General features: G+C 71.1%; 110 protein-coding genes and 2 pseudogenes (2 of these 112 cut by a window edge). 65 read left to right on the forward strand and 47 right to left on the reverse strand.

The window, feature by feature from the left end; genetic code table 11:
- From DMA15_RS00445 to DMA15_RS00495, 12 genes and pseudogenes are all read left to right on the forward strand, one after another.
- A protein-coding gene (locus tag DMA15_RS00445) for a non-ribosomal peptide synthetase (protein WP_164551654.1) crosses the window boundary here: on the forward strand, positions 1-1,355 show its 3' end. 16,366 nt of this gene lie to the left of the window's left edge; only the last 1,355 of its 17,721 coding nucleotides appear in the window; its start codon lies beyond the left edge, outside the window; it ends in the stop codon at positions 1,353-1,355.
- A complete protein-coding gene (locus DMA15_RS00450) occupies positions 1,352-8,515 on the forward strand; it encodes a non-ribosomal peptide synthetase (protein WP_125510672.1) in 7,164 nt (2,387 codons plus the stop codon). The genes DMA15_RS00445 and DMA15_RS00450 overlap by 4 nt, the downstream gene beginning before the upstream one ends.
- A complete protein-coding gene (locus DMA15_RS00455; protein ID WP_125510673.1) occupies positions 8,516-9,520 on the forward strand; it encodes a 3-oxoacyl-[acyl-carrier-protein] synthase III C-terminal domain-containing protein in 1,005 nt (334 codons plus the stop codon).
- 14 nt (positions 9,521-9,534) lie between these two features.
- Positions 9,535-9,819, forward strand: a complete 285-nt coding sequence (locus tag DMA15_RS00460) for a phosphopantetheine-binding protein (RefSeq protein WP_125510674.1) — start codon at positions 9,535-9,537, stop codon at positions 9,817-9,819.
- On the forward strand, positions 9,816-10,973 hold the full coding sequence (locus tag DMA15_RS00465; RefSeq protein WP_125510675.1) for an acyl-CoA dehydrogenase family protein: 1,158 nt from the start codon (positions 9,816-9,818) through the stop codon (positions 10,971-10,973). Before DMA15_RS00460 ends, DMA15_RS00465 begins: the two co-directional genes overlap by 4 nt.
- 17 nt (positions 10,974-10,990) lie before the next feature.
- On the forward strand, positions 10,991-12,049 hold the full coding sequence (locus tag DMA15_RS00470; RefSeq protein WP_125510676.1) for an HAD-IIIC family phosphatase: 1,059 nt from the start codon (positions 10,991-10,993) through the stop codon (positions 12,047-12,049).
- Between the two features lie 20 nt (positions 12,050-12,069).
- The gene (locus DMA15_RS00475; protein ID WP_240659630.1) at positions 12,070-12,963 is read left to right on the forward strand and encodes a 3-hydroxyacyl-CoA dehydrogenase family protein; all 894 of its coding nucleotides are present in this window, start codon (positions 12,070-12,072) and stop codon (positions 12,961-12,963) included.
- Positions 12,964-13,176: 213 nt separating this feature from the next.
- A complete protein-coding gene (locus tag DMA15_RS00480; RefSeq protein ID WP_125510677.1) occupies positions 13,177-13,731 on the forward strand; it encodes a hypothetical protein in 555 nt (184 codons plus the stop codon).
- Positions 13,732-13,870: 139 nt separating this feature from the next.
- Positions 13,871-14,056, forward strand: a pseudogene (locus tag DMA15_RS00485) (GNAT family N-acetyltransferase); the annotation flags it as partial.
- Positions 14,057-14,424: 368 nt separating this feature from the next.
- A complete protein-coding gene (locus DMA15_RS36465; protein WP_164551655.1) occupies positions 14,425-14,589 on the forward strand; it encodes a hypothetical protein in 165 nt (54 codons plus the stop codon).
- A 165-nt stretch (positions 14,590-14,754) separates the two neighbouring features.
- On the forward strand, positions 14,755-16,212 hold the full coding sequence (locus tag DMA15_RS00490) for an NF041680 family putative transposase (RefSeq protein ID WP_125510678.1): 1,458 nt from the start codon (positions 14,755-14,757) through the stop codon (positions 16,210-16,212).
- A gap of 254 nt (positions 16,213-16,466) precedes the next feature.
- Positions 16,467-18,446, forward strand: coding sequence for an SMI1/KNR4 family protein (locus DMA15_RS00495; protein ID WP_125510679.1), 1,980 nt, complete (start codon positions 16,467-16,469; stop codon positions 18,444-18,446).
- Between the two features lie 44 nt (positions 18,447-18,490).
- Here the strand turns inward: DMA15_RS00495 and DMA15_RS00500 are convergent, their stop codons facing one another.
- Entirely contained in the window at positions 18,491-18,886 is a 396-nt protein-coding gene (locus DMA15_RS00500; RefSeq protein ID WP_125510680.1) for a hypothetical protein, read from the reverse strand.
- A gap of 589 nt (positions 18,887-19,475) precedes the next feature.
- A complete protein-coding gene (locus DMA15_RS00510) occupies positions 19,476-20,417 on the reverse strand; it encodes a helix-turn-helix domain-containing protein (RefSeq protein WP_125510681.1) in 942 nt (313 codons plus the stop codon).
- 197 nt (positions 20,418-20,614) lie between these two features.
- Here DMA15_RS00510 and DMA15_RS00515 point away from each other — a divergent pair, with 197 nt between their 5' ends.
- From DMA15_RS00515 to DMA15_RS00530, 4 genes are all read left to right on the forward strand, one after another.
- Complete coding sequence (locus tag DMA15_RS00515; protein ID WP_125510682.1) at positions 20,615-21,304, forward strand: DJ-1/PfpI family protein; 690 nt, start codon at positions 20,615-20,617, stop codon at positions 21,302-21,304.
- Positions 21,305-21,338: 34 nt separating this feature from the next.
- Positions 21,339-21,464, forward strand: coding sequence for a hypothetical protein (locus tag DMA15_RS37880; protein WP_276314311.1), 126 nt, complete (start codon positions 21,339-21,341; stop codon positions 21,462-21,464).
- Positions 21,465-21,819: 355 nt separating this feature from the next.
- Positions 21,820-22,254, forward strand: coding sequence for a DUF6010 family protein (locus DMA15_RS00525; RefSeq protein ID WP_125510683.1), 435 nt, complete (start codon positions 21,820-21,822; stop codon positions 22,252-22,254).
- Positions 22,255-22,551: 297 nt separating this feature from the next.
- Complete coding sequence (locus DMA15_RS00530; protein WP_125510684.1) at positions 22,552-23,640, forward strand: hypothetical protein; 1,089 nt, start codon at positions 22,552-22,554, stop codon at positions 23,638-23,640.
- Between the two features lie 171 nt (positions 23,641-23,811).
- On the opposite strand, the gene DMA15_RS00535 is transcribed toward DMA15_RS00530, so the two are convergent.
- From DMA15_RS00535 to DMA15_RS00545, 3 genes are all read right to left on the reverse strand, one after another.
- Entirely contained in the window at positions 23,812-24,372 is a 561-nt protein-coding gene (locus DMA15_RS00535) for an XRE family transcriptional regulator (protein WP_125510685.1), read from the reverse strand.
- Between the two features lie 12 nt (positions 24,373-24,384).
- Positions 24,385-26,598, reverse strand: a complete 2,214-nt coding sequence (locus tag DMA15_RS00540; protein ID WP_125510686.1) for a helix-turn-helix transcriptional regulator — start codon at positions 26,596-26,598, stop codon at positions 24,385-24,387.
- Between the two features lie 131 nt (positions 26,599-26,729).
- On the reverse strand, positions 26,730-27,095 hold the full coding sequence (locus tag DMA15_RS00545; RefSeq protein WP_125510687.1) for a DoxX family protein: 366 nt from the start codon (positions 27,093-27,095) through the stop codon (positions 26,730-26,732).
- Between the two features lie 60 nt (positions 27,096-27,155).
- Between DMA15_RS00545 and DMA15_RS00550 the strand changes: the two genes are divergently transcribed.
- Positions 27,156-28,037 carry a LysR family transcriptional regulator gene (locus DMA15_RS00550; RefSeq protein WP_125510688.1) on the forward strand — a complete coding sequence of 294 codons (882 nt, stop codon included), beginning with the start codon at positions 27,156-27,158 and terminating at the stop codon, positions 28,035-28,037.
- Between the two features lie 59 nt (positions 28,038-28,096).
- Here DMA15_RS00550 and DMA15_RS00555 read toward each other — a convergent pair whose 3' ends face one another.
- Positions 28,097-28,828, reverse strand: a complete 732-nt coding sequence (locus tag DMA15_RS00555; protein WP_125510689.1) for a cation transporter — start codon at positions 28,826-28,828, stop codon at positions 28,097-28,099.
- A 1-nt stretch (position 28,829) separates the two neighbouring features.
- Complete coding sequence (locus DMA15_RS00560; protein ID WP_125510690.1) at positions 28,830-29,165, reverse strand: metalloregulator ArsR/SmtB family transcription factor; 336 nt, start codon at positions 29,163-29,165, stop codon at positions 28,830-28,832.
- A 202-nt stretch (positions 29,166-29,367) separates the two neighbouring features.
- Between DMA15_RS00560 and DMA15_RS00565 the strand changes: the two genes are divergently transcribed.
- A complete protein-coding gene (locus DMA15_RS00565) occupies positions 29,368-29,796 on the forward strand; it encodes a DUF4259 domain-containing protein (RefSeq protein WP_125510691.1) in 429 nt (142 codons plus the stop codon).
- Between the two features lie 119 nt (positions 29,797-29,915).
- On the opposite strand, the gene DMA15_RS00570 is transcribed toward DMA15_RS00565, so the two are convergent.
- Positions 29,916-30,275 (reverse strand): immunity 51 family protein, encoded by a 360-nt coding sequence (locus tag DMA15_RS00570; protein WP_164551656.1) that lies wholly within the window; start codon positions 30,273-30,275, stop codon positions 29,916-29,918.
- A 359-nt stretch (positions 30,276-30,634) separates the two neighbouring features.
- On the opposite strand from DMA15_RS00570, the gene DMA15_RS00575 reads away from it, so the two are divergent.
- Together DMA15_RS00575 and DMA15_RS00580 are read left to right on the forward strand one after the other, a co-directional pair.
- On the forward strand, positions 30,635-31,192 hold the full coding sequence (locus DMA15_RS00575) for a hypothetical protein (protein ID WP_125510693.1): 558 nt from the start codon (positions 30,635-30,637) through the stop codon (positions 31,190-31,192).
- A 436-nt stretch (positions 31,193-31,628) separates the two neighbouring features.
- On the forward strand, positions 31,629-32,162 hold the full coding sequence (locus tag DMA15_RS00580; protein WP_125510694.1) for an EF-hand domain-containing protein: 534 nt from the start codon (positions 31,629-31,631) through the stop codon (positions 32,160-32,162).
- Between the two features lie 151 nt (positions 32,163-32,313).
- Here DMA15_RS00580 and DMA15_RS00585 read toward each other — a convergent pair whose 3' ends face one another.
- The 4 genes from DMA15_RS00585 to DMA15_RS00600 form a co-directional block, all read right to left on the reverse strand.
- Positions 32,314-33,219, reverse strand: a complete 906-nt coding sequence (locus DMA15_RS00585; protein WP_240659631.1) for a class I SAM-dependent methyltransferase — start codon at positions 33,217-33,219, stop codon at positions 32,314-32,316.
- Positions 33,220-33,299: 80 nt separating this feature from the next.
- Positions 33,300-34,406, reverse strand: a complete 1,107-nt coding sequence (locus DMA15_RS00590; protein ID WP_125510696.1) for an NAD(P)-dependent alcohol dehydrogenase — start codon at positions 34,404-34,406, stop codon at positions 33,300-33,302.
- Positions 34,403-35,098, reverse strand: coding sequence for an aldehyde dehydrogenase family protein (locus DMA15_RS00595; RefSeq protein WP_346428942.1), 696 nt, complete (start codon positions 35,096-35,098; stop codon positions 34,403-34,405). The genes DMA15_RS00590 and DMA15_RS00595 overlap by 4 nt, the downstream gene beginning before the upstream one ends.
- 85 nt (positions 35,099-35,183) lie before the next feature.
- Positions 35,184-35,939, reverse strand: a complete 756-nt coding sequence (locus DMA15_RS00600; protein ID WP_125510697.1) for a (5-formylfuran-3-yl)methyl phosphate synthase — start codon at positions 35,937-35,939, stop codon at positions 35,184-35,186.
- Between the two features lie 935 nt (positions 35,940-36,874).
- Here DMA15_RS00600 and DMA15_RS00605 point away from each other — a divergent pair.
- Positions 36,875-37,294 (forward strand): hypothetical protein, encoded by a 420-nt coding sequence (locus DMA15_RS00605; RefSeq protein ID WP_125510698.1) that lies wholly within the window; start codon positions 36,875-36,877, stop codon positions 37,292-37,294.
- 176 nt (positions 37,295-37,470) lie between these two features.
- Positions 37,471-37,926, forward strand: coding sequence for an RICIN domain-containing protein (locus tag DMA15_RS00610; protein WP_125510699.1), 456 nt, complete (start codon positions 37,471-37,473; stop codon positions 37,924-37,926).
- A 252-nt stretch (positions 37,927-38,178) separates the two neighbouring features.
- On the opposite strand, the gene DMA15_RS00615 is transcribed toward DMA15_RS00610, so the two are convergent.
- Positions 38,179-38,628 (reverse strand): SRPBCC family protein, encoded by a 450-nt coding sequence (locus DMA15_RS00615; RefSeq protein ID WP_125510700.1) that lies wholly within the window; start codon positions 38,626-38,628, stop codon positions 38,179-38,181.
- A gap of 293 nt (positions 38,629-38,921) precedes the next feature.
- On the opposite strand from DMA15_RS00615, the gene DMA15_RS00620 reads away from it, so the two are divergent.
- Both DMA15_RS00620 and DMA15_RS00625 read left to right on the forward strand, forming a co-directional pair.
- Positions 38,922-40,277, forward strand: coding sequence for a 2,3-diphosphoglycerate synthetase (locus DMA15_RS00620; protein ID WP_125510701.1), 1,356 nt, complete (start codon positions 38,922-38,924; stop codon positions 40,275-40,277).
- Entirely contained in the window at positions 40,274-41,191 is a 918-nt protein-coding gene (locus DMA15_RS00625) for an AAA family ATPase (RefSeq protein WP_125510702.1), read from the forward strand. Before DMA15_RS00620 ends, DMA15_RS00625 begins: the two co-directional genes overlap by 4 nt.
- A gap of 90 nt (positions 41,192-41,281) precedes the next feature.
- Here the strand turns inward: DMA15_RS00625 and DMA15_RS00630 are convergent, their stop codons facing one another.
- The gene (locus DMA15_RS00630; RefSeq protein ID WP_125510703.1) at positions 41,282-42,520 is read right to left on the reverse strand and encodes an aromatic acid exporter family protein; all 1,239 of its coding nucleotides are present in this window, start codon (positions 42,518-42,520) and stop codon (positions 41,282-41,284) included.
- 441 nt (positions 42,521-42,961) lie between these two features.
- Here DMA15_RS00630 and DMA15_RS00635 point away from each other — a divergent pair, with 441 nt between their 5' ends.
- The gene (locus tag DMA15_RS00635; protein WP_125510704.1) at positions 42,962-43,807 is read left to right on the forward strand and encodes a hypothetical protein; all 846 of its coding nucleotides are present in this window, start codon (positions 42,962-42,964) and stop codon (positions 43,805-43,807) included.
- Positions 43,808-43,884: 77 nt separating this feature from the next.
- Here the strand turns inward: DMA15_RS00635 and DMA15_RS00640 are convergent, their stop codons facing one another.
- The 5 genes from DMA15_RS00640 to DMA15_RS00660 all read right to left on the reverse strand — a co-directional run bounded on the left by DMA15_RS00640 (position 43,885) and on the right by DMA15_RS00660 (position 48,969).
- On the reverse strand, positions 43,885-44,541 hold the full coding sequence (locus DMA15_RS00640) for a hypothetical protein (protein WP_240659632.1): 657 nt from the start codon (positions 44,539-44,541) through the stop codon (positions 43,885-43,887).
- Positions 44,542-45,030: 489 nt separating this feature from the next.
- Complete coding sequence (locus DMA15_RS00645) at positions 45,031-45,975, reverse strand: Gfo/Idh/MocA family oxidoreductase (RefSeq protein WP_125510706.1); 945 nt, start codon at positions 45,973-45,975, stop codon at positions 45,031-45,033.
- Between the two features lie 65 nt (positions 45,976-46,040).
- The gene (locus tag DMA15_RS00650) at positions 46,041-46,445 is read right to left on the reverse strand and encodes a VOC family protein (RefSeq protein ID WP_125510707.1); all 405 of its coding nucleotides are present in this window, start codon (positions 46,443-46,445) and stop codon (positions 46,041-46,043) included.
- A gap of 105 nt (positions 46,446-46,550) precedes the next feature.
- Entirely contained in the window at positions 46,551-47,378 is an 828-nt protein-coding gene (locus tag DMA15_RS00655) for a VOC family protein (protein ID WP_125510708.1), read from the reverse strand.
- A gap of 58 nt (positions 47,379-47,436) precedes the next feature.
- Positions 47,437-48,969, reverse strand: a complete 1,533-nt coding sequence (locus tag DMA15_RS00660; RefSeq protein ID WP_125510709.1) for an MFS transporter — start codon at positions 48,967-48,969, stop codon at positions 47,437-47,439.
- A 61-nt stretch (positions 48,970-49,030) separates the two neighbouring features.
- Here DMA15_RS00660 and DMA15_RS00665 point away from each other — a divergent pair, with 61 nt between their 5' ends.
- Positions 49,031-49,996 (forward strand): WYL domain-containing protein, encoded by a 966-nt coding sequence (locus DMA15_RS00665; protein ID WP_125510710.1) that lies wholly within the window; start codon positions 49,031-49,033, stop codon positions 49,994-49,996.
- A gap of 90 nt (positions 49,997-50,086) precedes the next feature.
- Here DMA15_RS00665 and DMA15_RS00670 read toward each other — a convergent pair whose 3' ends face one another.
- Positions 50,087-50,746 (reverse strand): fasciclin domain-containing protein, encoded by a 660-nt coding sequence (locus DMA15_RS00670; RefSeq protein WP_125510711.1) that lies wholly within the window; start codon positions 50,744-50,746, stop codon positions 50,087-50,089.
- A 143-nt stretch (positions 50,747-50,889) separates the two neighbouring features.
- Positions 50,890-52,557: a molybdopterin-dependent oxidoreductase gene (locus tag DMA15_RS00675; protein WP_125510712.1), complete on the reverse strand. Its 1,668-nt coding sequence runs from the start codon at positions 52,555-52,557 to the stop codon at positions 50,890-50,892.
- A 234-nt stretch (positions 52,558-52,791) separates the two neighbouring features.
- Here DMA15_RS00675 and sigK point away from each other — a divergent pair, with 234 nt between their 5' ends.
- Both sigK and DMA15_RS00685 read left to right on the forward strand, forming a co-directional pair.
- Positions 52,792-53,376, forward strand: a complete 585-nt coding sequence (sigK, locus tag DMA15_RS00680; RefSeq protein WP_125510713.1) for an ECF RNA polymerase sigma factor SigK — start codon at positions 52,792-52,794, stop codon at positions 53,374-53,376.
- Positions 53,373-54,134 carry an anti-sigma factor gene (locus tag DMA15_RS00685; protein ID WP_125510714.1) on the forward strand — a complete coding sequence of 254 codons (762 nt, stop codon included), beginning with the start codon at positions 53,373-53,375 and terminating at the stop codon, positions 54,132-54,134. Before sigK ends, DMA15_RS00685 begins: the two co-directional genes overlap by 4 nt.
- Positions 54,135-54,195: 61 nt before the next feature.
- Here DMA15_RS00685 and DMA15_RS00690 read toward each other — a convergent pair whose 3' ends face one another.
- Positions 54,196-55,344: an amidase domain-containing protein gene (locus DMA15_RS00690; RefSeq protein WP_125510715.1), complete on the reverse strand. Its 1,149-nt coding sequence runs from the start codon at positions 55,342-55,344 to the stop codon at positions 54,196-54,198.
- Positions 55,345-55,662: 318 nt separating this feature from the next.
- Here DMA15_RS00690 and DMA15_RS00695 point away from each other — a divergent pair, with 318 nt between their 5' ends.
- Entirely contained in the window at positions 55,663-57,651 is a 1,989-nt protein-coding gene (locus DMA15_RS00695) for a transglycosylase domain-containing protein (RefSeq protein WP_240660144.1), read from the forward strand.
- A 51-nt stretch (positions 57,652-57,702) separates the two neighbouring features.
- On the opposite strand, the gene DMA15_RS00700 is transcribed toward DMA15_RS00695, so the two are convergent.
- Together DMA15_RS00700 and DMA15_RS36470 are read right to left on the reverse strand one after the other, a co-directional pair.
- Positions 57,703-58,950 (reverse strand): hypothetical protein, encoded by a 1,248-nt coding sequence (locus DMA15_RS00700; RefSeq protein ID WP_125517139.1) that lies wholly within the window; start codon positions 58,948-58,950, stop codon positions 57,703-57,705.
- Between the two features lie 216 nt (positions 58,951-59,166).
- Positions 59,167-59,310 (reverse strand): hypothetical protein, encoded by a 144-nt coding sequence (locus DMA15_RS36470; RefSeq protein ID WP_164551657.1) that lies wholly within the window; start codon positions 59,308-59,310, stop codon positions 59,167-59,169.
- 119 nt (positions 59,311-59,429) lie between these two features.
- Between DMA15_RS36470 and DMA15_RS00705 the strand changes: the two genes are divergently transcribed.
- Positions 59,430-59,831 (forward strand): hypothetical protein, encoded by a 402-nt coding sequence (locus DMA15_RS00705; RefSeq protein ID WP_125517141.1) that lies wholly within the window; start codon positions 59,430-59,432, stop codon positions 59,829-59,831.
- 124 nt (positions 59,832-59,955) lie between these two features.
- Positions 59,956-60,729, forward strand: coding sequence for a polysaccharide deacetylase family protein (locus DMA15_RS00710; RefSeq protein ID WP_125510716.1), 774 nt, complete (start codon positions 59,956-59,958; stop codon positions 60,727-60,729).
- 35 nt (positions 60,730-60,764) lie between these two features.
- Here DMA15_RS00710 and DMA15_RS00715 read toward each other — a convergent pair whose 3' ends face one another.
- Complete coding sequence (locus tag DMA15_RS00715) at positions 60,765-62,090, reverse strand: PQQ-binding-like beta-propeller repeat protein (protein ID WP_125510717.1); 1,326 nt, start codon at positions 62,088-62,090, stop codon at positions 60,765-60,767.
- 97 nt (positions 62,091-62,187) lie between these two features.
- A complete protein-coding gene (locus DMA15_RS00720) occupies positions 62,188-63,114 on the reverse strand; it encodes a hypothetical protein (RefSeq protein WP_125510718.1) in 927 nt (308 codons plus the stop codon).
- A 227-nt stretch (positions 63,115-63,341) separates the two neighbouring features.
- Here DMA15_RS00720 and DMA15_RS00725 point away from each other — a divergent pair, with 227 nt between their 5' ends.
- The 7 genes from DMA15_RS00725 (at position 63,342) to thpR (ending at position 74,071) form a co-directional block, all read left to right on the forward strand.
- Entirely contained in the window at positions 63,342-66,140 is a 2,799-nt protein-coding gene (locus DMA15_RS00725; RefSeq protein WP_125510719.1) for a BTAD domain-containing putative transcriptional regulator, read from the forward strand.
- An 87-nt stretch (positions 66,141-66,227) separates the two neighbouring features.
- Entirely contained in the window at positions 66,228-67,853 is a 1,626-nt protein-coding gene (locus tag DMA15_RS00730) for an RICIN domain-containing protein (RefSeq protein ID WP_125510720.1), read from the forward strand.
- 212 nt (positions 67,854-68,065) lie between these two features.
- Positions 68,066-69,532 carry an aldehyde dehydrogenase family protein gene (locus DMA15_RS00735; protein ID WP_125510721.1) on the forward strand — a complete coding sequence of 489 codons (1,467 nt, stop codon included), beginning with the start codon at positions 68,066-68,068 and terminating at the stop codon, positions 69,530-69,532.
- 30 nt (positions 69,533-69,562) lie between these two features.
- Positions 69,563-71,131 carry a GMC oxidoreductase gene (locus DMA15_RS00740; RefSeq protein ID WP_125510722.1) on the forward strand — a complete coding sequence of 523 codons (1,569 nt, stop codon included), beginning with the start codon at positions 69,563-69,565 and terminating at the stop codon, positions 71,129-71,131.
- Positions 71,128-72,615, forward strand: a complete 1,488-nt coding sequence (locus DMA15_RS00745) for an APC family permease (RefSeq protein WP_240659633.1) — start codon at positions 71,128-71,130, stop codon at positions 72,613-72,615. The genes DMA15_RS00740 and DMA15_RS00745 overlap by 4 nt, the downstream gene beginning before the upstream one ends.
- Before the next feature lie 262 nt (positions 72,616-72,877).
- Entirely contained in the window at positions 72,878-73,381 is a 504-nt protein-coding gene (locus DMA15_RS00750) for a transglycosylase SLT domain-containing protein (protein ID WP_125510723.1), read from the forward strand.
- Positions 73,382-73,462: 81 nt separating this feature from the next.
- Positions 73,463-74,071, forward strand: coding sequence for an RNA 2',3'-cyclic phosphodiesterase (thpR, locus tag DMA15_RS00755; protein ID WP_125510724.1), 609 nt, complete (start codon positions 73,463-73,465; stop codon positions 74,069-74,071).
- Positions 74,072-74,090: 19 nt separating this feature from the next.
- Here thpR and DMA15_RS00760 read toward each other — a convergent pair whose 3' ends face one another.
- Positions 74,091-74,726 (reverse strand): PepSY domain-containing protein, encoded by a 636-nt coding sequence (locus DMA15_RS00760; RefSeq protein ID WP_125517144.1) that lies wholly within the window; start codon positions 74,724-74,726, stop codon positions 74,091-74,093.
- A 284-nt stretch (positions 74,727-75,010) separates the two neighbouring features.
- Here DMA15_RS00760 and DMA15_RS00765 point away from each other — a divergent pair, with 284 nt between their 5' ends.
- From DMA15_RS00765 to DMA15_RS00775, 3 genes are all read left to right on the forward strand, one after another.
- Positions 75,011-78,349, forward strand: a complete 3,339-nt coding sequence (locus DMA15_RS00765; protein ID WP_125510725.1) for a S8 family peptidase — start codon at positions 75,011-75,013, stop codon at positions 78,347-78,349.
- Between the two features lie 82 nt (positions 78,350-78,431).
- Complete coding sequence (locus DMA15_RS00770) at positions 78,432-79,025, forward strand: TetR/AcrR family transcriptional regulator (RefSeq protein WP_125510726.1); 594 nt, start codon at positions 78,432-78,434, stop codon at positions 79,023-79,025.
- A complete protein-coding gene (locus tag DMA15_RS00775) occupies positions 79,022-79,885 on the forward strand; it encodes an alpha/beta hydrolase (RefSeq protein ID WP_125510727.1) in 864 nt (287 codons plus the stop codon). The genes DMA15_RS00770 and DMA15_RS00775 overlap by 4 nt, the downstream gene beginning before the upstream one ends.
- Positions 79,886-79,907: 22 nt before the next feature.
- Here DMA15_RS00775 and DMA15_RS00780 read toward each other — a convergent pair whose 3' ends face one another.
- On the reverse strand, positions 79,908-80,834 hold the full coding sequence (locus DMA15_RS00780; RefSeq protein WP_125517146.1) for a LysR family transcriptional regulator: 927 nt from the start codon (positions 80,832-80,834) through the stop codon (positions 79,908-79,910).
- A 129-nt stretch (positions 80,835-80,963) separates the two neighbouring features.
- On the opposite strand from DMA15_RS00780, the gene DMA15_RS00785 reads away from it, so the two are divergent.
- Genes DMA15_RS00785 through DMA15_RS00810 form a run of 6 tightly spaced genes read left to right on the forward strand, consistent with a single transcriptional unit; the run spans position 80,964 to position 87,052 of the window.
- Positions 80,964-81,974 carry a fumarylacetoacetate hydrolase family protein gene (locus tag DMA15_RS00785; protein WP_125510728.1) on the forward strand — a complete coding sequence of 337 codons (1,011 nt, stop codon included), beginning with the start codon at positions 80,964-80,966 and terminating at the stop codon, positions 81,972-81,974.
- On the forward strand, positions 81,971-82,933 hold the full coding sequence (locus tag DMA15_RS00790; RefSeq protein ID WP_125510729.1) for a cyclase family protein: 963 nt from the start codon (positions 81,971-81,973) through the stop codon (positions 82,931-82,933). Before DMA15_RS00785 ends, DMA15_RS00790 begins: the two co-directional genes overlap by 4 nt.
- A 24-nt stretch (positions 82,934-82,957) precedes the next feature.
- Positions 82,958-84,088 carry an FAD-dependent oxidoreductase gene (locus tag DMA15_RS00795; protein ID WP_125510730.1) on the forward strand — a complete coding sequence of 377 codons (1,131 nt, stop codon included), beginning with the start codon at positions 82,958-82,960 and terminating at the stop codon, positions 84,086-84,088.
- Positions 84,085-85,089: an amidohydrolase family protein gene (locus DMA15_RS00800; RefSeq protein WP_164551658.1), complete on the forward strand. Its 1,005-nt coding sequence runs from the start codon at positions 84,085-84,087 to the stop codon at positions 85,087-85,089. The genes DMA15_RS00795 and DMA15_RS00800 overlap by 4 nt, the downstream gene beginning before the upstream one ends.
- Positions 85,090-85,099: 10 nt before the next feature.
- Complete coding sequence (locus tag DMA15_RS00805) at positions 85,100-86,038, forward strand: VOC family protein (protein ID WP_125510732.1); 939 nt, start codon at positions 85,100-85,102, stop codon at positions 86,036-86,038.
- Positions 86,039-86,065: 27 nt separating this feature from the next.
- Positions 86,066-87,052: a fumarylacetoacetate hydrolase family protein gene (locus tag DMA15_RS00810; RefSeq protein WP_125510733.1), complete on the forward strand. Its 987-nt coding sequence runs from the start codon at positions 86,066-86,068 to the stop codon at positions 87,050-87,052.
- Positions 87,053-87,068: 16 nt separating this feature from the next.
- Here DMA15_RS00810 and DMA15_RS00815 read toward each other — a convergent pair whose 3' ends face one another.
- The 4 genes and pseudogenes from DMA15_RS00815 to DMA15_RS00830 all read right to left on the reverse strand — a co-directional run bounded on the left by DMA15_RS00815 (position 87,069) and on the right by DMA15_RS00830 (position 89,859).
- Positions 87,069-88,118 (reverse strand): aldo/keto reductase, encoded by a 1,050-nt coding sequence (locus DMA15_RS00815; protein WP_125510734.1) that lies wholly within the window; start codon positions 88,116-88,118, stop codon positions 87,069-87,071.
- Positions 88,119-88,402: 284 nt separating this feature from the next.
- A complete protein-coding gene (locus DMA15_RS00820; RefSeq protein ID WP_125510735.1) occupies positions 88,403-88,957 on the reverse strand; it encodes a GNAT family N-acetyltransferase in 555 nt (184 codons plus the stop codon).
- A pseudogene (locus DMA15_RS37220) lies at positions 88,945-89,448 on the reverse strand (methyltransferase type 11). The gene DMA15_RS00820 and the pseudogene DMA15_RS37220 overlap by 13 nt, the downstream one beginning before the upstream one ends.
- Before the next feature lie 60 nt (positions 89,449-89,508).
- Complete coding sequence (locus DMA15_RS00830) at positions 89,509-89,859, reverse strand: helix-turn-helix domain-containing protein (RefSeq protein WP_125510736.1); 351 nt, start codon at positions 89,857-89,859, stop codon at positions 89,509-89,511.
- Between the two features lie 244 nt (positions 89,860-90,103).
- Between DMA15_RS00830 and DMA15_RS00835 the strand changes: the two genes are divergently transcribed.
- The gene (locus DMA15_RS00835; RefSeq protein WP_240659634.1) at positions 90,104-90,820 is read left to right on the forward strand and encodes an ANTAR domain-containing protein; all 717 of its coding nucleotides are present in this window, start codon (positions 90,104-90,106) and stop codon (positions 90,818-90,820) included.
- 172 nt (positions 90,821-90,992) lie between these two features.
- Here DMA15_RS00835 and DMA15_RS00840 read toward each other — a convergent pair whose 3' ends face one another.
- Positions 90,993-91,613, reverse strand: a complete 621-nt coding sequence (locus DMA15_RS00840; protein ID WP_240659635.1) for an alpha/beta hydrolase — start codon at positions 91,611-91,613, stop codon at positions 90,993-90,995.
- Between the two features lie 59 nt (positions 91,614-91,672).
- On the opposite strand from DMA15_RS00840, the gene DMA15_RS00845 reads away from it, so the two are divergent.
- Entirely contained in the window at positions 91,673-92,707 is a 1,035-nt protein-coding gene (locus tag DMA15_RS00845) for a helix-turn-helix domain-containing protein (protein WP_125510738.1), read from the forward strand.
- A gap of 35 nt (positions 92,708-92,742) precedes the next feature.
- Here DMA15_RS00845 and DMA15_RS00850 read toward each other — a convergent pair whose 3' ends face one another.
- The gene (locus DMA15_RS00850; RefSeq protein WP_240659636.1) at positions 92,743-93,864 is read right to left on the reverse strand and encodes a hypothetical protein; all 1,122 of its coding nucleotides are present in this window, start codon (positions 93,862-93,864) and stop codon (positions 92,743-92,745) included.
- Positions 93,861-95,381 carry an ATP-binding protein gene (locus tag DMA15_RS00855; RefSeq protein ID WP_125510740.1) on the reverse strand — a complete coding sequence of 507 codons (1,521 nt, stop codon included), beginning with the start codon at positions 95,379-95,381 and terminating at the stop codon, positions 93,861-93,863. Before DMA15_RS00855 ends, DMA15_RS00850 begins: the two co-directional genes overlap by 4 nt.
- Positions 95,382-95,500: 119 nt before the next feature.
- Between DMA15_RS00855 and DMA15_RS00860 the strand changes: the two genes are divergently transcribed.
- The 4 genes from DMA15_RS00860 to DMA15_RS00880 all read left to right on the forward strand — a co-directional run bounded on the left by DMA15_RS00860 (position 95,501) and on the right by DMA15_RS00880 (position 97,656).
- Positions 95,501-95,944 (forward strand): hypothetical protein, encoded by a 444-nt coding sequence (locus DMA15_RS00860; protein ID WP_125510741.1) that lies wholly within the window; start codon positions 95,501-95,503, stop codon positions 95,942-95,944.
- Positions 95,945-95,949: 5 nt separating this feature from the next.
- The gene (locus DMA15_RS00865; RefSeq protein ID WP_125510742.1) at positions 95,950-96,441 is read left to right on the forward strand and encodes a hypothetical protein; all 492 of its coding nucleotides are present in this window, start codon (positions 95,950-95,952) and stop codon (positions 96,439-96,441) included.
- A gap of 68 nt (positions 96,442-96,509) precedes the next feature.
- Positions 96,510-96,983: a hypothetical protein gene (locus tag DMA15_RS36475; RefSeq protein ID WP_164551659.1), complete on the forward strand. Its 474-nt coding sequence runs from the start codon at positions 96,510-96,512 to the stop codon at positions 96,981-96,983.
- 52 nt (positions 96,984-97,035) lie between these two features.
- Entirely contained in the window at positions 97,036-97,656 is a 621-nt protein-coding gene (locus DMA15_RS00880; RefSeq protein WP_164551660.1) for an L-threonylcarbamoyladenylate synthase, read from the forward strand.
- A gap of 16 nt (positions 97,657-97,672) precedes the next feature.
- On the opposite strand, the gene DMA15_RS00885 is transcribed toward DMA15_RS00880, so the two are convergent.
- Positions 97,673-98,473, reverse strand: coding sequence for a DJ-1/PfpI family protein (locus DMA15_RS00885; RefSeq protein ID WP_125510745.1), 801 nt, complete (start codon positions 98,471-98,473; stop codon positions 97,673-97,675).
- Between the two features lie 128 nt (positions 98,474-98,601).
- Positions 98,602-98,781 carry a hypothetical protein gene (locus DMA15_RS00890; RefSeq protein WP_125510746.1) on the reverse strand — a complete coding sequence of 60 codons (180 nt, stop codon included), beginning with the start codon at positions 98,779-98,781 and terminating at the stop codon, positions 98,602-98,604.
- Positions 98,782-99,103: 322 nt separating this feature from the next.
- Between DMA15_RS00890 and DMA15_RS00895 the strand changes: the two genes are divergently transcribed.
- Both DMA15_RS00895 and DMA15_RS00900 read left to right on the forward strand, forming a co-directional pair.
- Complete coding sequence (locus tag DMA15_RS00895) at positions 99,104-100,003, forward strand: ANTAR domain-containing protein (protein ID WP_240659637.1); 900 nt, start codon at positions 99,104-99,106, stop codon at positions 100,001-100,003.
- A gap of 113 nt (positions 100,004-100,116) precedes the next feature.
- A complete protein-coding gene (locus DMA15_RS00900) occupies positions 100,117-100,341 on the forward strand; it encodes a hypothetical protein (RefSeq protein WP_125510747.1) in 225 nt (74 codons plus the stop codon).
- A gap of 103 nt (positions 100,342-100,444) precedes the next feature.
- On the opposite strand, the gene DMA15_RS37225 is transcribed toward DMA15_RS00900, so the two are convergent.
- Entirely contained in the window at positions 100,445-100,615 is a 171-nt protein-coding gene (locus DMA15_RS37225) for a hydrophobic protein (protein WP_125510748.1), read from the reverse strand.
- 96 nt (positions 100,616-100,711) lie between these two features.
- Here DMA15_RS37225 and DMA15_RS00910 point away from each other — a divergent pair, with 96 nt between their 5' ends.
- Both DMA15_RS00910 and DMA15_RS00915 read left to right on the forward strand, forming a co-directional pair.
- Positions 100,712-100,972, forward strand: coding sequence for a hypothetical protein (locus DMA15_RS00910; RefSeq protein WP_240659638.1), 261 nt, complete (start codon positions 100,712-100,714; stop codon positions 100,970-100,972).
- 63 nt (positions 100,973-101,035) lie between these two features.
- Positions 101,036-101,989, forward strand: coding sequence for a YihY/virulence factor BrkB family protein (locus DMA15_RS00915; protein ID WP_125510749.1), 954 nt, complete (start codon positions 101,036-101,038; stop codon positions 101,987-101,989).
- Here the strand turns inward: DMA15_RS00915 and DMA15_RS00920 are convergent.
- The gene (locus tag DMA15_RS00920; protein WP_125517155.1) at positions 101,964-102,374 is read right to left on the reverse strand and encodes a hypothetical protein; all 411 of its coding nucleotides are present in this window, start codon (positions 102,372-102,374) and stop codon (positions 101,964-101,966) included. The genes DMA15_RS00915 and DMA15_RS00920 overlap by 26 nt on opposite strands.
- A gap of 223 nt (positions 102,375-102,597) precedes the next feature.
- On the opposite strand from DMA15_RS00920, the gene DMA15_RS00925 reads away from it, so the two are divergent.
- From DMA15_RS00925 to DMA15_RS00940, 4 genes are all read left to right on the forward strand, one after another.
- Positions 102,598-103,176 carry a VanZ family protein gene (locus DMA15_RS00925; protein ID WP_240659639.1) on the forward strand — a complete coding sequence of 193 codons (579 nt, stop codon included), beginning with the start codon at positions 102,598-102,600 and terminating at the stop codon, positions 103,174-103,176.
- 129 nt (positions 103,177-103,305) lie between these two features.
- Positions 103,306-103,938 (forward strand): hypothetical protein, encoded by a 633-nt coding sequence (locus DMA15_RS00930; RefSeq protein WP_125510750.1) that lies wholly within the window; start codon positions 103,306-103,308, stop codon positions 103,936-103,938.
- 91 nt (positions 103,939-104,029) lie between these two features.
- Positions 104,030-105,034, forward strand: coding sequence for a YdcF family protein (locus DMA15_RS00935; RefSeq protein ID WP_125510751.1), 1,005 nt, complete (start codon positions 104,030-104,032; stop codon positions 105,032-105,034).
- A 131-nt stretch (positions 105,035-105,165) separates the two neighbouring features.
- A complete protein-coding gene (locus DMA15_RS00940; RefSeq protein ID WP_125510752.1) occupies positions 105,166-105,699 on the forward strand; it encodes a hypothetical protein in 534 nt (177 codons plus the stop codon).
- Positions 105,700-105,772: 73 nt separating this feature from the next.
- Here DMA15_RS00940 and DMA15_RS00945 read toward each other — a convergent pair whose 3' ends face one another.
- The 6 genes from DMA15_RS00945 to DMA15_RS00970 all read right to left on the reverse strand — a co-directional run bounded on the left by DMA15_RS00945 (position 105,773) and on the right by DMA15_RS00970 (position 109,351).
- Positions 105,773-106,339 carry a type 1 glutamine amidotransferase domain-containing protein gene (locus DMA15_RS00945; protein WP_125510753.1) on the reverse strand — a complete coding sequence of 189 codons (567 nt, stop codon included), beginning with the start codon at positions 106,337-106,339 and terminating at the stop codon, positions 105,773-105,775.
- A gap of 67 nt (positions 106,340-106,406) precedes the next feature.
- A complete protein-coding gene (locus DMA15_RS00950) occupies positions 106,407-106,673 on the reverse strand; it encodes a GlsB/YeaQ/YmgE family stress response membrane protein (protein ID WP_125510754.1) in 267 nt (88 codons plus the stop codon).
- 273 nt (positions 106,674-106,946) lie between these two features.
- The gene (locus DMA15_RS00955; RefSeq protein ID WP_240660145.1) at positions 106,947-107,528 is read right to left on the reverse strand and encodes a hypothetical protein; all 582 of its coding nucleotides are present in this window, start codon (positions 107,526-107,528) and stop codon (positions 106,947-106,949) included.
- Between the two features lie 193 nt (positions 107,529-107,721).
- Positions 107,722-108,081 carry an Asp23/Gls24 family envelope stress response protein gene (locus tag DMA15_RS00960; RefSeq protein WP_125510756.1) on the reverse strand — a complete coding sequence of 120 codons (360 nt, stop codon included), beginning with the start codon at positions 108,079-108,081 and terminating at the stop codon, positions 107,722-107,724.
- Entirely contained in the window at positions 108,078-108,770 is a 693-nt protein-coding gene (locus tag DMA15_RS00965) for an Asp23/Gls24 family envelope stress response protein (protein ID WP_240659640.1), read from the reverse strand. The genes DMA15_RS00960 and DMA15_RS00965 overlap by 4 nt, the downstream gene beginning before the upstream one ends.
- On the reverse strand, positions 108,761-109,351 hold the full coding sequence (locus DMA15_RS00970) for a sigma-70 family RNA polymerase sigma factor (RefSeq protein WP_125510757.1): 591 nt from the start codon (positions 109,349-109,351) through the stop codon (positions 108,761-108,763). Before DMA15_RS00970 ends, DMA15_RS00965 begins: the two co-directional genes overlap by 10 nt.
- A 229-nt stretch (positions 109,352-109,580) precedes the next feature.
- On the opposite strand from DMA15_RS00970, the gene DMA15_RS00975 reads away from it, so the two are divergent.
- From DMA15_RS00975 to DMA15_RS00990, 4 genes are all read left to right on the forward strand, one after another.
- Positions 109,581-110,108, forward strand: a complete 528-nt coding sequence (locus DMA15_RS00975; protein ID WP_125510758.1) for an Asp23/Gls24 family envelope stress response protein — start codon at positions 109,581-109,583, stop codon at positions 110,106-110,108.
- Between the two features lie 77 nt (positions 110,109-110,185).
- On the forward strand, positions 110,186-110,407 hold the full coding sequence (locus DMA15_RS00980) for a hypothetical protein (RefSeq protein ID WP_125510759.1): 222 nt from the start codon (positions 110,186-110,188) through the stop codon (positions 110,405-110,407).
- On the forward strand, positions 110,404-111,432 hold the full coding sequence (locus DMA15_RS00985) for a DUF6286 domain-containing protein (protein WP_125510760.1): 1,029 nt from the start codon (positions 110,404-110,406) through the stop codon (positions 111,430-111,432). Before DMA15_RS00980 ends, DMA15_RS00985 begins: the two co-directional genes overlap by 4 nt.
- The gene (locus tag DMA15_RS00990; protein WP_125510761.1) at positions 111,416-112,000 is read left to right on the forward strand and encodes a hypothetical protein; all 585 of its coding nucleotides are present in this window, start codon (positions 111,416-111,418) and stop codon (positions 111,998-112,000) included. Before DMA15_RS00985 ends, DMA15_RS00990 begins: the two co-directional genes overlap by 17 nt.
- Before the next feature lie 137 nt (positions 112,001-112,137).
- Here the strand turns inward: DMA15_RS00990 and DMA15_RS00995 are convergent, their stop codons facing one another.
- On the reverse strand, positions 112,138-112,536 hold the full coding sequence (locus DMA15_RS00995; protein WP_125510762.1) for a DUF4440 domain-containing protein: 399 nt from the start codon (positions 112,534-112,536) through the stop codon (positions 112,138-112,140).
- Positions 112,518-112,922, reverse strand: the 3' portion of a protein-coding gene (locus tag DMA15_RS01000; protein WP_125510763.1) for a DegT/DnrJ/EryC1/StrS family aminotransferase. 828 nt of this gene lie beyond the right edge of the window; only the last 405 of its 1,233 coding nucleotides appear in the window; the start codon falls outside the window, past its right edge — the gene reads right to left on this strand; it ends in the stop codon at positions 112,518-112,520. Before DMA15_RS01000 ends, DMA15_RS00995 begins: the two co-directional genes overlap by 19 nt.

The following is a 112,922-nucleotide window of genomic DNA, read 5'->3' on the forward strand; positions in this document are numbered from 1 at the left end:
CCTCGGGGACGACCGGAGTGCCCAAGGGCGTGGGGGTGAGCCACCGCGCCCTGGTGGATCTCGCGGCGGACCGGCGCTGGCGTGGCGGCGGCCACGACCGGGTGCTGATGCATTCGGCGCCGACATTCGACGCCTCGTGCTACGAGCTGTGGGTGCCGCTGCTGAACGGCGGCACGGTCGTGGTGGCACCGGCCGGACAGCTGGATGTCGCCGCCCTTGCCGGGGTGCTGGCCGAGCAGCGGGTGACCGCGGCGTTCCTGTCCTCCGGGCTCTTCGGGGTGCTCGCCCACGAGCGGCCGGAGAGCTTCGCCGGCATGACGGAGGTGCTGGCCGGCGGTGAGCTGGTGCCCGCGGAGCCGGTGGCGCGGGTGTTGCGGGCCTGTCCCGGCGTCACGGTCGTCAACGGCTACGGGCCCACGGAGGCGACGGTGTTCGCCGCCACCCACGGGATCACCGACGCCGGCCAGGTCGGTGCGGTGTTCCCGATAGGGCGGCCGCTGGACAACACCCGCGCCTACGTGCTGGACGAGCGGCTGCGGCCCGTGCCGCCGGGTGTGGACGGCGAGCTGTATCTCGCGGGGTCGGGACTGGCACGGGGCTATGTGTACCGGCCGGGGGTGACGGCCGAACGGTTCGTGGCCTGTCCGTTCGCGGGCACCGGCGAGCGCATGTACCGGACGGGGGACGTGGTGGCGTGGACGAAGGGGGGCGAGCTGGTGTACAAGGCTCGCGCCGACGACCAGGTACAGGTCCGCGGCTTCCGCATCGAGCCCGGCGAAGTGGAGGCGGCCCTGGTGGCCCACCCGGAAGTGGCCGGGGCGGCAGTGGCCGCGTGGCAGGGCCCGGGGGGTGCGCAGCTGGTGGCGTACGTCGTTCCGGCCGCTCCGGCCGCCGGGCCGGGTGTGCCCGGTGAGGCCGTCGGCCGTGTCGAGGAGCTGCGCAGGCATCTGGCGCGGCGGCTGCCGGAGTACATGGTGCCGTCCGAGTTCGTGGAGCTCGACGCCCTGCCGCTCACCAGGAACGGCAAGGTGGACCGGCACGCCCTGCCGGCCCCCCGGCGCTCCGAGGGGAGTGGGGCCGCCCGAGTCCTGCCGCGCACGGCCACCGAACGCGCGGTCGCCGCGATCTGGGCGGAGCTGCTCGGCCTGGACGAGATCGGCGTGCACGAGAAGTTCTTCGAGGTCGGCGGGACCTCCCTGTCCTTCCTCACGCTGAGCAACCGGCTGGCCGAACTGGGCCTGGAAGAGACGCCGTTGTCCGCCCTGTTCGAACACAACACGGTGGAGGCGATGGCCCGCCTCCTGGACGACCGCACGGCCCGCGGAACCACAGACAGATTGGGGTATGAACTGTGACGCAACCGACCCGGGACGCCGTGGCGATCACCGGCGTGGCCGTGGCGTTGCCGGACGCCGACGATCTGGACGCGCTGCACCGGAACCTGCTCGACGGCCGCGTCAGCGTACGGGCACCGGGCAAGGAGCGGGTCCACTACGCCGGGGCGCCCACCGCCGCCGAATACGTGGCGATGGGCTATCTGAACCGGATCGACCTCTTCGACCACCGGTTCTTCGGACTCTCCCGGCGCGAAGCGGAGTTGATGGACCCGCACCAGCGCATGGCGGCCCAGCTCGCGCACCGGGCCATCGAGAACGCCGGCTACGCGCCGGGGGCCCTGAAGGGCTCGCGCACCTCCGTCGTCCTCAGCGCGCCGGAACCCCAGTACGCCACCCTGTACACCGACGACGACCCGCAGCAGATCCTCGGCGGGCACCCCTCCGCGGTGGCCGCGCGCATCGCCTACCTCTTCGACTTCGACGGCCCCAATCTGGTCCTGGACACCGCGTGCAGCGGCAGCCTCACCGCGCTCGCGGTCGCCGTGGGGCAATTACAGGGCGGCCAGGCGGACCTGGCCCTCGCCGGCGGACTCAACCTCTATCCGGTCCTGATACCCGGGCGTGACCACAGGCCCGTGGTCGGCCTGGAGTCCCAGGGCGGGGTGTGCCGCCCGTTCGACGCCGACGCGGACGGCACCACCGGCGGCGAGGGCGGCGGACTCGTCGTACTCAAGCGGCTGGGCGATGCGCTCGCCGACGGCGACCACATTCACGGCGTGCTGCGCGGCACGGCCGTCAACCACAACGGCTTCCGCGCCGCCAGCATGAGCGCACCGAGCGCCCGCGCGCAGGCCGAGGTGCTCGTCGAGGCCTGGCGGCAGGCGGGCCCTGGCTCGCTCGACTACGTCGAGTGCCACGGCTCGGGCACCAAGCTCGGCGACGTCATCGAGGTCGAAGGACTGCGGCATGCCTTCGCCGAGGCGGGCCGGAGCGACCCTTGCGGGATCAGCGGCGTCAAGGGAAACCTCGGACACCTCGACCACGCCTCGGGCATCGCAGGCCTCTTCAAGGTCCTGGCCGGGCTGCGGCACCGGACCCGGTACCCGAACCCCAACTTCGAGTCGCCCAACCCGCTGATCGACTTCACCGGTCCGGTCCAGGTCGACGTGGCGGCGACGGCGTGGGAGCGCCGGGCGGACAGCACCCGCCGGGCGGGGCTGAGCGCCTTCGGCCTGACCGGCACCAATGTGCACGCCGTCATCGAGGAACCGCCCGCCGCGGAACCCGCCCCGGCGGCCCGGGAGCCCGCGGCCGAGCTGGTCACCCTCTCCGCCAAGTCACCGACGGCCCTGGAGAGTTACGCGCGACGCGTCGCCGACTTCCTTGACCGGACCGGGCACCGGCTGCCGGATATCGCGCACGTGCTGAACCGCGGCCGCGACGACCACCCGTACCGCTGGGCCGTGACCGCGCACGACAACCAGGAGCTGGCCGCGCTGCTGCGCGCCCAGCACCCCGATGAGCGCGAACCGGCGGCGCGGGCCCCTGTGGTCTTCCTCCTCTCCGGTGACGCCGAACTCAGCGACGACACCTGGACGGGCCTGCGCGCGGCCTTCCCCCAACTCGCCGCTCCCGACTCCGACTCCGGCTCCGGCTGCGGCTGCGACTCCGGCTCCGGCTCCGGCTCCGAGGGCCCAGCGGACTGCGAGGACGATACGGACGCCACCTCGCCCGGCGCCCGGCTGCTAGCCCGGCAGCACGCGGCGTACCGACTCGCGCGCTCCTTCGGCCTGACCGAGGCGCGCCTGGTCGGCAACGGCATCGGCAACCTCGCGGTGCGCACCATCCAGGACCCCGCGACGGCCGAGGAATCCCGGCGCAAGGCCGCGGAGGCGCCGCTCACCGGCCAGGTCGACGAGGGCGGCCTGCGCCGCGCGGTCCGCAGCCTCGCCGACGAGGGCGCGGTGGTGGTCGAGCTGGCCGCGGACGGCGCCCTGTCACGGGAGATCACTCGGGTCGCGCCGGAGCTGCCGGTCGTACGCCTCTTCGCGGACCCCACGCGGGAGGGCGTGCTCACGGCCCTCGCCGAGCTCTACTCGCTCGGCGCGGACCTCGACTGGAGCCGCTACTACGCCGGCGCGCGGCGGCGCCGGATCGAGGCGCCGACCTACCCCTTCGACGCCGACGAGGTCTCCTGCTGGTGCCGTCCGCCGGGCGGTCCACCGCCCTCCCCCGGCGGCCCCGCCGGCGGGGCGGACGCCGGGCGGACGGCGGCTCGGGAGTGGGACGGCACCGGCAGCGACCCGGAGCGACAGCTGGCCGAGATCTGGGCGGGCATCCTCAAGGCCGAGAATGTCGGCCCGGACTCGAACTACTTCGACCTCGGCGGCACCTCGATCGCCGGCATCACGGTGCTGCGTCAGGCCCAGGAGCTCTTCGGCGTACGCCTCACCTTCAACGACCTGCACCAGCACCCCACGCTGCGCCAACTCGCCACGCGGATAGCCGCCCTGCGGGCCGAAGGACCGGGGCGGGACGACTGGACGATCACCCCGGTGCCGCGCCCCGGCCGGCTGCCGCTGTCGCTCAACCAGGAGCAGCTGTGGTACCTGGACCGGCTGACACCGGGCACCGCGCTCTACAACATCCCGGTCCCCCTGCGCTACACCGGCGAACTGGACCTCGACGCGTACCGGGCGGCGCTGAGTGACGTGGTGGGCCGGCACGAGATCCTGCGCACCCGCATCCTGGACGAGGACGGCAGGCCGTACGCGCTCGACGCGGTGCCCGAGCCGCACCTGGTCTTCATCGACCTCGCGGCGCTGCCGGACGAACAGCGGCGCGCGGAGCTGTCACGGGTGATGACCGAGGAGGCGACGGCACCGTTCGACCTCGCGAGCGGACCGCTGTTCCGCAGCTTGCTGATCAAGGTCGGCGAGCAGGACCACGTGATCCTGCACACCTGGCACCACATCATCTACGACGGCTGGACCCCCGCCGTCTTCTTCGGGGAACTGACCGCCTGCTACAACGCCCGCCGCGCCGGTCGGCGACCCGAGCTGCCCGACCTGCCCGTCCAGTTCGCCGACTTCGCGGCCTGGCAGCGGGAGTGGCTGGACGAGGAGCGCACCGCGCGCGTACTGCGATGGTGGAACGACGAGCTGCACGACCTGGACACCCGCGAATTGCCGCTCGACCACCCGCGTCCGGCGGTGCAGTCCTTCCGCGGCGACACGGTGATGTTCGGCCTCGGGGAGGAACTCTCCGGGCAGCTGCGCGCCTTCAGCGTGCGCGAGAACGCGACGACCTTCGCCACCATGCTCGCCGTGGTCGACGCGGTCCTGCACCTGTGGGCGGGCCGGCGGGACGTGGTGGTGGGCGCGGCGACCACGGGCCGGTTCAACCCCGCCACCCACAACCTGATCGGCTACTTCAACAATGTGCTGCCGTTCCGCACGGAGGTCGATCCGGGCCTGAGCTTCCGCGACCTGGTGGCTCGCTGTGCGGCCACCGCCACCGGCGTACTCGACCACGAGGAGATCCCCTTCTCGAGGATCGTCGCCGCGACCGGCCACCGCGATCCCTCACGGCACCCGGTGTTCACAGTCTGCTACACCCACCAGAACACGGTAAGGCCCGGCTTCGGGCTGGCGGGCCTCACCGGCGAGAGCCTCGACAGCCTCGGGGAGGACCTCTCGGGGATCGCGGGGGTCCCCCCGGGAACCTCCAAGTTCGACCTCACCTTCGGCCTGTACGACCAGGACGGCGGAGTGCTGGACGGCTATCTGGAGTACGCGGTCGACCTGTTCGAGCCGGCCACCGCGCACCTCCTCGTCGACCTGTTCATGAAGGTCGCCGCGGCCGCCATGAGCAACCCGGACGTGCCCCTGGCGGAACTCCTCCAGGGGCAGGGTGAGCCCTCGGAGTCCTCTGAGGCGTCTGAGTTCTCTGAGTTCTCTGAGTTCTCTGCGTTATCTGAGTTCTCCCTCATCATCGGGGACCGGCGTGACCGGCCGGACGTGCGCCTGGTGAGCGAGGCCTTCCAGGAGCACGCCGCGCAGCGCCCGGACGAGATCGCCGTCGTCGACGCGACCGGCAGCCACACCTTCCGGGACATCGACGCGCGGGCCGACCGCGTGGCGCGCCGGCTCGTCGAGCACGGCGTCGGACCGGACAGCGCCGTCCCGGTGGTCGCCGCACGCGGTGCCGACCTGGTGGTCGGCTGGCTCGCGGTGCACAAGGCGGGCGGGGCCTTCGCCTCCATCGACCCTTCGGTCCCCGAGCGGCGGATCCGGTCCATCCTCGCCAAGGTCGGCGCGTGCGCGCTGATCGTGGGTGAGGGCATGGCGGTCGAGGGCGTGGCGGTCGAGGGCCGCGACGGCGTCCCGGTCGTCCCGATCACCGCCGGCCCCGGCGACGAGAGCACGGACGAGGGCGCGGACACCGTGCCACAGCGGCGGGCCGGCGCCGCCAACCTGGCGTACGTCTCGCACACCTCGGGCTCGACCGGGCGCCCGCTGGGCTGCGAGGTCGAACACCGGGCGCTGCTCAACCTGCTGCACTGGTTCGGCGAGGAGGCGGGGCTGGAGTCCGCCGACCGCCTCGCGCAGACGGTCTCTCCCGCCTTCGACATGGCGGTGCTCGAAATCATGTCGGCCCTGTACCACGGAGCGACGCTGTGCTTCATATCGGACCTGCTGCAGACCCCGGAGAGCCTGCTGGGCGAGCTGGCCGAGCAGCGCGTGACCGTGGCCTGCATGCCGACCCCGCTCGCCGAGCTGGTCCTCACCGACCTGCCCGACGTCCCGGACCTCGCTCTGCGCCTACTGGTCACCGGCGGTGACCTGCTGCGCGTACGACCGCCCCGGCAGGCTCCGTTCGCCGTGCTCAACCTCTACGGGCCGACCGAGTGCGCGGTCTGCGTGACCGCGGGCCGGGTGGCTGAGACCACGGCCCGTACCGGCGACCTCCCGGACATCGGACGCCCCCTCCCCCACACCCGCGTATACCTCCTGGACGGCCGGGGCCGGCCCGTTCCGCCGGGGGAGACCGGCGAGGTACATCTCGGCGGGGCGCACGTCGGCCGCGGCTACCACGGCGGGCCCGGCCTGACCGCGGTCCGCTTTGTCGCCGATCCCTTCGCCGACGAGCCCGGCGCCCGCATGTACCGCACCGGCGACCTGGCCGCCGTCCGCCCCGACGGCACCCTCGAGTTCCGGGGGCGCGCCGATGACCAGCTCCAGCTGCGCGGTCACCGCGTGGAGCCCGCCGACATCGAGCGGACCCTGATGCGGCACCCGCAGGTGCGCGAGGCCCTCGTCCTCGCCGAGCGGCAGCCCTCCGGCGCCCCGCTGCTGGTGGCCCACATCGCGGGCGGGTCACTGCCCGACGACGCGGAGCTGACGGCATGGGTGGCCGGGGAGCTGCCGGAGCACATGCGGCCCGGCCGCGTACAACGCCATGACCAGCTGCCCCGGACGAGCAACGGAAAGCTCGACCGCAAGAGCATGAAGGAGAGCGCGGTGTCCGACCAGCACACGAGCGACGAGCTGACGTCGGTGACCACGGCCGTGGTCCCGGGAGCGCTCACCGACGCGGCGGGGCGCGAGGCCGAGCGGATCCTCGGCGGGATCTGGGCCGACCTCCTCGGCGTCGCCCAAGTGGCGCCGGACGACAACTTCTTCAAGATCGGCGGAGACTCGCTGCTCAGCGTGAGCATCGCCGCGCGCGCCGCGAAGGCCGGGCTGCACCTCACCCCGCACGACATCCTCCAGCACCCGACGCTGCGCGAGCAGGCCGCGGCGGCCCGGCCCGTTCCCGCTGCCGTACCGGAGGCGGCCGCCACCGCCGCGACGGCGCCCGCGCCCGTGCCCGGCGAGCCGATCCCGCCGACACCGCTGATCCGGGCCCTGCAGAACACCGCGCCCGACGGCGCCCTGGACTTCGTCTCGCCCGCGGTACTGGAGACGGCCCCGGGTATCCAGGCGGATACGGTGCGCGCGGCGTTCGAGCGCCTCGTCGAGCTGCACGAGCCGCTGCGTTACCGCTTCCGGCGCAACGACCTCGGCTGGCGCATCGAGTGTGCGGAGCGCGAGACCACGCCCATCGTCGACGCCAGGGTGCTGCCGCCGCTCGACGAAGACCAGCTGCAGGCGCGTATGAAGGCCGACTTCGACGAACTGCTTGCGGACATCGACCTGCGACGTGGCCCGGTGCTCCGGGTGAGGTTCTACGACCGCGGCGCCGACCTGCCCGGTGTGATCCTGCTGGCGATCCACCACTTCGTCTACGACGCCCTGGCCATCGTGCCGCTGGTGGAGGACCTCGACGACGCCCTGGCCGGGACCGGTCCCACCGCCGGGCGCCGCACCGCCTGGCGGGAATGGACGCATCTGCTGCGCGTCATGGCCACGTCCGACGAGGTGGCCGGCGAACTGCCGTACTGGAAGGGGATACTGAGCGCGGCGGAGGGGGCGGCGGAGCCCGTACCCGAGAACGGGGCAAAGGACGCGGCGCCCGGACTCGTCCAGCGTGAGGTCGCGGCGGACCGGGTGGCGGCGCAGCTCACCGAGAGCGGTCAGGCGAGCCAGGCCGCCTCGATGGCCGCGGTCGCCGTGGCCTGGTCCCGGTGGCGCGGCCGGCCGGACGCCTTTCTGAGCACCCTGGGCATGGGCGCCTCGCCGCACGCCCTGTGGCACGGCGACCGCACCGCGTCGATCGGCTGGTTCACCCATATGTTCCCGGCCTTCCTGCGGGTGCCGCCCGGGGCCGGCGTCGCGGAGATCCTTCCGGCCGCCGCCGCGGCGCTGCGGTCGGTGCCCAATGACGGCATCGGATACGGCGTCGCGCGCCACCTCAGCCCCGAGACCCCCGCGGTGGCGGAGCTGCGGGCGCTGCCGGAGCCCCCGGTGCTTGTGGAGCACCTGGCCAGCGCCAACAACGGGCTCGCCAAGCTGGGCGGCGCCGCCGTCCGCATGCGCCGCTCGACGCTGCCGGGCCGACCGACCTCACTGCTCAGCTACGTGCCGATCGTGGTCGAGACCCATGTGATGGGCGGAGTGCTCGAACTCAACATCGTGCACCGTGGTTCGTTCCCCCAAGCCGAGATGGAAGCCTTCGCCGACCTTCTCGTCGAGGCCTTCGCCGAGCTCGCCGCCGCACAGAACGGGCACGGCTGAATGGCACTGCCGACAGCCCTCGCAGCGGTGGCGGTCCACCTGCCCGACGGCACCCTGCCCGTCGCCGGGCTGCCGGGCCTCGACCGGCTCGCCGCGGCCGAACGGGAGACCTGCGCCCGGCTCGGCATCGACGAGGTCCGCGCGGACGACTCGCTGTCCGCGCTGGACCTCGCCGCCGGGGCCGCCGGCCGGGCCCTGGCCCAAGCGGAGCTGACCGGGTCCGAGATCGGCGCGCTGATCCTCATCGACTCCCGCGCCCCTGAGCGGTTGATGTCGTCGCATGCCACCCGGCTCCAGGCGCTGCTCGGCGCGGACGGGGCGCTGGTGTTCTCCGTCGGCGGCCTCGGCTGTGTCTCGCTCACCCCGGCGCTGCTCGCCGCCCGCGGACTGCTCGCGGCCGACCGTGACCTGGACCACGTCCTGGTGGCACACGGCAGCAAGCCGCCGACCCTGCAGCGCTACCGGCACCCGGTGACCGTCAGCGGCGACGGCGGCGCGGCGGCGGTGATCTCCCGCAGCGGACCGGTCCGCATCCTCGACATCGTCCAGGAGACCAATGGCGAGTACTGGGACCTCTTCCACGTCGACTACCGGGACCGGCCCACCGCGCAGTGGCGCGAGGAGTGCCGTGACCAGCGCACGTACTCCTTCAGGCTCGCCGTGGAGACCCGCAACCGGCTGCGCGCGATGCACCGGCGGCTGCTCGAGCGCAATGGCCTCACGACGGCGGACATCTCCTGCCACCTCAGCCACAACCTCTCGCTGGGCGGCTTCCGGTTCACCGAGGAGTCACTCGGCGTCAAGATCAGCACCGCCTGCTTCGACAACCTCCGGCGATACGGCCACCTCGGCCCGAACGACGTCCTGGTCAACCTCCACACGGAACTCGAGCGCGGCGTCCTCGGCGACGGACAGCGGGCGGTCCTGATCAGCGCCAGCCCGGTCGCCGCGTGGAGTCTGCTGCTCGTGGAGATCGGGGACGGCACCGCAACCCACTACTTGTGAGAAAGAGATCACCCATGACGAGGCCACGCGCAACAGCATCCGAAGCTCCGCCCGCACAGGCCGCGATCGAGGACATCCTGGACTTTCTGGCCCGTGGGCTCGGCACCGAGGTCGGCCCCGACGACGACTACTTCGCCACCGGCCTCACCGACTCGCTCTTCGCCCTCGAACTCGTCACCTTCGTGGAACACCGCTTCCAGCTGACGGTGGAGGTCGAGGACCTCGCCATCGACAACTTCCGTACGGCCGCGAACATCCTCGCCTTCGTCCAGGCCCGAGGGGGTGCGCTGACGTCATGACGCAGGCCCCCGGACGCGCGGGCCCGCCGGCCGCCGCGGAACTCGCCGCCGCCCTCAGGAGCGAGGCCGCCGAGTGGGACCGCCTGTGCACCCTCCCCGAGCGGGTACGCGAAGCCGTCGCCCAGGCCGGACTCTTCGGGGTCGCCCTGCCCGAGCGCTACGGCGGCTCGGGCGCGGGACCGGCCGAGCTGGGCGAGGTCTGCGCCGAGCTCGGCGGGGTGTGCAGCGCGCTGCGCGGACTGCTCACCGTGCAGGAGATGGTCGCCGCCGCGCTGCTGCGCTGGGGCACCGCGGCCCAGCGCGAACAGTGGCTGCCGCCGCTGGCCCGCGGGGACCGGTTCGCCGGCTTCGCCGCGACGGAGGCGGCGGCCGGCACCGACCTGGCCGGCGTGCGGACGGAGATCGCCGAGGCCGGTGACGACCTGGTCGTCACCGGCCGCAAGATGTGGATCACCTTCGGCGGGACGGCCGATGTCTTTCTCGTCCTGGGCCGGCTGGCGGGGCGGCTGTCGGCGGTACTGGTCGAGGGGGACCGCACGGGCGTACGCCGGGAACGCGTCGAGGGCCAGCTGGGCATGCGGGCGGCAGAGATCGCCCATCTCGGCTTCGACTCGGTGCGGGTTCCGCGGGATCACCTGATCGGCCCGCCCGGCACGGGGCTCACCCACGTCATGGGCACGGCCCTGGACCACGGGCGCTACACCGTGGCATGGGGCTGCGTCGGGATGGCCGAGGCCTGCCTCCACGCCGCGGCCGGCCACGCGGTGCACCGCCTCCAGCGGGATGTGCCGCTCGCCGACCATCAGCTCGTACGCGCCGAACTCGCCCGCGCCACGGTGCAGGCCACGGCCGCCCGCGAACTCTGCGCCCGAGCGGGCCGGCTGCGGCAGGAGGGAGACCCGTCGGCCGTGGCGGAGACCGTCCTCGCCAAGTATGCGGCGGCCGGCGCCGCCACCTTCGTCGCCGGGGCGGCCGTGCAGGTGCTGGGCGCCACGGGAATCGCGCCGGACAGCACGGCGGGCCGCTTCTACCGGGACGCCAAGGTGATGGAGCTCATCGAGGGCTCGCAGTCCGTCTCCGAACTCCACATCGGCAACCGGCTGCTGCGCGGCTACGGGTACCGGCCGGCGCCCACCGACGCAAGCGCACAGTGAACCGGGAAGGGACCGCCATGAAGACCGAAGCAACCGCCCACGCCCCCGCGGCCACCGTGAAGTGCCTGGTCTGGGACCTCGACGACACCGTTTGGAACGGCACCGTCCTCGAAGGCGACGCCCCCCGGCCCTTCCCCGAGGTCCTCGACACGCTGAACACCCTCGACGAGCGCGGCATCCTGCACGCCGCCGCCAGCCGCGGCGACCACGACACCGCCACCGCGCATCTGCGGGCACTCGGCATCGAGGAGCTGTTCACGGTCCTGGAGATCGGCTGGGGCGCCAAGTCCGATGCCGTGCGCCGCGTCGCCGAGGCCCTCAACATCGGCATCGACACCGTGGCATTCATCGACAACGACCCGGTGGAACGCGCCGAGGTGGCGGCCGCCCACCCCGCGGTACGCGTCCTCGCCGCCGAGCAGGCGGCCGACCTGCCCACCCTGCCCCCTTTCCAGCCCCCGTTCGTCACCGACGAGAGCCGCGGCCGCCGCCACCTCTACCGCAGCGAACTGCGCCGCAAGCACGCCCAGGACACCCACACCGGATTGGCCAAGGACTTCCTTGCCACCCTCGGCCTGGTCCTGAGCGTGCGCCGGGCGACGGAGACGGATCTCGAGCGGGCCCACGAACTCACCGTCCGTACCCACCAGCTCAACACCACGGGCCGCACCTACGACATCACCGAACTGCGCGAGCTGATCGCCTCCCCCGCACACCAGGTGCTGGTGGCCGGCCTGGAGGACCGATTCGGCTCGTACGGCACCATCGGCCTCGCGCTGAGCGAACTCACCGGCACCGACAGCGTGCTGAAGCTGCTGCTGCTGTCCTGCAGGGTCATGTCGCGCGGCATCGGCCCCGCCCTGATCGGCCACATCGTCCGTGACGCTCTGGCCGCCGGGCGGCGGCCGCTGGCGGAGTTCGTACCCACCGAGGTGAACCGGGTGATGCTGGTCAACCTGCGCTTCAGCGGCTTCGGCATCGTCGAGCGCAACGGCCCCCGGATCCTGCTCGGTTACGGCCCCGAGCAGCCTCCCCCTGCCCAGGACGGTGCGGTACGCGTCGTCACGACGGCCTGACCGCCGACCGAGGAGAACCCGTGTCCCACGCCACCCCCTCCCCCGCCCCCCGTCGTACGGTCGGTGTCGTCGGCGCAGGCACCATGGGTGTCGGCGTCGCCCATCGGCTGGCGGCCGCCGGCCACGACGTGACCGTGGTGGACCCCGTACCTGAGGCTCTGGCCACCGCTGTCGACCGACTGCGGGCCGGGCTGCGCATGGCCACCTTGATGCGCCGCGCACCGGCCGACGGAGCCGCACGCACGGCGGAGCGGGTGCGGTTCCGCGCCGACCTGGCCCAGCTGCGCGGCGCGTCCTTCGTCGTCGAATGCGCCCGCGAGAGCATCCCTGTGAAACAGGAGGTCTTCCGCTCCCTCAACACCCTGCTCACCCCCGCCACCACGCTCGCCACCTGTACGTCCGCGATCCCGGTCGGCCTGCTCGCCGAGCAGGTCGACGATCCCGGCCGCGTCCTGGGCATGCACTTCATGAATCCCGCGTACGCCAAGGACACCATCGAGATGATCCGCGGCGAGCACACCGGCGAGCAGACCCTCGACGACGCACACGCCCTCCTCGCGAGCATGGGCATGCAGGGCATCGTGGTGAACGACGCACCCGGGTTCGTCTCCAACCGGCTGTCGCACGCCACCTTCAACGACGCGGCCGCCGTGGTCCAGGCTGGCACCGCGGACGCGGCCACCGTGGACCGCCTGTTCCAGGAGTGCTTCGGGCACGCCATGGGTCCGCTGCGCACCGCCGACCTCATCGGCCTGGACACCGTCGTGGACACCCTGCACGTCCTGCACGAACTCACCGACGACGCCCGCTTCACCCCGTGCACCCTGCTCACCGACCTGGTGGCGGCAGGCAGGCTCGGCCGCAAGAGCGGGCAGGGTTTCCACCGCTACACGCCCGCCGCCATGAGGAGTTGAGGTCACCAACGGGGCGGCGTGCTCAGCCGGTGTCAAGCCTCGCCGGCGCTGAGGCGAAGCTCGCCCAGATGGACGCTGCCACAGCCCGCACGGCCACGGCGGTCGGCCTCGGGATGCCCGGCCTCACCCAGATCGCCGGACGCGCCAGCGATACATGAAGACGGATACGCTTCGGCGACTCAGTAGATCGGGAGCGAAAATTCGGGGGGTGCCGTGGGTCGGCCGTTGCTGTTCCTCGATGTCGACGGACCCCTGAATCCGTATGCGGCAAAGCCTGAGAAGCGCCCCGAGGGCTACACCACCCTCCGCGTCCCACAGGAGCGCGGGGCGACTGGGGAGCCTGGGAGACTGCGGACCCACAGGAGGCTCCTCCGGGTATGGCTCAACCCCGAACACGGGCGGGCGCTGCTGGCTCTCGGCTACGAGATCTGCTGGGCCACAACATGGATGAGTGACGCGAACAAGTGGATCGGACCTGTGCTCGGTCTGCCTGAACTGCCGTTCGTCGACTTCGGTAACGCCCTGCTCAACGAGCGCCCTGATGGCGTTCATTGGAAGTCCGAGCCGCTGGTGGAGTTCGCCAACGGCCGACCGTTCGCTTGGGTGGACGACGAACAGAGCGACGCGGATCATGCACACGTGGCCGCCAACCACCACGCACCCGCCTTGCTCCACCACGTCAATCCGCGGATCGGTCTGCGGAACGACGACTTCACCACCCTCGCGGCCTTCGCAGCATTCATCGACACGTCGACGGCCACCTCCTGACGGCAAGCAGCCGTGCCTGGTTCAGAGAATCCGAAGCCCACCTGAACTGGGCACCTGCCCCGTCAGCTGACCACGGGTCACACTCTTCGAAAATCACTTGCGCTGCCTGCTTAGAGCGCGGACGTGCCAGTTTCAAGAGATCACCCCTGACAACTTCGAGACCGTGATCAACCTGTGGGTTCGCCCCGACCAGGAACACCTGGTGGCACCCGTGGTGAAGTCACATGCCGAGGCATACGTCCACCCCGGCATCGCCTGGCTCCGGCTCATCTGCGATGACGACGAGGCCGTCGGGTTCCTCATGGCCTTCTTCCACATCGAGTGGACCGTCTTTTGTCACTCCTGCACCAGCCACACGAACGACGTCCTGCCCTATGCACTTGGGAACTCAGCCGGTGGCACCTACCAGCAGGTTGGTTCAAGAACAGCTACTAAGCTTGTTCTTTATCTTTGAGCCCCGAACAGCTCCGGAAGATAAAGAACAAGCTGAGCGAGTGTTTGAGTACCTCGGAGGGCCAGGGCGTGACGCGCGGCACCCAGGGGCCGACCATTCGCCTGCTCCGCAGCTTGGTATCGGCGGCGAGAGGTAGTCCAAAACGGGATTGTTCACCTGCATGGGCGCGAACAGTCACCAGTGAGCAGCGGGTGCGATGGGCTGGGGGAAGCCGCAGTCCTACCCAAGGAGAAAAACACATGCGTGTGCGCACCATTCTCGCCGCAGTCGCCCTCGCCACTGCAACCATCATCGGCGGGACTGCCACAGCCACCGCCGATGACGGCCCCGGCGATCTCCCTAGCTTCCACAAGCTGTGTGAAGAAACGGTTGGCAACGTTCTTCAGCAAGGTTGCCTTGGTTAGATCCGTCGCATTAGCTTGATCTTCTTCTTCTTGCCTCGAATTGCGTCCCGAACTTGAACGCTCGAGAGGGAGTTCGGCGGACGTGGGGGCGGCCTTGGCGTGATCCTGCGTGCTGTCCAGAGCGCGCGTTTCACAAGACCCAAATGGGGACCAAGGCCGCCAGGGGTGAGTCTGCTGCATCACGATGTCCGGCAGGAAGCGTTCGCACAAGCGTCATGCTTCCGGAGCGAGTTCTACAAGTCTCTGACCGCTCGGCGGGATGAGTTGTTCGAGCTCACCGACGCGCTGCTGTGTGTCGACGGGCCGGTCACCTCACCGGTGGAGTTGACGCTGATACCCGAACACCGTCGTGGGCACGGCGCGCTGTACGGAGCCCTCAACCGCGGCCGGATCGACGTCGAGCGGCTGCAGACCCTGCTGGTCGGCATGCCCCTGCCGCGCTTCGACGGTGGACGACTGGTCCTCGCGGTCGACGTGTCACCGTGGCTGCGCTCGGACGCACCGTGCTCAGCGGACGACCGGTTGTTCTGCCACGTCTACGGACGGGCGAAGTCCGCGTCGCAGTTCATCCCCGGCTGGCCCTATTCATTCGTCGCCGCCCTCGAACCGGGAGCCACCTCATGGACGTCGATCCTGGACGTGGTCCGGCTCGGACCCGAGGACGACGCGACCGGCATCACCGCCGCCCAGCTCCGCGCCGTGGTGGAACGGCTCATCGCGGCCGGCCAGTGGACGCCCGGCGCCCCGGACATCACGATCGTCATGGACGCCGGTTATGACGTCACCCGCCTGGCCTGGGTCCTGCGGGATCTGCCCGTCGAACTGGTCGGCCGGATCCGCGGCGACCGGGTGATGAGGCTGCCGAAGCCCTCGCTCAAGGAGTACGCCCTGGCCTATCCCCAGGGTGGGCGACCGCCGAAGCACGGCAAGGAGTTCCGCTTCAACAAACCCGAGGCCTGGCCCGAACCGGCGATCACCACGGCCACCGACACGATGAACTACGGCAAGGCCGAGGCCCAGGCGTGGCACCGGGTCCACCCGCGTCTCACCCACCGCTCGGCCTGGCTCGACCACGACGGTGAACTTCCCATCGTCGAGGGCACCCTGGTCCGTCTCAAAGTCGAGCACCTCTCCAAGGAACGGGAGGCTCCGCCGGTATGGCTGTGGTCGTCGCAAACCGGTGCCGCCCCGGCGGACGTGGACCGCTGGTGGCAGGGGTTTCTGAGGAGATTCGACCTGGAGCACACCTTCAAGTTCGCAAAACAGACGCTCGGCTGGACCACCCCGAAGCTGCGTACACTCGAAGCCGCGGACCGCTGGACCTGGCTCCTGGCCGTCGCGCACACCCAGCTCCGCCTCGCCCGACCACTGGCTGCGGATCTCCGCCGACCCTGGGAAGAGCCGGTCAGGCCCGAACGCCTCACCCCGGCCCGGGTCCGCCGGGGCTTCAGGAACATCCGAGCCCACCTGCTCTGTCCCGCGCGTGTTCCCCAACCTTGTGGCGCCGGTCCCAGACGACCGCTCGGGACCAAGAACCGCCACCCCGCACCCCGCTACGACGTCGGCAAAACCGTCAAACGCCCTGAGACCCTCAAGGCCATCGGCAGATCCGGAAGATCCTGATAGATAAAGAACAAGCTAAGGGTCAATCGGGACCGGGGCCCGTCCGTGCTCCTCGCGCGTTGCTCGGACAGGCCGTCCGCTCTTCCTGCCGAAGATGCGGACGAGCGGCAGGCCTCCCCGCTGCGGCGAATTCCTCGTGGGCGGCCCCCGCCCGCTCGCTCGGCCAGCTTGTGTTTCGCGGCGCAAGCCACCGGTGCCTGGGCGGCGTTCTACGGCGACGGAGCTTTGTCAGTGCCGGGTGCGACGATCGCGCCATGACCGAGACCGCTGAGATGACGTATGACTGGCGGCCCTTCCTCGCACGGTGGAGCGGCGAGTGGGCGGACGCGTACGATCCGGACGAGGCGCCGGACGCGGGGGACCAGAAGGTGCTGGAGGAACGCTGGTTGGGCTTCGCCCCCGCGACCGGCGCGGGCATAGCGGCTCTCGAGGAGCGCATCGGCCTGCGGCTGCCGCCGTCGTACCGGCAGTTCCTGGGGGTCACCGACGGGTGGCGGCACGCGGGTGGGTTCGTATGGCGGCTCGCGGGGACGCGGGAGGCGTACCGCCCGGACAGTGAGACGGACCTGACCGAGTTGTTCCTGGAGCATCTGCACGAGGATGCGAGTCCGGCGGAGCTCCAGGAGGCACTGGTCTGGACACGGGGCCTGCAACTGGACGTGGAGTCCGACGCTGTGTCCGTGGCGCTGGATCCGGAGGACGTGGATGAGCACGGTGAGTGGGCCGTGCTCACCTGGTCGCCGTGGCGGGCCGCCCCTCCCGAGCGGTACCGGAGCTTCTGGGAGTTCATGCAGGCCGCCTATCGCGAGTTCCATCAGCTGGAGGCAGGGCGCGACGGCGGGCGCCTGTTCACGAATGCCACCACCGAGGCGCTGGACGTGCAGGTGGAGGAGGCACGACGGGATGCGCTGCGCGGGGACTACGAGCGGGCCGAGGCGGCGCTCGCGGAAGCCTGCGCGTTCGGCAGACCCCGGGCCACGGCTCTGCGGGAGCAGCTCACCTGGATGCTCGGCGACCGGCACACCAACTCCCTCGGCGGCCTTGCCGCCGACCCCCGCTACGCGCCGGACCTGCTGCCCGCACTGATGAACAGCCGGGAGAGGCGGTCATGGGGGGACGGGGCGTACGAGTACCACTTGCGGGGCAGGACGGAGGAGGTGCGTGCGCTCGAGGGCACGCTTCTGGAGCAGTTCCAGGAGGGGACTTATGCCTACACCGTGGCGGGTCCGTTCGGTGGCGCCGTGGCGGCGGCGCGGGAGCAGATGCGGTGGGGTGAGGCCGACGCGGCCTGGCGGACTCTGTCCGCGGCACTGCCCCGGTGGCAGCCCCTGGGGCCCGATCACCTCGCGCCGGTTGGCCTGACCGCCGATCCGCTGCTGGGACCGCTGTTTACCCCGGCACGCGGCCGGGCTCTGCTGGCCACGCCCCGAGGCGAAGAGGCGACCGGAGTGGCCGGCGCCGTGGTTGACGAGGACCCCGAGGGCCTGGCCTGGCTCGCGGACCGCCCTGGAAGCGGCCAGCGCACCGCATACCGCTTCCTTCTTGTCGAGGGCGTGGCGCCTGCCGCGCTGCCCGCGCTCGTCGGCGCCGAGGACGGCGCGGAACTGCACCCGCCGATGACTCTGTGGGACGCGCGTCACGCGTCGCGGCCCGACGGTGATTCCGGCGTGCGCACCAGGTCCTCGTATGACGACAAGGCGCTGGTCGCCGTCGGCCGGGCAGGGCCCGGCTGGAGCTTCGCCTTCGACAACGATCCGCAGCCGTTCAATGAGGCCCGGTTCGTCTCCCCGGCCGCTGCGGCGGCCCGGCACGGCCGCGTGGTGGTGGTGTGGGGCGAGGCCGACCGGTACGGCGAGGGCGCGCTGTTCCACCTGTCCGTCGCCGAGCGGGGCGAGGAGCAGTACGCGTTCACGGTCCGGGGCAATCGGTGCGAGCGCTGTGGGGAGATCCCACAGGACCTGGACCCGGCCCGCCTGTTCCCCACGATCCGGGACCGCCGACCGCACGACGACGGCGGCATGCAGCGGGACGGCGGAAGCGGCAGTGAGCGGGACGGCGGGTTGCCGGGTGAGGCCACCGCCCTCACGGCGATCGCGGCCGCGTTCGGTGTCACGCTCCCCCGCTACGCCCTTGACCACGGCCGTCTGCACACCTTCACCACCTGCTCCTGGACGCGGCCGCCCGGCCCGGGTGAGACCTTCGTAGTGATGAGCTTCGGCCCGGTCACGCCTTGAGTCGGTGTCATTTCCTCGGACTTTCCAGTCGGCTGCCCCGGACCTCATGAGCCTGCATCGGCGTCCGTCCGTTCCATCCACTCACGCACCGTCACTGCTTGGTCGATGCGGTTGACGATGTCCTTCTTGGACGGCGTGTCCAGGGTCTCCGGGATCTTGTCGAAGGTGTCGGGGAGGACGTCGAGGAGACCCCAGATCTGTTCGCCGGTTGTGACGGTCAGCAGTTGCCGGCACCTCCACTGCAGCGGCGTCTCGGGCCGGTGCGTGAGCCGCTGCACGAGTGTCGGGAAGAGGTAGTGCGTCGCATCTGCGGCGAGGTGCACTCGTAGCCAGTCGACGGGGAGCCGCTGGCTGAAGCTGTGCATGGCGGCCTCCTGGGCCAGGCCCAGGAGCTGAGCCGTGTCGACGGCTCGGACAGTGCGGGGAAGGGTCGGGGTCATGCCGCGATGATGCCAAGAAGGCTCCGCGGGGCCGAGCGGTCAGCCGGGCCGGGATGCAATGGGCGGGATGCCGTTGCCGAGGGCGTCGGTCGGATCGTCCTGACTGCGGACGTATCGCCGCGACTGCGGCCGGACGCCAACACCTGCCGCTGACCGTTCCTTTTGCCACACCTTCGGTCGCGGTGAGGGCAAGCATCAGATGGTCCCGGGCTGGCCATACTCGATTGTGGCCGCGCTGGAGACCGACCTGACGTCGTGGGTGGTGGTGCTGGACGCGGTTGGTCCGGAGCCCGGCGCGGACGCTGCCGCGGGGACTACGGCCCAGCTACGCGAGCTGGTCGACCGGCTCGTCGCCGCAGGTTAGTGGAAGCCGGGCGACCCCGATGTCCTGGTCATGCTGGGCGCTGGATGCAACGCACCCCGCATCGCCCACCTGCTCACCGATCTGCCCGTCGAAATCCCGGCAGACTCCGCTCCGACCGAGCCAAACAAGGCGACCGCGCAGGCACGGTACCGCCTGCACCCACGGCTCACCCACCAGGCGCCTGGATCAAATACGACGGGCCGCTGCCCATCATCGAAGGCACCTTCATCCGCTGAACGTGCGTCGGTAGGTCTGCGGGCTGACGCCGGTGGTGCGTTTGAAGCGGTCGCGGAAGGTGGTCGGTGAGCCGAAGCCGACCTGGCGGCCGATGCGCTCCACGGAGTGCTCCGTGGTTTCCAGCAGGTGCTGTGCCTGACGGATGCGGGCTCGGTGGAGCCACTGGAGCGGGGTGGAGCCGGTCTGGTCGCGGAAGCGCCGGATCAGGGTTCGGGTGCTGGTCCTGGCCCGCTCGGCGATGTCGGCAAGGGAGAGGTCGCGGGCCAGGTTTTCCTGAAGCCAGGTGAGCAGCACCTCCAGTTCGGAGCCCTGTGGTGTGGGTGCGTGATCGTGGACGATGAACTGCGCCTGTCCGCCCTCCCGTTCGAGGGGCATCACGGACAGGCGTGCGGCGTCGGCGGCGACGGCCGAGCCGTAGTCACGGCGGATCATGTGCAGGCACAGGTCCATACCGGCCGCGGCACCGGCCGAGGTGAGCAACTGGCCGTTGTCGACGTAGAGGACGTCCGGGTCGACGTCGATGTCCGGGTGATTGGCGGCCAGAAGACCGGCCGCTCGCCAGTGGGTCGTGACGCGCAGCCCGTCCAGGAGCCCGGTGGCGGCCAAGGGGAAGGCGCCCACACAGATGGACGCGATCCGGGTGCCGACGGCAGCAGCCGACCGCAGCGCGTCGTGCACGGCGGGAGGGAGCGGGGCGGCGACATCTGTGACGCCCGGCACGATGATCGTGTCCGCGCCCTGGAGACCCTCCAGACCCCAGGGGGCACGCAGGATGAAGGCCCCGGCGTCAACCTCGTCGTGTTCGGCACACACCCGGACCTGGTAGCCGGGCCGCCCGTCGGGCAGGCGGGTGCGGGAGAAGACCTCGATCGGGGTGGACAGGTCGAATGGGATCACCTGGTCCAACGCGAGAACGGCGACCGTATGCATGGCCAGAACCTACCTGCCCATCGGCTTGACGAACCTGGGCCGTCCTTGCGGAAGCTCCATGTCATCGCAGTTCACGCCCTTCGAGAAGGTGTTGGCACTATTCCGTCGGAACGTGTCACTAGTGCCACTGGGCGAGATGCCGGGAAGCCGGTTGACTTCGGAGCATCCCGATGGAAATCGACGCCGAGGGAACACCCATGCACATCCAGATCGTCCTGTTCGATGGCTCCGACCCGCTCGATGTCATCGCCCCCTTCGAGGTGCTGTACGCCGGCGGCTCGGCGACGGACGGCGCGGTGACCGTCGAGCTGGTCACCGCGGAGGGTCCTCGTGAGGTCGTCAGCGGCACCGGAGGGCTGACGCTGCGTGCCGTCGGCGCCGTCGACCTGGAGCGCGCCGACCTGCTTCTGGTGCCCAGCGCCTCCGGCCGCATGGGCGAACCCGGCGAGGCCCCGGAAGAAGAGGCGGGCGCCTGCGAGCGAACGCAGGACGAGTCCATCCCAGTACTGCTGGGACGCACGCTGACCACCGAACTCCCCGCGCTCCTCAAACAGGCCATGGATGACCCGGACATCACCGTCGCCACCGTCTGCGGCGGCTCGCTCATCCTGGCCATGGCCGGCCTGCTGGAGGGACGTCACGCCACCACCCACCACTTGGGCCACGACATGCTGGACGCCACTGGCGCCCACGCGGTTCGCGCGCGCATCGTGGACGACGGCGACCTGGTCACCGGTGCCGGGGTGACCTCCGGTCTCGATCTGGGTCTGTACCTGTTGGAACGCGAGGTGGGCCCCCGCGTCGCGCATGCCGTCGAAGAACTCTTCTCCCACGAGCGGCGCGGCACCGTCTGGCGCGCGCAGGGCCCGGCGCCCACCACCCTCTGAGCATCCGGTCATTCCCAGATCGGTCGCTCACCACATGTGCGCCGAAGGCAGCTGGAACCTGGCCATCGCCACACCCATCGGCACGACCAAGGCCGTGTTCGAACTCCGTGAGCAGGACGGCGCCCTGTCCGGCTTGCCCAGGGAGCTGGCGAGGAAGTAGCACTCTCGCCGACGAAGGTCACCGGCGAACGCCAGACCGCCCCGGAGCCCCCGGCGTGCCCAAGCTTCTCTGTCCTTGCACATGCTGGCCGCCATCGTCGCCGTCGGCCCGGTCACCGTCGCCGCGAGCATCCTTCCCGCAATGCTGAGCCGCCCGCTCGGCGACGCCTGACGATCGCCTCGAACCCGTGCCCACCTCAAGCCCACCCCACCTTGAGGGGCTCCACCCTCGGATGCGCCTACCTGTTCGTCGCAGTCACGAACTGGCGCCTCGATCCAGCCCCGGCCGCCGTCAAAGTCCTAGCAACTCGATCGTGGCGAACAGGCCCGTCCCAGAAGGAAGAAGTCATCCCCTCATGCACCTCGTGTCACCGGTGATCGTCGGCATCATCTACTGCCTGCTGATGTCCCTGATCAAGGAACCGCACCGACGCCACTTCAACGCGATCATGGTGGGCGGAGCCGGCGCCGCTTATCTGAGCGGGGGCGGATTCGGCCCGTGGGAACTCCCCTTCGTGGCACTCATGGCTTACGTCGCCTACCGTGGCCTGGACTCCTGGGCCTTCGTCGGCGTCGGCTGGCTGCTCCACACTGCCTGGGACATGGCCCACCACCTCAAGGGCCATCCGATCCTGCCGTTCTACCACGACGCATCCCTGGCATGTGCCATCTGCGATCCGGTCATCGCCCTGTGGTGCTTCCGCGGAGGGCCTTCCCTGGTCGAGGTCCGGAGGCTGTTCGAAGGCGGCATGAAGAGGGTGTGGACCAAATCCGAGTCGAACGGGACCTGAAGCTGCTGCCCGCGGCAGACCGCCAACTGACACTGGGCGCAGCGAGCCCTCACCTCATCGCCCTGTCCCCTCCAGCCCAGCACCCCTACACCGCGGCACTGTCGTGTGGAGCGGGTGGGCTCAGGGGGTGGGTGCACTTTCCGCGTCGGGCGAGGGTGCGGCAGTTGATGCCGTGGAGGCCTGGCCCTGGGGCGGTTGTCGCCAGGGGCATCGCACGCCGAGACGCCGAGGGTGGCCATCGCCTCATTGCGCGGCGCGCCCCAAAGTGACGCTGCTAGCCGGTCGTTACGTCAGGAAGTGCCGCAGCATGCGTACTGGCCGTACTGGTTGGGCGGGACATTAAGCCGTCGAGCCACGGCCCTCGATGCACTGGCCGGGTCGCTGTCCGGCCTCGGCTCAGAGGCAGCCGAGCAGCTGGAAGTCACCCGGGCGACCGTCGCCGCGCTACGCGAACGCGCCGAGCACGACCCGGCGACAGTTGCCCCGCTGTCCGCGCATTCCGGTGGCGGTGGTACGGCCGCGACAGTGGATCATGGGGGCATCATTGTCTGCTCCCAGGGAAATTTGATGTCCAGCGCCACCAGCCCGCTCGTCCACCGTGCCCGAAGAGCGACAGCTACTGCGGCCGTAACCGCTGCACTCATCGCAGCAGCCGGGTGCGGCTCCAGTAGTAACGGCGCGAAGGGGAACCCCTCAGAAGGCAGCCCGAAGCGGGCGGCCGCCACCGCCCCGACATCCTCGGGCGGAGACCGGACCGCCAAGCTCATCAGCGAGGCGATCGACGTGACGCTCGATCAGGACTATCTCCGTTCGACCCGGCGGAAGAGGACCGAGGGCACCACCGTCATGCACAGCGCGATGTCTGGCGACACGAAGGCGTGCAAGGCGCACGCTTGGAAGGGTGCTGCGACCTTGGACTGGGTCATCACTCCGTCGGCGCTCTACACACGGGGCAGCAAGGAAGCGCTCCAGGTGGCGCCCGAAGCCAAAAAGTATCCGACACGTGTGAAGGTGTTGGCTGACAGGTGGGTGAAACGCAACGCCGACGTCTACGAGGTGATGCGTGACATGTGTGCGCCGAAGACCCGGCGGGACTGGCTGGAAAAGCGTCTGCCCTCCCTTGGTCAGCTCAAAAAGACATCCTCAACGCAGCGGCCTGCGACGGTGCAGGGCCGACCCGCGACAAGGATCACTTACAAGTGGGAAGGAGGGGCGGTGGAATTCCACATCGCCACCGAAGGCAAGCCCTTCCTTCTGCGGGTCACCAACCCCGCCATGGATCTCGATGAGTCCTTCAGCGACTTCGGCAAGCCCTTCCGCGTGGCCGCACCACCAGGAGCGGCCACTGAGGAGGAGATGGCGGAAGAAGTTCTCGCGGCCCAGTGAAACAGTGACGCATGGCCATGCGCCGGGAAGCCTCCCTCCCGGTGCAGTCTGCGCCGGGCGCCTTCGGCGCGACGTGGAGGAGACGTCGTCCGGCGCGCCGATCGGCGGCATGCTCGCGGGGCGCCTGGCTGTCGGCGGTCCGGGGCTCGCGGGCTGTTCGGGGCGCGGCCTCTACAGGTCGAACTCCAGGTTCAGTACGTCGTTGATCTGGACTTCCTGAAGGGAGCCCGCGCGGCGGCCGCCGTCCTGGAAGTAGACCTCTCTGAGGGCTTCGGCGGTGAGTTCGCGCAGCTGGGCTTCGCCCGCGCCCTGCTCCTGGGCGTCGAAGAGGCGGGCGGCGTGCTGGGGCGGAAGGGCCACGGTGAGGTGCCGGACGCGGTCCTCGTCCGTCGTGCCCATCGGCGCACCGGCGTAGCCGAGGCGGGCGTGGACGTCGATGACGATGCCGTCGGTCGTCGCCGCCTTCTGCCTGGCCCTGGCCCGGACCTGCGGCTGCCAGCGGGCCTTCACCTCGCGTTCCAGGCGCGCGGCGAGGTCCGGGCGGGGCTTTTTGATCTGGTCCTTCACGTACCGCTCGACGGTGCGCTGGGAGACGCGCAGCAGCTGGGCGACCGCCTTGGTGCCCTTCATCTGCTTGACCAGGTACCGCATCTGCGGGCCCGCGTTCTTGGGCGCCGGGCGCGTGAACGCCTTGTGCACCGCGGTGTCCAGGCCGTCCCCGAAGAGGCTCATCGTGGCCTTCTCCTACTCTCCGTTGTCGAGTTCGGTGACGGTGCCGTCCTTGATGTACCGGGCGAGGTTGAGTTCCGGCGCGTCGAACCGCTCGCGGACCTCTTCGCCCCACAGGACAGTCTGGGTGCCCTCGTGCTTGACCAGGCCGGGGTTGATGCCGAGCTTGAAGCCGCCGGGCAGCGGCTTTCCGTCCCGGTAGGGCAGGAAGTCCAGCGGGCTCTCGCCGTCGGCCGCGTAGACGACGCAGTCGGAGAGGATCGCCACCGGGTACTGCCCGGTGAACGCCGCGTGCTTGACGATCTTCCGGTGCAGGTTGATGCGCGTACGGGAGATGACCGCCGCACGGATGTCCGGCCGCCACGTCGGACGGGACAGTGCCCGCCACGGCTCGCCCGGCCGCCATCCCTCACCGCGCGGGCGCTCGCGGAGCTTGCCCAGGCCGCCCTTCACCGTCGCCTTGACCGCGGAGACGACGATCGCCAGCTCCAGGTCACGGCTCTTGTAGCCGTCCATCGCCGCGAGGAAGTCGGCCGGGGCGAGGTCGGCGCCGACGCCGAGGTCGGCCATCGTGGCCAGGTAGGCGTCGCGCAGGCGGGTGTACCAGCTGTCCAGGTAGCGGCCGTTCTCGTACCGTACGTACGCCTCAACCGGGTGCACCTCATAGCCGAGCTCCACCGCGTAGGCCACGGTCGGTGTCGCGTACCAAGCCGGGCCGGCCGGGCGGTCGCCCTTCGGCGTGAAGGGGCTGGGCAGCAGGCTGCCGTCCAGCTCCACCCACTCCTTGCCGACCTTCACCCGGGACAGGTCGACGTGGGAGAGGTCGACCAGCCACGAGCCGGGCAGCTTCGGGTCGAACAGCGGGTTCTTGACATACGTCGGCGCGCCCAGGCCCACGGGCAGCCCGTTCGCTCCTGCGGCGAACGCCATGTTGACGTCGAGGCCCACGAGGTTGCGGCGCATGCATTCGGCGTCGGTCAGGGGACGCGCCCAGTCGTACGCCTCCTCGAACAGCTTCTCCGCCGGGGTACGGATGTGAAAGCGCGGCAGGTCCTTGAGGAGTGGGTGCCCGTCGGGGGCCTCGCACGGAGCCGGGTCTACCGGGTCCTTGCCCAGCGAGCCGGGCGTCTTGTCGTCGGCCTGACGCAGACCACCCGTCTCCTCATCCCGTACGGCGTACGTCGGCGGGTGCAGCGCCGTCATCAGCTCCAGGCCGGTTACGGCGGTGGAGCCGCGCGGCGTCATCACCCGGGACGCGTACACGCCCAGCACGCGCGCGAGTTCGGCCGGCGGCAGCTGCGCGGCGTGGCCCCAGTGCCGGGTGTCCAGCGCGTTCCACGACGGAATGCACAGCTGTACGCACTGGCGGTCCGATCCCTTGGCCGGTCGGTAGATTCGCGCCCACGGCCCCAGCCCGCGCTTGGTCAGCTTCCACTCCGCGCGGGCCAGCTGCTTGATGACCTTGTGGCTCTCCGGGATCCGCCCGGCGAGCCGTTCCTCCTCGGTGAGGGCGACGGGCAGGCCAAGGCGATCCAGGGCGGCCTCGGTGAGTACGAGCAGCGGGTCGGCCGGCCTTCCCGGACCGGACAGCTTCGGCTGACCGAGTTTCGCCTCCGTGAGCGTCCAGTCCACCAGGGACGGGAGGGACTTGGCGGGCACGTCCAGGACCAGACCACCGACGCAGTACGCCACTACCTTGCCCTCCTCGACATCGACGACCGCCAGCGGACCGTTCTCGAACCGCGGATCGGCGTCTGCCGGGGACGTGGCCGGGATCGCCTGCTTCCCACCCGGACGGCGCGACGTCGACGACGGCCTGGTGGTGCGTGCAGGGGTCCGGGGCGTTTCGGGGGCTGTCGTGGGCGCGGCCTCGGGCGCCGGATCCTTGGGCAGCGGTTGCGCTTCCGCCGGGCGGGGTACGCCGGTGGACGTGGTCTGCGCCGCGGTGTCCTGGACAGGCGCGGCCGCGTCCGTGGGGTCGGTGGGGTCGGCGGGGTAGAGCCCCGCGAGCTTGTTCAGCAGCCGGGCGTAGGCGTTGCGCTCCGGCGGGCGCGGCTCGGTCTTGCCCGACTCCCAGCCGGACACCGTGGCCCGGCGCACCTTCAGCGCGGTAGCCACCTCATCGATCGTCAGGCCGTGCGCGGCACGCAGCCGCTTGCGCTCCGGCGGCGGTGGCAGCGCGGCGCGGGACTCGACCAGCGCGTCGACCGCGTCGAACAACTCGGACATGGGGCACCTCCGGTCCCACCCTACCCTCAGGGAACGTACGGACCACGCATTTACGCCGCACGAATGGCGTACAGATGGCGTACGCATGGCGTTGGAAGCGTGGTAGATGCCATCGTTGAGCGGTGCCGCCATCAGGAGGCCAAGGCCAAGGCCAACGAGGCGACGGCGGTGGCGAGGTAGAAACCGGGGAACGCGAGGTTGTGGAGCACGCGGGCGCGCAGATGGAAGGCGAGCGCGCCCAAGTAGAGGAGTACGAGACCGCAGGCCGCGGCGGCACCGAGGGGACGCAGTGCCGGGGCGGAGAGGCCGAGGAGGAGGCCCGCCGCGCCGGCCAGCTTGAGGGCGGCGAGCCAGGGCAGCCAGGAGCGGGGCACACCCACCTGCGCCGAGTTGGCCAGCACGAAGCGCGCTCCGGCGAGGTCGGCTGCGGCCATAGCGACGTTGATAGCGGCGGTGAACAGGGTGACGACGAGGAATGCGAGCTGGGTACCGGTCATGCCTTCAGGGTCCGCAGGCGCTTCGGCACCGTCCAATACCTGCTTCTATAACCTGGCGGCATGGACGTGGACACGCGCCTGCTGCGGTACTTCGCCGCGGTAGCGGAGGAGGGCAGCCTGACCGGGGCGGCGCGAGAACTGTTCGTCTCGCAGCCCGCGCTGACCAAGCAGATCCGGCGCTTGGAGGACGATCTCGGGGTACCGCTCTTCGTACGTTCGCGGTCCGGGATGGTGCTGACCGAGGCCGGTCGGGAGCTGGCCGCGCGGGTGCCCGCCCTGTTGGACGGCTGGGACGAGGCGCTACGGGCAACCGGCCGGGCGGCGCGGCTGCTGCGCCTGGGCTTTCTGGACGCGGGCGCCGTGGGCGCCGTCCACGAGGTCATCGCCGGGTTCCGCCGGGCGCACCCGGAGTGGCGGGTGGAACTGCGTCAGTTCGACTGGTCGGACCCGAGTGCCGGCCTGGCCCGGGGTGAAGCGGACGCGGCAGTGGTGCGTCTGCCGTTTCCGGGGCAGGAGGGGCTGAACGTGCGGGAGTTGTTCGTCGAGGAGCGTGGGGTGCTGCTGCCGGCTCGACACCCGCTGGCGAACAGCGGGACGGTGGAGTTCCGGGAGCTGTGGGACGAGCCCTTCGTCGCGGCCGGAGCCGAGACCGGGGCCTGGAGGGAACACTGGCTGGCGACGGAGGAGCGGGAAGGGCACCCAGTCCGGGTCGGCGCCGTCACCAGCCGGCCCGACGAGTGGCTCGGCGCGGTTGCTGCCGGCTGCGTAGCGCTGGCCCCGGCGTCGACGGTCCGTTTCTACTCCCACCCGGACGTGGTGTTCCGTCCAGTTCGCGGGGTCTCACCGAGCCGGGTAGGGCTGGCCCGACCAACGGTCCGGACACGCGGGGCGGCGCTGGATGAGTTGCTGGAGGCCATTGCGCGGCGCTTGAGCCGGAGTTGACCAAGCCCCGGCCGACCGAGCCGAGGACAGCTGAACAGCTCGCCCCGGCATCTGTTGGCTCAAGTGCAGCACTCGCATCCCGGGCGGCAGCCGCAGGGGTCGGCGGCCGGGGCGGTCGTCGTCGCGGGGGCCGCGCAGCAGCCCTTGCCCTGCCAGGCGGCGCAGCCTTCCTTCACCGCGATGACGGCGATCACCAGAGCGGCGATCGGGTCGGCCCAGGTCCAGCTCAGGGTCGCGTTGAGGACGAGGCCGACCAGGAGCACGGCGGAGAGGTAGGTGCAGAGCAGGGTCTGCTTGGAGTCCGCGACGGCGCTGGCGGAGCCGAGTTCGCGGCCGGCCCGGCGCTGGGCGGCGGACAGGAACGGCATCACCGCCAGCGAGAGGGCCGCGATGACGATGCCGACGATCGAGCGGTCGGCTTCGCCGGTGCCGGTCAGCGCGCGCACGGCGTCGATGCCGACGTACGCGGCGAGCGCGAAGAACGAGACGGCGATGATCCGCAGCGTGGTCTTCTCGCGGGCTTCGCGCACCGCGTGCTCGCGGGCGGAGAACTGCCAGGCGACCGCCGCGGCGGAGGAGACCTCGATGACGGAGTCCAGGCCGAAGCCGATCAGGGCGGTGGAGGAGGCGATCGTCCCCGCGGTGAGGGCGACGACGGCTTCGATGACGTTGTAGGTGATGGTCGCGCCGACCAGCAGTCGTATGCGCCTGGCGAGCACCTCGCGACGGGCCGAGGTCGAGGTTGGGGTCGGGGTCGGGGTCGGGGTCGGACCGAGGGGTATCGCGGTCATCTCAGCAGCAGCCCTTCGTCTCGGCGTCCGGGCACGTCTTGTCCGCCTCCACGGCGACCACGGCGGTGCGCAGATCGTCCAGCGCGTGGCCCAGACGCTCGTCGGCCAGCTCGTATCGAGTCCGCCGACCGTCCGGCACCGCCACGACCAGGCCACAGTCGCGCAGGCACGCCAGGTGGTTCGACAACCGGGTACGGGAGACGCCGATCGTGTCGGCGAGATCGGCGGGGTAGGCGGGGGCGTCGCGCAGGGCGAGCAGGACGCGGCAGCGGATCGGGTCGGCGAGCGCGCGGCCGAAACGGGCCAGCACTTCGATGTCACGGGCGAGAGTCAGCACCCCATGACAGTACACAGACTCCTGAATTCAGGAAACCATGGACTCTCGCGAAGGTCCTCGTCGCTGAGACCGCCCAGAAGCTGATCGCCGAGGCGTGACATCAGAAGTCATCGCGATTGATCATGCCGCCCTCGCCGTAGGCGGGACGTTGTCAGAGGCTCCTGCCAGGATGCCCCAGTCGGACCACGAGGCAGGAGAGACCATGGGCACCTGGGACGTCGGCCCCTTCGACAACGACACCGCAGCGGACTTTGGCAGCGACCTTGATGAGGCGGCCGGGGACGAACGCGGGGGCATCGTCCGCGGCGCTCTCACACGTGTGATCGACATCGTGGGATACCTCGAAGCACCCGAATCCGAGCAAGCCGTAGCCGCGGCCGCCCTCGTCGCCGCGCAATGCCCCCAGGGTGAGCCTGCCGATCCGGTTTACGGACCGGAGGAGCCCCTCCCCGATCTCACTGGCCTTCGGGAACTCGCCCTTCAGGCCCTCGACCGCATCACGACCGAGCCGTCCGAGCTGATGGACCTATGGGCGCAATCGGATGGCGGCGGCCCCTGGCGCGCGAACATCCGCCGCCTGCGGAACGTGCTGCTGCCGCCGCCTCCCGGAGAACTGCACAGCCTGATCTGACCCGCAGCGACCACTACCACCCCGAGGGCCCTCGACACGCGGGGTCCTTCAGGGCCAGTAGCCGGCAGCCCGTGCCACGTGTGGCCGCGCCGCTTGTTGCGTACGTCCTGCGCGGGCCGTCAGCGCGGCAGGAAAAGTGGGTCAGCACCTTGGATGTGGCGTGCGAGGAGCTCGCGGTCGTGGAATGCGCCGTGGAGCACGTCCCCCAGCTGCCTGAGCGCGGTGATGTCGTCGCTGGTGACGACGAAGGTGCCGGACTCGGAGCCGAAGTCCAGTCGGTCGGCAAGTTCGGGCATCTGCGTATGGACCAGCGATTCGGCCAAGCCCTCCCAGCCGTGCCCGTTCCCTTCGGCGTCGTGCTCCTCGAACACCGCCTCTACTTGTTCCATGTCGCCCTCGAAGAGCATCAGGCAGTGCGAGGTCTGCGTTGCGTCGGCCTCGTCGAGGACGAAGGGGGCCAAGGGCGATTGCGTGGTCACGGAGTGATCGTAAGGGTCGGCTCGGACAGTTGACGGACAAAGCCCCTCTCCCCCGCACCGGCGTTCGACGACGGCGCTGGGACGGATGTGACGCATGCGCGCATGAGGCGCAGCAAGCATCGGAGGGCGGGCTTCGGTACCCGCTGTTGCGGGGTGAGTTGAGTCCGGAGTAGAGGGATAGGGGTCCCCGCCCAAGGCCAGCGCTGGTCTTGCGTTCGGCCTGGGTCGCGGCGTTGCCCGCGGAGTCGGCCTGGCCCCTGGCGCGGAGTTCAGGTGTGGCGCGGGCCCCTGGTTCCCTCCTGCGGATTTGAGTACCCGTGCTCATGCGGCCTGCGCCGCCTCGTTCGTATGGTCCATCCATGAGGAAGACCACCGCGCTCCTGGCCCTGCTGCTCGCCGCCCTGACGACCTCGGGCTGCTCCGTGCTGGAGCGGGAGTATCCCTCCGCCGACCCCGCGACGCTCTCCCAGCGTCTGACGGACCGCGCGCAGTGGGCGTACGACGGCATGGCCCTGCCGTCCCACGAGGCGGTGAGGCCCGTCCAGGTGGTCCCCGGCCACAGTTGCTATGCGGGCGGCCTCAGCGTCGAGAAGACTCTGCCTGACGTCGTCACCTTCGAGCTCAGGTGGACGGTCGAGGACATCCCAGCCGATGTCGCCCGTGCCACGGAGGCTCGCCTGCGCCGGAAGTTCACCTCGGCGGGCTGGACCCTCACCCACGACGGTAACCGCCGGGGCAAGGACTGGGTCGAGTTCGGCTTCCGCGTCCAGGACCCGGCGACCGGTGACCAATTCGACCTGGCGTGGAACGACTCGACCACCTCCCTCTTCCTGTCGGGATACACCTCCTGCGCGAAGGTTCCCCGGTCGGCGGCCGACAACCCGTCGCGGAAGACCTGGGCGCCGCAAAGCGCCTGACGCGCTCGTACGGCGAAGTGGAGCCGGCTCGCCCAGTCGGCGGCCGCTTGTCGTCGGCGAGGGCGACGTCGACGGCCCGGGTGAACAGGTCTTTGAGGCGAGGGCGTTGCCGTGGTCGGGGGTCCAGGACGTCGCTGTCGATGGGCGTAAGCCAGCGCTCAGGAGTTGTCGTCAGCGTGGTCATATGAGCTGACGGACGGGATCGGTTGAAGCAGCCTGGTTGTCACAGGCGAGGCATCTGATCTGTCACACACGCTCATTCAACAGTCCTTCTGTCACCACAAGCGAAGATCACCGACTCCGTGGCCCTTCGTGGCGGTTCCATGGTCATGGCCCCTATACGCGCCGGGCTGGGCGTGTGTCCCCCACTCGGTCAGGTAGAGGCACTCATTGGGCAGGCCCGGAATCATCGGGTCGCAGGAGACAGGTGAGAAATTTGCGAACTGAGGCCGCCAAGCGCGTGGAACTGGTCTTCTCTCTCTTCGACGCCAACGGCAACGGAGTCATCGACTCCGGCGACTTCGACCTCATGACGGGCCGTGTTCTGAAGGTGGCGACCGCGTCGGACGACGGCGCCCGAGCCGCCATCCAGGCCGCGTTCCGCCGCTACTGGACGACACTCGCCACTGAACTGGACGCCAACGGCGACGGTGTGATCACCGTGGAAGAGTTCCGTCCGTTCGTACTCGACCCCGAGCGTTTCGGCCCCACGATCACTGAGTTCGCCCAGGCACTCTCCGCCCTCGGCGATCCCGATGGGGACGGCCTGATCGAGCGCCCCCTCTTCGTGTCGCTGATGACGGCGATCGGCTTCGAGGAAGCGAACATCCACGCGCTCTTCGACGCCTTCGGGCCGGACGCCGAGGACCGCATCACCGTGGCCACGTGGGCCGCCGGCATCGAGGACTACTACGCACCGGACAAGGCCGGGATTCCCGGCGACCAGCTGGTGGGCGCCCGGACCGTCTGACACAGCCCGTCAGCGGCTCACTGGGCCGGGGCGGCAACCGGTGCGGCGCAACCGAGTTGCCGCCTCCAGCGGAATGCGTTTCCCGGGCGGGGCTTGCGGCCGGCCCCGCCCTAGAAACCCCATACGGGCGCCATCGTGAGTGCCGCGGGCGTCATGGCCGGGGCTTGTGTGCGAACACCCACCGGTTTCCCTCCAGCGCGTCGTTCGGCTCGGGGAGGGGGCCACGTCCGTGGCGGCGGGTGAAGTCGAAGGGTGTGTGCATCGCGGTGGACCAGCCCTTGGCCGTCAGGTCTCCCGCCGAGTCGGGTCGTGGGCCCTTGGCGAAGAGGTGGAGCAGGTCGATGCCGATCTGTTCTCGCGTCGCCGTGTAGATCGCGCTGTCGCGGTAGGCCAGCAGGTCCTTCTCCAGCTTGGCCTCGAAGGCCAGAGCACTCCCGCCGGTGGTCAGCCTGTCCACCGTGTCGATGAGGTACGTCTCGGCGGGGCCCGGCAAGTAGAAGAGGAGCCCCTCGGCCAGCCACACGCTCGGCGCGGCCGGGTCGAAGCCGGAGGTGGTCAGCGTGCTGGCCCAGTCCGCGCGCAGATCGACCGGTACGGGGACGCGTTTCACCTTCGGGGCGGCTGACACGTCCGTGAGCACCTGCTGCTTGAAGGCCAGCACGCCCGCCCTGTCGATCTCGAAGACGACGCAGTCGGACGGCAGGTCCAGTCGGAAGGCGCGGGTGTCCAACCCGGCTCCCAGTAGGACGACTTGGCGGGCGCCGGTACCGACCGACCGGAGGAGGTAGTCGTCGAGGGTCCTCGTCCGCAGACCGAAGTAGCGGGCGAATCGCCCCCACAGCGGGTCGGCGTCCCCAGCCGGAACCTGCTCGATGCGTACCGGCCACCGCGCGCAGGCGGGGGCCGCGCGCACGAAGTGTTCCGCGTGGACGTCCTGGGCCAGGCTGTCGTGGCGGTGGGTCTCGATCGCCCGCGCCGCGGCGACCAGGAGGGCGGTCAAGCCCACTCCCCCGTCCACGCTTTCCACGTCTGTGTGCTGCGACGTCGTGCCGGTCATGCTTCCTCCGTCGGTGGGGGTGGGGGACGCGAGATGCGCACTCGTCGGATGGGGCGAGTCCCCGGTGCCGTGCGCCTCGCTCATCGGCTCGCCCTCTCCGGGAGCAGGACGGGTTTGACCACCCGGCCCGCGTCACAGTCGCGTTCGGCCTCGTTGATGTCGGCCAGCGGGTAGGTGCGGAGCAGCTGGTCGAAAGGGAAGAGGCCGGCCTGCCACAGTCGGATCAACCGGGGTATCAGCACTGCGGGTACGGCGTCCCCCTCGCAGATGTGCCGGATGCCGCGGCCCTGGTCGAGTGCGCCCGGTTCGAGGGACAGCGGGGTGTGCAGGCGCGCCACCAGGCCGAGGCTGCCGGTGGGGCGGAGGGCTTGGAGCGCCGCGTTGATGAGGGGCGACGCGGCCGTGGTGTCCAGGGCGTACTGGGCGCCGCCGTCGGTCAGGCGCCGGATCCGCCCGGGCAGGTCGGGTGCGTCGGCGTGGAGCGGGGTCGCGCCGAACCGCTCGGCGAGGGCGAGCCGCTCAGGATGTCGGTCGACGGCGACGGTCGGGACGCCGGAGGCGGTGGCCGCCATCACCGCGGCCAGGCCCACGGCTCCGGCGCCGAAGACCGTCAGGTGGTCGCCGGGGCCCGCGCCGAAGGAGTTCAGCACGGCTCCGGCACCCGTGAGGAAGCCACAGCCGAGGGGCCCGAGCAGTTCGAGCGGCAGTGCGGGGTCGACCCGGACGGCGTTGCGGGCCGGGACGAGCGCGTACGCGGCGAACGAGGACTGGCCGAACCAACGGGGCGCGAGTGCTTTGCCGGTCGGGTCGGTGAGCCGCGGCGGCTTCTCTTCGCGTCCTCCGAAGAGGTTGAGGGAGGCGAAGGAGTCGCAGTAGGCCGGAGCACCGCTGCGGCAGTTCCGGCAGTGCCCGCAGGAGTCGAAGCTCAGCACGACGTGGTCGCCCACATTGACCGCGAGGTCAGGGCCGCTACCGGTCCTCACCACGACTCCGGAGCCCTCGTGGCCGAGGACGACCGGCAGGGGGCTGCGGCCGGCGGATCGCCGGACCGCGAGATCGGTCCGGCACATCCCGGAGCCCGCGATCTCCACCAGGATCTCGCCGACGGCGGGCTCGGTCTGCAGGTCCACCTCCTCGATGGTGAACGGGCTCTCGTACGAGCGCAGTACGGCCGCCTGGAACCTCATCGCCACGCCCCCGGCGGGTGGTGGACGGCGAACGGCCGCAGGTTGCCGCACAGCGCCCACGGTCCGCCCGTCACGCCGACGCCGCTGTCCTTGACGTCTACGACGGGCGGGGCGAGGGACAGTTCGGCGTGGTGATTCATACAGGACGTACCGCGTTCGAGCCGGTCGGCTACCGCCTCGGTCCGGTGGGGGGCGGTGCCGAACTGCTCCTGGGTCACCACCGGGCTGTCGGGCGGGATGTCAGGCGGGATGTCGGTGAGCATCGTAGGAGCGAAGAAGGACCCCGGTCCGTCCAGTCGGTGGCCGCGGTACGCAGCGCGGGCGCCGGCCGCCAGCGCCCGCTGCGCAAGCCGCTGGACCCGGGCCAGTTGGGGGGCGTTGTTGACCGGGCCGGGGCGGGAGGCGAGAAGGGAAGTTCCACGGCACGATCGCGGCGACGGATCCGCGGGTCGCCAGCGGACCTTGCTGTGAACGGGCCGGCCACCGGTGATTCGCCGGGCCCTGGGGCCAGATCGGCAAGGTAACGCAGGCGAGCCGCCGTGCGGGCGGTTTCCGCGGGCGACTCGGCCAGGGGCTTGCCCTGCCCCGTGTGAGCAGCCGGGCGAGGTCGTCGCCGGTCGGCCCCCACGGGGTCGGCCGCCGCGCGCAGAGCCGTGGTGCGGGCAGCGGCGTCGGCACGCCAGCTGTGCCAGGCCTGGCGGGACCGGTCAGTGACGGGGAAACGCCCGGCCCCGCGTCCGGGCACACGGTGGGGCTCGCAGGTCGGCATGCCGGTGGTCAACTCACGGCGCTGACGCCGACCGCGTGCTCTTGGGCGTGCCGTTCCATCTCCGCCCGGAAGCCGGCCACCAAATGCGGACGGATCCTGCCGGAGTTGCGGTCGCCGCCCTCGCAGACCGCTCCGCGTACCCCGACGATGTCCGTGCCGATGCCGGTCAACGGGCCGAGATCGGCCTGCTTGATGCTGCCCGCGAGGGCGGCGAGCAGGCCAGCGGCGTGGGCCAGCCGGACGAACTCGGCGCATGCGTCCGGCGGCACGTGATCGAAGAGCCGCGTCCCGTCCTTGATCGCGGTGTCGAGCATGGCCGCGTCGGCACCGGCGCGAGCAGCGATGTCGGGTAAGGCGAGCGGGTTGACGCAGCCGATCCGGTGGGCGTCGGCGTAGCCGGAGGCGACGACGAGCGCGTCCGGGCGGTGGTCCTTCACGGCCCGGACGACCGCGCGCATGACGTCGATGCCCTGCTCGGGCGTCGTGCATCCGTAGAGACCGACCTTGATGTACGTGGCGCCGGAGACGACCGCGCCGAGCGCGGCCTGTGCCACCGTGCCCGGCTTGTACGGAACGTCGCCCACGGTGGCGGAGACCGGTTTGTCCGCCGGTATCGCTTCGCGGATCTCCCGGATGACCCAGGGGAAGTTCGCGCCGAGAGAGCCCTCGTCAGGCTTCTTGACGTCGACTATGTCGAGATGCTCGGCCGCCTTCGCACAGTCGAGGGCCTCCTCGACACCGTCCGGGGAGATGAGAAGCAACACCGTGAACTCCTTCCGCCGCAAGTCCGCCCGGCCGAGGGGCAGGGGACCGCGGATCACTGTTCATGTGCGGTGTGCTCATGATTTCCGTCACCCAGGGGAACTGGGAGGGCGCACAGAGTGCCTATTGGCGCTCATGCTTACGCGTGATGCGCCGTGCATAGCGGAGCGAACCGGGCCCTCTGGCAACGTTTCGCCCGGCTGGCGAAGCTCTCGTGGGGTTGTTGACAGCTACCTCTTGCTTTGCGAAAACTAGCGCAGGGGGTGTCACGGGCAGCCGCTAGCGTTCACCGGCCGATCGCTTGAACTCAGGGTCAGACGCGGGCAGCCCGGAGGGGAGTTGGACTCCGGCCATATGTTCCGGTCCGGACCCTCCATCGTTACCGGACGGATCTCACAGTTCGTCGCCAGTCACTCTGCGCCGAGCCAGATAACTGACCCCCCATATAGCTGCGCAGAGCGCTACCAGCCAAAGACCTGCCGGCTTTCCGGCGACGGCCAGGGCCAGGCCAATGCCCGCTCCACAGGCAAGGAGGAACGTGGCGATCATAAAGAGCCGGGAAGTCGCCTGCTTTCTCCTGAAGTAATCGTCCTGCATGTCGATAGCGCCTCCACTTGATGAAGTTCACGGCCCGGCCCTCAGGTGCTGGCTACCCGACGGCGGAGTTGACGGCTTCAGAAGCTACTTGCCCTGCTGCCCCACGATCCGGAGAACCACACAGCCTGGCCGCCGACGGCGGAGGCTCCAGCCGTCGGGATCTAGCCGCCCAGCACGATGCTTTCGCATACGTACCGAAACCGGCGCCCACCACGAAACTGGTGCGGCGTTCCAGCGTCCCCGATCGCCCGATCTCCCTGGCGTACGGGATGGAGCACCCTCAAGACTCTGGGCGTTTTCCGATCCCTGAACGGAGAAACGCATCATGCGGTTATCACCGGTGCCACGAACGAGCACCACGTCCCGATCCGGCCCGCGCGGCTCATGGTGGGCGGCGGTCCTGACCACGCTGCTCGCCGTCGGCCTGCTCGTCGGCGTCGTGCCCGGGTCCCCCACTCCCGTGACGGCCGCGCCCGACCGCGCGACCCACACCTTCTCCTCCGCCTTCGAGAACGCCCGGACCGGGTGGCTCATGAGCGTGACGAACGACGGCCGTGTGATCAGCCGCAGCGACCGGTTCGACGACCGGCAGCGGTTCCGCATGGGCACCGTCGAGGGGCACTGGTACCTCTTCAATTACGGGGACATCCCGCCCGGCGCCGCCGCCCGCGGCGCCCCTCGCGGGCCGGTCGGCGAGGCCCCGGGGCCGCCCCGGTCTCAACCCGTGGCTGCCGCTGCAGGTCCTGTTGCTGCCGTGTGACTCGAAGTACGCTCAGTGGCATCCCGAGTCCCCCGAGGAGTCGGACGGCACGCTGATCTGGCGCAACTCCGCCCGCCCGGAGCTGTGTCTGACCGGTACGCCGATGCTGGAACGCGTCCTGGCCCTCCCGTGCGACGGCAGCCAGGCCCAGCGGTGGTGGGGACAACTCCCGCACCGTGGAGGAGAAGACCTGGGAGCCCGGGGAGAGCCGAACCCGGCTGCGCGCGTCGAACGGCCTCTACCTCTCCGCCCGTGGCGGGGGCAAGAGCGACGAGACCGAGCTGACCACCTACAGCCACGGGAACATTTCGCGCTGGGACATCCAGTACGCCGGTCCCGGTGACAACATCGCGCGGATCAAGGGAATCGTCAGCGGCAAATGCGTCGACGTCCTGGACAGCGACGATTCCGGCATCGGCACCACTGCCGTACTGGGCGACCGCGGTACCGGCAACAGCAAGAACGACGGTACGGGCCGCCGCTGGCTGGCGGAGACCTACGTTGACGGCTCCATCCGCCTTCGCAACGAGGCCAACCACCTGTGCCTCGTGGCGCCGCTGAGGGAGACGGAGGACGTGACGGTCGACGAATGCGGCACCGACGCGCGTCAGCGCTGGGCGATCGCACCGTGACGCCTTAGCGGTGAAGGCGTCGTAGGGGCGAAGGTGTCGTAGCCGCGGCAACGACAGGGCCCGGCTGTGGTCGGGTGGCGCTTCACGGCCAGGTGACCCGCGACCCGACCACCTCCGCCTCGCTGCCGACCGGCAGACCCCGGCCCTGGTGGGCCGTGCGTTCCGCTGATTCGGGACAAGAGAACCACGCTCGCGGCCAGTTGCTCAGCGCCGCGGGGCTTGTAGTGGAGCAGGGGTGCCGGGCCCGGCCGCTCAGTCGAAAGTGCTGGCCAGGTAGGCGTTGCGCATTCTGATGAGGCGGGGCATGTACCGGCTCAGGAGGAGTCGGTCGACGATGCGTCCGACGCGCCCCAGCGGTGAGGCGAAGTCGACGACGTCTCTCATGATGGTGCCCCCGGCACCGTCCGGCTCGAAGTGGTGGGCGTGACGCCATCGCTTGAAGGGTCCGGACTCCTGCTCGTCCACGAAGCATCGGGGCCGGTCGTAGCCGGTGATGCGGGCCTTGAGCCGCCAGGTCAGGCCGAGATGGCGAGCTTGGAAGGTCACCGTGTCACCGAGGGCCAGCTCTCCCCGAGTCTTGCCGCCGACTGCGCGCTCCGACGACTCGCCCATGGAGCGGGTATGCGCCTCCACGTCCAGACATACCGCGAACACCCGGTCCGGGGGCGCGGCGACGGCTGTCACCACCTCGAAATGCGGCACAAGCTCACCCTAGACGCTGGGTGTTCCGGGCCCTTGTCCGGGTCGGGCGCAGGTCTCACCTCAGGCTCGACGGTCCGGAAAACGACCTCGAAAGTATGAATGCCGGACAGTCGGCCAACCCATGCGTCTACTGGTGGCATCCGCGGTGTCGGGTCAGTCGTTCGTCTTGGCTGTGTGTGCGGCTTCGTCGCTGGAAACGAGTCGCCCGGCGATGTCCGGGGGCGGGCAGCAGGGCCCTGGGCGTTCGTATCCGATCCCGCCGGTCCGTTGGTCGATCTCGATCGAGGAGCCTCGTGGCGACTGTTCCCACATCCATCGTCCTGGTCGACGGTGAGCACTATCCGCCGGTGACCGCGCGGGCGATCGCGCGCATGCGCGAGGCCGGGGAACACGTCGTCCTGGCACTGCTGGTGGGCGGCGGGGAGAAACTGGGCACCCGCGCCCTGGACCTGGGGGTGCCGGTCCGCACGGCGCACGACCCGGAACGCGCGCTGGCCGCGGCCATCGTCGAGACGGGCGCCACGCGGGTACTGGACCTGTCGGACGAGCCGGTCCTGCACAACACCCGCCGCTTTCGCATGGCTTCGATCGCGGTGTGGCGCGAGGCCTCGTATGTCGGTCCCGACTTTGTGTTCACCCCACCGCACCGGCCCCCGATGTGCGGCGCCGCCTCGGTGGCGGTGATCGGGATGGGCAAGCGCACCGGCAAGACCGCGGTCTCCGGCGCCGCCGCCCGCGCCTATCGACACGCGGGGTTGGCCCCGGTGATCGTGGCGATGGGCCGAGGCGGTCCCGCCGAACCCCAAGCCGTGGCGGCCGACGCCGGTTTGACGCCCGAGACCCTGCTCGAGTGGGCCGACCGGGGCCGGCACGCCGCAAGCGACCACATCGAGGACGCCCTGACGACGGGCGTGCCCACCGTGGGGACCTGGCGGGCCGGAGGCGGCCTGGCCGGCGCCCCGTTCCACACCGACTACGACCGTGCCCTCGAAAAGGCCGTCGGTCTCGATCCGGAAGTGCTGGTGCTGGAGTCCAGCGGGGCGTCCATCCCCCCGGCCGCCGCCGACGCGACGATCCTGGTGGTGGACGTCCACATCGACCCGGTCGACCTCCACGGCTACTTCGGTCTCTACCGCCTGTTGCTGGCCGATCTGGTGGTCTTGACCATGTGCGAGGGCGACGAGGGCCGTAGACGCGCGGAAGCGATCGAGGCGGCCATCGCCGAACACTGCGTCACCCGCCCCGAGATCGTCCGCGCCGTCCTGCGCCCGCACCCCCTGGCCGATGTCGCCGGCAAACGGCTGTGGCTGGCCACCACCGCGCCGCGGCAAGCGGGCCCCACGCTCGCCGCGCACCTCGAACACGTTCACGGCGCGCACGTCCTGGGCATCAGCCACGCCCTGGGCGACCGTCGGCAACTTGCCCACGATCTCGGGGAACACGCACCGGAGACCGACGTCCTGGCCGTCGAACTGAAGGCGGCCGGCGTGGATGTCGTCACCCGCTTCGGAGCCGAACACGGCATCGAGACGGTCTACGTCGACAACCGTCCCCTCACCCTCGACGGCGACACCCTCGACCCCCACCTGCTGTCCGTGGCCCACCTGGCCCGCCGACGACACGCGACCGCGGGAGAAGAACACGGATGAACGCCACCACGCCGGGCATCGAGATCCACACCGGCTCTCAACGTCTGCCCTTCTCCGAGGGGCTGCTCGCCTCCTCGTTCATGACCGCCGGAGTACTCCCCGGCGAGGCGTTCGCCGCCGCCCGACGCGTGCACGAGCGGCTGACCGCACAAGCGCGCCCCCTCGTTGCGACCCGCACACTGCGCGATCTGGCATGCGCGGTCCTGAGCGAGATCGACGAACAGCACGCGCGTCGCTACCGGCGGTGGCAGCGCGTCGACAACCTCCAGGCACCGCTGATCGTCCTGCTGGGCGGCGTCACCGGTGTGGGCAAGTCCACCATCGCGACCCAACTGGCCGTACGGTTGCGCATGACCCGGGTCATCTCCACCGACACCGTCCGCGAAGTCCTGCGCGCCGCGGTTCCACAGGATCTGCTTCCCGCTCTGCACACCTCCAGCTTCCACGTCGTACCCTCGCCCTGCCCCACCCCCGAAGAACCGGCCGAGGCCCTGATCACCTCCTTCCGGGAACAGGTCCAGGCCGTCTCCGTGGGCGCCCGGGCCGTCATCGCCCGTGCCGTCGAGGAACGGACGTCGATCATCGTCGAGGGCTCCCACGTGGTCCCCGGCCACCTGGCGCACTGGGCCCGTCAGTTCCCCCAGACCCTCCTGCTGCCCGTCGTCCTGACGGTGTCCGACGCCGACACTCACAGGAACCACTTCCTGCGCAGAGGCCGTGAAACCGGATCCCGCGTCGGAGAGCGCTACCTTCGCGAGTTCGACAACATCCGCCTCATCCAGGCCTGGCTGTGCGACCAGGCCGTCGACCACGGCGTCACCGTCATCGAGGTCACCGAGAGCGAATCCGTCCTCCAGGACATCGTCGCCCACATCGCCGACACCGCGTCGGCCACGGCGCCCGCCAAGGGCTGAACGGCACCGGCCTCTCCCCTGTCCAGCGCTACTTGGGCCAGTCCTCGGCGACGGTGGCCGAGCGCAGAGCCGGAATACAGCGGCGGGGTCTCACGTCTCCACGGCCGGCTGCCGCTCCGTGCCGCCATCGCCGCGCAGTCGGCGGCGCAGCGCCGCGAGCCGCGGGTGGCGTTCGTTGAGCTCCGCCGCGCGGCGGTCCAGCTCCTGCATGAGGCGCTCGGTGCGCTTGTCGAGGTCCAGCTCGTCGAGGATCCGGTCGATCTCGGCGAGCAGCGCGCCGTGCAGCTGCCACTGCCTGGGGTGCTCCCGCACGTCTTCCAGCAGCATCTCGGCGACCCGGTCGCGAGTGGCCCGGCTCGCGGCCAGGGCGTCGGTCAGCCGCTCCTCGGCCTGCTCCGCGTTGGCGGCCACCTGGGTGGTGATCAGCCGGGCGAAGCTCTCGATGGCCTCGGCCACCTGCTCGAACAGCTGCTGAAGGCCGGCCGACACGTCCGGCGGGAACAGCGGTTCGTCCGTACGGAACTTCGCCAGGTCGGTCAGACTTCGCGTCAGCACTCGCAGCACCACCGCGCAGATCTCCAGGGTGTCCAGCCCCGTCCGGAGCACCACCCGGGACAGCAGCCCCTGCCGTACGCGCGGATTCATCCGCAGGCTCTCCTCCGCCTGCCGCAGCGAGGCGTCGACCTCCACGATGTCGTGGTCCAGCCGCCGCGCCTCGTGCAGCCTGGCGGCCGCGTGCGGGAAGGGGAGGTTGCCCCCGGCGATCTCCGCGCCCATGGTGCGGAACATCCGGCCCATCCCGCGCGCCAGCCCGTCGATGGACATCCCCGCGGACTGCGTCCACACAGGGGGCGCGAACAGCAGGTTGAACAGCAGGCCCACCCCGGCGCCGATCAGCGTCTCCAGGACCCGGTGCCAGGCCGCCGAGGTGGCCTGGGAGACACCCAGGACCAGCATCGCGCTGATCGCCACCTCGGGCACGAACTCGTTCACCCGTACGAAACGGCCGATGATCAGCGAGGTGAAGATCGTCAGACCCAGGCTCCACCAGGTCAGCCCGACCAGGGCGGTGAAGCCAATGGCGATGAGGACGCCGACGATGACGGAGTTCACGCGCCGGATACCGGTGGTCAGGGTCGCGTACAGGGTGACCTGGACGACCAGGAGCGCGGTGAGCGGGGCCGTCAGGGGGGCGGGTTGCGCGGGCAGGACCAGCAAGGCGGCGCTGAAGGAGATCACGGCCGCGGCCGTGGAACGCAGGGTCTGCGCCGCGACGGGCTCGGTGGTCCGCCGCACCAGTTTGATCACGGGTGCTGATACGTCCGGCATGACATTCACGTTCCCGATCATGAGCCTCTCACCACACTTCAGCACGAGAGCCCCCCAAACGCCGTTTCGTACCGCCCGTCACGTGCGCCCCCGGCAGCCGCTCCCCCGGCGTCTGCCGCTCGACTTCGTCCACGGACAGGCAGGACCCGCCGAGCCCCAAGCCGAGACCGCGCTCGGCGTGGCCTTGGTGTCTGATCACCTGTCACAGACTGGCCCGCCCTCGGACCCTCCTCGGGTGCCCGGTGAGGACGGCGTCCACGTGCGGAATCCGTGCCGGCAGCGGCCACCATCTTGTTCGCAGGCCACTACCACACCCTCCGCGCATACCAACGCCGCTCCGCACAGGGGCAGTTGGCCGCATGGGGACCCAATGGGAGTTTGGCGTTGGGGACTGAGGCCTAGGTTGTAAGGTCATGCCGGAGCGGAGGCGGGAGGGGCGCTGTGGGACGTAAACGGATAGGGATCGTCTCCGCTATCGACGAGGGCAACGACTCGGCACTCCGGTACTTGATCTTGCATCTCAATACTTTGCAGAGCGGTTTCGAGTTCGAGTTCCTGTCCCCCGACCCGACGGACCTCCTCATTCTGATGCTCACGCGAGGCGAGCCCCTCGACCGTGAGGTCGTACGAGCGGAGTGTGAGGCATTCCGGCAGGGCATGCGGCGCCGCTTCAGCACGCTGTCGGGCGTCTTCCAGACCAAGGAGGAGGAGCCGCCCGATCGCCTGGTGGTGCTGACGAAGGCGACGCTGGCCGACAACTTCTATTCGTTGCGGCACAACGGTGTCTCGATCATCGCCCTCGGCAACTGGCAGAGGTGGATGGCCCCGCCGTCGATCCTGGAGTTCGTGCTGACGCTCACGGTGCGAGAAGCGGTCGCCGCTGTCTCCCCTCGCTTGCGCGGCTCAGTACACCTGGGAACGAAGGGCTGCGTGGGTGATGTCACTCCTGTATTGAGCGACGTCCGTCAGAAGGTGATGTCGTCGTATCTCTGCGGCTATTGCAGAAGCGCCCTGGAGGAAGACGGGGTCTCGAATTTGATCCCGGACGTGGAAGTGATGCTGTCCAAGTCATGGCTCGGAACGGCTGATGACTCCTCGTCGCCGGCCGGGGTGGTGTCCGCGCTTGGCCATGACCTGTTCATCGTAAAAGGCCTGGAACCGACTGCGTGGGAGCATGTGCGCAGCACGTTGCGACAGGACGGCACGCAACAGCTCCTGACCTTGTTCCAGACGACTCTTGCGGCAGTGCTGATAGCCGGCTTGATCGTTGCTCTCGGGCTGAAGTAGGCGACGGACACACCGCCATCCCCCCGATCAAAGGTGATCAGCGATTACCTCTGGGAGCGGGGCCCGGCGAAGCCGGATCAGGCGCGCAGGGTGACGCCGAAACGGGTCCTCATCCGTCGCAGTTCCCACAGCGAGACGGCTGTCACCGACAGCGGTCCGCCCAGCATGGAGCAGAACTGCACGGCGGGCGGGCCCCCCGGCATGCCGCCGCCGATCAGGTTGAAGACCGCGAACACCCACACCAGCGCCATGGTCAGGACCGGCGGCAGCAGCGGGTGGACCTGGGCGCTGTTGAAGGCGCTGCGGGCCGAGTACAGCGACGCCATGAAGAAGAAGGGAAAACCCCACACGATCACGATGATCGCGGCGACGCCCAGTACGTACTCCCACCAACTCCTCCCGTCGTTGACGTCAATGGCCTGCGCCGTGAGGGTGAGGATGCCGCTGATGACGACCAACGTCAGCACGTACCAGCCGACCGCCTTGAGCGGAGCGCGCAGCCGGGAGCGCAGATGCGGCCGCAGGTGCGAGGGCGCGTAATAGATGAATCCGACGATGACCAGGGGTCCGGCGATGAGCAGCACCAAGGGGGCGACGATGAGGTTGGCGACGCCGCTCCACGCCGCGTCCTCCAAGCGGTTCCGGTCCACGTTGTAGGCGAGGATCAGGGCGATGGTGGCTGCGGCACCCAGCACCGTGCGGGCCAGCTGGACGCGGTCCACGGCCCGGTCCACTATTCGGCTCTCCCCCTCCTGCGCGAAAAGCCGGGTGGCGACGCGATGCGCCGAGCGCAGGATCGCGGAGACGAACCCGAAGAGCGAGAAGTACGACAGGCAGCCGCGCGAACGCCGGGCGGCAGGCCTCGTGGGCTGGGGGGCGTAGGGGTACGGAGCCTGGTTCGGGTTCCGGTTCAGGTTCGGATACGGGCCCGGATTCGGTGGTGGCGGACCGTACGAGCCGCCCGGCGGTGATCCGTGAGGAGCGCCCCAGCCGCCCTGGCCTCCCGGTCCGTTGCCGCCAGACTGACCCGGGCCGTTGTCCGGCCCCCATCCCCCCGTAGCCATGCCGTTCCCCGTTCGACTTTCGGCCAGTTGCCGCGTGTCCTGTGACGCCACGCACGGCGCAGTGTAGTGGCACACCGGGTGACAGAGGTCGCGCGCGTTGCCGGTCGCGGCGCCCCGCTGCTCGCGCGCTCAGGGTGGCGCGGCAGCAGGGCCGGGCGGTCACGCGGCGGGGTTGACCTGCTCGTTGATTCGGCAGGTCAGGTCCAGCGCGGCCAGGGCGCTCGCCGGGCTGATCTCGTTGGTGGCCTCACCGCGCAGCACAGCCAGTACGTGGTCGATCATCGCCGTGTACTGGTCGGCGGCGGCCAGCTTCACCTCGTGGGCGCCCTCCTCGGTGTAGGCGGTGAGAGTGCCGGTCGGTTTGCCGTCGTAGCCCATGGCCGAGGTCCACTCAAGGACGCCGTGGGTGAAGGCGGCGGTGTAGCCGCTGCGGGCGCCCCACGGCTTGGGCCGCAGCGAGGAGAGCGAGCTGCGGGCGATCGCGCCGTCGAAGGCGAGGGTGGCCTCGACCGCGCCGGCGTCCGCGTCGCGCCCCACCGCGGTGACGTGCACCTGGTCCGGTGTGCCGAGGGCGCGGGTGATCAGGTCCAGGTCGCTGTGCATGGCCTCCATCGGCAGCTGCTTCAGCCCGAGCGAGGCGCCCGGCCACAGCAGAGCGACCGCGTTCCAGCAGGCCAGTTCCTGGAGTCGGCCGTAGGTACCGTCGCGTACGGCGTCGGTGAGGGCCTGGTTGGCAGGGATGAACCGCTCGAACATGTCCACGAACACGTGCTGGTCGCTCGACTCGGCGGCCGCCACGATCCTGCGGCCCTCCTCCAGGGAACCGGCCATGGGCAGTTCGGTCAGAACGTGCTTGCCGGCCTCCAGGGCGCGCAGCACCATCGGTGCGTGCAGCGGGATGGGCAGACAGACATCGACCAAGTCGAAGGAGGGGTCGGTGAAGGCCGCGTCCAGGTCCGTGCCGGCGGCGAACCCGAACTGTCCGGCCACCCCTGCGGTCTTGTCCGCGTCGCGGCCGAACATCACCACCTCTACGTCGTCACGGGCGGCGTAGACGGCGGCGTGCGCCTGGCCGAAGTTGGTTCCCAACAGGGCTATCTTCATGAGGGTTTGGTTCCTTTCCATGGGTGGTCAGGTAGGGCTCCTGTGGTCAGCAGGGACTCCTGTGGTCAGGAGGGCTGGGTCTGGCTGATGCACAGCGGCTGGCCGCAGGGGTCCAGCAGAACGGTCCAGTGATCGCCGCCGGGCTGGAAGTCGGGCTTGCTCGCCCCGAGTTCCAGCAGCCGCTGCTCCGCGGCGACCACATCGGGGAAGGCCAGATCCATGTGGAAGGGCAGGTCCTGCTGGGGCCAGGCGGGTGCGGTGAAGGAGCTGGACGTCCAGAAGACGTACATCGCGTCGCCGACGGTGACGGGGAAGGCGACCTCGTTGCCGTGTTCGTCGGGGTAGGGCTCGCCGACCTCGCTGCCCAGCGCGGCGGCGTAGAACTCGGCGAGCCGACGCCCGTCATCAGCCCAGATCGCGTACGAGATCACCGAGCCCTTGAGGGCATCAGCGGAGTGGGAGGTGCTCATGGTGGAGGTTTCCTTTCCTCGGTGGCGCGGCTGCTCGGGTGCGGGCCGCGGGCTTGGTGGGGGGGAGGGTGGCGGTGGGCGGGGCAGCGTCCGGGTGTCGCTCCATCACGGCGTCCGCGTACGCACGGGCGGGGAGAACAGCCCGAAGCGGGTGCCGCGCGGATCGAGTACGCGGGAGAAGACCAGCCCCTCGGGGTCGGTCGCGGGGCCGTACTCGACCCGGGCACCCGCCTGTTCCGCGGCCGTACTGATGGTCACGGCGTCGGAGACCAGGAAGCACGGCATGACGTAGTCGACGCCCTCGGGGCTTTCGCTGTAGTCCCGCAGTCCGCCGACGGGCCCCTGGGCGCCGGTGAAGACGTCGAAGTACGGGGTGCCGTCAGCCGACTCGCCCCTCTCGAACCGCCAGCCGAACGCCGCCGCGTAGAAGTCCCTCGTGGCCTGCGCGTCGGTGGTGCCGATCTCGAACCGGGCCATCGCACCGGGCTGCGGCGCGGCCACGGCCTGCTCCATGTGTCCCTCGGTCGCCCGGGCCCGCTCGGCGAGCTTCGCCGACTCGCCGCGGGAGAACAGGGACAGGGCGTTGCCGCGCGGGTCGGCCAGCCGGGCGAAGACCGTCACCTCGCCGACCGCCGTCGCCGGCACCAGAACCTGCGCGCCGAGTGCGGTGAGCTTGTCGACATCGGCGTGGACGTCGGCGGAGAGGATGGAGAGGTTGAGGCTCTCGCCGCCGGTGTCGCCCTGCTGGATCGCGCCCATCGGCCAGGGGGCGCCCGGGGCGATGATGCGGGTGTAGGCGCGGCCGTCGACCGAGGAGTCCAGGTCGACTTCGAAGTTCCAGCCGAGCAGCGGGCCGTAGAAGTCGGTGGCGGCCTTCGGATCGGTGGTGCAGATCTCGAACCAGACCACTTGGCCGGGAGACATGAGACTCATGGCGGTGATGCCTTTCGTAGGTGTTTCGCAGGGGCAAGGCAAAGCAAGGCAAGGCGTGTCAGCCGACGGGGGCCGCCTCGGCCTCCTGCTCCGGCACCGGCTCCCACTCTCGCTCCGGAGCGGCCTCGTCGCTCGCCGGTCGCTTGGTGCCGACCGTCCTCGGCAGGGCGAACAGGACGGCGGACGCGGCGAGGAAGGCCGCGGCCACGTACCACAGGGAGCCGGCGAAGGCGTGCGGCATCTGGTGCGCCTGCGTGGTGGGGCTGCCGGGTCCGAGCCGGTCGAAGAAGACGACCGAGGACAAGGCCACACCGACTGCCTGGCCGAGCTGCATCGTGGTGTTGGTCAGGCCGGAGGCCGAGCCGGCATGCTCGTGGGGGACCTCGGAGAGGATCGCGTCGGTCAGCGGGGCGATGATCATCCCCATGCCCAGGCCCATCGGGATCAGCGGCATCATCGTCTGCCACAGCGCGATGCCGGTGCCGTAGTGGCCGGCCAGGCAGACGAACGACACCATGCCCGCGGCGGCCAGCAATCCTCCGGCCTGAAGTACGCGGCGGCCGAAGCGCGGCACCAGCACCTGCATCGACAGTCCGGCGCCGGCCATCATCGCCGCCGACAGCGGCATCCCCGACAGCCCGGCCCTCAGCGGCGAGAAGCCAAGCCCCAGCTGCAGGTAGAGCGTCCAGGCCAGGAAGAACACGCCCGAGGCCAGACCGAACAGCAGCTGCACTCCCTGCCCGCCGGCGAAGCTGCGCCGGGAGAACAGCGACAGCACCACCAGCGGCGATCCGCCGCGCCGCGCCAGCCGCCGTTCCCAGGCCACGAACGCGGCCAGGAGGGGCACGGAGGCGGCCATCGATCCGTACGTCCACGCAGGCCAGCCCAGCTCACGGCCCTGCGTGAGCGGCAGGACCAGCGCCAGCAGACCGGCCGTGGCCAGCACCACGCCCACCAGGTCCAGACGCGCCGCCCGCTCGGCCCTCGACTCGCGGATCAGCAGGGCCCCGGCGATCAGCCCGGCGACGCCCAGCGGCAGGTTGACCAGGAAGACCGGCCGCCAGCCGAGCCCGAACAGGTCGCCCTCGACCAGCAGCGCGCCGACCAGAGGCCCGGCGAGCGTGCCCAGGGCCATGACCGAACCGTAGATCCCGAAGACCTTGCCCCGCTCCTGCTCGGGGAAGGTGACGTGGATGATCGACAGCACCTGCGGCACCATCAACGCGGCCATCGCGCCCTGCGCGACCCGCCCGGCCAGCAGCGTCTCCGGGTTGCCTGCCACACCGCACACCAGCGAGGTGAGCGTGAAGCCGACGACACCCAGCAGGAAGATCCTCTTGCGGCCGAACAGGTCGCCGAGCCGACCGCCGGTGATCAGCCCGAGCGCGAACGCCAGCGCATATCCGCCGGTGATCCACTGGACCTGCGCCGTGGACGCGCCGGTCTCGGCCTGGATGTCGGGCAGAGCGATGTGGACCACGGTGACGTCGACCGCGTCCATGAAGGAGGCGACGAGTACGACGACCAGCGCCGCCCACCTACGCGGATCCGCCGCGTTCGTGCGGTTTCGGGAGGGTTCGTTCTCGGACATGTCTTCACGTTAGGACGCTTTTAGGACACCTCACGTCCTTAAAGAGCGGCATTCTGGAAATATGACGACCGACCTTCCCGCCCGGATGCTCCGGCTGCTCTCCCTGCTGCAGACGCGCCGCGAGTGGTCCGGCACCGAACTCTCCGAGCGGCTCGGCGTCACCGGCCGCACCGTCCGCCGCGACATCGACCGCCTGCGCGAGCTGGGCTACCCCGTCGAGGGCACCACGGGCCACGCCGGTGGCTACCGGCTGGCCTCCGGCACCGCCATGCCGCCCCTCATCCTCGACGACGACGAGGCCACCGCCACCGCCGTCGCCCTGCGCACCGCCGCCGGTCACCTCACCGGCATGGAAGAGACCACCCTGCGCGCCCTCGCCAAACTCGAACAGGTCCTCCCCGCCAGGCTGCGCACGCAGGTGGCCGCAGTGCACCAGACCACGGCCACCATCGGCTGGGAGACCCGCACGGTGCGCATCGACGCCAAGCTGCTGGCCGCCCTCGCCGCCGCCTGCCGCGACCACGAATCCGTCACCTTCGACTACACCACCCGGCACGGCACCTCGGCCTCGCGCCGCGTCGAACCCCACCACCTCGTCGCCTCCGGTGGCCTGTGGTACCTCCTGGCCCACGACACCGGCCGAGACGACTGGCGCATCTACCGCCTCGACCGCATCGGCCACCTCACCCCCAACCGCAGCCACTTCGCGCCCCGTGCGGTACCGGGCGACGACCCCGCGGCGTACGTCGCCGGGAAGATCGCCGCCGCGCCCACCCGCTACCGCGCCGTCGCCACCGTCCAGGCCCCCGCCGACACCGTCCGCCGCCGCACCTGGGCCCTGGCCGACCGCGTCCAGCCCCTCGACGCGGACACCTGCGCCGTCGACTGTTCCGGCGACCGCCTGCCCGGCATCGCCCAGATCCTCGCCGCCCTCGACAGCGACTACACCCTCGATGCCGACCCGCAGGTCACCGCCTATCTCCGGCAGGCGGCCGAACGGCTTCACCAGGCGGCTTCACCCCGATGAGCCGGTCGGCGAAGCGCCGACCGGGCCGCGCCGTTGGAGCACGCTGACGTGGGGCCGCCCCAAAGGGTCGGCCCCACGTCACTACCGGTGTCACATCTTCGGCATGAGGACGGTGTCGATGATGTGGACGTTGGCGTTGGCGGTCTCGACGTTGCCGCAGACCACCTTGGCGGAGTCGTTGACCTTGTACGACTCACCGGATCCGGCCGTCGTCAGCTCGGACTTCTCCAGCGTGGCGAACGAGCCGCTCTCCAGGTCCTTGGGCGCCAGCTTCTGGCCCACCACGTGGTAGGTCAGGATCTTGGTGAGCTGGGCCTTGTCGCTGAGGACCTTGTCCAGGTCGGCCTTGGGGATCTTCGCGAACGCCTCGTTGGTCGGCGCGAACACGGTGATGTCCTTGGCGTTGTTCAGGGTGTCGACCAAACCCGCCTTCTTGACCGCGGTCACGAGCGTGGACAGGTCCGGGTTGTTGGAGGCGGCCGTGGCGACCGGGTCCTTGGCCATGCCGTCGAAGGAGCCGGCGCCGTCGTCGGGCACGGAGGAGCACGCGGAGCCGAACGGCCCGTCGGCGCTGTCCCTGTCGCTCGCGGCGCTGTCGGTGGCCTTCTCGGAGGCGGCGGACGACTTGGTGTCCGAGGACGCCTCGTCCTTGCCGTCGTCGCTCGAACAGGCGGTCAGGGCGAGCGGCAGCATCGCCGCCGCGGCGAGAACGAGGGCTCCACGGCGGGTACGGCGGGTGGTGGCGTTCATTTCTGCTCCTTGATCATTCATGCGGATGACTTGCGCATGGGTTCAGGTGGTGGTTCGTGCGGCTGATACCGCGCGGGGCGGCGGCAGCTGATCCCGCGAGGCGCGGCGACAGCTGATCCCGCGGGGCGCGGCGGTGGCCTGGGTCAGTCCACGGTGACCACCACCGAATGCCAGCCGCTGGCCCCGTCGGGGACGGTGCCGGTGCGCTTCCGCGTCTGCGTCTCGCCCGTGCGGTCCGTGGCCCGGACGGTCAGGGTGTGGCCGCCGGACGTCGCTTTCCAGGGGAAGGACCACTGGCGCCAGGTGTCCCTGGTGTCCTCGGCTGCCAGGTCGGCCTGCTGCCAGGGACCGTCGTCGACACGGAGCTCGACCCGGTCGATCCCCCGGTGCTGGGCCCAGGCCACCCCGGCGACCATCACCGTGCCGGTCGTGGGGCGTGCGAAGGACTTGGGGGTGTCGATACGGGACTGGGTCTTGATCGGCGCCTTGCGGGCCCAGTCCCGCTTCACCCAGTAGGGGTCGTAGTCGTCGAACGTGGTCAGCTCGATGTCCTGGATCCACTTGCAGGCGGACACGAACCCGTACAGGCCGGGGACGACCATGCGTACGGGGAAGCCGTGCGCGAAGGGTAGTGGCTCGCCGTTCATGCCGAGGGCGAGCATCGCGTCACGGCCGTCCATGACGTCCTCGACCGGGGTTCCGATGGTCATCCCGTCCACGGACCGCGCGACCAGCTGGTCCGCGGGCCCGCCCTTGGACGGCGGCTTCACACCGCACTGCGCCAGGAGGTCGGCCAGGCGTACGCCGATCCACCGGGCGTTGCCCACATACGGTCCGCCCACCTCGTTCGAGACGCAGGCCAGCGTGATGTTCCGCTCGATCAGCGGCATGCGCAGCAGCTCCGCGAAGGAGACGGTCGTCTCGCGGGTGACGCCCTTGCCGTGGATCCGCAACCTCCATGAGGTCGCGTCGACCCTGGGCACCACCAGCGCGGTGTCGACCCGGTAGAAGTCCTGATTGGGCGTCATGAACGGGCTGACGTCCTTGATGCGGAGCGCGGCGCCCTTGGGGACGGGTGCGGCGGCCGAGGCCGGGGCGGGCAGCGTGACCTGGTTGCGGGAGGCGATGGCGTTCTGGCCGCGCGCACCGTTCAGGGAGCGGCCCAAGAGGCCGATCCCCGTGGACGCGGCCGCCGCGGCCGTCGCGGCGACGATGAACCCTCGCCGGTCCCAGCCCGGGCGCTCGTGGTCGTGAGCCGGGTTTGCGACCGGAGCAAGCCTGATGCCCTCCTCGGTCACGGGCTCCTCGGTCATGGGCTCCTCGGCAGGTTCCGGGTGCCTGCGTGCCCGCAGGCGCCCGGCCAGCCAGTAGAGGAGACCCGCTCCCACCACGGCCCCGACCACCGAGGGCAGCGCGTCCATGACGCTCGTGGAGTCGGGACGGTTCGTCGCGGCGACGCCCCCGACCACGCCGAACAAGAGGACTCCTGCCGAGCCGATACTCCGGTACCGGGCCGCCAGCGCTCCGAGGACGAGCGCGAGCAGGGTGAGGACGGCGAGGATGCCCAGTTGCAGGACGAGCTTGTCGTCCGTCCCGAACTCGCGGATCGCCCAGTCCTTCACCGGGGTCGGCGTGCGGTCGATCGCGGCTCCGCCCACCGCGATGACGGGGCTGGACTCGGGTCGTACGGCGGCGGACACCAGCTCGGCCGTCGCCAGCGCGGAGTAACCCGCCAGCAGGCCGCTCAACGCGCCCAGCCCGGCAAGCCGCCACACTCCGGGGCGCCTTGAGGTCTTCGCTTCTTCGCTCACACCCGGTCATCCGGAGCGGGGGCCGGGTGCGGATTGGTCCTCCCCCCATTTGAGGGAGAAATTCTTTCCGACCAATCCAAACGGGTCGCGGCTACGAATACTCCGTCCGCCTCTCGCGTTCGGATCTCGCCACCGTTCAACCAATCCTTTTCGCCCTCGGTGACGAATCATGGGCGGCACTCCCATTTTCCACCGTGCGGACATGGCACGTAGCGAGTCGGTAATGATGTCGACATGAGGCGAACGGTGTTCATCGGCGGCAACCCTGACGACAAACCTGACCTGATCGCATTGATGAAACAGATCGTCGACGGCGACGAGCAGGCCTTCGGTCAGCTGTACGAATCAGTGGCCGGCCCCGTCTTCGGAATCGCGCGGGCCGTTGTGCGCGACGTGGCGCAGTCCGAGGAAGTGACGCAAGAGGTGCTGGTGGAGGTGTGGCGTCATGCCGCCGACTACCGGCCGGAACGGGGATCAGTGATGAACTGGGTACTCACGCTGGCACATCGCAGAGCGGTGGACCGCGTCCGCTCGGTCGTGGCCTCCGCCGCGCGCGAGGAGCGGGCAGCCCGGCGCGCACAGCTGCCCGAGTTCGACGTGACCGAGGCGGAGGTGGAAGCCCGCCAGGAACGCGAGGACGTGGTGCGTTGCCTGAAGACCCTCACGGAACTCCAGCGCGAGTCGATCATCCTCGCCTACTACCAGGGACTGACCTACCGCCAAGTGGCCGAGCGCCTGTCGGCGTCGCTCGGCACGGTGAAGACCCGCATGCGGGACGGGCTCATCCGGCTCCGTGACTGCTTGGGGGTGGCGACATGAGCGCGAGCGACCCGCACACCTTCGCCGGTGCCTACGCCCTCGACGCCCTCGACGACGACGAGCGCGATACGTTCGAGGCGCATCTGGCCACGTGCGCGGAGTGCCGTCAGGAGGTGGCGGAGTTCGTGTCCACGGCGGGACGGCTGGCGCTCGCCGTCGGCAGCGCACCGCCTCCCGCTCTCAAGCACTCCGTCCTTCGGCAGATCTCCCGCGTCCGCCAGGAACCGCCGCGCGTCGTGCGGGAGTCGACCGTCGTGCAAGCGCCGCAGGGATCACCGCAGGGTTCGCTCTGGCTGCGTCGGCTGGCTCTGGCCGCCTGCCTGGTCGCCGCGTCCCTGGGCGGCGTGGCGACCTGGCAGCACCAGGAAGCGCGGCAGGCCCGCGAGCAGGCACACCGGGCAGAGGCCAGTGCCGATCAAGTGGCCGAGGTTCTGGCCGCCGGTGACGCGCGGACACACACCGCGTCCCTGCCCGGCGGCGCCCGCGGCGTCGTGGTGACCTCGGCGAGCCAGAACCGTGCGGTCTTCTCCGTGTCCGGCCTCGACGCACCGCCTGAGGGCAAGGTCTACGAGCTGTGGTTCAACGACGACGGCACGATGCGTCCCGCGGGGCTCCTCGACCGGGACCAGAGCACCCAGATCACCCTCATGGACGGGACGATCGACCAGGCCGACGGGATGGGCATCACCATCGAACCCTCAGGGGGTTCCAAGACGCCCACACTGCCACCCGTCGGCCTGATCGAGTTTCCCGCGTGACAGCCGCGCACGAGTCCGGTCAGCTCCCGGCCGTCCATGCCTGTGCGGGCTACCGGTTCCGTCAGGTGCGGTACGCGAAGTACCGCGCGTTGGGCGAGGACGCGAGGATGCTCGCCAGCGACCTTCGGACCGTGTCCGTGGAGTGGTAGGTGAGGTACGGCATGCCCCGCCTGTCGCGGTACGTCACCAGCATGGTGTGGTCCTTCGAGCCGTTCTTGTCGAAGTCCACCTGCAGGACGTCACCGACGTCCAGCTTGTAGACGCTCGACAGGTTCGGGGCCCGCCGGTTGGACAGCGTGAACCACGCCCATTCGTTCACGCCGACCCAGGAGGTGCTCTGGCTCGCGCGCTCGTACCACCAGTTCCGGTAGTCGAGAGCGGAGCCCGGGACGGGCTTCCAGCCGCCCGCCTTCAGCGCCTGGCTGACGAAGTTGGTGCAGTCGCCGCCGGCTCCGTTGAACTTCCGGTACGCCGGGTTGTAGTTGCTCCAGTACCTCTCCGCGTACCGCGCCATGGCGGAGTAGTCGTAGGCGCCGCCCGTCTTGCCCGAGGGCATCGGCGTGGTGGGGTACTTGGTGGACGCCGGAGTGCCGTCGGGGTACTGGTTGCCGTCGTCCTTGACGGTGTTCACCCCGGCCGCCGACGGCTCGTCGACCGCCGCGGGACCGTTGTCCCGCGAGGTGATGCCGGTCAGCTTCCAGCCGCCGTCCTTCGTGCCGGCGAGCTTCAGCTCCTGCCGAGTGGAGAACGCGGTGGTGGCCGGTTCGTCCCCGCGCACCTTCTTGTACGTGAGCGTCGACGACGAGGTGACCTGGACGGTCGCCGTGTGGCCGGTGATCGTGGCGCGCTCCACGACGACGCGGGTGTCCGCCTTCGTGTAGGCCTCGCCGAGCTTCGCCAGGCGCGACTTGCGGGCGCCCAGCGACCGCAGCGCGGCGTCCTCGTCCTTCTTCAGCCGGCCGGACATGCGCGTCTTGGGAGCGCCGGCACCGGAGTCGCCGCGTCCCGCGTGATCCTCCACCAGGGCCTGGGTGCGCCGGGAAAGGACGTCATCGGCGATGCGGGCGAAGGCGGCGACCGTCTCGCGGTCGGCCTTGCGGGGACCGCTGTCGACGGCGTCCGCGTGCGCGGGGGGCGCGAGCAGGGAGCCGGAGGCCACGGCCGCGGTCAGGCTCGCGACGGCGGCGGGTCTGTATCTCTTGGGTATCACTGTGTTTCCTCTCGTGCACGTGATCACCCCGACTGGGGCACGGAATCTTCGCACAACTCCGTGCCCTCACCGTGCCGTTCGTTCGCCGCGGGACCCGAAGGCCGCCGGGCCGGGACGCCAGAGCCCCGGCGGCCGCGCCCCGGCTACCTCTAGGGTGTGCGGCATAGCGCAGCAGAGGAGGCATGCGGGGTGGGTGGGCGCAGGATAACCGCAGGTGGGGGTAGCGGGGGACGGCGGGCGGCACCGGGACGCCGACGCGCGGCGACCGGTCGGCGCAGGAAGCCCGGACAGTCGCGCGGGGGACGGTCGGACAGCGGCATACCCGGTGTCCTCGCCGGGGCGCGCAGGCAACTGCGGCGGCTGCGTCCCGCGTACCCCCGGCCGGGCCGCAGCGGATGGCGGCGGTGGATACCGTCCTGGCGTCAGTGGCTGGGCGCCTTCCTGTACGTGCTTCTCGGTTTGACCGGCTCTGTCGCGATCGCGTACGCCGCCACGGACATACCGGATGACCTCAACTCTTTCGCCACGCAACAGGACAACGTCTACTACTGGTCCGACGGCACCGTCATGGCCCGCACCGGCTGGGTCATCCGGCAGGAGATACCGCTGGACAAGGTGCCGCCGAAGGTCCGAGGGGCCGTCCTCGCGGCCGAGAACGCGAGCTTCTACTCGGATGCCGGGATCTCGCCGACCGGTTTCCTGCGTGCCGCGACCGCGGCGGTCACCGGCGGGGAGACGCAGGGCGGATCGACCATCACCCAGCAGTACGTGAAGAACGTCTACCTCAGCCAGGACCGCACGTTCTCCCGGAAGTTCACCGAAGCCCTGCTCGCCGTGAAGCTGGACAACCACACGAGCAAGGACAAGATCTTCCAGGACTACCTGAACACGAGCTGGTTCGGCCGCGGCACCTACGGCATCCAGCGCGCCTCGCACGCGTACTACGGCAAGGACGTCTCGCGGCTCAACCCCAGCGAGGGCGCCTTCCTGGCCTCTCTCCTCAAGGGCGCCGGACTGTACGACCCGGCCCTCGGCAAGGAGAATCGCGCGCGGGCCGTCGAGCGGTGGAACTGGATCCTGGACCGCATGGTCGAGACCGGCCATCTCACGCGGGCCGAGCGCGCCACGTACAAGAAGTTCCCGGAGCCCACGAAGCCGGGGTCCGGCGGCACCATCCCCGGCGCGCAGACCGGCTACCTGGTGGAGCTGGCGAAGCGGCACGCGATCAAGGCCGGGCACATCACGACGGCCGACTACGACCTCGGCGGCTACCAGATCCGCACGACCTTCGACCGGAAGCGCACGAAGGCCCTGACCGCAGCCGTCCGGAAGGCCGACAAGGACTTCGACGCCGAGCGCCGGCCCGACACGGACAAGCACGCCAGGATCGGCGCGGCGAGCGTCGGCCCGGACGGCCGCCTGCTCGCCGTGTACGGGGGCCACGACTTCCTGAAGCAGGGGTTCAACCAGTCGAACGCGACGACCATCCCGGCCGGTTCGGTCTTCACCCCCTTCGTCTACGCCGCCGCGCTCGAGGACGGTGTGCAGCGCACCCGTGAGGGGGGCCGCACACCCGTCTCCCCCGCCAGCGTCTACGACGGCGACGACCGGATCGCCGTACGGACGCCGGAGGGGCCGTACTGGGACCGCAGCGGCAAGGTGGTGAAGGGGCGCAACGAGGGCGGCCGGGACTGGGGCGAGGTGACCTTGCGGCAGGCCGTCGCCGACTCCGTCAACACGCCCATGCTCCAGCTCGGTCTCGATGTCGGCCTCGACCGGGTGGAGAAGTACGCCTTGCGGGCGGGCCTGCTCGAATCGAGCCTCGGGGAGCGGATCCCCACGTTCGCGCTCGGGGAGAACTCGACGCCCAGCGCCATCCGCATGGCCGGCGCGTACCAGACCTTCGCCGCCGACGGCATGCACACCGACCCCTACTCGGTGCGCTCGGTCACGCGGGCCGGGGACGCGGTGCCGCTCGACGGGCCGAAACCCGTCCGGGCGGTGTCGGAGAAGACCGCCCGGACGGTCACGGACGCCCTGCGGACCACCATGACCGAGGGGTCGGCCAAGGCGGCGGTCGGGGCGCACGCCGGTGCCGTGGGCAAGACGGGGACGACCACCGCGAACACGGCGGGCTGGTTCGTGGGAGGCACCGAGGACGAGACCACGGCCGTGGTGGTCTACCGCATGTCGCTCAAGGACCTGGTGCCGCTGCCGCTGAAGGGGCTGGGCGGTGACGCCCCCGGAACGCTCGGCAGCGAGCGGGCGGTGGGGCTGTGGGCCGACTACATCAAGGCGGTCGATTAGGCGTGGGCCGGGCGGGGCGCCGGACGCCCCCGCCCGGGCGGCTCGCCCGCGCTACTTGACGAGCGACTTCCAGTCCGGCGCCTGCGCGGGGTCGAGCAGGCGCAGCCTGGCCAGGACCTTCGGGTCCTGGGCGTCGAGCCAGTCCGCCAGCTCCCGGAACGACACGCAGCGGACGCCCTTGCGCGGGCACACCTCCCGCATCACGTCCTCGACGGCGTTCATGTAGATCCCGCCGTTCCAGTCCTCGAAGTGGTTGCCGACGAACATCGGCGCCCGGCTGCCGTTGTAGACGCGGTTGAAGCCGTTCATGTACGAGTTGCGGACCTGCGCCTCCCACGCCGGGAACTTCGCCGGGTCGCCCTGGGTGCTGTCGCCGGACTGGTGGTAGAGGAAGTTGAAGTCCATGGAGAGGACTTGCACCTCTTTGCCCTCCATGGGCAGGAGTTGCAGGGGAAAGTTCCATATGCCGTCGACCTTGGACGGCCATATCTGGAAGTCCCCGGAGGAACTCGCGTCGTAACGCCAGCCGAACGGCTTGATCGCGGCCAGGAGGTTCTTCTGCCCCTCCAGGCAGGGCGCGCGCCCACCGACCACTTCCCGGTCCGGGTCGAAGGGCAGGGGCGCCTCCTGGGTGAAGCCGGTGTTGGTCTTCCACTTCTTCATGAACGCGTACGTCTGCTCGATCTCGCTCTTCCACTCCTCGGAGCTCCAGTCACCGCCGCCCTTGGGTCCGCAGAAGTGCCCGTTGAAGTGCGAACCGATCTCGTTGCCGTCCTTCCAGGCGCCGCGCAGTTGCTCCAGCGTGGTCTGTATGTGCGGGACGGTCGGATACGAGATGGCGGCCGAGCCCGGGTTGTGCTGCGGCGGGCGGTAGAGCGACTTCTTGCTCTCCGGCAGGAGGTAGATGCCGGTGAGGAAGAAGGTCATGTGGGCGTTGCTGTCCCGCGCCACCTGGCGGAAGTGGGAGAAGCGGCGGTCGTCGCCCTCCAGCGCGCCGTCCCAGGAGAAGACCACGAACTGCGGCGGCTTCTCGCCGGGCTTCAGCTTCTTGGGCTTGAGCTGTCCGCGCTGCGGTCCGGTGTACGAGGTGGAGCCGTCGCCCAGCACCCGGACCTTGCCGTCCCACTTCTCCTCGCTCTTCTTCGCGCGCTTGGCGGCACGCGCCTTCTGCGCCGCGTTGCCCGAAGATGTGGACGCGGTGTGCCGGTCCTCGCTCCGGCTCCCGGAGGAGTTCCCGAGGGCGAGCACGCACGTGGTGGCCACCCCGCCGAGGCCGAGCACGGCCGCGGCCACGGCCATCCGCTTGCGCCTGCGCGCCTTCTCGCGCGCCTTGCGGGCGGCGCGGGACTCGGTCCGGGCGGGTTCAGTGCCGTCGGGTTCGCTCACTGCGGTCCTACCCCGTGTTCATCGCAGCAGGGCCGCGCGTGAATTGTTTGTATGAATATAGGACCGTCGGGCTGGTCTCCAGTACCCCGGGTTGCCTCACGCAGGCCCCGGGTCGCCGGCCGGCTGCCGTCAGCGGCGGCGCAGCCTGCCGAGGAGCCGCTGGGCCTGGGCCCGTCGCCGGGGATCGGCGGAGGCGCGACGGGCCTGGTCAACGGTGCGCCGACCCTGCGGGCTCCGGACGAAATCCTTGATCTTCGTCAGCATTCCTGGCATGTCTCTTCTCCTATGACGAGGTTGGCGAGCGGACCGTGCACCTCTCCGTGTACCCGCTTCGGCGCGGTGCGGACAGGCGAACACCCTCCGATCGAGGGCGCCGTTATGCTGGGGCCGTGATGATCGGGGGGATAGCCGGGGGGACAGGTCGACGGTGGCTTGTCGCCGCGCTTACCGCTTCCGCGGTACTGACCTCAGGGTGTACGGCCTCGGTCGACCCCGACGAGCTGCCCGGCGTCTACCGCGACGAGGAGACCGGCAGCCAGATCACGCTCGGTTCCGACGGGACGTTCTCGGCCACCGCCGTGTCGACAGACGGTTCCTCAAGGCCTGGTGACTTCAGCGGTCAGTGGGAGTTCGTCGACAGTTCGTCGAGCGATTTCATCATGCTGGACATCAAGGACGGCGGACGCCGCGAGGTCACCGGCGTCCAGCTCTACCCGAGCGGGGATGGAACGGTGGAGTTCCGCACCCCGGACGAGCCCCCGTCCTTGGTGCTCACCAAGACGGCCGCTCCGTAGCTCGGCCGCTCCAGGAGAGTTTGTCCGCGAAAGCTCCCGGAATTGTCCGTGATCGGTAACGGACGCATCCCTTGGCCACCCCGTCTCGTCCTGCCGGGCGAGGGACTGCGCGAGAGGGGCGGACATGGCACGGCACAGCGGTGGGCGGGGCTGGTACGGCAAGTTGGTGGGGGCGGCGCTCGGGGTGACGTTGGTCGCCACCGGTGCCTCGGTGTGGACCGCGCAGGCCGGTGCCACGGGCGGCTCGTCGCCGAAGGCCACCGGACCGGCCGCGTCGGGCGGTGACGTCAAGCCGGTCGCGGCGACCATCGCGCACGCCTCCCAGGAGGGCAAGCGCGGCGTCAACATCACCATCGACGACGGCCCCGACCCCGTATGGACACCTCAAGTACTCGACGTACTGCGGGAGTACGGGGTGAAGGCCACGTTCTGCATGGTGGGGACACAGGCGCAGGCCCACCCCGACCTCGTGAAGAAGGTGGTCGCGGCCGGACACCGGCTGTGCGACCACTCCGTGTCGCACGACACCGCCATGGACAAGAATTCCGAGGCCTATCAGAAGCGGCAGATACTCGACGCCGAACGCATGATCACCAAGGCGTCCGGGGGCGTACGGCCGATGTACTACCGGGCGCCCGGCGGGGCGTTCACCCCGTACAGCCGCAAGCTCGCCGCTTCCCGGGGCATGCGGCCGCTGGGCTGGAACGTGGACACCAAGGACTTCGAACGTCCGGGCACGGACGTCATCGTCGCCACCGTGGAGCGGGAGCTGCCGGGCGGGCCGACCCTCCTCTTCCACGACGCGGGCGGCGACCGCACCCAGACCGTCGCCGCCCTGCGCCAACTCCTCCCCCGGCTCAAGGAGCAGGGCCACACCTTCGGCTTCCCGGTGCGCTGAGCCCCGTTCGGAAGACGCCTCTCGGTGCTCGCCGCTCAGCGCTCGACGCGGTAGGCCGTCACCGTGTTGTCGGACTCCGCGAGCGCGATGCCGATGTATCCGTCACTGAAGTAGGGCGCGATGCCGGGGTCGTTCTCCTTGTCGGCCCCGGTGGTGGAGTCCAGGACTACGGGGCCGTTCTCCGTGGTCCCGTACACCAGGCCCGCCCGCACCAGCGTGACCTTGGGAGCGACGCGGTTCTCCGACTTGTCGGGGAGCGCCCATCGCACCTTGCCGGTCCCGGAGTCGTAGGCGGTCACGGAGTCCCCGACGGAGCACACGGTCGTGGAGCGGCCGTCGTACGCGCACTCGCCGCTCTGCGTGGTCTCGTCGAAGGTCCGGATCTTCTTGCTGGTGGCCGCGTCGATCAGAGCGGCCTCTTCCTCGCCCTCGTCGTCCCCTGTCAGATACCCGCCCACGAAGACCGTGCCGGGGCCCGCCGGGGTCAGGTCGTCGGCCGCCAGGTCGTCCATGACCCACTTCTGGCGCCCGTCCGCCGGATCCAGGCCCACGGGCCGCCGGTCACCGCCCTCATGGTCGCGCAGGGCCACCAGCCTGCCGCCGGCCAGGACGGCCCCTTCGGCGTACGTCCCCGGAGCCGTCCACACCTTCCGGTGACTGCCGAGGTCGACGCCGAAGAGCCTTCCCTGCGCGTACACGGTCGCGATCCCGCCGGTGACCCCGACCACTTCCGTGTCCTCTTCGTCCACGTCCAGGGAGTACTCCATCTCCCCGAGGGGGACCCGCGCCGACCAGGCCTTGGCGGCCGCTCCACCGTCGGCGTCCAGCTCCGCGGCGATGAGTTCGACCTCATGGTGGCCCTTGGTGGTGCCGGAGCCGGGCACGTCGGTGACCACGCTGCTCAGCGCCAGGGTCTTGCCCTCGTGCTCCGTGATGACCGGCCGGCGTGCGGGGTTCGAGCCGACCACCGCCCCCAAGTCGTCGATGGCGGTGAGGGGTTCGTGCTTCGGAGTGATCAGTACGGGGTCGGCCTTCCGGTACCCGTTGGCGATCTCCATGCCGTCGGGGCGGGCGATGACCACCATGCCCTTGTGCGGGGCGACGGGCAGCGGGTGCTGGAGTCCCGCGATGGCGACATTGCCCGCCCCCGCGGAATCAGGCAGTGCGACGCTCTGCTGGGTCGAGAAACGCACCGGTGCCTTCACTTCGCGCATGGCGGGGCCTTTCGGCGCGGCCGACTTCGCCGCATCACCGCCGTGTGCCGCGCCCTTGCCGTCTTCCTCCGCGCCCCCGCATCCTGCCGTGAGCACGAGAGCGGCCACGGCCACCAAGCCCCTGAGCCGCATGGAATGGTGGTTCACCAGGTCTCTCCCCCTCTGTTGATCATCGCGGGGAACAGGATAACTACCGCGTGGCTGGCCGGACTTCGGGGTGCTGCTCACGGTGAACGCCGTCGGCTCAGGCGCCCTCCTTGTGGCCGTTCGCGACGATCAGCTTCTCCATGTTCTCGTGTGCGGGGGTGGCCTTGGCGTTGCTCTCGTCGTGGAACTTCCGCAGATATTGAATGAGGACGCTCACGCATATATCCCGCCCTCCGTACTCCGCGTTGTCGACGAGCCGGTAGTCCGCCGTGATCTCACGCAACCGCCCGTCGGGCGTGGTGTACACCGGGTGCCAGACCAGTTTCACGTCCGGATTCAGCTCCTGGACCAGCCGCAGTTGAGGGATCTCCTGCGAGATGAGGACGCTCTCCGGGGCGTAGGCGCGCATGAAGATGTGTACGGGGCCGGTCGCGCGGGCCACGAAGGCCTTGGACAGGACGTTCCACATCGGTGTCTTCAGCCTCCAGTCCGGGTGCAGCTTCAGGACGTTGAGCACGCCGCCGATCCGGGTCCGCTCCAGCGGTGTGTGGCCTTTTCCGTACGCGTAGTCGCTGGTCTCGATGCCGCCCGACCACAGGGCCATGGTGGGCGTCCTGATCTCCAGGTGTTCGCTCATGAGCCTGACGAACTCCTGGTACCACGTGTTCGACGCGCGGAGGTCCCGCTGCTCCTGGCGTACGTTCGTCTTCGCCTGGGCCTCAGCGTTCAGCGCGCCCTGCGAGTCGACCCCGCCCAGCAGGAGTTGCCAGGCGGCGTCCGCCTGGGGCTGGGGGATGCCCGCGGCCTCCGTCAGCTCCTGGTACGGGCCCCACTCGGGGTGCTCGGTGGGCCTCGTGGCGTAACGCTCTTTCAGGTCGCCTGTCTGGCGCTGCAGCCAGTGCGTCACCGCCGCGTTGCCCGCGCGTTGCTGAAGGGCGGCCAGGCCCGTGGGGCGTACCGTCCCGCGCCCGGCGGCGGCCTGTTCCGTCGTCTGCCGCTCCGCGGCCCTCCGTGTCTCGCGCATGCCCGCCCCGTCCGTCGGCTCGTCCGCGCGAGCCTAGACGCGGCGGGCGCGCCCGGACGAGGTACGGCCGGGCAGACCCGGGGGCACACTCGAACTCCACGGGCGGCGCCCCCTGGGCCCCGCTGGGCCCCCATGGAGCGCGTGGGATCGGGACGAATCTCGGGCCCGCATCGGCTGGTGAGGGTGGTCGCACCGCGTCTAGGGTCCCAGCCGAGGGGGTGGTGGGGATGTCGGTGGAGTTCGGCTTGCTCGGCACGATCGAGGCGCGCGCCAACGGTCTTCCCGTGGAGGTGGGACACACCCGGCAGCGTTGCGTGCTCGCCGCCCTGCTCGTCGACGCCAACCGGCCGGTCTCGGTCGACGAGCTGATCGACCGCGTCTGGGGCGACCGAGCCCCGCAGCGGGCGAGGGGGACGCTGTACGGCTACTTGTCACGCCTCCGCCAGGCGCTGGCCTCCGCCGCCGTCAACGAGGCGGTCATCGCGCGGCGGCCCGGCGGTTACGTGCTGGAGGTCGATCCGGTGACGGTGGATCTCCATCGGTTCCGGGATCTGGTCGCGCAAGCCCGGCTGGCCGACGATGAGCGGGCGGCCGTACTCATGGAAAGGGCGCTGGCCCTGTGGCGGGGGGAAGCGTTCGCCACTGTGGACACCCCGTGGTTCTGCGATCTGCGGCAAGTCCTCGAGCGGGAGCGGCTGTCGGCCGAGTTGGACAGTGTCGACATCCGATTACGGGGCGGGCTGCACGGAGAGCTGTTACCCGGGCTCACCACGCGCGCGCGGGAGCAGCCCCTTGACGAACGCGTCGCCGGTCAGCTCATGCTCGCCCTGTACCGCGGTGGGCGGCCCGCCGACGCACTCAGCCAGTATCAGAGCCTGCGGGGGCGTCTCGCCGAAGAGCTGGGCATCGACCCCGCGCCCGCCCTGCAGGAGCTTTACCGGCAGATCCTCGTCGCCGATCCGCGGCTCGCGGCGCCGCAGGCCGCCGGCGCCGCCGTCGTTCCCCGGCAACTGCCCGCCCCGCCGCCCCTCTTCACCGGCCGCGAGAGTGAACTCGTACGGCTGAGCAAGCTTCTGACGCCCCAGGGCGAGCCGGACGGCGAGAGCGTGCTGATCGCCGCGGTCTGCGGCACCGGCGGCGTCGGCAAGACCTGGCTGGCGCTGCGCTGGGCCCACGAGCAGCAAGAGGCCTTTCCCGACGGGCAGTTGTACGCGGACCTCCGCGGGTTCGCGCCCTTTGGCGAACCGGTGGACCCCTACGCGGCCATGCGGGGCTTCCTGGAGTCCCTCGGCGCCGATCCCGCGGCCCTTCCCACCACCCCACAGGCCCAGGCCGCGCTGTACCGGAGCCTCACCGCGGGACGGCGGCTGCTCGTCGTGCTCGACAACGCCCGCGACACCGACCAGGTCGTCCCCCTGCTCCCCGGCAGCCCCACCTGTACGGTCCTGGTCACCAGCCGCCACCAGCTCCTCGGGCTCACCGCCTCCCACGGCGCCGGGCAGCTCACCCTGGACACGCTCGACGGCGCCGACTCGCACGACCTGCTCGTGCGGCATCTCGGCGCCGACCGCGTCGCCGCGGAACCCGACGCGGCGGCGGAGCTGATCCGGCACTGCGCCGGTCTCCCACTGGCCATCAGCGTTCTCGCGGCCCGCGTCACCACGAACCCGATGCTCGGTCTGACCGCGCTGGTGGCCGAGGTGCACGACGCCTCGACCCGGCTCGACGCCCTGGAGACCGGCGAGGTGACCAGCGACGTACGCACCGTCTTCGCCTCCTCCTACCGTGCCCTGGACGCCGATGCGGCCCGCGTCTTCCGCCAGCTCGCCCAGGCGCCCGGCACCGACATCGCCCTGCCCGCCGCCGCCGGCCTCACCGCTCTGCCGCCCGCCCGCCTCCGCACCCTGCTGCGCCGTCTCCAGGCCTACCACCTCGTCCAGGAGCGCGTCCCCGGCCGTTTCACCTGCCACGACCTGCTGCGTGCGTACGCCCTGGAGCTGGCGGAGAGCGCCGCGCACGCCGAAGAAGCCGAGGCGGCGCTCACCCGGGTCCTCGATCACTACGCGCATACGGCGTACGCGGCCGACCGCCTCCTGCTCCCCCACCGCGACCCGCTCCGCCCGGCAGCGGCGGCGGACGGCACGCGCCCCGAGGAATTCGCCACGCACGACCTGGCTCTCGCGTGGTTCGCGGACGAGCACCCCGTGCTGACGGCGGCCGTCGAACACGCCGCGCGCACCGGGCGCCACGCGCAGGCCTGGCGGCTGGCCTGGGCGTTCACCACGTTCCTTGCCCGGCGAGGGCGCTGGGCCGATGTCGCCGCCGTGCACACCACCGCCCTCGCCGCGGCGGCCCGCACCGGGGACACGGCCGCCCAGGCCGAGTCCCACCGCGCGCTCGCCTGGGCCTGCACCGAGACCGGCCGCTTCGCCGAGGCCCATCGCGAACTCGCCCGTGCGCTCGACCTCTCGGAGGCGGGCGCGGACCTCCTGTCGACCGCCCACACCCACCTCGCCCTGGGCTGGCTGTACGAACGTCAGGGCGACAGGAGCGCCGCCCTGCGGCACGACGAGCTCGCCGTCGACTCGTTCACCGCGGTCGGACACCTCGCCGGGCGGGCCCGCGCCCTGAACGCGGTGGCATGGGACCACGCCCAGCTCGGGAATCACGCCGCCGCGGTGCGCCGCTGCGAGGAGGCGTTGGCCATCCAGGGCGAGCTGGGCGACGAGCGGGGCCGGGCGGGCACCTGGGACACCCTCGGATACGCCTACCACCGACTCGGTGACCATACGAAGGCCATCGACTGCTACGAGCAGAGCCTGGGTCTCAACCGCGCGCTCAGCCACCGGTACAACGAGGCCGAGACCCTGGTCCATCTGGGCCAGGCGCACCGGGCGACGGGAGCCGTCGGGCCGGCCAGGGAAGCCTTGCGCCAGGCCCTCGCCATCTACCTCGACATCCACGCCCCCGACCCGGAGGTGGACGAGGTCCGCGCGCTCCTGCGCGAACTGGCGGACCCGGCGTGAAAGTCCGTGCGGCCGCGTGTCAGCGGTGCGTCAGGGCGGCCTGTGAGGCTCCGGCCCGGTACGTCCGACGTCCGGGGAGTGGTCCGTATGCGCAGTGGCAGTGTCCGTGTACGTGCACGCCGATGGCCGCTCGCGTGGCTTCTCGTCACCGTGCTGGCCGTCATGGCCGTCCTGGTGGCGCCCAGAACCGCGACGGCCGGGGCGGCCGGGGCGGCCGCGGGCGAGGCTCCGGTCAACCTCCTCAACGTCCACAGCGGCAGGTGCATGGAGGTGGAGAACTCCTCCAGCGCCGACGGGGCGAAGATCCGGCAGTGGGACTGCGAGGGCCAGCCCGGCGCGCGCTGGCTCATCCGGCCCTCGGCCGCCTCGACCAGCGCGGTCAACATCGTGAACGCGCACAGCGGCAAGTGCCTGGCGGTGCGGACGGACGCGCCCGCGGGCGGCACGGTCGGTACTTCGGCCCCGCGCGTCGAACAGTGGGGCTGCGCCGGTTCACCGGGCGTCGACTTCGAGATCGACAGCCGTACGGATTCCGCGTGGATCCTCTCCCGGACGACCACGCCCATGCGCTGCCTGGAGGTGGAGAACTCCGCCGAGCGCCGGGGCGCCCCCATCGTGCTGTCGACGTGCGCCAACCAGAAGGGGATCGCCTTCCAGCAGCGGCCGGACCGCACCGGCAACGACATCCGGCGTGACGATCTGTCCACCCTCTACGGGTACGACAACGGCTCCGTCTCCCTGTTCCGCTTTCCGACGAACAGCGCGGGCGGCTTCGAGACGCCGGACGTGCCGTGGAGTTCCCCCGCCGGTTCCTGGGACTTCACCCACAGCCGGATGACCTCGGGGGACTTCAACGGCGACGGCCGCAGGGACGCGGCCCTGCTGCGCGGTCACGGCGACGGCTCCATCGCGCTGCTCACGATGCTCGGCACCGCTGACGGCGGGTACGCGGCGCCGTTCAAGTCGTGGGAGCGGCCGCCGGGCAACTGGTGGGGCGACCAGGTCCAGTTGACCGCGGGGGACTACGACGGTGACGGCCGTGACGAGGCCATGGCCCTGTACGGCTACAAGGACGGCAGCGTCACCCTGTTCCGCTTCCGCACCACGCCCGACGGCGCCTTCCAGGTGCCCTCCACCCCCTGGAGCGCGCCCGCGGGCACCTGGGACTTCGCCCAGAGCCGTATCGCCACGGGCGACTTCGACGCGGACGGCCGTCAGGACGTCGCGCTCTTCAAGGGCACCGCGCACGGCGCCGCCGAACTGCTCACCCTGACCGGCACCGCGGACGGCGGCCTCACCGCGCCGCTCACCTCCTGGCACCGGCCCCCCGGCAACTGGTGGGGCAACCAGGTGAAGCTGGCCGCCGGGGACCACGACGGTGACGGCCGTGACGAGTTGATCGCGATGTACGGGTACAACGACGGGGCCGTCTCCCTGTTCCGTTTCGCCACCACCGGCGATGGCGGTTTCCAGGTCCCCACCGTGCCGTGGAGCGCCCCGCCGGGCACCTGGACGTTCTCCCACAGCCATGTCGTCTCCGGCGACTACAACGGCGACGGGCGGCGGGACCTCGCGCTGTTCAAGGGGACGACGGACGGGGCGGCCGCACTGCTCACCCTCCTTGGCGCCGCCGACGGCCGGCTCGTCGGACCGCTCACCTCCTGGCAGCGGCCGCCGGGCAACTGGTGGGGCACCCGCACGCTGATGATCTGAGTCCTGCGCCCGCTCCCCCGCTTCCTGGCCTCCCTCGACTCCCCCGCCTCGCCCTCGCGCCTAGCCCAACCAGGTCACATCTGCGCCCGACTCTCCCCTCGCCCCGTGCGTCCGCATGACCGGTGCGAGCCGCGCGGACGATGTTGGTGCCCGGTATGCCGTGCCGGTGGTCACGTCGGTACCGGACAGGTGCGAGAGCGAGGGAGGCCCCGATGGCGGAACTGTTCATCGACGGGGAGTGGACCGGTGCCGTCCAGGGCGCGCGGCGGGACGTGGTCAACCCGTACGACGCGTCCGTCATCCAGCAGGTCGACGACGCGGACGAGGCCGACGTCGACCTCGCCGTACGCGCCGCCCGGCGCGCCTTCGACCGCGGGGAGTGGCCGTCGGCGCCCACCCGGGAGCGGGCCGACGTACTGCTGAGAGTGGCGCGGTTCCTCCTGCGGGACCAGGAGGAGATCGCCCACGTCGAGTCCCTCGACACCGGCAAGACGCTCGCCGAGGCGCGGATCGACGTCGAGGACGTCTCGAACGCGTTCCGCTACTTCGCCGAGATCGCCGACAAGGACGGCGGCCGGGTCGTGGACGTCGGCCCCGACGTGCTCAGCCGCGTCACCTACCACCCCATCGGGGTCTGCGCGCTCATCGCGCCGTGGAACTATCCGCTGCTCCAGGCCTCCTGGAAGGTCGCTCCGGCCCTGGCCGCGGGCAACACCTTCGTACTCAAACCCAGCGAGACGACGCCGCTGTCCACGCTCCACATGATGCGGCTCATCGCCGAGGCGGGAGCGCCGGCCGGTGTCGCGAACCTCGTGCTCGGCCCCGGCGCCACCGTCGGCGCCGCGATGTCCTCCCACGCGGACGTAGACCTGGTGTCCTTCACCGGCGGTTTGGCGACCGGGCGCCGGATCATGGAGGCGTGCGCGCCGGGCGTGAAGAACCTCGCGCTGGAGCTGGGCGGCAAGAACCCCAACGTGGTCTTCGCCGACTGCGACTTCGACGCCGCCGTCGACCACGCGCTGGAGGCGTCGTTCCTGCACTCCGGGCAGGTCTGCTCGGCAGGCTCCCGGCTCCTGGTGGAGGACTCCCTGCACGACCGGTTCGTGGAGCGGCTCGCCGCCCGCGCGGGGGCCATCCGGCTCGGCAGCGGTCTCGACCCGGCGACCGAGAGCGGGCCGCTCAGCTCGGCGGAGCACCGGGAGAAGGTCGAGGGCTATCTGGAGATCGCCCGCGACGAGGGCGCCCGCCTGGTCTGCGGCGGCCGCCGCCCCGACGATCCCGAACTGTCGCGCGGCTTCTTCCTGCTGCCCACCATCTACGCCGACTGCGACCGCTCCATGCGCATCGTGCGGGAGGAGGTCTTCGGGCCGGTGGTCACCGTGGAGCGCTTCCGCACCGAGGACGAGGCCGTGGAGCTGGCCAACGACACCCAGTACGGCCTGGCCGGCGGTGTCTGGACGAACGACGCGAGCCGTGCCCAGCGGGTGGCGGCCCGGCTGCGGCACGGCACGGTCTGGATCAACGACTTCCACCCGTACGTACCGCAGGCCGAGTGGGGCGGCTTCGGCCGCTCCGGTTTCGGCCGGGAGCTGGGCCCCACCGGCCTGCGCGAATACCAGGAGGCCAAGCACATCTACCAGAACCTGAGGCCGGGCGTCTCCGGCTGGTTCAAGGGCTGAGCGGGCAGGGCGAGAGCGAGGGCGAAGAGCATGCACGACGAGACGACGACCTACGACTATCTGATCATCGGCGGTGGTACGGCCGGTTCCGTACTGGCCGCGCGGCTGAGCGAGGACCCGGGCTGCCGGGTCTGCGTGGTGGAGGGCGGGCCGAGCGATGTCGGCGACGACCGCATCCTGCGGCTGCGCAACTGGATCAACCTGCTCGGCTCCGAGTTCGACTACGGCTACACCACCGAGGAGCAGCCGCGCGGCAACTCGCACATCCTGCACTCCCGGGCCCGGGTGCTCGGCGGCTGCTCCTCGCACAACACGCTGATCAGCTTCCTGCCGTTCCCGCAGGACCTCGACGAGTGGGTGGCCGCGGGCTGCGAGGGCTGGGGCCCGGAGACGATCCTGCCGTACCGGTCGCGGCTGCAGAACAACATCGTGCCTGTCGCCGCCGCCGACCGTAACGCGATCGCCGAGGACTTCGTGACGGCGGCGACCAGCCGGCTCGGCGTGCCGGTCGTCGAGGACTTCAACGCCCGCCCCTTCACCGACGGCGCCGGTTTCTTCTCCCTCGCCTACGAGCCGAAGACGAACACCCGCTCCTCCGCTTCGGTCGCGTATCTGCACCCCATCATGGACCGGCCGAACCTGACGCTGCGTCTGGAGACCTGGGCGTACCGGCTGTTGCGCGACGACGAGGGCCGCTTCACCCGCGTCCAGGTCCGCAACCCCGACGGGTCCGTGTCGACGCTGGAGGCCGAGGCGGAGGTGCTGCTGTGCGCCGGGGCGATCGACACGCCGCGGCTGCTCATGCTCTCCGGCATCGGGCCCGCCGACCAGCTGCGCGACCTGGGCATCGAGGTCCACGCCGACCTGCCCGGGGTGGGCGAGAACCTGCTTGACCATCCCGAGTCGGTGATCGTGTGGGAGACCCGCGGCCCGCTGCCGCCCAACTCGGCGATGGATTCTGACGCCGGTCTCTTCCTGCGCCGCGACGCCGGGGGCGGCCCGCGTCCCGACCTGATGTTCCACTTCTACCAAGTGCCGTTCACCGTCAACACCGAACGGCTCGGCTACCCCGTTCCCGAGCACGGCGTGTGCATGACCCCGAACGTGCCGCGCGCCCGTTCCGTGGGCCGCATGTGGCTGCGCAGCGCGGACCCCACCGTCAAACCGGCCTTGGATTTCCGCTACTTCACCGATTCGGAGGGCCACGACGAGCGCACGATCGTCGACGGTCTGCGGATCGCCCGCGAGGTGGCGGCCACCGCACCCTTCAGCGACTGGCTGCTGCGCGAGGTGGCGCCGGGCCCGGACGTGCAGTCGGACGCGGAGCTTTCCGAGTACGGGCGCCGGGCCGCGCACACCGTCTACCACCCGGCCGGAACCTGCCGGATGGGCGCCGAGGACGATCCGCTCGCGGTGGTCGATCCAGAGCTGAGGCTGCGCGGACACGACGGGCTGCGCATCGTGGACGCCTCCATCTTCCCGACCATGCCGACCATCAACCCGATGGTCACCGTGCTGCTCGCCGCCGAGCGCGCGGCGGATCTCATCAGCGCCCGGCCGGCTCCCCAGCCGCTGGGCACGGAAGGGGCGGGCCAGTGACCACCCCCGTTCCCGGAACGCCGGACAGCGCGGCCAAGACCGGCCGGGGCGAAGAGGACTCGGAGTTCCGCAAGGACATGGGGCCGTGGGCGAACTTCGCCCTCGGCTTCACCTACCTCTCCCCCGTCGTCAGCACGTACACCCTCTTCGGCACGGCCCTCGCCGACGGCGGGCCCCCGATGATCTGGGCCTTCGTCATGGCGGGCTGCGGGCAGTTCCTCGTGGCGCTGGTCTTCGGCGAGGTCGTCGCGCAGTACCCGGTGGCGGGCGGGGTCTACCCGTGGGCACGGCGGCTGTGGGGCAAACGCTGGGCCTGGATGACCGGGTGGGTGTACATGTGGGCGCTGCTCGTGACGATCACGAGCGTCGCGTACGGCGCCGGGCCCTACATCGCGATCCTGCTCGGTTTCGACGCCACCGTGCACACCACCGTGCTGTGCACGATCGGGCTGATCCTCGTGGCCGTCATCATCAACTACGCCGGCACGAAGGCCCTTTCGTGGGCGGCGCTGATCGGCTTCGGCGCGGAGCTGATCGGCGCTCTGGTCGTCGGCATCATTCTCTTGGTCACCCACCGCTTCCACGGCCTCGGTGTGCTCTTCGACGACTACGGCGCCGCCGGGGACGGCTCCTATCTGCCCGTCTTCCTCGGTGCGGCGATCATCGGCTTCTACCAGTACTACGGCTTCGAGGCCTGCGGGGATGTCGCAGAGGAGGTGAAGAACCCCGGCAAGGTGATCCCCAAGGCGATGCGCCGCACCATCTACGTCGGCGGGGCCGCGGCGACCTTCACCTGTCTGACGCTGCTGCTTGCCGTCGTCGACTACCAGGCGGTGATCTCCGGGAAGGACCCCGACCCGGCCGTCAGGATCCTCTTCGACGCCCTCGGTGAGACCGGCGCCCGCCTGGTGATGGCCGTCGTCCTCATCTCGTTCCTGTCCTGCACGATCAGCTTGCAGGCGGCCGCCGGGCGGCTGATCTACTCCTACGCGCGCGACGAGATGATCATCGGCCACCGGCTCCTGCGGAAGTTCTCGCCGACCCGTGCGGTGCCGGAGTACGCGCTGCTGGTCGCGGCGGTGATCCCGGCGCTGATCGCGGTGGGCTCCCTGATCTCGACGGACGCCCTCACCAAGATCGTCTCCTTCGCGATCCTCGGCATCTACGCCTCTTTCCAGATGGTCGTCCTGGCCGCGCTGCGCGCCCGTGTGAAGGGGTGGAAGCCGAGCGGCGAGTACCGTCTGGGCCGCTGGGGCCTGCTGGTCAACATCGGGGCTCTCGCCTACGGGATCTTCGCCATCGTCACCATCGCGTGGCCCCGCACCCCGGAAGCGGCCTGGTACGACAACTGGATCGTGCTGCTCGGTGGCGGCGTCGTGGTGGGCGTGGGGCTGCTGTACATGTTCACCACGCACCACTACGGGCGCAGCGACGCTCCCTCGGACAACGCGATTCCCGACGAGGAGGTCCCCGAAACGCGGTGATTCGTGTGAGCCCACCCATAGGGGCCACGTCACATGCTAACGACGGTAGTGGTCGCCGCGCCGCCCGCACGAGGGGCTGGTAGCCCTTTGTGCGGGCGGCTGACCTGAGGTTCTGCGATCCCGGGTAGTACGTCACACCCTTGCGTCATCCTCCAGGCGCCCCTAACCCTTGCTGGAGTCCGAGCGAGCCGAACTCGTCCCGGACGGATCCCCCCGCTCCGAGTGAGCACCCCTCACCCCCAGCCTGGAGAGACACCCCCGCATGGCCCTCACGCAGACGCAGCCCCGCGCCACCGCCCGCTTCCGCAAGATCTCCTTCGCCGGCCTGGCCACCGCAGGTGCCGCCGCGGCGGCCCTGACGCTGGTCCCCTCGGCCGCCCACGCCGCGGAGCCGACTGCCCGGAGCGCGTCGGTGTCGCAGGCGGCGGCAGCCAAGGCCGGGCACGCCGACAACCTCGACGGCTGGATCCGCGAGGCGCTCGGCATCATGAAGGCCAAGGGCATCCCCGGCACGTACGAGGGGCTGCACCGCAACATCATGCGCGAGTCCGCCGGTGACCCGAACGCCCAGAACGGCTGGGACGTGAACGCGCAGAACGGCACCCCGTCCAAGGGGCTGCTCCAGGTCATCCAGCCCACCTTCGACGCCTACCACGTCGAGGGCACCGCCAACGACCTGACCGACCCGGTGGCCAACATCGCCGCGGCCGCCAACTACGCGGCCGACAAGTACGGCTCCATCGACAACGTCGACTCCGCGTACTGAGCCATCGGTCCGCGCACCTGGACAGGCCCCTTGCGTGACGCGCCGGTCCGCGGCGGATTCGGATGCGGTACGAAGTCTTCTGTGAACGAACAGATCCAGCCCGCCACCGTGCGTGTCTTCATCGCCCTCGCCCCGCCGGACGACGCGAAGCGGGAACTGGCGAGGGAGCTCGGCCCCGCCTATCACGCGCATCCGCGCATGCGGTGGAACCGCATCGAGGACTGGCACATCACCCTGGCGTTCCTCGGCGAGGTGCCGACCGCGGTGGTCCCCCTGCTGCGCCCGCCGCTCGCCGAGCTCGCGGCGCCGCGCCGCCCTCTCACGCTGGCCCTGCGCGGCGGCGGGCACTTCGACGAACGCGTGCTGTGGAGCGGGATCGACGGGGACCTCGCGGAGTTGCATCTGCTCGCCGCCGAGGTGCGTACCGTCGTGAAGGAGTGCGGTGCCGTCCTCCCGGAACGCCGTTTCCGCCCCCACCTGACGCTGGCGCGGGCCCGGCGGGACACGCCGTCGTGCGCGGTGGAGGCGGCGGCCGGCCTCGCCGGTTTCACCGGCCGCTCATGGCGGGCCGAACGCCTGCACCTGGTCGGCAGCAACATCGGCCGCGGCCCGGGCCCGATCCACTACCGCGACATCGAGGCGTGGCGCTTCGGCGGCCGGGACCCCTTCGTCGCGGCACCCTCCGGCTGATCACGCTCGCGGGCGGCGGTCAGTCCCGGTCGACGTGCTCGCGCAGGATCTTGCGGTTCGTGGCGTCGATGTCGAACGTCGTCTTGTTCCAGTCGTCGGTCGTCACCACGTCGACGGACCACTTCGGGGCGCCGCCGCCGTCGGTGTCGTCGAGTTCGACGGAGGTGACCGTGCCCTTGGCCTTGTCCGTCGCGGTCTGCGCGGCCTGCTGCGCCGTCACGGTGGCCTTGCCGAGCCGGTCCGCCAGCTCGCGCTTGTCGTCCGCGTCCTGGTCCGCGTCGGCCTTCGCCTGGCCGGCCTTGCCGGTGACCGCGTCGATGTCGACGGCGTGCTTGGCACCGTCGGCCGTCGCCACCTCGGCCTCCCACTTGGGGGTGTCGGCCGGCCCCTTCAGTTCGATCGAGACCGGCTTCGACGCGGCCACCGCCCCTACCGCGGTGCGCAGCGCCTCCTCGTAGCCGATCTTGGCCTTGGGGACGAGCGCCTTCCGCTCGGCCTGGTCCTCGGTGAGCGTGCCGCCGCTCGCGGACGGGGTGGACGTCGCCATGGGTGTGCGGGCGGTCTGGGCGCCCTCGGTCTTCGCGCTGCCGCCGCCGTCGTCGTCATCGCCGCCGCAGCCCGTGAGCAGGGCCGCCGCCACGGCCGCGGAGCACATCACGGCGGCGCCTCGCGAGAGCGGCAGACGTCCACGCCGGGGAGCAGAACTGTTCCTTTTAGTGACCATACGGGCACGTTAAGCGAGATACCTCTCCCCCGCCCGGACGGCTGGGCCGAGGGGAGTATGAGGGCAGCCACCTGCCTCAGCGATCTCTTCCGCCATCCGAGAACCAAACCTGCTCAAGATCGCGTGTTACGGGCGACCGCATCACCACGCTGAGAAGACAGGCAAATCGGGTGGCAGTTATATCGAGGGGCGCGACGGCAGCCATAGCCGTCGTGATGTCCGGCGCACTGGTCGCGGGGGTGGCCTCGGCCGACTCCGGGACGCGGCCGGACCGCGGGGCGGGCCGGGACGCGAGCGCGTACACCGGCCCGGAGGGCAAGGGCAGTTGGGGGGCGCGGGGCGGCAAGACGGCGACCGTCACGCTGATCACCGGTGACCAGGTGGTCGTCGGGGCGGGCGGCAAGAAGGTCGTCCGGCTGACGCGCGGCGAGGGCCGCGAGCAGGTCTCGATCTCGGTGCGGCGCGAGGGCGGGCACCTGTACGTCGTACCGCGGGACGCCCAGGCACTGATCGCCGCGGGCAGGCTGGACCGGCGGCTCTTCGACGTCACGCAGCTGGTCAGGGACAAGTACGACGACGCGCACCGCACGTCGTTGCCGCTGATCGTCGGCTACCGGCCCGGTCGGGTCAACGCGCGCGCGGGCGGGGACACCCTCAAGGGCCACGCCCTCGACCGCCGTCCGCTGCCCGCCATCGGCGGCGAGGCGTTCGACGCGCCCAAGTCCGGTGCGGCGGGCCTCTGGTCGGCGCTCACGGGAGGCACCGGCGGCACTGACACGCGTACGGACTCACGTACCGCCGCGCGTACCACCGTCGTCCCCGCGATCGCGCACGTCTGGCTGGACGCCAAGGTCCGCCCCGCCCTCGACAAGAGCGTGCCGCAGATCGGCGCGCCCACCATGTGGCGGGCCGGATACACCGGCAAGGGTGTGAAGGTCGCCGTCCTGGACACCGGGGTCGACCAGACGCACCCGGACCTCAAGGGCGTCGAGGTCACCGAGAAGAACTTCACCACCGCCCCCGACGCCAAGGACCGCATGGGCCACGGCACGCACGTCGCCTCGACCCTCGCGGGTTCCGGCGCGAAGTCGGGCGGCAAGTACAAGGGCGTGGCGCCCGATGTGCGGATCCTCGACGGCAAGGTCATCTCCGAGCGGGAGGGCACGGGCACCGACTCCTCCATCACCGCCGGTATGCAGTGGGCCGTCGACAACGGCGCCAAGGTCGTCAACATGAGCCTCGGCAGCTCGGACACGCCGGGGACCGACCCGATGGAGGAGGCCGTCGCCCGGCTCTCGGACAAGGCGCTCTTCGTCGCCTCCGCGGGCAACGACGGCCCCGCGGAGGGCACGTTGACCACGCCCGGCAGCGCCCCCGACGCCCTGACCGTCGGCTCGGTCGACAAGCAGGACAACCTCGCGGAGACCTCGAGCCGCGGGCCGAACGCCGAGGGGATCACCAAGCCCGACATCACCGCGCCCGGTGTGGAGATCACCGCCGCGGCCTCCACGCAGAACCCGGACGAGCCCGGCGACAGCGGCTATACCTCCCTGTCGGGCACGTCGATGGCGGCCCCGCACGTGGCCGGTTCCGCCGCCATGCTCCTCCAGCAGCACCCGACCCTGACCGGCCGGCAGGTCAAGGCCGTGCTGACCGGTTCCGCCAAGCCCCATCCCGCGCTCAACGCCCACCAGCAGGGGGCGGGGCGCGTGGATCTGACGCGGGCGGTCTCCGCGACCGTCGCCTCCTCTCCCGGCTCACTCTCCTTCGGCACGCAGAGCTGGCCGCACACCGACGACAAGCCGGTCGCCAAGACAGTCACCTACCGCAACCACGGCACCAAACCCGTCACCCTCGCCCTGTCCACCACCAGCGTGGACCCGGCGGGCCGCCCGGGCCCGGCGGGCATGTTCACCGTCAAGGACACCCGGCTCACCGTCCCGGCCGGCGGCACCGCGAAGACCACCGTCACCGCGGACACCAAGCTCGGCACCGCCAACGGCACCTACGGCGGCACGGTGCTCGCCGCGGGTGACGGCCAGTCGGTCCGTACCGGTCTCGTCGTCGACCGCGAGGTCGAGTCGTACGACCTGACGGTGGCGCACCTCGACGTCGACGGGAAGGAGTCGACCCACTACATCACCACGCTCACCGACCGCGCCACGCAGAAGAAGATCACCGTCCCCTTCCGCGACGGTCCGGCCACCGTGCGGGTGCCCAAGGGCACGTACGCGCTGGAGAGTTCCGTCTACGGACAGACCACGGAGTTCGCCGTCTTCGTCCAGCCGGAACTGAAGGTCGGCGCGGCCCGGAAGATCACGCTGGACTCCCGCAAGGCCAAGCCGGTCGCCGTCACGGCCCCGGACCGCGACGCGCGCGTCACCACGTCGGACATCAGCTACGACGACCCGGCCGCCGGGATCGCGGCGAGCTGGAGCCTGGGCGGCGACACCGTCATCCGCACCGCCGGACTCGGCCCGGACTCCCCCACCCTCAACGCCCAGTACAACGGCGTCTGGAAGGCGCCCGGCGCGGCGGGCAAGAAGACCGACTACCGGCTGGCCTTCGTGCGTACCGGCAGTTGGTTCACCGGTCTCGCTCACGCCGTCACCAAGGCGGAGGTCGCCGAGGTGAAGTTCGGCGTCGGCGCCTCCGCGGCCGAACGCAAGGGCACGCTCTCCGCCGCTCCGGTCGGTGCGAACGGCTTCGGCCCGCTCGTCCCGCCGACGTCCCGGCTGAAACTCCCGGCCTCCGGCACGAGCTACCTCAACACCAAGGGCCTGCGCTGGACCTGGTCCATGGCACAGCTCGATGACGCGGGCCAGTCGCGCATGGACTACGGCACCGATCCGGTCGCGTACAAGGCGGGCAAGCGCTACACGCTGAACTTCAACACCGGTGTGGTGGGCCCCGACCTCAAGGCCGAGGACCGCCAGGGTGCGCGTCGCGCGGGCAACTCCATGGACGCCTATGTCCGGCTGTTCAACGACGGCGCGGGGCACCCGGGTGACTCCGTGACCACCGGGGGCTTCAGCAAGCTGGAGTCGGGCGGTCGCGTCGTCGCCGAGGGCGGGCCGGGGGCGCTGTACGCCGAACTCCCCGCCGCCTCCGCCCCTTACCGCCTGACCATGGAGGCGAAGCGCGCGGCCAAGGACACCGCGACCAGCACGAAGGTGACCGTCGCGTGGACGTTCACGTCGGCGAAGACACCGGACGCGCCGCCCACCGCGCTACCGCTGTCCACCGTCCGCCTCTCGCCGAAGCTGGCGCTGAACGGCACGGCCCGGGCGGGCAGCACCCTGACCGTGCCGCTGAAGGTGGCCGGCGCGGCGGCCGGCACCGACAAGATCGCCTCGCTGACCGTGAAGGTCTCCTACGACGGCGGCGCCACCTGGAAGCCGGCCACCGTCACGACCGACGAGAAGGGCGCGCGCTCGGCGAGCGTCCGGCACCCTGCGACGGCCAAGGCCGTGTCGTACCGGGTGTATCTGAAGGACACCTCCGGCAACACCATGACCGAGACGATCTCGAACGCCTACCGGCTCGTGCCGTAGCGCTCCCGCACTTCCCGGCTGGCAATCCTAGGGGCATTAGGTTTAACCTAATGCCCCTAGGCATGTTCCGAGGGGAGGCCGCATGGTGCGGGCAGGGTTGACGCCGGAGCGGGTGGCCCTCGCGGGTGCCGAGCTGGCGGACGAGGTCGGGCTCGACCAGGTGACGATGGCGCGGGTGGCACGCCGGCTGGGCGTGAAGGACGCGAGCCTCTATACGCACGTACGCGGACTGGAGGATCTGCGCGGACGGATCGCGCTGCTCGCGGCGGACGAGAAGACCCTCCGTATCGCGGAGGCGACCGCGGGACGGTCGGGCAAGGACGCGCTGGTCGCGTTCGCCGACGCCTGGCGGGAGTACGCCCATGAGCACCCGGGCCGCTATGCGGCGACGCAGATCTCGGTCCGGATCGACCCCGAGCTGGCCGCGCGGGCGCCCGGGCCCCGGCGTGCCGTCGAGCTGACGTACAGCATGCTGCGTGGCTACGGACTCGCCGAGCCCGATCTGACCGACGCGGTCCGGTTGCTGCGCAGCACGTTCCACGGGTTCGTCGCCCTGGAGGCCGCCGGAGGGTTCGCGCACGCGCGTGCGCCTCAGCGGTCCTGGACGCGTGCGCTCGACGCCCTGCACACCCTCCTGGAGCACTGGCCTCCGTCCCGAGAAGGAGAATCCCCATGACCGGACCGTCCCTCGGCAGCCTGCGCGTGACCGGCGCGACCCTGCACTACGAAGTGCGCGGTCAAGGCCCGCTCCTGCTGCTGATACCCGGCGGCACGGGCGGCGCGGCCTCGTTCGACGCCATCGCCGACGATCTGGCCGCCGAGTACACCGTCGCGACCTACGACCCGCGCGGGATGTCCCGCAGCACGCTGGACGACCCCGGGGCCGAGCAGAGTGTGGCCGAACACGCCGAAGACGCCTCGCGCGTACTGGAGTTGCTCTCGCCCGGTGAGCCGGCCCGTGTGTTCGGCAGCAGTTCCGGCGCGATCACCGCCGTGCACCTGCTCACCGCCTGCCCCGAGCGCGTGGAGCGGCTCGTGGCGCATGAGCCGCCGCTGGTGGAGGTGCTGCCCGACGCCGCCGAGCACCGCGCGCTCCTCGCGCGGGTGGCGGAGACGTTCCGTACGCAGGGGCTGATGCCGGCGATGAGCGTGTTCGCGGCGGGGCTGAAGGCGGGCGAAAGCACCACCGACGGCACTACCGGCGACGCCTCCACCGGGCCGGAGGCCCAGCTCAGGCTTCCGCCTCAGGCAGCGGCGCGTGCCGAGCGGACGATGGCCGACCTGCCGTACTTCGTGGGGCGCATCGTGCCGCGCTTCATGTCCTACGCGCCGGACCTCCCCCGGCTTGAGGCGCTGTCGGACCGGCTCGTGCTCGCCTGCGGCCAGGACTCGCGCGGCGAACTGACCTACCGCCCGGCCGCGTTCCTGGCCGAGCGCCTGGGTACGGAACTCCTGCACTTCCCCGGCGGGCACACCGGCCTGACCACGCACCCGGCCGAGTTCGCCGACGCGCTCCGGAAGGCGTTGCGCGGCTAGGCGTGGTCCGGGGCACTTCCGGTCACAGGGGGCTGGTCGCCCCGGGTGCGGTCATGCCAGCGCCGATCCGGGCGGCTGTCTCGCGCAGCCAGATGTGGCCGGCGTCGTGGGTGTGCACCGGGTGCCACCACATGGCCTCCCGCAACGGGACCGCCTCGTAGGGCGGTTCCAGGACGCGTATGGCGGCGATCGGGGCGAGGAGCCGGGCGAGGCGGGCCTGGATGAGGGCGATGCGGCGGGTGCCCGCCACCATGAGCGGCAGCAGCTGGAAGCTGTCGACGGAGACCTCCGCGCGCGGTTCGACGCCGAGCATGCCGAGTTGCCGTACGGCGGGGGCGTCGTAGGTCCGCTGGTAGGTGACCCACGGCAGCCGGGCCAGGTCCTGTCGGGTGAGCCGGTCGCCGACGCTCGGGTGGTCGTCGGCGACCAGGAAGACCCATCGGTCCTCGTAGAGATCGGTGGCGGGGAAGTCGCTGATCACGCCGTGCGGCATGAAGAGGCCGTCGACCGCGCTCAGCAGTGTGCCCGTGTCGTCGACGACGGTCGGCGGGGTCTGGAGGAAGCGCAGACGGATGCCGGGGGCCTCTTTGTGCACGGCGCGGGCGAGTTCGGCGCCGAACACGGACACGGCGTAGTCGGACGCCACGAGCTTGAACTCGCGGCTCTCCTCGGCCGGGTCGAAGTCGGCCTGGCTGGCGAAGAGCCGCTCCAGCACGTCGTACGCGGTGGAGGTGCGGTCCAGGAGCACCTGGCCGAGGGCGGTGAGTTCGTAGTGGCCGCCGACGCGGGCGAGCAGCTCGTCGTCGAAGTGGCGGCGCAGGCGGGCGAGGGCGGCGCTCATGGCGGGCTGGCTCAGCCCTACGCGCTGCCCGGCGTGGGTGACGTTGCGCTCTTCGAGCAGGGCGCGCAGGGCGACGACGAGGTTGAGGTCCAGGCGGGCCAGGTTCACGGGCTTCCCTCTCGCGGTTTCGGCGCCCGACCAGGAGGAATCGACACCGGTGATGACTGTCATCCAAGCAATCGATTTCCCTGATCGTGGGTGGCGGGTCCAGATTAGTCCCACCGCACTCGGGAGGACTTGTCCGTGCCATCTGAACCCCTGTCCGCGCTCTTCGCCGGACCCTTCGCCCTCGCCACCCTCTCCGCCCTCGCCACCCCGGACGGGCCCTCGTTCCCCGCTCTCGTCACCCCTGACGGCCTGGTGCTCGATCTGCGATCCGCCCTCGGCGACGAGCAGTTGACGGTGCGGGGGCTGCTGGAGAACTGGCAGGGCGTCCTGCCACACCTGCGGGACCTGGCCGTCGACGGCACCGGGGAGCGCGAGCCGCTCGCGGACTTCCGGGTCCACGCCCCGGTCGAACCGCGCCAGGTGTTCCAGTCGGGCGCCAACTACCGCCAGCACGTCATCGATCTGCACCTGGCCCACAAGGTCCCCGGTGATGAGCGGCCCGAGGCGGAGCGGCGCGCCGAGGCCGCCGCGATCATGGACCGGCGGGCCGCCGAGGACCTTCCGTACGTGTTCATCGGCCTGCCGAGCGCGATCACCGGCCCCTACGACGAGGTGGTCCTGCCCGCCTGGGCCGAACATCCGGACTGGGAACTGGAGTTGGCGGCCGTAATCGGCAGGGCCGCGTACCAGGTGTCCGCCGGGGAGGCCTTGGAGTACGTCGCCGGGTACACGATCGCCAATGACCTGACCGACCGCGCCGGCGTCTTCCGGCGGGACATGCCGCAGATCGGCACCGACTGGCTGCGCAGCAAGAACGCGCCGGGCTTCACCCCGCTCGGCCCCTGGATCGTGCCCGCCGCGTCGGTCGCCGACCCCGGGGATCTGCGTCTGACGTTGAAGCTGAACGGCGAGACCATGCAGGACGAGTCCACGAAGGACATGCTCTTCAGCGTGGCACGGATGGTGGCATACGCCTCCCAGAGCGCCCAACTGCTCCCCGGCGACCTGGTGTTGACCGGCTCCCCCGCGGGCAACGGCATGCACTGGGGGCGGCTGCTGCGGGCCGGTGACGTCATGGAGGGCTCGATCGCCGGGCTCGGTGCGCAGCGCACCCGCTGTGTCGCGGCGACGGCGTCGTGATCCTCGACCGGCGCGACCCCGAGGCCGCCATCGCCGAGGCCGCCAAGGCGTGCTCCAACTGGGGGCGTTGGGGCGAGGACGACCGGCTCGGCACGCTCAACTTCCTGGACGCGGCCAAGCGGCGCGAGGGTGCCGCGCTCGTGCGGCGCGGAGTCAGCTTCTCGCTGTCGCAGCGCTTCGACATGGACGGCCCGCAGCAGGGCTGGCGGCGGCGCACCAACCCCGTGCACACCATGCTCGACACCGGCGCCGACGCGGCGCTCGGCAACCAGGGCTTCCCGCACGGGCTCGGCGGCGCCGACGACGTGATCACCATGCCGTTGCAGTGCTCGACGCAGTGGGACGGGCTCGGCCACATCTTCGACCACGGCAAGGCGTGGAACGGCCGGGACGCCGCGAGGACCGTGACCTCCGACGGCGACCTGGTCACCGGCATCGAGCACATGGCGCCGTACGTCGCCGGGCGCGGCGTGCTCCTGGACGTGGGCCGTGTCATCGGCGAGGGCGGCGAGTTGCCCGACGGTTTCGCCATCACCGAGGCGCACCTGGCCGCCACGGCCGAGGCGCACGGAGTCAGCGTGGGGCGCGGAGACATCGTGCTGGTGCGTACGGGACGGTTCACGCGGGCGCTCCGCGAGGGGTGGGGCGCGTACGCGGGCGGGCCCGCACCCGGCCTGTCGTTCGGCACGGCGGGGTGGCTGCACCGCACGGAGATCGCGGCGATCGCCACCGACACCTGGGGTTTCGAGGTGCGCCCGAACGAGTTCGAGCGGGCCTTCCAGCCGCTGCACCAAGTGGCGATCCCCCACATAGGCCTGCTCATCGGTGAGATGTGGGACCTGGAGGCGCTGGCCGCCGACTGCTCGGCCGACGGCGCGTACGCGTTCTGGCTCACCGCCGCTCCCCTGCCCATCACCGGCGCCGTCGGCTCCCCCGTCAGCCCCCTCGCCGTCAAGTAACCGGCGGAACGGAGAAGTTCTCCCATGAGCACACCCCGCACGGTCCTCGTCGTCGGCGGCGGCGCGGCCGGCAACGCCGTCACGATCCTGCTGCGCCGCGCCGGGATCGCGGTGGACCTGATCGAGGCCAAGGACGACTGGAACGCGACCGCGGGCTCCGGCATCACCCTCCAGGGCAACGCCCTGCGCGTGCTGCGCGAACTCGGCGTGTGGAAGCGGGTGCGGGCGTGCGGCTACGGCTTCGACGCGGTCGGCATCACCGCTCCCGACGGCACCGTCCTGCATGTCGCGGAGGATCTGCGCACGGGCGGCGACGACCTGCCCGCCACGGTCGGCATGCGGCGCCCGCAGTTGCAGGGCGTCCTGATCGACGCCGTCCGCGCGAGCGGCGCCCGGGTCCGCCTGGGCACCCGGGCGGCCTCCCTGGACCAGGACGCGCGGGGCGTCTCGGTGACGTTCACCGACGGCACCGCGGGCCGCTACGACCTGGTGGTCGCCGCCGACGGGCTCGGCTCCGCGACGCGCGCCGCCATCGGCATCACCGCGCGACCCGAACCAACCGGCATGGCCATCTGGCGGGTCGCTGCCCCGCGCCCGGCCGGGGTGACCCGCAGCGACCTCACCTACGGCGGTCCGGCGTACATCGCGGGCTACTCCCCGACCAGTGACACGACCCTGTACGCGTTCGTCGTCGAGGCCGCCCGCGACCGGGCGTCCATCCCCCCGGAGTCGTACGCCGACGAGATGCGCCGGCTGGCCCGCGCCTACGGCGGTTTCTGGCCCGAGATCACCGCGCACATCACCGACCCCGCGCAAGTCAACTACACGTGGTTCGACCGGATGCTGGTGCAGGGCGCGTGGCACCGCGGCCGGGTCGTCCTCGCCGGTGACGCCGCGCACTGCTGCCCGCCCACCCTCGCGCAGGGCGCCGCCCTTTCGCTGGAGGACGCCTGGGTGCTCGCGCGGATGCTCGCCTCCGCCCGTTCCTGGGACGACGCGTTGCTGCGGGCGTACTACGAGCGGCGGATCGCGCGCGTGAAGCCGGTCGTGGAGGCGTCCGTGCGGATCGGGCAGTGGCAGCTCGACGGCGCCCGCGACGCGGACGTGCCCGGCCTGATGGGCCGCACGATGACGATGCTCCGGGAGCTGCCGTGACCCTGCCCACGGTCGATGTGCACGCGCACGTCCTGCTGCCCGAGGTCGACGCTCTGGTCGGCGCCCTGGCGGGGTCCGCCGACGCCAGGGCGCTCGACGCACGGCGCAACGGGCCCGCCGCCCTCGCGGTCAACGGCCGGATGGTGCGCGAGCGCGTCCCCCTGATGACCGAGGTCCCCGCGCGCCTCGCCGCGATGGACCGCCAGGGCGTGGACGTGCAGCTGGTCAGCCCCTCCCCCTCGCACTATCACTACTGGTCGGACGGGGAGACGGCCGAGAAGGTGTACCGGCTGGCCAACGAGGCGACCGCCGCGCACTGTTCGGCCGCGCCCGACCGGCTGCGCGGCCTGGGACTCGTACCGCTCCAGCATCCGGAACACACCTCGCGCGCCCTCGATCACGCCCTCGCGCAGGGGCTGGCCGGAGTGGAGATCTCCAGTCACGCTCCCGGCCGGGAGCTGTCCGACCCGGCCTACGAACGGTTCTGGTCGCGCGCCGAGGAGACCGGCGCGATCGTCTTCCTGCACCCCTTCGGCTGCACGCTCGACGAACGGCTCGACCAGTGGTACCTGTCGAACTCCGTCGGGCAGCCCGTCGAGAACGCCGTCGCGCTCTGCCATCTCATCCTCTCCGGCGTGCTCGACCGCCACCCCGGCCTGAAGCTGATCGCGGCGCACGGCGGCGGCTATCTGCCCACCCATATGGGCCGCTGCGACCACGCGTGGACCTCCCGCGCCGACGCGCGCGCCGGCTGTGCCCGGCTTCCCAGCAGCTATCTGACGCGGCTCCACTTCGACTCGCTCGTCCACGATCCGTACGCCTTGCGGGAGTTGATCCGCGTCGCGGGCGCCGGCCGGGTGCTGCTCGGCTCCGACTTCCCCTTCGACATGGGGAGCGACGACCCGGTCGGCGCGCTGCGTGCCGCGGGCCTGTCCGACGCCGACTTCCACGCCATACGCGCCGGCAACGCCGCCGCGCTGCTCGACCTCGCCCTCACCTGACGGAGGAACCATGAGCACACGCCTTCTCACCCACCTGCGGCACGTCGACCTCGCCGTGCCCGACTACGACAAGCAGCTCGACTTCTACGCGGGCGTCTGGGGCCTGACCAAGGTCGCCGAGGACTCCGGCCTCTCCTTCCTCGCCGCCGAGGGCTCGCCCGAGCAGTACGTCGTACGGCTGCGGAAGGCCGCGGAGAAGCGCCTCGACCTCGTCTCCTACGGGGCCGCGAGCCCCGCCGACGTGGACACGCTCGCCGAGCGGCTCCTCGCCGGGGGCGTGCCGTTGATCTCCCGGCCGGGCAAGGTCGACACGCCCGGGGGTGGTTACGGCTTCCGCTTCTTCGACGTCGACGGACGCACCCTAGAGGTCTCCGCCGACGTCGGCGTGCGGCGGCACCGCAAGATAGCGGAGAAGGAGTCCATCCCGGTCAAGCTCTCCCACGTCGTGCTCAACTCCCCCGACCTCGAACGGACTCGGGAGTGGTACGAGCGCCATCTCGGTTTCCGGCTCTCCGACACCCTCAGCTCGCCGCGGATGGGCGAGGTCATGCACTTCATGCGGATCTCCACCCAGCACCACTCCATGGCGATCGCGCGGGGCCCGCACACGGCGCTGCACCACATCTCCTTCGAGATGCGCGGTCTCGACGAGTACATGCGCGGCTCCGGGCGTGTCATGCGCGCCGGGTTCAGGAAGATCTGGGGCCCGGGCCGCCATCTGGCGGGGGACAACACCTTCACCTACTTCCTGGACCCGCACGGCAACACCGTCGAGTACACGACGGAGCTGGAGTGCCTGGACGAGGACACCTGGCACCCGCACGTCCACGACTTCTCCCGGCCCGAGGTCACCGACCAGTGGGGCACCGCGAACCCCATGAACGAGCTGATCGCCAAGGAGTCCTTCAACGACCCCGACCGCGGCGTGTTCGTCGCGCCGCCGGTCTGAACCCCCCAGATCGTCGGGAGTCACTTCATGCGTTTCGCCGCCTACGCGCATCAAGGCCACCGCCGGGTGGCCGTCGTCCGGGAGGACGGCATGCTCTTCCCGCTGCCCGGCGTCGACTCCCTCACCGCTCTGCTCGCGGCGGCGGACGGACTGGCGGGAGTGCTCGCCGCGGGAACACCGGCCCTCACCGCGCCGCCCGGCCCCCACGTCTCCCGGGTCCGGCTGCTCCCTCCGCTTCAGCCGCCGTCCGTCAGGGACTTCGTCACCTTCGAGGAGCATGTGGAGGGCGTACGGCGGTCCGTGGACGCCGACCACGGCGTGCCGGAGCAGTGGTACGCGGCTCCGACGTTCTACTTCACCAATCCGCACGCGATCCACGGACCGTACGACGACATCCCGATGCCGCCCGGCTCGGCGCTCCTCGACTTCGAGCTGGAGGTCGGCGCGGTGATCGGGCGGGCGGGCCGCGATCTCACACCCGCGCGGGCCCGCGACCACATCGTGGGCTACACCGTCCTCAACGACTGGTCGGCCCGCGACCTCCAGGCCGCCGAGATGAAGGTCGGCCTCGGCCCGTGCAAGGGCAAGGACACCGCCACCACGCTCGGCCCGTACCTGGTCACCGCCGACGAGCTGGAGCCGTACCGCGACGGCGAGGGCTTCCTGCGGCTCGCGCTCACCGCCGAGGTCAACGGCGAGGTCGTGGGCGAGGACCTGCTGTCCCACATGAGCTGGACGTTCGAGGAGATGACCGCCTACGCCTCCCGCGGCACCCTCGTCGTCCCCGGCGACGTCCTCGGCTCCGGCACCTGCGGCAACGGCGGCTGCCTCGCCGAGCTGTGGGGCCTGCGCGGCGCGCAGGACCCGCCGCCGCTGAAGCCCGGCGACACCGTCACGCTTACCGCCGAGGGCATCGGCACACTCACCAACACCGTCGTTCCCGGCCCCGAGCCGGTCCCGCTCCCGAGGGGCCGCCGCCGCAGCCGGGACCGTACCTCTCGACGCCAGCGGTGACCGGTGGCGCGCCGCCTCAGACGGCGGACCGGTCCCCGGGCGTACGTCGGCGCAGTGACGGCGTGCTGAGCGAGGGCGGGGTCCACACGCCATCCGGGGGGTAGATGTCGGTGCCGGGCGGCACGATCTCGTCGATCCGGTCGAGTACGGCGTCGTCGAGCACCACGGAGGCGCCCTTGAGCGTGTTCCGCAGCTGCTCCCTCGTGCGCGGGCCGATGATCACCGAGGTGACGGCCGGATGCGCGAGCGGGAAGGCGATCGCCAGCTCCGGGAGCGTGCAGCCCACTTCGTCGGCCACGGCGACGAGCTGCTCGACGACCTCCAGCTTCGCGGCGGTGCGTGGGGACGACGGATCGAAACGGGCGGGGTGCAGGGTGGGGCGCCCGCTGCTGAGGTCGAGGGGCCGGCCCTTGCGGTAGCGGCCGGTCAGGAACCCCGAGCCCAGCGGGCTCCAGGTCAGCACCCCCATCCCCAGGCGTTGCGCGACCGGCAGCACATGCTTCTCGACGCCTCGCGCCAGCAGGGAGTACGGCGGCTGCTCTGTACGGAACCGCTGGAGCCCTCGGCGGTCGGCGACGTGGTACGCCTCGACGATCTCGTCCGCGGGGAACGTGGAGCAGCCGAACGCTCTGATCTTGCCCTGGCGCACCAGGTCGGTCAGGGCGGAGAGCGTCTCCTCGATGTCGGTCGTGTGGTCCGGCCGGTGCACCTGGTACAGGTCGATCCAGTCCGTGCCGAGGCGTCGCAGGCTCTCCTCCACCTCGCGGATGATCCAACGCCGGGAGTTGCCGCCGTGGTTGGGGCCTTCGCCCATGGGGAAGTGGACCTTGGTCGCGAGTACGACGTCATCACGGCGGCCCTTCAGCGCCTTGCCCACGATCGTCTCCGACTCCCCGGCCGAGTACATGTCGGCGGTGTCGACGAAGTTGATGCCCTCGTCCAGCGCCGCGTGGACGATCCGTACGCAGTCGTCGTGGTCGGTATTGCCGACGGAACCGAACATCATGGTGCCGAGGCAGTAGGGGCTGACCTGGATGCCGGTCCCGCCCAGAACGCGGTGGCGCATACAACTCTCCTTGAACGTCGCCCTCTTGGACGCGGTGACCTTACGAGATGGAGTGCGCTCCAGGGCAAGCGTGGGGTCGCCACCCGTCGGCCGGCGATGAGTTCCCCTCGTGCGGCGGGTCTCAAGAGCGGGCACAGGGGCCCGGGGAACGGCGTCCCTCTGCGAAGGGTGGGCGGGCGGTCCACGACGTGGCCGCCCATCTCGTCGGCACGGCCCGCACGACGCGTCCGGGTTTCGTGGTGGGCCTGGCCCGGGCGCGCTTCGGCCACCAGGTGCCTACCGCCCTACTCCGGAGAAGTCGGCACCCAGTAGCGGCACTTGTCACCGACCGTGTCGAGGAACGCGCCGCCGTTCGCCTCGATGACGCGCCGGGAGGCGGTGTTCGTCCCGTCGACGGTCAGGAGCGCCCGCGTGATGCCGAGCGAGGCGGCGATCGGCAGCGCCGCGGCGAGCATCGCGGTGGCGTGTCCCCGGCGCCGGGCGCTGGGGCGCACGTCGTAGCCGATGTGACCGCCGACCTCCGCCAGTGTCCGCGTCAGCCGGTGCCGGATCGCCAGTCTGCCGAGCATCTGGTCGCCCGCGGCCCACCACAGCGTGGTCATCGGCACGAAGCCCGCCCGTACCCCGGCTTCGTGCCGCTCGGCCAGCAGACGGGCCACGTAGGCGCCGAAGGCGTCGGCACCAGCATCCGCATCGGCGAGGGCAGCCGCGTCGACGTCGGTGACGAACCACGGCGTCGGATAGTCGCGGTCGGCCCGGAACTCGGCCACGGCCGCCAGGAAGGACGGCCGCAGCCGCGTGGTGGGATCGATCAGCTCGGGCCTGCTCAAGCCCTCCATACGATGACCTCCGTGCTCGGCACGCGTTCGGAGAATCGGCCCGTCGGGGAGGCCTCATCGAGAACACCCAGGCGACGACGGAGTGGCCAGTACGCTCCAGCGCCTGCCTGCCCGGGACGACGTGGCGGTCGGGGCCGGAGAATCCCGCCCTCGTGAAGATGGCCGCCTCACCGCTGGGCGTCCCCTGCGGCAGCACCCCTCGGCCGGCTCGTCGGGCCGGGTCGAGGTAGTCCGCGACCAGATCCGCGAGGGTCGCGTACGGCACGGCCGGGTGGGGCAGGCCGTCGGCGGACCGGGACTCCGTCTTCACGTCCGAGAGGTGCACCAGGGCCCCGCCGGGCTCCAGCATGTCCCTGGTGGCGGCGGCCACGAGGTCGCGCTACATCGGCCAGTACGTCCACCAGTCCCGGGGCGTAGGGAAGCCTCCCGCGCTCGTAATAGGGGGCGGCGCCCGCGAAGAGCGTGTCGTCCCACTCCCAGCCGACGGGCATGTCCGCCACCTGCCCTCACAGAGCGCTGCGCGTGTCCTTCGAAGGTGCGGGCGGCCGCGGTCAGGCCGAGGCGCGGTGGCGGCTCGTTGCCTCGGAGGGCGAGGCGCGGTTGGCCTCGTCCCGCGCAAGCAGGGAGAGCAGGGAGGCCACGACCAGCCCGGATTCGGCCGGGTGGCGCAGCACCTTGCCGGGGTCGATCCGGTACGTGTTGGTCCGTCCCTCCCGCGTGTGGGAGAGATATCCGTCCTGCTCCAGGTCGGCGATGATCTTCTGGACAGCACGCTCGGTGAGCCGGCAGTGCGCGGCGATGTCGCGGATGCGCGCGTTGTGATTGTCCGCGATCGCCGCCAGCACCCGTGCGTGATTGGTGAGAAACGTCCATCCGGTGTGTGGCTCGGGCACTCCATCCATGGGCCAACTCTAGCGACCAAGCATGCATGATTTCAAAAACACGTACTACGTTTCATGTATTAGTTGACGTATGTGGGCCGCAGCGGGCAGCCTGAGAGCGGCGACAGGCGGAAAACGAGAGGGAGCAGTCATGCCGGAGCCCGGACACTCTGAGCAGTCCCTCACGAGAGAGGGCGACGAATACGGTCCGGGTGACCGGACGGACTCCGGTCCGGGGGGTGGCACACCGCTGCCCTTGCCGCCGTTGCCCACGACGGTGGACGTGGTTCCGGGCAGTTACCGGATGAGCGTGCTGGTGCGGGGGCAGCTCGACCTCCACGCCGGGCGACGGCTCCGGTCCGGGCTGCGGCATACCGTCAGCCGGCCGACCCGCGCCATCGACCTGGATCTGAGCGGGGTGAGGTTCTGCGACTGCTCCGGTCTCAATCTCCTGCTCAGTCTGCGCCAGTGGGCCCTGGAGCAGGGGAAAGCCATCGTCATCAGCGCCAGCAGCCCCGCGGTCGAGCGGATCCTCGACCTGACCGGGACCCGCGACTTGTTCAGCGCCGAGGGCCTGGAGGAGGAGAGGGTGGCGGATCCGGTCGCCCGTGAAACGGATCCGGTCACCCGAGACGCGGGGCCGGTCGGATGTGAGACGGGACCGCGCGACGGTGACGCCGTGCCGCGCGGGGAGTCCGAGCAGGAGCTGCGGGCCGAGGTCGCCCAGTTGCGGCGGGCCATGGAGACGCGGCCCACCATCGACCTGGCCCGCGGCATCCTGATGTCGTCGTTCCAGCTGAGCCCCGAGGCCGCCTGGGAAGTGCTGGTCACGACCTCGCAGAACACCAACACCAAGCTGTACCGCCTGGCCGAGGACCTGGTGGCCGCCGTCCAGGGCGGCGCGCTGCCCGAGGCCGTGCGGGAGCAGATGGCGGCAGCGGTCGCCAAGACGACGAACACGGCACAGCAGAACGCTCAGTGAGCGAGTCGGCGCCCTCGGCCCGATCAGGGCGCCGGTCCGCTCAAGCCTGGGTCCGCTTCTCGAGGCGGCTGCCTTGAGGTGCGGTGACGGACATGATGTCACTGGGAGCCGGGGTCGAACACGGGCTGCGCGGCGCTCACTCGGCCGCCTTGGGCGTTGGACAAGGCGCGGCTCAGGGCCGTGCCCAGTTCGGCGAGTTGCCGCTGGGAGACATCGGGCGCACCGCGTACTCGATGTTCTCGTCGCGGTTCGGGCAGTGCTCTCCGGCGGATATGTAGGCGGGCGGCAGGCCGGACAGGTCGGCGGCCCGAGCCGGGGCGGCGTACGGCGTGGCGGGCGTGGAGCCCAGGTAATGCCGCCACATCGCGGAGATCTTGTCGCGGTCCATCCAGGGCGTGTCGGTGGAGTGCCGCTGTGACCACGTCTCCTGCCGGTCGTCGAGCCCGGGCTGGTTGAGCAGCTGGAAGCGGATCCGCGGCCCCTGCTCGTCACGCGCCCGCAGCGCCACGGCGGCCGCGAGCCCGCCGCCCGCGCTGTGCCCGCCCACCGCGATCCGGTCCGCGTCGATGCCGAGTTCGGCCGCGTGCTCGGCCGCCCAGACCAGCACGGCGTACGCGTCGTCCGGCGCGGCCGGGAACGGGTTCTCGGGAGCCAGGCGGTAGCCCACCGAGATCACCACTGCCCCGGAGGCGGTGGCGAGCCGCGCGGCCAACGGGTGCTCGGTGTCGACGTCACCCATGACCCAGCCACCGCCGTGCAACCAGATGAGGGCGCCCCGAGAGCCCGAGGTCATCCGCCGACCGTCGGGCAACCCGCGCCGATCGCGCACCGACTGGCGCCTATGCTCCCGACATGGAGGCACTGGCCGTACGGCTCACGCAACTGGACTCGCACGCGGAGGGCGCGCTGCGCGTCATCATGTTCTACGACACGCTGATGCGCCGCCGCGTCGATCTCCCCGCGCTCGCGCGCGCCTCCGCGGGGCTCGCCGAGTGCGTGGCCGGGATCCGGCTGCACGGCACGGGGCGGGCCATCCGGATCTCGCCCGACGGAACGGAAGCGCGCACTCCGCCCGGGCCCGCGTCGACCACGGACACGATCCTGCTCGACGACGAGGAGATCGGCACGGTGTGGCTGGAGCGCCCCGGCGCCCACAACGAACTGGACGCGGTACTCCTGGAGCGGCTCGCCATCGCCGCCGCGGCGGTGGTCGAGCGGTACGGTCCCGCCCGCACCACCATGGCCGACCCCGCCCTCGTCGAACTGGTGGTCAGCTCCGACAGCGACGAGGCGGCCAGAACCAGGGCGCTGCGGCTCCTGGGCTTCGCCGCCGGCCTTCCGGTGCGGGTCGTCGCCGTACGGACCCGGCTTCCGCTCGACCATGTCGCCGCTCTGCTCTGCCCGGCGCGCCCGGTGAAGGCGGCGGCCGTCGCCGACGTGGGCGTCATCCTCGCCACCACCCTGGATCCGGACCGGTTCCCGGCGGGCGTGCGCGCGGGCATCGGCGCGGCCGAGAGCCCCGACCGGTCCTGGCTCCAGGCCCGCGCCGCCCTCCGCTTCACCACGCCGCGGCTGCCGGTCGTCCGGCACGAGGAGTTGGGGGCGCTGGCCCTGCTCGCCGATGTGCCCGAGGCGGCGGCGCGGGACAACGCCGATGTGGCCGCGGTCGACCGGATCGCCGGCAGTCCGGAGGATCTGGAGACGCTGGACACGTACTGCGCCGTGGGCTCGCTGCGCCGGGCCGCCGAGCTGCTCCACCTGCACCACAGCAGCGTCGCCCGCCGCCTCGACCAGATCGGAAAGGTCCTCGGCATCGAACTCACCGAGCCCACCGGCCTGTTCCGTGCCCGCCTCGCCCTCACCACGTGGCGGCTGCTCAACGGCTGAGGGCGCGGCGGTCGGCGGGTCTCCTCGCGCGGCGGCTAGCGGGACTTCCTCTTGTCGAACCAGATGGTCGCCGCCGTGGGAACGAGTCCGGCCCAGAAGAGGAGTTGGGGCACGGCCCGGTCCGTCCAGGGGATCTCGGCGATCAGCAGGGCGCACGCCATGGCCCAGGCCGCCTGGGCCAGGACGATGCGGGCCCAGCGGCCGCGGCGGACCAGCGAGCGGACGTTGAGCTGGACGCCAGCGCGCAGTCGGCTGTAGCGGCGCCAGGCTCCGAAGGCCCAGATCACGGCCATGATGAACAGGAACCACAGGCGCTGGCCGACGGGGACGGGCAGCTCCGGGGCGGGCCGGTCGGCGGAGGGGAAGAGGTCGACCATGGCGCCCGCGAGGCCCACGCAGAGCAGGGCCAGCCATCGCGTGCCGCGCAGGAGGCGGTAGGTGGCGTGGTCGAGTTGCTCGCGCATGTCGGCGGAGTTGGGCTCTGCCGCGAGCGCGTCCGCGTACAGGTCGGCGGCCTCGGTGGCTCCGACGCCCGGCGCCCGGGCCGCCTTCCTCGTCTGGCGGGCGAGGGCCTCCGCGTGGTGCGGGTCGATGCGGAGGATGGCCTCGTCGAGCATGTCCGAGACCGTGCCGTTCCCGGCCATGCTGGCGATGCGGTGGGCGATCTCGTGGGCGTAGATGTCCTCCGGGCCCAGCCGGAGCGCCTCCATCGCCAGATCGGCGGCTTCACGGGTGACACGGTCGATGGCCTCGGTGGTGAGGTGACGGGCGCCGCTCTCCTGGCCGTAACGGACCAGCGACTCGCGCCATACGGCGTCGGCGAGCATGGCGTGGGCGAACGAGTCATGGGGGGCGACCCGGATCAGCTCGCGCAGCACGGGCTGGACCTTGAGCCAGCCGTTGTCGCGGACCATTGCCTGGGCGCGCAGGCGCAGCGCGCCGTAGTCCTCGGGCGCCAGTTTGAGGGCTTCGTCGGCCGCCGCCGTGGCGTCCTTGGGCCGCTCCTGGCCGAGGTGGCAGTAGCCGATCTTGACCCAGGCGCGCAGGTCGCCGGGGTCCTCGGCGAGGCGGCCTGCCAGGAGTGCCAGGGCCTGGTCGTAGCGGTCGAGTTCGATCAGGGCCTGGGCCTTCTCGACCGTCGGGTGCAGCGTGCTCACAGCTTCCGCTTCTTCTTCAGATAGGTGATCAGGTCGTCGTACGCGCCGCCGTCGTTGGCGTACATGGCGACGTTGCGCGCGGAGGCGAACCACGGCTCGGTGGACGGGACGGTCTGCTTCGCGGCGTTCAGCAGGTCGCGCATGCCGATCATGCGGATGGTGCCGGTGCGCGCCGAGTCGAGCAGGGCGCTCTCGGCCGCCGCCTCGCACAGGTGGGCCAGGTCCGCGCCGGAGAGGCCGTCCGTGGCCTTGACGAGCTTGCCCAAGTCGATGTTCTCGACGGGGCGTTCCTGGAGGTGGTAGCGGAGGATGCTCTCGCGCGCCGGGGCGTCGGGCGGCAGGACGAGCAGGGTGCGGTCCAGGCGTCCTGGCCGGCGCAGGGCGATGTCCACGTCCCAGGGGGCGTTGGTGGCGGCGAGCACGAACACGCCCTCGTTGGCGGCGGAGTCGATGCCGTCCAGCTCGGTCAGGAGCTGGTTGACGGTGTTGCGCATGCCGCTGTGCTGGGTGCGGCTGCGCTTGGCGCCGAGCGCGTCGAGTTCGTCGAGGAAGACGACGCAGGGCGCCTGGCGGCGGGCGGTCTGGAAGATCTCGTGCATGTTGCGCTCGGAGTTGCCGATCCACATGTCGAGGACGTCGTTGACCGACACCGACAGGAAACCGGCCCCGAGTTCACCTGCGATCGCGCGGGCGATGAACGTCTTGCCGCAGCCGGGCGGCCCGTACAGGAGGAGCCCGCCGCGCAGGCTCTTGCCGTACAGCTTGCGCAGTTCGGGGTTGCGCATCGGGGCGAGGAACGCGGCCTCCAGGCGCTCCTTGACCTCTTGCATGCCGCCGACGTCCGCGAGGCGGATCGTGCCGGGGGTGTCGACGTCCCAGGCGGAGGCGTCCCCGGGGTCGCCGCTGCCGTCGACGGCCAGGGGCGCCTCGACGAAGCGGGGCGGGATCACGTCCCCGACCTGATCAGCGGCAGCACGCCAGTCGAAGCCGGGGCGGGGGTCGGGGGTGGTGGGGGTGGTCGTTGCGGGGTCGGGGTCAGTGGGGGCGGTGGTCGCGAGGTCGGGGCTCGTGGGGGCGGTCGCCGTGGAGCCGGTCGCTACGGAGTCGGTCACCGCGGGGCCCGTCGCCGGGGAGCCGTGCACCATAAGTTCAGGCGCCGCGGGACCGGTCACCGCCAGGTCGCTCACCCCGGCGCCCGCCGCCGCAGAGCCCGGCACCGCAGAGCCCGGCGCCGCAGCACCCGTCACGGCAGAGCCCGCCGCCGGACCGGGCGGGAGCGGCTGCTGCGGCGGGGCCTCGGGGGCGAGGGCGGGCGCGCCCATCGCGCGGGCCATCAGCGCGCGGGCCTGGCCGTCACCCGGCGCGTGCTGCAAGGCGACGGCCACCTCCGCGACCGCGGCGTCCGGCTGCCCGGCGTCCAGCATCAGTTCGGCCAGGTGCAGCCGCAGCGGTACATCGGCGGGTGCCGCTTCAACGGCCGTGCGCAAGCTACGTATCAGGGGGGAGTCCTCGGACATGCGGCTACCTTATGTACACGTTGACCCCGGCCCGCCGCCGGGATCGGATCGGTCAGCCCGCCGTCAGCGGTGCGCGTCAGACTTCGGTCACCGAACGGACCCAGAGGGGCGGGAGATCCATGAAGCGGAGAACTGGCGGCGCGCTGCTCGCGACGGCGGTGGCCGCGACGGGCCTGATGGGCACGGCGACCGGACCGGCGCGGGCCTCGGCGACCGCGGCAGTGGAGGCGACCCCGTGCGTCATGCGCGAGGGCAGTGCGCACACGGACTGGACCGGCATGTCGTGGGACGCGGACATCCTGTGCGACAACGCGCCGGGCGACGTGCGCCTGCAGTCGTTCACGGACAGCCCGGTGGTCGGCCGGATGGTGACCACCCGCAGCTGGTTCGTCTGCTGGAAGGTGGGTGACCAGCACGCCGGGGGCAACAACATCTGGTACTACACCCAGGGCGACGAGGTCGTCTCGCGCCCGACCGCGAAGGCCTGGGGCTACATGCCCGCGGTGATGCTGGAGACGCCCCAGGACCCGGTCCCCGGCCTGCCCAAGTGCTCATGGGGGTGACGGAGATGACGCGGACGACTCAGCCGGCGCGGACGACGCAAGCGGCGCCGCGGACCCGGCGCGGTGGGAGCCGCCGTGCCGCCGGCGCGCTGCTGGCCTCGGCGCTGACCGCGATGTGCCTGCCCGCGACCGCGTCCGCCGCCGCTTCGGCCACGGCCGCGGCGCCGGTCTGCCACGTCCGTGAGGGCGTGCGGCACACCGACGTCAAGGGCCACACGTACACCAAGGACCTGTACTGCGAGAACGCGGTCGCGGACGTCTTCGCGACCCCGGAGGTCTACGGGACGGTCATCGCCAAGCTGAAGACCTCCCCGAGCTGGTTCGTCTGCTGGGAGAGCGGTGACCTGCACCAGGGCGGCAACCGCATCTGGTACTACACGCAGGGCGACGAGGTGACCAACTGGCCGCTGTGGAAGGGCTGGGGGTACGTCCCGGCGTTCCGCATCGAGACCGAGCCCGACCCGTTCCCCGGCGTGCCGGCCTGCATGCCCGGCTGACCGGCGGCCGTCGTCGCCGCCGCCCCTCCCCCGCTGACGCCCTGTCAACCGACTCCAGGAGTGAACTCGTGGCCCTTTCCCACGTGGTACGACGCGGACGGATCGCCGCGTCGGCCCTCGTCCTCACGGCGGCGGCCGCCTGGCCCGCGGCCACCCCGGCCTCGGCCGCCACCCCGGCCGCCGCGGTCACCCCGGCCGCCGCGGACGAGGTGACCTGCGTCCTGCGGCCCGGCATCGTCCACAAGGACATGCTCGGGAACACCTTCACCGGCGACCTGTACTGCTCCAACGCCCCCGGAGATCTCTACGGCCGCCCGGCCTTCGACGCCCCCGTGACCGGGCGCCTCAAGACGACCGAGAGCTGGTTCGTCTGCTATTCGATCGGCGAGGCCCACAAGGGCGGGAACAACATCTGGTACTACACCCAGGGCGACGAGGCCGTGGAGCTGCCCGGCCTCAAGGCGTGGGGCAACATGCCCGCGAGCAGCGTCCTCACCAGCACCGACCCATTCCCCGGGCTGCCCCGGTGCCCCTGGCACTGAGCGTCCCGTGCCGCCGCCCGCCACCCGCGCCCTGATCACCTAGACTCGGCCAATGGCGAAGTACTTCGACGTGCACCCCGACAATCCCCAGCGGCGCAGCATCACCAGCGCGGTCGACAGCATCCGCTCCGGCGCGCTCATCGCGTACCCCACGGACTCCTGCTACGCGCTGGGATGCCAGCTCGGCAGCCGTGACGGCATCAACCGGATCCGTACGATCCGTGATCTCGACGAGCGCCACCACTTCACGCTCGTGTGCCAGAACTTCGCGCAGCTGGGCCAGTTCGTCCACCTCGACAACGACGTGTTCCGCACCATCAAGGCCACCACCCCCGGCCGCTACACCTTCATCCTCCCGGCGACCAGGGAAGTCCCCCGCCAGCTGCTGCACCCGAAGAAGAAGACCGTCGGGGTCCGCATCCCCGACCACACGGTCACCCAGGCACTCCTCGCCGAACTGGGCGAGCCGCTGCTCTCCAGCACCCTGCTGCTCCCCGACGAGGACGAGCCGCTCACCCAGGGCTGGGACATCAAGGAGCGGCTCGACCACGTCGTGGACATCGTCCTCGACTCCGGTGACTGCGGCACCGAGCCGACGACCGTCATCGACTTCTCCAGCGGCGAGGCCGAGGTCGTACGGCACGGGGCGGGCGACACCACGCGGTTCGAGTGACGGCGGGGCCCGGCCGTCAGCGGGCCGCGTCGGCGAGCAGTTTCAGGGCGAGCGCCTCGGTCTCGGCGTCGGCCTTCTCGGGGCTCCCGGTGTCGTACGGCGGATCGGGGTCGTACTCGACCGCGAGCTGCATCGCCCGCGCCACCTTCTCGTCGGAGAGCCGGGCGGCCAGGTGGAGGCCCATGTCCATGCCCGCGGAGACCCCGGCAGCCGTGATGATCTTCCCGGTCTCGACGAAGCGGCCGGGGGTGTAGATCGCCCCGACGTCCTTCAGGTACGGGCGTGAGGCCCAGTACGTGGTGGCGGGCAGGCCGCGCAGCAAGCCCGCCGCGCCCAGGATCAGCGAGCCGGTGCAGACCGATGTGGTCCACACCGAGCGGCGGTGGATGCGGCGGATCCACTCGTGCGCGGCCGTGTCCTCCATCATCGCGGTGGTGCCCCGCTGCCCGCCGCCGGGGACGAGCAGTACGTGGGCTCCACGTACGTTCCGCATCGCCCGTTCCGCGACCAGGCTCAGCTCGCCGGTGTCCGTACGCACCGGTCCGGTCTCCCGGGCCACCATCGTGACGCGGGTGTTCGGCAGGCGGCACAGCATTTCGTAGGGGCCGACGGCGTCCAGTGCGGTGAAGCCGTCGTAGAGCAGTATCGCCACCTCCACCGGGCTGCTCTTCCCTACAGGCCGCCCGTCCTCCGCGGCTGCCCCGGCCGCTCGCGCCGGGCCGCCGCTCGCGCCGACGGCCGCGACCGCCGCGCCCGCCACCGTGCCGCGCAGCAGACCGCGACGGCTCGGTACCGGCTTGGCATCGTCCGTGCTCATGTCCGACCAACACCCCTCGTCCGTCCAGTGGTTGACGCTTCAGTAGTCGTGCGTCAACGCACAGGAGTTCCCGGACGCGGAGAACGGACGCGGGCCTCGGCGCGCGACGGCCGCCGCTCTTCGGACGGTCAGCGGCGCCCGCGGCTCTGCGGGGACCAGCCGGCGCCGACCCCGGCGAGATGCAGGGCGGCCAGCGTCAGGCCGAGCAGCATCAGGCTCGTGGTGCCGAAGAAGATGTTGGTCGAGGTCTCGGTGAGGTGCAGGATCCAGGCTGTGCCGAACACGACGGCAGCGGCGATAGCGAGCACGTTTTACTCCTTCGGGGAACGCGGCCCGACGCCGCGCGGCGGTGCGGGGGGTGACTCACCGGCCCGACTTCCCCGGGGCGGCCCGTCCATGCGCTTTCCCTGTGACGAACCTCGCCTGCTCCGGCCGACCAGCTCCTGACCAGGCACATCCGCCGCCGCCCCGGCCCCCTCCACCCCTCTCGGCCGATCTTCCAGGGGTGCCATGACAACACCGAACGGCCCCCGCTACTGTCACTTCCATGTGCGTGGGGAACAGGCCCGTCTCGTGGGTCGGGCCGAACCACGAGGTGCCAGTTCCGAGCGCGCCGCGGGAGAGAGCGACATGACCGACCACCACCCTGGACCTCGCCCCGAGGACGAGCGGGCCGAGCGGGGCGAGCGGGAAGACCAGCCGCCCTCCGGCATGCAGGAGGCGAAACGGCTCGCCGCCCAGGCGCGGCGGCTGCAGGAGCAGGTCGTCGAGTTGGAGGTGCAGGTCCGCGCCCGCCCCAAGATCGCGCTGGCCGAGGGCGTGCTGGTCGAGCGGTACGGCCTGCCGGACCCGGACGCGGCGTTCACGTTGATGCGCCAGGCGTCCCAGCGGGCCAACATCAAACTGCATCAGCTGGCCACCGCGGTCGCCCGCACGCGGGGGCCCGCGCAGGGCGCCGCCGTGTGGTTCAACGCCCGGGAGCGGCGTCCGGCGCCGCCCCTGACCGCGCTCGGCGCCGGCACGCTCGACGAGCGGAACCAGGGCGAGGTCCTCGGCGCCGCGCTGCGCCGCGTCCTCCACATCACCAGTACGTACATGGGCAACGTGCAGTTGGTCGAGGACGGCACGCTGCGCATGGAGAAGCACGCCGGGCTGCCCCGGCAGTTCACGGACTACTTCGCGTTCGTCGACGGCGGCACCGCCTGCTCGCGGGCCGCCACCGCGAGCCACCAGGTCACCGTCAAGGAAATCGCCTCGTCGCCCGGGTTCGACGACGTCACACGGCGCGTGATCCTCTCGGCGGGCAGCCGCGCCTGCCACAGCGTCCCGCTCGTCGACGACACCGACACGGTGCACGGCGTCATCTCCTCGCACCACGCGCGTCCCCTGGTCGGCTTCACCCGGGCGCAGCTCCGGGCGCTGCACCACACGAGCCGCGCCGTCGGCACATGGATCGACTGGCACCGCCGCACGGTCCTGCTTGACGCCCTGGAAGACCTTCACCAACTGGCTCGCGCCCGGGAGGAGTAGGGGCGCCGCGGGAGCGGACAGCCGGTCTGTTGCGGAATCTTCACGTCGCGCCACCCTTTCCTCGCGTTTCCAGGGGCACCCGCGAGAGTGTCCACAACGGAAAGGGGAGCGGCATGATCGCGGTCGCCGTCCTACTCCTGCCGGGGCTGGCGCTGCTGGTGTTCGTGACCGTGCGTCTGGAGGACGGGCTGCTCGACCCCGAAGGCCCGGCCTCTTCCGCCCGCCACGCGCGGCATGCCCGTCGGCACCATCTGCGCCTGATCCCCGGCGGCGGTGGCGCGCCGACGGCGCCGGAGCGTCACAGGCGCCCGCAGGGCCGGAACAGGAACGCCGCCTGAACAGCAATACGCGGCCGGGGTCCGGACATATTTGTCCGGACCCCGGCCGCGGTGGTGGCGGTGTTCTCTGCGTTACCTGCGTTTCCTGCGTTTTCCGCGTTCTCTACCAGCGATACCAACGGCCTCGTCGGCCGCCTGCCCCTGTGGAACGCATCACGAATCCCAGCAGCCACAGGACGATCACCACGGCCGCGACAAACCACAGGGCCTTCAGTGCGAATCCCGCACCGAAGAGAAGCAGGGCCAGCAGCAGAACAACGATAAGGGGAACCATCGATATCAACCTCCGAGGCACCATGTGCCCCGGCCCTGCTCCCTTATGCACAGCCCGTTTTGGCGCGAGGGCGCGGGGACGTGAAAGTCTGCGGCCATGACGATGAATGACTACGACCGCGTGCGTGCCGGGATCGAGGCCATGACGGCATACATTTCCGGCGAACAGGTAATGGACGAATACGTCGCGGAGAAACGCGCCGCCGACGGCAACCTGGACCAAGTCGCCGACAGCGCGACCGCATTGTGTGCCGCACTGCTCTTTCAGATCGCCGAGATGACCGGTAAGACCCAGCATGAGGTGTTGCAGGAGCTGGCCCACGGCCTCAACCGCAACGAGGCGGAGCAGCGGGACTGAGAAGACGGACCGGATTCCGGTGAAGGCGGCGTTCGCGCCGCGAACGCGAGAAGGAGCAGGCCCATGGACAGTCCCCCGGAGCCCTCGGGCGGCGCGTCGGCGTGGGCGTACCGTCGTACCGCCCTGCGCCGCACCCCGGTGTCGATGTGGAACGACGACGTCTCGGACTGGGCCGCGGCGCTGACGTACTACGCGATCCTCGCCCTGCTCCCCGCGCTCCTCGTCACGGTCAGCCTGATCAGCCTGGTCAGCCCCGATACGACGGAGGCGCTCATCGCCGAGGTCACGGACTGGGCGCCCGCGGAGTCGGGCCGCTCCCTGCACGAGGCGCTCAGCGAGATGGCCGACGCCCGTTCCGCGGCGCTCACAGTGGTGATCGCGGGCGCGGTCAGCGCCCTGTGGTCCGCTTCTAGTTACTCGGCCGTGTTCCGGCGGGCGCTGCACGCGATGCACGGTGAGCCGGACTGCCGGCCCGCCCTGCGCAAGGCGCACCGCGTCCTGATGACCGCGCTGACGCTCCTGGCGCTGCTGGTCACCAGTGCGCTGCTCCTCGTGCTGAGCGGCCCGCTCGCCGAGGGGCTCGGGCGGCGCCTCGGTGTCGGCGGCGCGGGGCAGACCGCCTGGAGCGTCATGAAGTGGCCCGCTCTGGTCTGCCTGGTGGCGCTGCTCGTCCTGGTGCTCTTCCGCAACGCGCCGCCCGCGGCCCGCGGCTGGCGCCAGATCCTGCCGGGCGGGGTGCTGGCCGCGCTGCTCTGGCTGCTCGCCTCGGGCCTGTTCACGTGGTACGCGTCGGGATTCGGCAGCTACGGAAAGCTGTACGGCTCCCTCGCGGGCGTCGTTGTCTTCCTGGTGTGGCTGTGGGTATCGCATCTGGCGCTGCTCGCCGGGGCGCAGTTCACCGTGGAGCTGACGCGGGTGCGCACCGGCCGCCCGATGCCGGAGGCACCGTGTCCGGAGGGCGAGGCCGGGGGCGGGGGCGGGGGCGGGGGCGTCAGGCTGCCCCGTCGTACGGCGTGACGCGTCGGTAGGCGGCGCGCGCGGAGAGCAGACGGGCGGTCGCCGTGCCGATGAGGGCCGCCGCGAGCAAGCAGGCCATCCAGCCCGGGTCCCGGTGACCGGCCCAGGAGATCTCCCCGGTGGGGTGGGCGGCGAAGACGTTGAGCAGTGCCCAGCACAGCAGTGCCGTCCCCGGCGCCGCGGCGAACCGGCCCAGCATGCCGAGGACCGCGGCCAGCAGTGACAGCGCGGCGAGGGCGAGGCCGGTGCGGTCGAGGGCGCCGAGCAGATCGAGCGTGCTCACCAGCACGAAGGCGCCCCAGGAGGCCGCCGTCCAGACGAAGGGTGTGGCCATGGGCTCGGGAACCGCTCTCGCGCCCTTGGCGACGTACCGCCACTCCACCACCGTCGGTCCCTCCCCACCGGGCGCCGGGTACGCCGCCATCGGCCCCGGGCCCCTCCACCGCCATTTTCCAGAGGAGATTGTCGCACCACTTCCGGAGAGCGAGGAGGCGTCTCGCGCACCGATGGGGTCGGCCGCCCGCGCTTGGGACGCGTGGCTTGGGAACCCGTCGGCGTTGGACACCGGCGCCACGGCGCGCGCCCAGCGGCCCCGCATGGAGGTAGTGATGGCACGAACTGACCGATACAAGGCCTTGGAGGACGAAAGTGGAACAGGAGGGGAGAAAGGTGAGGTGGTGGACCGGCGCAGAGCGCCGCTGCCGCCGCTGGCACGGGCGTTCACCATGCTGGTCGCCCTCGCCGCGATGGTGGCCTTCGGTGTGGTGCTCGCCCGTCTGACCCTGCAGCCCTCGGCGGCTTCCGAGGCTCTGACGCACAGCAATTTCAAGCCTGGTGCCTCCATACGCGACTATCTCGCCCAGCCCGCCTTCCGCGACACCGTCAAGCAGATCGGCGGGAACATCCTTCTGGGAGTGCCGTTCGGGCTGCTGCTTCCGGTGCTGTTCCCGCGCGCTCGCGGCCTGGTGCGGGTCGCGGTGGTCACGGCGGTGACCATGGTGCTCGTCGAGCTGGCCCAGGGCGCCTTCGTGACGGGGCGGACCTTCGACATCGACGACGTCATCCTCAATACGACGGGCGCCCTCCTCGGCTATCTGCTTCTGGGGCGCCGGCTCGGACGGGCCGTGCATCCCCGGCGGCGGCACTGGTGGCACCGCTTCACCCGGCGGGGCCCGGCGGACGTCTGACCGGGCGCTCGCGTCTGGAAAGGTGAATCACCCCGGCGAATGTCACCCAATGCGTTTATTCACCCCCCTGGTTGGTAACTCGCAGTAGCGAAAGCCTCGCGTGAGGGATCCTCTGCGGAAGGCAGGCACATGTCCGTAAGCATGCTGGCCATCCTGGGCGCTGCGGTGGCGATCGTGACCGCGCTGCTGCTCGCCCGCCCGCTGAACCAGACGACCACCGACGACCTGAGGCGCCGCTTCGGCCCCGAGTTCGACCGCGTGGTGGCACGGCATCAGGGGGACACAGAGGCCGCCGAGCGGGAGCTCAGCGAACGTCTCCGGCGCTTCGGCAGCCTCCGCGTCAAGGGCCTGACGACGGCGGCCCGCGAGCGGTACCACTCCGAATGGGCCCTGCTCCAGGCGCGGTTCATCGACGCGCCGGGGCAGACGGTCGCCCAGGCCAACGCCCTCCTGAACCGGCTGGCCGCCGAGCGCGGCTTCCCCGCCGAGTCGCGTGAGCGCCAGGCCGACGCCCTCTCCCTGCACTGCCCCCGCCATGCGCACGGCAGCCGGGTGCTGCACGAGGCGGCGCGGCGGGCGGCCGCGGGCGAGACGGACACCGAGGCCATGCGCCGCGCCATGCTCGCCGGGTACGAGCTGCTCCACGAGCTCCTGCTGCCCCGCCCGCAGGACCGCAGGGCCGACGCGCAGGCCGGGCACCCCCGGCCCCACCGCCCCTTCGGGGTGCCGTCCCAGCGCTCCGCGCACTCCACTCGCCACTGACGCCGAAGGCCAGGGCCGCCGGGACGGCTGCGGGGATCCGAGGGCCAGGGGCGCGTCGCCCGTGGCTCAGCGCCCCCCATACGCTGTGCGGATGTTGGTCTACGCCCCGGCGGCCCTGCTCTTCCTCGTCTTCTGCTGGCGGGCACTGCGTGAACGCCGAAGATTCGGCAACGCCGTGCTCCTGGGGCTCGCCGTGCTCTGCGCACTGGTCGCCTGGATGTTCCGCCTCATCAGGTCGGGCTCGACGTCCGCCCTGTTCATGGCGTACTCACTGCTCGCCCTGTGCGCGTTGGGGATCCTCGTCCTGACGTACCTGCTCTTCGTCAACGGCCTGCGCATGGTGCGCAAGGAGGGCAGGAGCCCGGCCAATCTGCTCTCGCTGATGGCCGCGCTGAGCATTCTCGGCGTCATCGCCCTGCTGATCACGGCCGCGGTGGTGCGTACCCCGCTGCTGGTCGGGATCGGCGCTGCCGCCCTCGGTCTCTCCTCCTACGTGTCGTTCCTCTTCCTGAGCTTCGTCTGTTACGCGTTCCTCTACGGGCGCTTGCAGGTGCGCCGCAAGGCGGACTTCGTCGTCGTCCTCGGGTCGGGTCTCGTCGGCGGCTCCACGGTGCCGCCGCTCCTTGCCAGTCGGCTCGACCGGGCGCGTGAGGTGCACTCGCGGCTCACCGGGCGTGGCGTCTCCCCCGTGCTCATCACCTCCGGCGGGCAGGGGCCGGACGAGGACCTGCCGGAATCCCACGCCATGGCCGACTACCTCACCGACCGCGGTTTTCCCGCCGAGCTGATCGAGCGCGAGGACCGCTCGACGTCGACCGAGGAGAACCTGCGGTTCAGCAAGGCCATCATGGAGAAGGCCAGGCCCGGCTACCGCTGTGTCGTCGTCACGAACAACTACCACGCCTTCCGCGCCGCGCTCACCGCCCGACGGGCCGGGGTCAGGGGCCAGGTGGTGGGCGCGCCCACGGCCGCGTACTTCTGGCCCAACGCCACGCTCCGCGAATTCGTCGCCGTCCTCGTCGACTACCGGCGGACCAACATCGCCATCGGCTTGCTGTTCGTCCTCGGCGGGGTGCTCGTCTGGTCGGCCCGCTAGCCGGGGGCGCGGCTACTCCGCGTGGCCGTGTCCGGCGCGCCGACCGGGCCGGTTGCGCCTTGCATGAAGGGCAGCGCGGAGTCCGCAGGGACGGCATGCTCCCGGCCGCGCGAAGGAACGAGGTCTGTCCCATGCGCGTCCGTCCCCCCGTCACCGCAGCCGCTCTCACCGTCGCGGCGTTCGCCATGATGGCGCCGCAGGCGTCGGCCGAGACCCAGGCTCCGACGGCGCCACAGACACAGGCAGGCACCCAGCCCTCGCTGTCGATCACGCCGAGCCCCGGCAAGCCGGGCCAGTCGGTGGTCGTCTCCGTCAGCGGCGGCTGCACCGCCGCGTCGGCCACCGCCACGTCGGGCGCCTTCACCCAGAGCGTCCCGCTCTCCACCGGCTCGGCCGGCATCTACACGGGCACCGGCACCATCCGCCCCGACGCCCGGCCCGGAAGCCACACCGTGAACGTCGCCTGCCCGGGCGGTGCCACGTCCACGTACTCGATCACCGTGGCCGGAGCGGCGGCCACCCCGACCACGGCCCCCGACCGGGGCGTGCGCGCGGGGACCGGCGGGTCCCGGACCGCCGAGGCCGTCTACGTGGGGGCGGGCGGCGCCCTCGTGCTCATGGCGGGCGGGTACACCGTGTACCGGATGCGGCGCAGGCGGTCCTGACGCGCCGGCGGCCGGGAGGTGTCTCCCGGCCGCCGGTGCTTGGCGCGCGATCTCGCGCGCGGGATGGGTCCGCTCAGGCCGCCGCTTCGAGAACCTTGTCGATCTCGCCGAGGAAGTCGTCGAGGTCGTCGGGGGTGCGGGAGGTGATGAGCTCCCAGCCGTTCGCACCGCAGTGCATGACGGGCTTGTCGACCCAGGTGCCCTTGGCGTTGCGGATGTCGGTGGCGACGGAGGCGTACGACGTCAGGGTCTTGCCCTCCAGCACGCCCGCCTCCACCAGAAGCCACGGTCCGTGGCAGATCGCCGCCACCTTGCGGCCGGACTCCGCGAAGGAGCGGACCGCCGCGACGGCGCTCTCCTCCAGGCGCAGGGTGTCGGCGTTGACCGTGCCGCCGGGGACCAGCAGCAGGTCGTAGGAGGACGTGTCCGCCTCGGCCAGGGTGAGGTCGGGCTCGACGGTCTTCCCGGGGTCCTTGTCACCGACGAGGGTGCGGATCTCCTCCGCCGACACGGCGGCCACGTCGACGTGCGCGCCGCGGGAGCGCAGGTGCTGCACCGGCACCACCAGCTCGTCCTGTTCGACTCCGTAGTTGGTCACGACCGTCAGTACGCGGCGGCCGTTCAGGGTGTTGTCAGCCATGACGTTGCCTTTCCTGGTGCTGTGCTGTGTCCTTCGGCGCTGTGTTCAGGCGCTCTGTCCTTCGGCCTCAGCGGGCGGAGCGGCCGGACACCATTCGGTAGAGGAACAGGACGACCACCGATCCGATGACGGCGGCGATCCACGTCGACAGGTGGAAGAAGCCGTTGATCGACTCCACTCCGAAGATCAGTTTGCCGAGCCAGCCGCCGAGCAGTCCGCCCACGATGCCGATCAGCATCGTGACGATGATGCCGCCCGGGTCCTTCCCCGGCGTCAGTGCCTTCGCGATCGCTCCCGCGATCAAGCCGACCAGAATCCAGGCGATGACGCCCACGGTGTTACCTGCCGTTCACTCTCGAAGTCGATCGGTCACTCCGGTACCCGCCTTCAGCATGACCACACGGCGGGGAGCCGCCAGACGAGTCCGGCGACCGGAGTAAAGATCGGGTGCCCCTGGGGTCTGGGCGCCATTCGGGACCAACGACTCCCGCGGGAAGGCACGAAGTCCTTTTCACGGCACCTTCGGCGACGTAATGCCGCCTCGGCTCCGGGCGTGCGGGCCGGGAGCCGAGGCGCAGGGTCGGGGTCAGGTCAGGTCAGGTCAGGGTCAGTACAGCTTGTTCACGGCCTTGGCCGTCGTGGTCTTGAAGTCGGCGGCCTGGGCGTTGCCGAAGTCGCCCATCTGGCCCCAGTGCACGAGCGTCACCGTCCGGCCGTCGCGGCCCACCGAGAACATGTTGATGTCGGAGGCCCCCCACGAGGCGACGGTGTGCACGCCGTAGACGTGGGCTCCCTCCTCCGCGTTCACCTTGCCGTAGTACTTCTGCTTCGCGGTGATGTCGGGGTACTGCTTCATCACTTGCTCCGCGCACCCGTCGAGCTTCTTGCGCAGCAGCGCCGCGAACTCCTTGGCCCGCCGCTCGTCCCGCTCGACCACCGTCACCTGCAGCGCACCCGTGTCCAGGTCGGTGCGGTACGCGCGGTGCACGGACGTCGACGGCAGCGCCTCGCCGACACACATCGGCAGCGGGTCCGGCTGGCCCGGCGTCACGGGACCGGCGTACCAGTCCGACGACGCGTGGGGCGGCAGCTCGGAAGGTGCCAGGAAGCGGGGGGTGGCGGCCGCGGAGGCCGGCACCGTTCCCGCGGCGACACCGGACGCGGCCAGTACGGCGGCCGCGGCGAACATTCCCTTGTTGGCGCGCACACTCATCCTCATTGTCTCCCCCATATGTTTCGGTCGGTCGCTCTGCCGCGGGCGGAACCGTCCACCCTTGGATCCCACGCCCCTTACGACCCGCGGCACCCCGCGTCCGTTGCCCTCCCGTGCGTCACAGCTCCGTCTCCCATGTCACCGAACGGCAACACCCCAGCTCCCCGCCTCACACCAGTCCGGTGACCGTCACGGACACCCGGGGGTCCCGCATTCCTGCCTCCGCGCGCACGGCGGCGGTGACCGCCGCGCGCACCTCGCGGGTGACGTCCACGGCGCGGTGGCCGCGGTGCAGGACGACGTACACCTCGACGTGCCACTGTTCGGCGCCCTCGCCCCGTGTCACCCGTACGCCCGAGGAGCGGGGCGGCCTTCCGAGGCGGTCACCCATCGGACGTACGCGCGCCAAGGCCCTTGAGGCGCGCAGGAGTTGGGCGACTCCCGGTCGCAGGAAGGCGACTCCGGCCGTGCCGAGCACCGCCCTTGCGACCGCGTCGGTCAGATCACCGGAAGCGAGTTGTTCCGTCACGGTCGCCTTCCCTCCACGTCTTCGGTGATATCGGTGATCGTCACGTCAACGACCGTGACCCGCATGCCCAGTTCGGTCTCGGCCGCCTCCAGGACCCGGTGGCGGACCTGTTCCGCCACCTCTTGGAGGTGCCAGGTGAGGGGCGCCTCCACTTCGAGGCGGATACCGACGGGGCCCCGCCGCAGGCGTCCGGCCGGGGCGGTGGTGTCGGTGTCCTGGGAGCGGACCTCGATGCGGCAGCTGCCCGCCCGCACCCCGGGCAGGGTCTCCGCTGCCGCGCGGACCGTTCTGGCGGCGGCCGCTTCCACGATCCACGCGTCCTCGTCCTCCTCTCCCAGCGGCAGCGTCCGGCCGGGCCTCAGTTCGAGCCGCACCACGTCCATGACGCGGCCGACGAGCGCGGAGGCGTCGGTGTCCTGCTCCCGCGGTTCCGTCGCGCGGGCGGCGGAGACGACGTCCTCCAGATGGCGCAGGGTGTTCAGCGCCTCGGTGCAGTGCGGGCACGCGGCGGCGTGGGGATCGGCCTCGCCGCTCTCCCAGCGCTCCCATACGCTCCACAACTCCCGCCCGCAGGGCAGCGGTTCCCGCTCCGCGGGGCTGTCCGCCGGATTGCCGCCGGTGGCCGCCGCGCGCTCCTCGCCGGGTCCGGTGTCCTGGTTGCCCGGTCCGGTCTCCTCGTTCACCGCCATGCGGCCATCGCCTCCGTGAGATAGCGCCGCGCCCGGAAGACGCGGCCGCGCACCGCCTCCGGACTGATCCCGACCGACTCGGCGATGGATTCGTAGGACAGGCCGTTGAGTTCGCGCAGTACCCAGCACACCCGTTGTTCCGGTGACAGTCCCGCCATCGCCCTGGTCAGGTCCGCCACCGCCGCGTGCCCCTCGGCCACCCGGGCGGGCGAGGCCTCGTGCTCCGGCGCCTGGGGTTCGGGCACGCCCTCCAGGTCCACCGCGGGTCTGCGTGCGCGCAGCACGTTCAGGCACCGGTTGGTGACGATCCGGTGTATCCAGGTGCCGAACCGCGCGTCCCTGCGGAACTCCGGCAGCTTGCGCCACGCGCTCACGAAGGAGTCCTGCACGGCGTCCTCGGCCTCCGTCCGGCTTCCCAGCAGCCGCGTCGCCAGCCGCAGCAGTCCCGGGGCGTGGCGTCGCACCAGCTCCTCGAAGGCCTCCTCGTCGCCTTCCCCGGCGCGCACCGCCAGCAATCCGTCGGCACGCCGCGCGGCCTCATCCGCTCCGTCCTGCGGCGCTCTGCCCCGCTCCCCGGGCACACGCGGCTCCTCTCATCCAGGTCGTGCTCGTACGACACTCGGAAAGCCGCCCGCGTTACGCGGCGAGGGCACGTTACCTCCCGGAAGGAGAAGTTCATCCGAGGCGCGTAACGAAATCCCCGGCCGCCGTGTCAGACAAGCGAGGAGCCGGGCACCCGGTCCGGTAGCGCATGTACGGGCCGAAGGGCCGCAGGGCTCCACACGACATTCGATCCGAGGAGACGCCGGCATGGCGAATCAGGACATCCACTCGAACGCGACCACGTCCGGTGGCATCGACACCGGCTCCACCGGCTCCACCGGCACGATCCACAAGAGCGCGGGCACCACCACCGTGACGGGCGGCACCGGCTCCGGCGAACCGGCAGCCACCCGCGGGAAGACCTCCATCGCCGACGTCGTGGTCGTGAAGATCGCCGGGATGGCGGCGCGGGAGATCCCCGGTGTCTTCGACATGGGCGGCGGCCTGTCGCGCACCATCGGCGCGGTCCGCGACCGCGTCCCGGGCGGGCGCCCCAACGTCGGACGCGGCGTGAAGGTCGAGGTCGGCGAGCGGCAGACCGCGATCGACCTGGACATCGTCGTCGAGTACGGCGTGCCGATCACGGATGTCGCCCACGACGTGCGCGAGAACGTCATCGCGGCCGTGGAGCGCATCACCGGCCTGGAGGTCGTCGAGGTGAACGTCGCGGTCAACGACGTACGGCTGCCCGACGACGACACGGCGGACTCGGCCGGCGAGACGCGGGTGGAGTAGCGCTTCCCGCTCGGGGGTGGCGCGGCCACCGGGCACGGCCAGGAAGTTTCCGTGGTGTGAGTGGTGTGAGGTGAGTGGTGAGCACAGCTCTGGTTGGCATGATCGCCGGAATGGCCCTGGGGTTCGCCGGGTGGTTCGGCGGTTTCGGTGCTTTCCTTCTGGTCGCCGCGCTGGGCGCGGTCGGCTTCGTCGTCGGGCGCCTCGTGGACGACGGCACGGACATACGGGACTTCCTCGGCGGCCGTGACTCCGCCGGTGGCCGTGGCTCTCGTGGCGGCCGTGACCGGGGGCCGCGATGAGCACGCCGGCGGCGGACCGCGGGTCCACGACCGTGGCCGAGCGCGCGGTGCGCCGGATCGCCGAACGCGCGGCCACGGAGGCGCTGGCCCCGGGTGAGGTCCAGGTCCAGCGGGGCTCGGCCGCCGTACGCGGTCGCCGGGCCCGGGTGGATGTCGCCGTGACGCTGCCCTACCCCGCCGTGCTCGACGAGGCGGGCGAGCGGGTGCGGTCGCACGTCGCCGACCGCACGGCGGGGCTCACCGGTCTCGCCGTGCCCTCGGCCCGGGTCCGGGTCCGCGAGCTGCGGGTGCGGGAGCGGTCCGAGGGAGCGGTCGCGCGTGCGTCGAAGGAGGCTTCGCAAGAGGCGTCGGAGGGGACGGCACAGGAGGTCGCGCAGGAGCTTTCGGGTGGGGGCCGGGCCGGGCGGCCGTGGTCCCCGCGCCGGGTGCCTGTCGCGGTGTTGGCGTTCCTCTGCGCCGCGGTCTGCGGTCTGTTCCTGTACGACGTGGTCTCCGTGCACGCGGCCGGTCGCTCTCCCGCGCGGTGGCGGGCCCGGCTGATGGAGTGGCTGACCGCGCACGGTCCGGACAGCGGCGCCTGGCCGGGCGCGGCGATCGCGGCGGCCGTGTTCCTCCTCGGTGTGGTGCTGCTGGTGATGGCCGTCACGCCGGGGCGGCGGCGCCTTCTTCCCATGGCGGGACCGGCCGCGGGCGTCCGCGCGGTGATCGACCGGCGCGCCGTGGCGTGCCTGGTGCGGGATGCCGTGGCGGAGGTGCCCGGCGTCACCCGGGCGCGGGTCCGTGTCGGGCGCCGTAAGGCGCGGGTGCGTGCCGGGCTGGGGTTCGGCTCGCTGGAGCCCGCGCGCCGGGCGGTGGCCGAGACCGCGCAGGAGACCTTGGCCGCCTGTGGTCTCGCGAGGCCCCTGCGGCTGAAGGTGCGGGTGCGGACCGAGCCCGCATGGCGTGCTCCCGCGTCCTCGGCGGTCAAGTCGGCTTCTGTTGCCGCCGGTTCGACGTGGAGGAGCGCTGATGAGCCGGCTCCGTAACGGCACCAACCGCGTGGCCCTGCTGGGAGTGGCGGCGGCGCTGCTGGCCTCGGGCGCCGCGCTGGCCTCCGCGACCGGGCCTGTCCGCGACCGGCTGCCCTCGAACTGGCCCCGGCTCTCCGCCGACAGGACGTGGCTCGACGGGGAGGCCCTGGGGCGGTGGCGGGACGAGGGCTGGTGGCCGCCCCTTGTGATCGCCGCGCTCTGTGTCGGCGTACTGCTCTTCCTGTGCTGGGGCGGGGCGCAGCTGCGCGCGGGGCGCCTGCGTGAACTGCCGCTCGGGCAGCCGGGCGTGACCCTGTCCGGTGCGGCGCTGGCCGCGGCGATGGCGGAACGGGCCGGGGCCGTCGACGGCGTGATCCGCGCGCACGTGACCCTCCTGGGCCGCCCCCGGCGCCTGCGGGCGCGCATCACCCTGGTCCTGTCCCCCGAGAGCCGCCCGGAGACCGTGCTGCACGAACTCGCACGGCAGGCGGTCGCCGAGGCGAGAGCGGCGGCGGCGCCGCGCGCCCTGGAGGCGGACGTACGCCTGACGGTCCAGCGCCACAAGCTCCGCCGCCTGCGCTGACGCGGCCCTGGCTCCGCGAGGTCAGCGCGGTGCGTCGTCGCCGCACTCGGAGTGCGGGAGCACCGTGCCGCCCTCGCGGAACTCGGCCGTCCGGCGCTGGGGTGCCCCAGCGCCGGGATTACGCTCGGACCCTTCCCTCAGGCGTGGTCGTACCAGGCGAACGAGACGATCCGCCAGCCGTCCTCGCCGCGGACGAACTGGATGCTCTTGGTGCCCGCACCCTCGAAGGGTTCGCCGTCCAAGATGCCTGACTTGCGGTACTCACCGAACCGCGACGCGACGTCACCCGCGATCGAGGTGTGCTCGGAGGTCTCCCACTCGGAGAACTCGACGAGCCGGCCCTCCGACAGCAGCCGCTCGCGGGGCTCGATGAACTCCTCCACGGTGTAGACCGTCAGCTTCTCGCCCGTGCTGGCGATCACGCCGCCCGGGACCATCAGGCGGCGGATCCGGGCGACATCGGCGGCCTTGCCGCCCCGGTTGTCGAAAGCGCCGAAGAACTCGGCGGTCAGCGTGTCTATCTCACTCTTGGACATGGCGCGACGGTAGCAGCGGCGGTGTCGGCCGTCGGGGGGTTCGCGGGTCTCGCGCGCTCCTTCGTCAGGGCGTTGATGATCACGCGCGCGATGAGCGGGTCGGCCGGGAGCGTGTGCGCGGCGAACCAGCGGGCGGCCCGCGGGTCGGGGGACGGCTCGACGAACTCCGCGCCCGCGTAGTCGTCGAGCGGCGGGTCGTAGACGTATCCGCACACCACGCCGTGGTCCACGAGGCGTTCCAGGAGGGCGTCGCGGTTCTCGACCATGAGCGGGGCCCTGAAGAGGGGCGGCGGGCCTTCATGGGCCGGCCGCTCGCGCAGCGCCGGGCCCGCCCAGGCGGTGCCCGACAGCAGGGAGACTCCTGCGGCGCGCCGGGCGAGGTCCCC

This window comes from Streptomyces sp. WAC 01529 (genome assembly GCF_003945545.1).
In the GTDB taxonomy this organism is placed as follows: Bacteria; Actinomycetota; Actinomycetes; order Streptomycetales; family Streptomycetaceae; genus Streptomyces; species Streptomyces anatolicus.

Coding starts and splice junctions, on each gene's coding strand:
- DMA15_RS00455 (WP_125510673.1), top strand. CDS start 8,516: ATGGCACTGCCGACAGCCCTCGCAGCGGTGGCGGTCCACCTGCCCGAC.
- DMA15_RS00460 (WP_125510674.1), top strand. CDS start 9,535: ATGACGAGGCCACGCGCAACAGCATCCGAAGCTCCGCCCGCACAGGCC.
- DMA15_RS00465 (WP_125510675.1), top strand. CDS start 9,816: ATGACGCAGGCCCCCGGACGCGCGGGCCCGCCGGCCGCCGCGGAACTC.
- DMA15_RS00470 (WP_125510676.1), top strand. CDS start 10,991: ATGAAGACCGAAGCAACCGCCCACGCCCCCGCGGCCACCGTGAAGTGC.
- DMA15_RS36465 (WP_164551655.1), top strand. CDS start 14,425: ATGCGTGTGCGCACCATTCTCGCCGCAGTCGCCCTCGCCACTGCAACC.
- DMA15_RS00495 (WP_125510679.1), top strand. CDS start 16,467: ATGACCGAGACCGCTGAGATGACGTATGACTGGCGGCCCTTCCTCGCA.
- DMA15_RS00500 (WP_125510680.1), bottom strand. CDS start 18,886: ATGACCCCGACCCTTCCCCGCACTGTCCGAGCCGTCGACACGGCTCAG.
- DMA15_RS00510 (WP_125510681.1), bottom strand. CDS start 20,417: ATGCATACGGTCGCCGTTCTCGCGTTGGACCAGGTGATCCCATTCGAC.
- DMA15_RS00515 (WP_125510682.1), top strand. CDS start 20,615: ATGCACATCCAGATCGTCCTGTTCGATGGCTCCGACCCGCTCGATGTC.
- DMA15_RS37880 (WP_276314311.1), top strand. CDS start 21,339: ATGTGCGCCGAAGGCAGCTGGAACCTGGCCATCGCCACACCCATCGGC.
- DMA15_RS00525 (WP_125510683.1), top strand. CDS start 21,820: ATGCACCTCGTGTCACCGGTGATCGTCGGCATCATCTACTGCCTGCTG.
- DMA15_RS00535 (WP_125510685.1), bottom strand. CDS start 24,372: ATGAGCCTCTTCGGGGACGGCCTGGACACCGCGGTGCACAAGGCGTTC.
- DMA15_RS00540 (WP_125510686.1), bottom strand. CDS start 26,598: ATGTCCGAGTTGTTCGACGCGGTCGACGCGCTGGTCGAGTCCCGCGCC.
- DMA15_RS00545 (WP_125510687.1), bottom strand. CDS start 27,095: ATGACCGGTACCCAGCTCGCATTCCTCGTCGTCACCCTGTTCACCGCC.
- DMA15_RS00550 (WP_125510688.1), top strand. CDS start 27,156: ATGGACGTGGACACGCGCCTGCTGCGGTACTTCGCCGCGGTAGCGGAG.
- DMA15_RS00555 (WP_125510689.1), bottom strand. CDS start 28,828: ATGACCGCGATACCCCTCGGTCCGACCCCGACCCCGACCCCGACCCCA.
- DMA15_RS00565 (WP_125510691.1), top strand. CDS start 29,368: ATGGGCACCTGGGACGTCGGCCCCTTCGACAACGACACCGCAGCGGAC.
- DMA15_RS00575 (WP_125510693.1), top strand. CDS start 30,635: ATGAGGAAGACCACCGCGCTCCTGGCCCTGCTGCTCGCCGCCCTGACG.
- DMA15_RS00585 (WP_240659631.1), bottom strand. CDS start 33,219: ATGACCGGCACGACGTCGCAGCACACAGACGTGGAAAGCGTGGACGGG.
- DMA15_RS00590 (WP_125510696.1), bottom strand. CDS start 34,406: ATGAGGTTCCAGGCGGCCGTACTGCGCTCGTACGAGAGCCCGTTCACC.
- DMA15_RS00625 (WP_125510702.1), top strand. CDS start 40,274: ATGAACGCCACCACGCCGGGCATCGAGATCCACACCGGCTCTCAACGT.
- DMA15_RS00630 (WP_125510703.1), bottom strand. CDS start 42,520: ATGCCGGACGTATCAGCACCCGTGATCAAACTGGTGCGGCGGACCACC.
- DMA15_RS00645 (WP_125510706.1), bottom strand. CDS start 45,975: ATGAAGATAGCCCTGTTGGGAACCAACTTCGGCCAGGCGCACGCCGCC.
- DMA15_RS00650 (WP_125510707.1), bottom strand. CDS start 46,445: ATGAGCACCTCCCACTCCGCTGATGCCCTCAAGGGCTCGGTGATCTCG.
- DMA15_RS00655 (WP_125510708.1), bottom strand. CDS start 47,378: ATGAGTCTCATGTCTCCCGGCCAAGTGGTCTGGTTCGAGATCTGCACC.
- DMA15_RS00660 (WP_125510709.1), bottom strand. CDS start 48,969: ATGTCCGAGAACGAACCCTCCCGAAACCGCACGAACGCGGCGGATCCG.
- DMA15_RS00665 (WP_125510710.1), top strand. CDS start 49,031: ATGACGACCGACCTTCCCGCCCGGATGCTCCGGCTGCTCTCCCTGCTG.
- DMA15_RS00670 (WP_125510711.1), bottom strand. CDS start 50,746: ATGAACGCCACCACCCGCCGTACCCGCCGTGGAGCCCTCGTTCTCGCC.
- sigK (WP_125510713.1), top strand. CDS start 52,792: ATGAGGCGAACGGTGTTCATCGGCGGCAACCCTGACGACAAACCTGAC.
- DMA15_RS00685 (WP_125510714.1), top strand. CDS start 53,373: ATGAGCGCGAGCGACCCGCACACCTTCGCCGGTGCCTACGCCCTCGAC.
- DMA15_RS00700 (WP_125517139.1), bottom strand. CDS start 58,950: ATGGCCGTGGCCGCGGCCGTGCTCGGCCTCGGCGGGGTGGCCACCACG.
- DMA15_RS36470 (WP_164551657.1), bottom strand. CDS start 59,310: ATGCCAGGAATGCTGACGAAGATCAAGGATTTCGTCCGGAGCCCGCAG.
- DMA15_RS00705 (WP_125517141.1), top strand. CDS start 59,430: ATGATCGGGGGGATAGCCGGGGGGACAGGTCGACGGTGGCTTGTCGCC.
- DMA15_RS00710 (WP_125510716.1), top strand. CDS start 59,956: ATGGCACGGCACAGCGGTGGGCGGGGCTGGTACGGCAAGTTGGTGGGG.
- DMA15_RS00720 (WP_125510718.1), bottom strand. CDS start 63,114: ATGCGCGAGACACGGAGGGCCGCGGAGCGGCAGACGACGGAACAGGCC.
- DMA15_RS00725 (WP_125510719.1), top strand. CDS start 63,342: ATGTCGGTGGAGTTCGGCTTGCTCGGCACGATCGAGGCGCGCGCCAAC.
- DMA15_RS00730 (WP_125510720.1), top strand. CDS start 66,228: ATGCGCAGTGGCAGTGTCCGTGTACGTGCACGCCGATGGCCGCTCGCG.
- DMA15_RS00735 (WP_125510721.1), top strand. CDS start 68,066: ATGGCGGAACTGTTCATCGACGGGGAGTGGACCGGTGCCGTCCAGGGC.
- DMA15_RS00740 (WP_125510722.1), top strand. CDS start 69,563: ATGCACGACGAGACGACGACCTACGACTATCTGATCATCGGCGGTGGT.
- DMA15_RS00750 (WP_125510723.1), top strand. CDS start 72,878: ATGGCCCTCACGCAGACGCAGCCCCGCGCCACCGCCCGCTTCCGCAAG.
- DMA15_RS00760 (WP_125517144.1), bottom strand. CDS start 74,726: ATGTGCTCCGCGGCCGTGGCGGCGGCCCTGCTCACGGGCTGCGGCGGC.
- DMA15_RS00765 (WP_125510725.1), top strand. CDS start 75,011: ATGTCCGGCGCACTGGTCGCGGGGGTGGCCTCGGCCGACTCCGGGACG.
- DMA15_RS00770 (WP_125510726.1), top strand. CDS start 78,432: ATGGTGCGGGCAGGGTTGACGCCGGAGCGGGTGGCCCTCGCGGGTGCC.
- DMA15_RS00775 (WP_125510727.1), top strand. CDS start 79,022: ATGACCGGACCGTCCCTCGGCAGCCTGCGCGTGACCGGCGCGACCCTG.
- DMA15_RS00795 (WP_125510730.1), top strand. CDS start 82,958: ATGAGCACACCCCGCACGGTCCTCGTCGTCGGCGGCGGCGCGGCCGGC.
- DMA15_RS00805 (WP_125510732.1), top strand. CDS start 85,100: ATGAGCACACGCCTTCTCACCCACCTGCGGCACGTCGACCTCGCCGTG.
- DMA15_RS00810 (WP_125510733.1), top strand. CDS start 86,066: ATGCGTTTCGCCGCCTACGCGCATCAAGGCCACCGCCGGGTGGCCGTC.
- DMA15_RS00815 (WP_125510734.1), bottom strand. CDS start 88,118: ATGCGCCACCGCGTTCTGGGCGGGACCGGCATCCAGGTCAGCCCCTAC.
- DMA15_RS00820 (WP_125510735.1), bottom strand. CDS start 88,957: ATGGAGGGCTTGAGCAGGCCCGAGCTGATCGATCCCACCACGCGGCTG.
- DMA15_RS00830 (WP_125510736.1), bottom strand. CDS start 89,859: ATGGATGGAGTGCCCGAGCCACACACCGGATGGACGTTTCTCACCAAT.
- DMA15_RS00840 (WP_240659635.1), bottom strand. CDS start 91,613: ATGACCTCGGGCTCTCGGGGCGCCCTCATCTGGTTGCACGGCGGTGGC.
- DMA15_RS00845 (WP_125510738.1), top strand. CDS start 91,673: ATGGAGGCACTGGCCGTACGGCTCACGCAACTGGACTCGCACGCGGAG.
- DMA15_RS00855 (WP_125510740.1), bottom strand. CDS start 95,381: ATGTCCGAGGACTCCCCCCTGATACGTAGCTTGCGCACGGCCGTTGAA.
- DMA15_RS00860 (WP_125510741.1), top strand. CDS start 95,501: ATGAAGCGGAGAACTGGCGGCGCGCTGCTCGCGACGGCGGTGGCCGCG.
- DMA15_RS00865 (WP_125510742.1), top strand. CDS start 95,950: ATGACGCGGACGACTCAGCCGGCGCGGACGACGCAAGCGGCGCCGCGG.
- DMA15_RS00880 (WP_164551660.1), top strand. CDS start 97,036: ATGGCGAAGTACTTCGACGTGCACCCCGACAATCCCCAGCGGCGCAGC.
- DMA15_RS00885 (WP_125510745.1), bottom strand. CDS start 98,473: ATGAGCACGGACGATGCCAAGCCGGTACCGAGCCGTCGCGGTCTGCTG.
- DMA15_RS00895 (WP_240659637.1), top strand. CDS start 99,104: ATGACCGACCACCACCCTGGACCTCGCCCCGAGGACGAGCGGGCCGAG.
- DMA15_RS00900 (WP_125510747.1), top strand. CDS start 100,117: ATGATCGCGGTCGCCGTCCTACTCCTGCCGGGGCTGGCGCTGCTGGTG.
- DMA15_RS37225 (WP_125510748.1), bottom strand. CDS start 100,615: ATGGTTCCCCTTATCGTTGTTCTGCTGCTGGCCCTGCTTCTCTTCGGT.
- DMA15_RS00910 (WP_240659638.1), top strand. CDS start 100,712: ATGACGATGAATGACTACGACCGCGTGCGTGCCGGGATCGAGGCCATG.
- DMA15_RS00915 (WP_125510749.1), top strand. CDS start 101,036: ATGGACAGTCCCCCGGAGCCCTCGGGCGGCGCGTCGGCGTGGGCGTAC.
- DMA15_RS00925 (WP_240659639.1), top strand. CDS start 102,598: ATGGCACGAACTGACCGATACAAGGCCTTGGAGGACGAAAGTGGAACA.
- DMA15_RS00930 (WP_125510750.1), top strand. CDS start 103,306: ATGTCCGTAAGCATGCTGGCCATCCTGGGCGCTGCGGTGGCGATCGTG.
- DMA15_RS00935 (WP_125510751.1), top strand. CDS start 104,030: ATGTTGGTCTACGCCCCGGCGGCCCTGCTCTTCCTCGTCTTCTGCTGG.
- DMA15_RS00940 (WP_125510752.1), top strand. CDS start 105,166: ATGCGCGTCCGTCCCCCCGTCACCGCAGCCGCTCTCACCGTCGCGGCG.
- DMA15_RS00945 (WP_125510753.1), bottom strand. CDS start 106,339: ATGGCTGACAACACCCTGAACGGCCGCCGCGTACTGACGGTCGTGACC.
- DMA15_RS00955 (WP_240660145.1), bottom strand. CDS start 107,528: ATGTTCGCCGCGGCCGCCGTACTGGCCGCGTCCGGTGTCGCCGCGGGA.
- DMA15_RS00965 (WP_240659640.1), bottom strand. CDS start 108,770: ATGGCGGTGAACGAGGAGACCGGACCGGGCAACCAGGACACCGGACCC.
- DMA15_RS00975 (WP_125510758.1), top strand. CDS start 109,581: ATGGCGAATCAGGACATCCACTCGAACGCGACCACGTCCGGTGGCATC.
- DMA15_RS00985 (WP_125510760.1), top strand. CDS start 110,404: ATGAGCACGCCGGCGGCGGACCGCGGGTCCACGACCGTGGCCGAGCGC.
- DMA15_RS00990 (WP_125510761.1), top strand. CDS start 111,416: ATGAGCCGGCTCCGTAACGGCACCAACCGCGTGGCCCTGCTGGGAGTG.
- DMA15_RS00995 (WP_125510762.1), bottom strand. CDS start 112,536: ATGTCCAAGAGTGAGATAGACACGCTGACCGCCGAGTTCTTCGGCGCT.